The organism is Bacillus paramobilis, from assembly GCF_038096195.1.
GTDB classification, from domain to species: Bacteria; Bacillota; Bacilli; order Bacillales; family Bacillaceae_G; genus Bacillus_A; species Bacillus_A mobilis.
Genome location: NZ_CP151108.1, coordinates 602,501 through 715,183 on the forward strand (window position 1 = coordinate 602,501; position 112,683 = coordinate 715,183).

General features: G+C 36.4%; 118 protein-coding genes, 22 tRNA genes, 2 rRNA genes, 2 pseudogenes and 2 riboswitches (2 of these 146 only partly in view). Of the genes and pseudogenes, 93 read left to right on the forward strand and 51 right to left on the reverse strand.

Annotation, left to right across the window (positions count from 1 at the left end):
• From AABL52_RS02990 to AABL52_RS03120, 27 genes are all read left to right on the forward strand, one after another.
• Positions 1-171, forward strand: a 23S ribosomal RNA gene (locus AABL52_RS02990); it begins 2,751 nt to the left of the window's first position.
• A 102-nt stretch (positions 172-273) separates the two neighbouring features.
• Positions 274-389, forward strand: a 5S ribosomal RNA gene (gene rrf / locus AABL52_RS02995).
• Positions 390-393: 4 nt separating this feature from the next.
• Positions 394-469 (forward strand) — tRNA-Val (locus AABL52_RS03000).
• 4 nt (positions 470-473) lie between these two features.
• Positions 474-549: transfer RNA gene (locus tag AABL52_RS03005), tRNA-Thr, on the forward strand.
• A 10-nt stretch (positions 550-559) separates the two neighbouring features.
• Positions 560-635 (forward strand) — tRNA-His (locus AABL52_RS03010).
• Positions 636-657: 22 nt separating this feature from the next.
• Positions 658-738, forward strand: a tRNA-Leu gene (locus tag AABL52_RS03015).
• Positions 739-767: 29 nt separating this feature from the next.
• Positions 768-842, forward strand: a tRNA-Gly gene (locus tag AABL52_RS03020).
• Between the two features lie 16 nt (positions 843-858).
• Positions 859-947 (forward strand) — tRNA-Leu (locus tag AABL52_RS03025).
• Positions 948-950: 3 nt separating this feature from the next.
• A tRNA-Arg gene (locus AABL52_RS03030) sits at positions 951-1,024 on the forward strand.
• 10 nt (positions 1,025-1,034) lie between these two features.
• Positions 1,035-1,108 (forward strand) — tRNA-Pro (locus tag AABL52_RS03035).
• A 14-nt stretch (positions 1,109-1,122) separates the two neighbouring features.
• Positions 1,123-1,195, forward strand: a tRNA-Ala gene (locus tag AABL52_RS03040).
• An 18-nt stretch (positions 1,196-1,213) separates the two neighbouring features.
• Positions 1,214-1,290 (forward strand) — tRNA-Met (locus AABL52_RS03045).
• A 4-nt stretch (positions 1,291-1,294) separates the two neighbouring features.
• Positions 1,295-1,371, forward strand: a tRNA-Ile gene (locus tag AABL52_RS03050).
• A 17-nt stretch (positions 1,372-1,388) separates the two neighbouring features.
• Positions 1,389-1,481: transfer RNA gene (locus AABL52_RS03055), tRNA-Ser, on the forward strand.
• Positions 1,482-1,508: 27 nt separating this feature from the next.
• Positions 1,509-1,585 (forward strand) — tRNA-Met (locus tag AABL52_RS03060).
• 3 nt (positions 1,586-1,588) lie between these two features.
• A tRNA-Asp gene (locus AABL52_RS03065) sits at positions 1,589-1,664 on the forward strand.
• Between the two features lie 13 nt (positions 1,665-1,677).
• Positions 1,678-1,753: transfer RNA gene (locus AABL52_RS03070), tRNA-Phe, on the forward strand.
• Positions 1,754-1,767: 14 nt separating this feature from the next.
• Positions 1,768-1,843 (forward strand) — tRNA-Thr (locus AABL52_RS03075).
• A 10-nt stretch (positions 1,844-1,853) separates the two neighbouring features.
• A tRNA-Lys gene (locus AABL52_RS03080) sits at positions 1,854-1,929 on the forward strand.
• Positions 1,930-1,942: 13 nt separating this feature from the next.
• Positions 1,943-2,013: transfer RNA gene (locus tag AABL52_RS03085), tRNA-Gly, on the forward strand.
• A 10-nt stretch (positions 2,014-2,023) separates the two neighbouring features.
• Positions 2,024-2,100, forward strand: a tRNA-Ile gene (locus AABL52_RS03090).
• Between the two features lie 7 nt (positions 2,101-2,107).
• Positions 2,108-2,182 (forward strand) — tRNA-Asn (locus tag AABL52_RS03095).
• Positions 2,183-2,188: 6 nt separating this feature from the next.
• A tRNA-Ser gene (locus tag AABL52_RS03100) sits at positions 2,189-2,279 on the forward strand.
• Positions 2,280-2,284: 5 nt separating this feature from the next.
• Positions 2,285-2,356: transfer RNA gene (locus tag AABL52_RS03105), tRNA-Glu, on the forward strand.
• A gap of 211 nt (positions 2,357-2,567) precedes the next feature.
• On the forward strand, positions 2,568-3,098 hold the full coding sequence (locus AABL52_RS03110) for a sigma-70 family RNA polymerase sigma factor (protein ID WP_073516892.1): 531 nt from the start codon (positions 2,568-2,570) through the stop codon (positions 3,096-3,098).
• A complete protein-coding gene (locus AABL52_RS03115) occupies positions 3,091-4,119 on the forward strand; it encodes a DUF4179 domain-containing protein (protein WP_341518884.1) in 1,029 nt (342 codons plus the stop codon). Before AABL52_RS03110 ends, AABL52_RS03115 begins: the two co-directional genes overlap by 8 nt.
• Positions 4,120-4,604: 485 nt before the next feature.
• Positions 4,605-5,549, forward strand: a complete 945-nt coding sequence (locus AABL52_RS03120) for an L-lactate dehydrogenase (protein WP_341518885.1) — start codon at positions 4,605-4,607, stop codon at positions 5,547-5,549.
• Between the two features lie 252 nt (positions 5,550-5,801).
• On the opposite strand, the gene AABL52_RS03125 is transcribed toward AABL52_RS03120, so the two are convergent.
• Positions 5,802-10,025, reverse strand: a complete 4,224-nt coding sequence (locus tag AABL52_RS03125) for a S8 family serine peptidase (RefSeq protein WP_341518886.1) — start codon at positions 10,023-10,025, stop codon at positions 5,802-5,804.
• A 32-nt stretch (positions 10,026-10,057) separates the two neighbouring features.
• On the reverse strand, positions 10,058-10,663 hold the full coding sequence (locus tag AABL52_RS03130) for a CalY family protein (RefSeq protein WP_341518887.1): 606 nt from the start codon (positions 10,661-10,663) through the stop codon (positions 10,058-10,060).
• 470 nt (positions 10,664-11,133) lie between these two features.
• On the opposite strand from AABL52_RS03130, the gene glgB reads away from it, so the two are divergent.
• From glgB to glgP, 5 genes are all read left to right on the forward strand, one after another.
• Positions 11,134-13,071 (forward strand): 1,4-alpha-glucan branching protein GlgB, encoded by a 1,938-nt coding sequence (gene glgB / locus AABL52_RS03135; protein ID WP_341518888.1) that lies wholly within the window; start codon positions 11,134-11,136, stop codon positions 13,069-13,071.
• Positions 13,019-14,149, forward strand: coding sequence for a glucose-1-phosphate adenylyltransferase (gene glgC, locus AABL52_RS03140; protein WP_000057613.1), 1,131 nt, complete (start codon positions 13,019-13,021; stop codon positions 14,147-14,149). The genes glgB and glgC overlap by 53 nt, the downstream gene beginning before the upstream one ends.
• Before the next feature lie 18 nt (positions 14,150-14,167).
• Positions 14,168-15,202 (forward strand): glucose-1-phosphate adenylyltransferase subunit GlgD, encoded by a 1,035-nt coding sequence (gene glgD, locus AABL52_RS03145; RefSeq protein WP_000504141.1) that lies wholly within the window; start codon positions 14,168-14,170, stop codon positions 15,200-15,202.
• Between the two features lie 113 nt (positions 15,203-15,315).
• Entirely contained in the window at positions 15,316-16,746 is a 1,431-nt protein-coding gene (gene glgA, locus AABL52_RS03150; RefSeq protein WP_002203738.1) for a glycogen synthase GlgA, read from the forward strand.
• 18 nt (positions 16,747-16,764) lie between these two features.
• Positions 16,765-19,173, forward strand: coding sequence for a glycogen phosphorylase (gene glgP / locus AABL52_RS03155; RefSeq protein ID WP_341518889.1), 2,409 nt, complete (start codon positions 16,765-16,767; stop codon positions 19,171-19,173).
• 81 nt (positions 19,174-19,254) lie between these two features.
• Here glgP and AABL52_RS03160 read toward each other — a convergent pair whose 3' ends face one another.
• The 3 genes from AABL52_RS03160 to AABL52_RS03170 form a co-directional block, all read right to left on the reverse strand.
• Positions 19,255-19,389: a hypothetical protein gene (locus AABL52_RS03160; protein WP_097845763.1), complete on the reverse strand. Its 135-nt coding sequence runs from the start codon at positions 19,387-19,389 to the stop codon at positions 19,255-19,257.
• Between the two features lie 76 nt (positions 19,390-19,465).
• On the reverse strand, positions 19,466-20,188 hold the full coding sequence (locus AABL52_RS03165) for a lipase family protein (protein WP_001260118.1): 723 nt from the start codon (positions 20,186-20,188) through the stop codon (positions 19,466-19,468).
• Positions 20,189-20,514: 326 nt separating this feature from the next.
• The gene (locus tag AABL52_RS03170; protein WP_341518890.1) at positions 20,515-21,297 is read right to left on the reverse strand and encodes a TIGR00266 family protein; all 783 of its coding nucleotides are present in this window, start codon (positions 21,295-21,297) and stop codon (positions 20,515-20,517) included.
• Between the two features lie 321 nt (positions 21,298-21,618).
• Between AABL52_RS03170 and cspD the strand changes: the two genes are divergently transcribed.
• A complete protein-coding gene (gene cspD / locus AABL52_RS03175; protein ID WP_001193053.1) occupies positions 21,619-21,819 on the forward strand; it encodes a cold-shock protein CspD in 201 nt (66 codons plus the stop codon).
• A gap of 147 nt (positions 21,820-21,966) precedes the next feature.
• Here the strand turns inward: cspD and AABL52_RS03180 are convergent, their stop codons facing one another.
• Both AABL52_RS03180 and AABL52_RS03185 read right to left on the reverse strand, forming a co-directional pair.
• Positions 21,967-22,698, reverse strand: coding sequence for a yteA family sporulation protein (locus tag AABL52_RS03180; RefSeq protein WP_000957370.1), 732 nt, complete (start codon positions 22,696-22,698; stop codon positions 21,967-21,969).
• A 109-nt stretch (positions 22,699-22,807) separates the two neighbouring features.
• Positions 22,808-23,761, reverse strand: a complete 954-nt coding sequence (locus AABL52_RS03185; protein WP_097845766.1) for a 1,4-dihydroxy-2-naphthoate polyprenyltransferase — start codon at positions 23,759-23,761, stop codon at positions 22,808-22,810.
• A 194-nt stretch (positions 23,762-23,955) separates the two neighbouring features.
• Between AABL52_RS03185 and AABL52_RS03190 the strand changes: the two genes are divergently transcribed.
• The 9 genes from AABL52_RS03190 to AABL52_RS03230 all read left to right on the forward strand — a co-directional run bounded on the left by AABL52_RS03190 (position 23,956) and on the right by AABL52_RS03230 (position 34,523).
• A complete protein-coding gene (locus AABL52_RS03190; RefSeq protein ID WP_341518891.1) occupies positions 23,956-25,350 on the forward strand; it encodes an isochorismate synthase in 1,395 nt (464 codons plus the stop codon).
• The gene (gene menD / locus AABL52_RS03195) at positions 25,347-27,101 is read left to right on the forward strand and encodes a 2-succinyl-5-enolpyruvyl-6-hydroxy-3-cyclohexene-1-carboxylic-acid synthase (protein WP_341518892.1); all 1,755 of its coding nucleotides are present in this window, start codon (positions 25,347-25,349) and stop codon (positions 27,099-27,101) included. Before AABL52_RS03190 ends, menD begins: the two co-directional genes overlap by 4 nt.
• Positions 27,098-27,910 (forward strand): 2-succinyl-6-hydroxy-2,4-cyclohexadiene-1-carboxylate synthase, encoded by an 813-nt coding sequence (gene menH, locus AABL52_RS03200; RefSeq protein ID WP_001103379.1) that lies wholly within the window; start codon positions 27,098-27,100, stop codon positions 27,908-27,910. Before menD ends, menH begins: the two co-directional genes overlap by 4 nt.
• A 69-nt stretch (positions 27,911-27,979) precedes the next feature.
• Positions 27,980-28,798, forward strand: a complete 819-nt coding sequence (gene menB, locus AABL52_RS03205; protein ID WP_016079909.1) for a 1,4-dihydroxy-2-naphthoyl-CoA synthase — start codon at positions 27,980-27,982, stop codon at positions 28,796-28,798.
• Between the two features lie 196 nt (positions 28,799-28,994).
• Complete coding sequence (locus tag AABL52_RS03210) at positions 28,995-30,440, forward strand: o-succinylbenzoate--CoA ligase (protein WP_341518893.1); 1,446 nt, start codon at positions 28,995-28,997, stop codon at positions 30,438-30,440.
• Positions 30,441-31,547, forward strand: coding sequence for an o-succinylbenzoate synthase (gene menC / locus AABL52_RS03215; protein WP_341518894.1), 1,107 nt, complete (start codon positions 30,441-30,443; stop codon positions 31,545-31,547).
• A 235-nt stretch (positions 31,548-31,782) separates the two neighbouring features.
• Complete coding sequence (locus tag AABL52_RS03220) at positions 31,783-32,481, forward strand: response regulator transcription factor (RefSeq protein WP_098873483.1); 699 nt, start codon at positions 31,783-31,785, stop codon at positions 32,479-32,481.
• Entirely contained in the window at positions 32,474-33,580 is a 1,107-nt protein-coding gene (locus AABL52_RS03225; RefSeq protein WP_001085275.1) for a HAMP domain-containing sensor histidine kinase, read from the forward strand. The genes AABL52_RS03220 and AABL52_RS03225 overlap by 8 nt, the downstream gene beginning before the upstream one ends.
• Before the next feature lie 82 nt (positions 33,581-33,662).
• Positions 33,663-34,523, forward strand: a complete 861-nt coding sequence (locus AABL52_RS03230) for a M15 family metallopeptidase (protein WP_341518895.1) — start codon at positions 33,663-33,665, stop codon at positions 34,521-34,523.
• Positions 34,524-34,622: 99 nt separating this feature from the next.
• Here the strand turns inward: AABL52_RS03230 and AABL52_RS03235 are convergent, their stop codons facing one another.
• Entirely contained in the window at positions 34,623-35,852 is a 1,230-nt protein-coding gene (locus AABL52_RS03235; RefSeq protein ID WP_341518896.1) for a translocation protein TolB, read from the reverse strand.
• A gap of 192 nt (positions 35,853-36,044) precedes the next feature.
• Between AABL52_RS03235 and AABL52_RS03240 the strand changes: the two genes are divergently transcribed.
• The 7 genes from AABL52_RS03240 to AABL52_RS03270 all read left to right on the forward strand — a co-directional run bounded on the left by AABL52_RS03240 (position 36,045) and on the right by AABL52_RS03270 (position 42,516).
• Complete coding sequence (locus AABL52_RS03240; RefSeq protein WP_097845774.1) at positions 36,045-37,145, forward strand: amidohydrolase/deacetylase family metallohydrolase; 1,101 nt, start codon at positions 36,045-36,047, stop codon at positions 37,143-37,145.
• Positions 37,123-38,226: a DgaE family pyridoxal phosphate-dependent ammonia lyase gene (locus AABL52_RS03245; RefSeq protein ID WP_341518897.1), complete on the forward strand. Its 1,104-nt coding sequence runs from the start codon at positions 37,123-37,125 to the stop codon at positions 38,224-38,226. The genes AABL52_RS03240 and AABL52_RS03245 overlap by 23 nt, the downstream gene beginning before the upstream one ends.
• 1 nt (position 38,227) lies before the next feature.
• Positions 38,228-38,983 carry a 2-dehydro-3-deoxy-phosphogluconate aldolase gene (dagF, locus tag AABL52_RS03250; protein WP_000181934.1) on the forward strand — a complete coding sequence of 252 codons (756 nt, stop codon included), beginning with the start codon at positions 38,228-38,230 and terminating at the stop codon, positions 38,981-38,983.
• Positions 38,976-39,992, forward strand: a complete 1,017-nt coding sequence (locus AABL52_RS03255; RefSeq protein ID WP_341518898.1) for a sugar kinase — start codon at positions 38,976-38,978, stop codon at positions 39,990-39,992. Before dagF ends, AABL52_RS03255 begins: the two co-directional genes overlap by 8 nt.
• The gene (locus AABL52_RS03260; RefSeq protein WP_341518899.1) at positions 39,992-40,717 is read left to right on the forward strand and encodes a GntR family transcriptional regulator; all 726 of its coding nucleotides are present in this window, start codon (positions 39,992-39,994) and stop codon (positions 40,715-40,717) included. Before AABL52_RS03255 ends, AABL52_RS03260 begins: the two co-directional genes overlap by 1 nt.
• Before the next feature lie 112 nt (positions 40,718-40,829).
• Positions 40,830-42,155 (forward strand): gluconate permease GntP, encoded by a 1,326-nt coding sequence (gene gntP, locus AABL52_RS03265; RefSeq protein WP_061677597.1) that lies wholly within the window; start codon positions 40,830-40,832, stop codon positions 42,153-42,155.
• Positions 42,156-42,324: 169 nt separating this feature from the next.
• Positions 42,325-42,516 (forward strand): YjcZ family sporulation protein, encoded by a 192-nt coding sequence (locus AABL52_RS03270; protein WP_001290393.1) that lies wholly within the window; start codon positions 42,325-42,327, stop codon positions 42,514-42,516.
• Between the two features lie 50 nt (positions 42,517-42,566).
• Here the strand turns inward: AABL52_RS03270 and AABL52_RS03275 are convergent, their stop codons facing one another.
• The 6 genes from AABL52_RS03275 to AABL52_RS03300 all read right to left on the reverse strand — a co-directional run bounded on the left by AABL52_RS03275 (position 42,567) and on the right by AABL52_RS03300 (position 51,127).
• Positions 42,567-44,540, reverse strand: coding sequence for an ABC transporter permease (locus AABL52_RS03275; RefSeq protein ID WP_341518900.1), 1,974 nt, complete (start codon positions 44,538-44,540; stop codon positions 42,567-42,569).
• Entirely contained in the window at positions 44,537-45,289 is a 753-nt protein-coding gene (locus tag AABL52_RS03280; protein ID WP_000393250.1) for an ABC transporter ATP-binding protein, read from the reverse strand. The genes AABL52_RS03275 and AABL52_RS03280 overlap by 4 nt, the downstream gene beginning before the upstream one ends.
• A gap of 20 nt (positions 45,290-45,309) precedes the next feature.
• The gene (locus tag AABL52_RS03285) at positions 45,310-47,265 is read right to left on the reverse strand and encodes an ABC transporter permease (RefSeq protein WP_341518901.1); all 1,956 of its coding nucleotides are present in this window, start codon (positions 47,263-47,265) and stop codon (positions 45,310-45,312) included.
• Between the two features lie 67 nt (positions 47,266-47,332).
• Complete coding sequence (locus tag AABL52_RS03290) at positions 47,333-49,312, reverse strand: ABC transporter permease (RefSeq protein WP_341518902.1); 1,980 nt, start codon at positions 49,310-49,312, stop codon at positions 47,333-47,335.
• 94 nt (positions 49,313-49,406) lie between these two features.
• Positions 49,407-50,429 carry a sensor histidine kinase gene (locus tag AABL52_RS03295; RefSeq protein ID WP_137012124.1) on the reverse strand — a complete coding sequence of 341 codons (1,023 nt, stop codon included), beginning with the start codon at positions 50,427-50,429 and terminating at the stop codon, positions 49,407-49,409.
• A 2-nt stretch (positions 50,430-50,431) separates the two neighbouring features.
• On the reverse strand, positions 50,432-51,127 hold the full coding sequence (locus AABL52_RS03300) for a response regulator transcription factor (protein ID WP_000276736.1): 696 nt from the start codon (positions 51,125-51,127) through the stop codon (positions 50,432-50,434).
• A 207-nt stretch (positions 51,128-51,334) separates the two neighbouring features.
• Between AABL52_RS03300 and AABL52_RS03305 the strand changes: the two genes are divergently transcribed.
• Positions 51,335-51,607 carry an autorepressor SdpR family transcription factor gene (locus AABL52_RS03305; protein WP_006929205.1) on the forward strand — a complete coding sequence of 91 codons (273 nt, stop codon included), beginning with the start codon at positions 51,335-51,337 and terminating at the stop codon, positions 51,605-51,607.
• Positions 51,604-52,242, forward strand: coding sequence for an SdpI family protein (locus tag AABL52_RS03310; protein ID WP_341518903.1), 639 nt, complete (start codon positions 51,604-51,606; stop codon positions 52,240-52,242). The genes AABL52_RS03305 and AABL52_RS03310 overlap by 4 nt, the downstream gene beginning before the upstream one ends.
• A 40-nt stretch (positions 52,243-52,282) precedes the next feature.
• Here the strand turns inward: AABL52_RS03310 and AABL52_RS03315 are convergent, their stop codons facing one another.
• A complete protein-coding gene (locus AABL52_RS03315; RefSeq protein ID WP_341518904.1) occupies positions 52,283-53,155 on the reverse strand; it encodes an AraC family transcriptional regulator in 873 nt (290 codons plus the stop codon).
• 306 nt (positions 53,156-53,461) lie between these two features.
• On the opposite strand from AABL52_RS03315, the gene AABL52_RS03320 reads away from it, so the two are divergent.
• Together AABL52_RS03320 and AABL52_RS03325 are read left to right on the forward strand one after the other, a co-directional pair.
• On the forward strand, positions 53,462-54,232 hold the full coding sequence (locus AABL52_RS03320) for an ABC transporter ATP-binding protein (protein ID WP_000859656.1): 771 nt from the start codon (positions 53,462-53,464) through the stop codon (positions 54,230-54,232).
• Positions 54,219-56,168 (forward strand): ABC transporter permease, encoded by a 1,950-nt coding sequence (locus AABL52_RS03325; RefSeq protein WP_000176174.1) that lies wholly within the window; start codon positions 54,219-54,221, stop codon positions 56,166-56,168. The genes AABL52_RS03320 and AABL52_RS03325 overlap by 14 nt, the downstream gene beginning before the upstream one ends.
• Positions 56,169-56,236: 68 nt before the next feature.
• On the opposite strand, the gene AABL52_RS03330 is transcribed toward AABL52_RS03325, so the two are convergent.
• Both AABL52_RS03330 and AABL52_RS03335 read right to left on the reverse strand, forming a co-directional pair.
• A complete protein-coding gene (locus AABL52_RS03330; protein ID WP_000099708.1) occupies positions 56,237-56,506 on the reverse strand; it encodes a YolD-like family protein in 270 nt (89 codons plus the stop codon).
• 353 nt (positions 56,507-56,859) lie between these two features.
• The gene (locus AABL52_RS03335; RefSeq protein ID WP_097845564.1) at positions 56,860-58,089 is read right to left on the reverse strand and encodes a helix-turn-helix domain-containing protein; all 1,230 of its coding nucleotides are present in this window, start codon (positions 58,087-58,089) and stop codon (positions 56,860-56,862) included.
• Positions 58,090-58,464: 375 nt separating this feature from the next.
• Between AABL52_RS03335 and AABL52_RS03340 the strand changes: the two genes are divergently transcribed.
• Both AABL52_RS03340 and AABL52_RS03345 read left to right on the forward strand, forming a co-directional pair.
• Entirely contained in the window at positions 58,465-59,043 is a 579-nt protein-coding gene (locus AABL52_RS03340; RefSeq protein WP_097845565.1) for a class I SAM-dependent methyltransferase, read from the forward strand.
• Positions 59,043-59,642 carry a DedA family protein gene (locus AABL52_RS03345; RefSeq protein ID WP_097845566.1) on the forward strand — a complete coding sequence of 200 codons (600 nt, stop codon included), beginning with the start codon at positions 59,043-59,045 and terminating at the stop codon, positions 59,640-59,642. Before AABL52_RS03340 ends, AABL52_RS03345 begins: the two co-directional genes overlap by 1 nt.
• A 70-nt stretch (positions 59,643-59,712) precedes the next feature.
• On the opposite strand, the gene AABL52_RS03350 is transcribed toward AABL52_RS03345, so the two are convergent.
• Both AABL52_RS03350 and AABL52_RS03355 read right to left on the reverse strand, forming a co-directional pair.
• Positions 59,713-60,096, reverse strand: a complete 384-nt coding sequence (locus AABL52_RS03350) for a hypothetical protein (RefSeq protein ID WP_000744762.1) — start codon at positions 60,094-60,096, stop codon at positions 59,713-59,715.
• Between the two features lie 72 nt (positions 60,097-60,168).
• Complete coding sequence (locus AABL52_RS03355; RefSeq protein WP_001041142.1) at positions 60,169-60,627, reverse strand: helix-turn-helix transcriptional regulator; 459 nt, start codon at positions 60,625-60,627, stop codon at positions 60,169-60,171.
• A 204-nt stretch (positions 60,628-60,831) separates the two neighbouring features.
• Here AABL52_RS03355 and AABL52_RS03360 point away from each other — a divergent pair, with 204 nt between their 5' ends.
• The 3 genes from AABL52_RS03360 to AABL52_RS03370 all read left to right on the forward strand — a co-directional run bounded on the left by AABL52_RS03360 (position 60,832) and on the right by AABL52_RS03370 (position 61,695).
• Positions 60,832-61,155: a YxeA family protein gene (locus AABL52_RS03360; RefSeq protein WP_341518905.1), complete on the forward strand. Its 324-nt coding sequence runs from the start codon at positions 60,832-60,834 to the stop codon at positions 61,153-61,155.
• A gap of 98 nt (positions 61,156-61,253) precedes the next feature.
• Positions 61,254-61,433 (forward strand): hypothetical protein, encoded by a 180-nt coding sequence (locus AABL52_RS03365; RefSeq protein ID WP_097845568.1) that lies wholly within the window; start codon positions 61,254-61,256, stop codon positions 61,431-61,433.
• Between the two features lie 43 nt (positions 61,434-61,476).
• A complete protein-coding gene (locus tag AABL52_RS03370; RefSeq protein ID WP_097845581.1) occupies positions 61,477-61,695 on the forward strand; it encodes a hypothetical protein in 219 nt (72 codons plus the stop codon).
• A gap of 39 nt (positions 61,696-61,734) precedes the next feature.
• On the opposite strand, the gene AABL52_RS03375 is transcribed toward AABL52_RS03370, so the two are convergent.
• Positions 61,735-62,670: an Rpn family recombination-promoting nuclease/putative transposase gene (locus tag AABL52_RS03375; RefSeq protein ID WP_341518906.1), complete on the reverse strand. Its 936-nt coding sequence runs from the start codon at positions 62,668-62,670 to the stop codon at positions 61,735-61,737.
• Positions 62,671-62,811: 141 nt separating this feature from the next.
• Here AABL52_RS03375 and AABL52_RS27105 point away from each other — a divergent pair.
• Positions 62,812-62,937 (forward strand): annotated as a pseudogene (locus AABL52_RS27105) (DUF7003 family protein); the annotation flags it as partial.
• Positions 62,938-63,013: 76 nt separating this feature from the next.
• On the opposite strand, the gene AABL52_RS03380 reads toward AABL52_RS27105, so the two are convergent.
• Positions 63,014-63,916, reverse strand: coding sequence for a diacylglycerol/lipid kinase family protein (locus AABL52_RS03380; RefSeq protein WP_341518907.1), 903 nt, complete (start codon positions 63,914-63,916; stop codon positions 63,014-63,016).
• An 83-nt stretch (positions 63,917-63,999) separates the two neighbouring features.
• A complete protein-coding gene (gene hpt / locus AABL52_RS03385; RefSeq protein WP_001019292.1) occupies positions 64,000-64,527 on the reverse strand; it encodes a hypoxanthine phosphoribosyltransferase in 528 nt (175 codons plus the stop codon).
• A gap of 161 nt (positions 64,528-64,688) precedes the next feature.
• Between hpt and AABL52_RS03390 the strand changes: the two genes are divergently transcribed.
• The 6 genes from AABL52_RS03390 to AABL52_RS03415 all read left to right on the forward strand — a co-directional run bounded on the left by AABL52_RS03390 (position 64,689) and on the right by AABL52_RS03415 (position 69,375).
• The gene (locus tag AABL52_RS03390) at positions 64,689-64,904 is read left to right on the forward strand and encodes a hypothetical protein (RefSeq protein WP_076541015.1); all 216 of its coding nucleotides are present in this window, start codon (positions 64,689-64,691) and stop codon (positions 64,902-64,904) included.
• Positions 64,905-65,087: 183 nt separating this feature from the next.
• Positions 65,088-65,420 (forward strand): hypothetical protein, encoded by a 333-nt coding sequence (locus tag AABL52_RS03395; RefSeq protein WP_341518908.1) that lies wholly within the window; start codon positions 65,088-65,090, stop codon positions 65,418-65,420.
• A gap of 177 nt (positions 65,421-65,597) precedes the next feature.
• A complete protein-coding gene (locus AABL52_RS03400) occupies positions 65,598-66,065 on the forward strand; it encodes an LPXTG cell wall anchor domain-containing protein (RefSeq protein WP_341518909.1) in 468 nt (155 codons plus the stop codon).
• A gap of 89 nt (positions 66,066-66,154) precedes the next feature.
• Positions 66,155-66,775, forward strand: coding sequence for a class D sortase (locus tag AABL52_RS03405; protein ID WP_341518910.1), 621 nt, complete (start codon positions 66,155-66,157; stop codon positions 66,773-66,775).
• A gap of 39 nt (positions 66,776-66,814) precedes the next feature.
• Positions 66,815-67,504: a response regulator transcription factor gene (locus tag AABL52_RS03410; RefSeq protein WP_000041855.1), complete on the forward strand. Its 690-nt coding sequence runs from the start codon at positions 66,815-66,817 to the stop codon at positions 67,502-67,504.
• Positions 67,501-69,375 carry a sensor histidine kinase gene (locus tag AABL52_RS03415; RefSeq protein ID WP_327971778.1) on the forward strand — a complete coding sequence of 625 codons (1,875 nt, stop codon included), beginning with the start codon at positions 67,501-67,503 and terminating at the stop codon, positions 69,373-69,375. The genes AABL52_RS03410 and AABL52_RS03415 overlap by 4 nt, the downstream gene beginning before the upstream one ends.
• A gap of 208 nt (positions 69,376-69,583) precedes the next feature.
• On the opposite strand, the gene thiT is transcribed toward AABL52_RS03415, so the two are convergent.
• Complete coding sequence (gene thiT / locus AABL52_RS03420) at positions 69,584-70,252, reverse strand: energy-coupled thiamine transporter ThiT (RefSeq protein WP_001246566.1); 669 nt, start codon at positions 70,250-70,252, stop codon at positions 69,584-69,586.
• Positions 70,253-70,340: 88 nt separating this feature from the next.
• A riboswitch (TPP riboswitch) is annotated at positions 70,341-70,442 on the reverse strand.
• Between the two features lie 194 nt (positions 70,443-70,636).
• Between thiT and AABL52_RS03425 the strand changes: the two genes are divergently transcribed.
• From AABL52_RS03425 to AABL52_RS03435, 3 genes are read left to right on the forward strand one after another with little or no spacing between them, the layout of a single operon-like run.
• Complete coding sequence (locus tag AABL52_RS03425) at positions 70,637-70,864, forward strand: FeoA family protein (RefSeq protein WP_000060518.1); 228 nt, start codon at positions 70,637-70,639, stop codon at positions 70,862-70,864.
• Entirely contained in the window at positions 70,861-72,849 is a 1,989-nt protein-coding gene (feoB, locus tag AABL52_RS03430) for a ferrous iron transport protein B (protein WP_341518911.1), read from the forward strand. The genes AABL52_RS03425 and feoB overlap by 4 nt, the downstream gene beginning before the upstream one ends.
• 16 nt (positions 72,850-72,865) lie before the next feature.
• Positions 72,866-73,033 (forward strand): FeoB-associated Cys-rich membrane protein, encoded by a 168-nt coding sequence (locus AABL52_RS03435; RefSeq protein WP_000989599.1) that lies wholly within the window; start codon positions 72,866-72,868, stop codon positions 73,031-73,033.
• Positions 73,034-73,071: 38 nt separating this feature from the next.
• On the opposite strand, the gene AABL52_RS03440 is transcribed toward AABL52_RS03435, so the two are convergent.
• Positions 73,072-73,650: a lipoprotein BA_5634 family protein gene (locus tag AABL52_RS03440; RefSeq protein WP_341518912.1), complete on the reverse strand. Its 579-nt coding sequence runs from the start codon at positions 73,648-73,650 to the stop codon at positions 73,072-73,074.
• A 402-nt stretch (positions 73,651-74,052) separates the two neighbouring features.
• Here AABL52_RS03440 and AABL52_RS03445 point away from each other — a divergent pair, with 402 nt between their 5' ends.
• The 5 genes from AABL52_RS03445 (at position 74,053) to AABL52_RS03465 (ending at position 76,874) form a co-directional block, all read left to right on the forward strand.
• Positions 74,053-74,718, forward strand: a complete 666-nt coding sequence (locus tag AABL52_RS03445) for a PspA/IM30 family protein (protein ID WP_000110287.1) — start codon at positions 74,053-74,055, stop codon at positions 74,716-74,718.
• 79 nt (positions 74,719-74,797) lie between these two features.
• On the forward strand, positions 74,798-75,202 hold the full coding sequence (locus tag AABL52_RS03450) for a DUF350 domain-containing protein (protein ID WP_000220323.1): 405 nt from the start codon (positions 74,798-74,800) through the stop codon (positions 75,200-75,202).
• A 21-nt stretch (positions 75,203-75,223) separates the two neighbouring features.
• Positions 75,224-75,730 (forward strand): DUF4178 domain-containing protein, encoded by a 507-nt coding sequence (locus tag AABL52_RS03455; RefSeq protein ID WP_000051749.1) that lies wholly within the window; start codon positions 75,224-75,226, stop codon positions 75,728-75,730.
• 12 nt (positions 75,731-75,742) lie between these two features.
• A complete protein-coding gene (locus AABL52_RS03460; protein WP_341518913.1) occupies positions 75,743-76,558 on the forward strand; it encodes a DUF4247 domain-containing protein in 816 nt (271 codons plus the stop codon).
• Between the two features lie 97 nt (positions 76,559-76,655).
• Positions 76,656-76,874, forward strand: a complete 219-nt coding sequence (locus AABL52_RS03465; protein ID WP_000180106.1) for a hypothetical protein — start codon at positions 76,656-76,658, stop codon at positions 76,872-76,874.
• A gap of 95 nt (positions 76,875-76,969) precedes the next feature.
• On the opposite strand, the gene AABL52_RS03470 is transcribed toward AABL52_RS03465, so the two are convergent.
• Positions 76,970-77,842: a YitT family protein gene (locus AABL52_RS03470; protein WP_327958173.1), complete on the reverse strand. Its 873-nt coding sequence runs from the start codon at positions 77,840-77,842 to the stop codon at positions 76,970-76,972.
• A 188-nt stretch (positions 77,843-78,030) separates the two neighbouring features.
• Positions 78,031-79,065 (reverse strand): YdcF family protein, encoded by a 1,035-nt coding sequence (locus AABL52_RS03475; protein WP_000007813.1) that lies wholly within the window; start codon positions 79,063-79,065, stop codon positions 78,031-78,033.
• A gap of 709 nt (positions 79,066-79,774) precedes the next feature.
• Here AABL52_RS03475 and AABL52_RS03480 point away from each other — a divergent pair.
• Both AABL52_RS03480 and AABL52_RS03485 read left to right on the forward strand, forming a co-directional pair.
• Positions 79,775-80,605 carry an S-layer homology domain-containing protein gene (locus tag AABL52_RS03480; RefSeq protein WP_341518914.1) on the forward strand — a complete coding sequence of 277 codons (831 nt, stop codon included), beginning with the start codon at positions 79,775-79,777 and terminating at the stop codon, positions 80,603-80,605.
• 82 nt (positions 80,606-80,687) lie between these two features.
• Positions 80,688-80,921, forward strand: a complete 234-nt coding sequence (locus AABL52_RS03485; RefSeq protein WP_002073379.1) for a spore germination protein — start codon at positions 80,688-80,690, stop codon at positions 80,919-80,921.
• A 163-nt stretch (positions 80,922-81,084) separates the two neighbouring features.
• Here AABL52_RS03485 and cydB read toward each other — a convergent pair whose 3' ends face one another.
• A complete protein-coding gene (gene cydB, locus AABL52_RS03490) occupies positions 81,085-82,113 on the reverse strand; it encodes a cytochrome d ubiquinol oxidase subunit II (protein ID WP_061677536.1) in 1,029 nt (342 codons plus the stop codon).
• On the reverse strand, positions 82,103-83,452 hold the full coding sequence (gene cydA / locus AABL52_RS03495) for a cytochrome ubiquinol oxidase subunit I (RefSeq protein ID WP_341518915.1): 1,350 nt from the start codon (positions 83,450-83,452) through the stop codon (positions 82,103-82,105). The genes cydB and cydA overlap by 11 nt, the downstream gene beginning before the upstream one ends.
• Positions 83,453-83,675: 223 nt before the next feature.
• Here cydA and AABL52_RS03500 point away from each other — a divergent pair, with 223 nt between their 5' ends.
• The gene (locus tag AABL52_RS03500) at positions 83,676-84,239 is read left to right on the forward strand and encodes a beta-class carbonic anhydrase (RefSeq protein WP_000838167.1); all 564 of its coding nucleotides are present in this window, start codon (positions 83,676-83,678) and stop codon (positions 84,237-84,239) included.
• Here AABL52_RS03500 and yidD read toward each other — a convergent pair.
• Positions 84,236-84,472, reverse strand: a complete 237-nt coding sequence (gene yidD / locus AABL52_RS03505; protein WP_000809334.1) for a membrane protein insertion efficiency factor YidD — start codon at positions 84,470-84,472, stop codon at positions 84,236-84,238. The two genes, AABL52_RS03500 and yidD, sit on opposite strands and share 4 nt — an antisense overlap.
• A 128-nt stretch (positions 84,473-84,600) precedes the next feature.
• Between yidD and luxS the strand changes: the two genes are divergently transcribed.
• Positions 84,601-85,074, forward strand: coding sequence for an S-ribosylhomocysteine lyase LuxS (luxS, locus tag AABL52_RS03510; protein WP_001141371.1), 474 nt, complete (start codon positions 84,601-84,603; stop codon positions 85,072-85,074).
• A gap of 165 nt (positions 85,075-85,239) precedes the next feature.
• Here the strand turns inward: luxS and AABL52_RS03515 are convergent, their stop codons facing one another.
• Genes AABL52_RS03515 through ytzI form a run of 6 tightly spaced genes read right to left on the reverse strand, consistent with a single transcriptional unit; the run spans position 85,240 to position 86,585 of the window.
• Positions 85,240-85,470 (reverse strand): YczI family protein, encoded by a 231-nt coding sequence (locus tag AABL52_RS03515; RefSeq protein WP_341518916.1) that lies wholly within the window; start codon positions 85,468-85,470, stop codon positions 85,240-85,242.
• Between the two features lie 11 nt (positions 85,471-85,481).
• Positions 85,482-85,721 carry a hypothetical protein gene (locus AABL52_RS03520; protein WP_341518917.1) on the reverse strand — a complete coding sequence of 80 codons (240 nt, stop codon included), beginning with the start codon at positions 85,719-85,721 and terminating at the stop codon, positions 85,482-85,484.
• A gap of 24 nt (positions 85,722-85,745) precedes the next feature.
• Positions 85,746-85,979: a DUF3953 domain-containing protein gene (locus AABL52_RS03525; protein ID WP_080000300.1), complete on the reverse strand. Its 234-nt coding sequence runs from the start codon at positions 85,977-85,979 to the stop codon at positions 85,746-85,748.
• A 28-nt stretch (positions 85,980-86,007) separates the two neighbouring features.
• The gene (locus AABL52_RS03530) at positions 86,008-86,238 is read right to left on the reverse strand and encodes a YczI family protein (RefSeq protein ID WP_341518918.1); all 231 of its coding nucleotides are present in this window, start codon (positions 86,236-86,238) and stop codon (positions 86,008-86,010) included.
• Positions 86,239-86,257: 19 nt separating this feature from the next.
• Positions 86,258-86,443, reverse strand: a complete 186-nt coding sequence (locus tag AABL52_RS27110; protein WP_423250478.1) for a hypothetical protein — start codon at positions 86,441-86,443, stop codon at positions 86,258-86,260.
• A complete protein-coding gene (gene ytzI, locus AABL52_RS03535) occupies positions 86,436-86,585 on the reverse strand; it encodes a YtzI protein (RefSeq protein ID WP_341518919.1) in 150 nt (49 codons plus the stop codon). The genes AABL52_RS27110 and ytzI overlap by 8 nt, the downstream gene beginning before the upstream one ends.
• Positions 86,586-86,668: 83 nt before the next feature.
• On the opposite strand from ytzI, the gene AABL52_RS03540 reads away from it, so the two are divergent.
• The 3 genes from AABL52_RS03540 (at position 86,669) to AABL52_RS03550 (ending at position 88,129) form a co-directional block, all read left to right on the forward strand.
• On the forward strand, positions 86,669-86,986 hold the full coding sequence (locus AABL52_RS03540; RefSeq protein ID WP_000448410.1) for a hypothetical protein: 318 nt from the start codon (positions 86,669-86,671) through the stop codon (positions 86,984-86,986).
• Positions 86,987-87,070: 84 nt separating this feature from the next.
• The gene (gene mutTA / locus AABL52_RS03545; protein ID WP_000276386.1) at positions 87,071-87,550 is read left to right on the forward strand and encodes an antimutator 8-oxo-(dGTP/GTP)ase; all 480 of its coding nucleotides are present in this window, start codon (positions 87,071-87,073) and stop codon (positions 87,548-87,550) included.
• A gap of 39 nt (positions 87,551-87,589) precedes the next feature.
• A complete protein-coding gene (locus AABL52_RS03550) occupies positions 87,590-88,129 on the forward strand; it encodes a DUF3267 domain-containing protein (RefSeq protein ID WP_341518920.1) in 540 nt (179 codons plus the stop codon).
• A 100-nt stretch (positions 88,130-88,229) separates the two neighbouring features.
• On the opposite strand, the gene AABL52_RS03555 is transcribed toward AABL52_RS03550, so the two are convergent.
• Complete coding sequence (locus tag AABL52_RS03555) at positions 88,230-88,901, reverse strand: HAD family hydrolase (RefSeq protein WP_341518921.1); 672 nt, start codon at positions 88,899-88,901, stop codon at positions 88,230-88,232.
• Between the two features lie 93 nt (positions 88,902-88,994).
• Between AABL52_RS03555 and AABL52_RS03560 the strand changes: the two genes are divergently transcribed.
• The gene (locus AABL52_RS03560; RefSeq protein ID WP_144563497.1) at positions 88,995-90,107 is read left to right on the forward strand and encodes a recombinase family protein; all 1,113 of its coding nucleotides are present in this window, start codon (positions 88,995-88,997) and stop codon (positions 90,105-90,107) included.
• A gap of 365 nt (positions 90,108-90,472) precedes the next feature.
• The gene (locus AABL52_RS03565) at positions 90,473-90,700 is read left to right on the forward strand and encodes a hypothetical protein (protein ID WP_000849119.1); all 228 of its coding nucleotides are present in this window, start codon (positions 90,473-90,475) and stop codon (positions 90,698-90,700) included.
• Between the two features lie 33 nt (positions 90,701-90,733).
• Here the strand turns inward: AABL52_RS03565 and AABL52_RS03570 are convergent, their stop codons facing one another.
• Genes AABL52_RS03570 through AABL52_RS03580 form a run of 3 tightly spaced genes read right to left on the reverse strand, consistent with a single transcriptional unit; the run spans position 90,734 to position 93,316 of the window.
• The gene (locus AABL52_RS03570) at positions 90,734-91,540 is read right to left on the reverse strand and encodes an ABC transporter permease (protein WP_341518922.1); all 807 of its coding nucleotides are present in this window, start codon (positions 91,538-91,540) and stop codon (positions 90,734-90,736) included.
• Positions 91,533-92,297, reverse strand: coding sequence for an ABC transporter ATP-binding protein (locus tag AABL52_RS03575; protein WP_000009054.1), 765 nt, complete (start codon positions 92,295-92,297; stop codon positions 91,533-91,535). Before AABL52_RS03575 ends, AABL52_RS03570 begins: the two co-directional genes overlap by 8 nt.
• An 11-nt stretch (positions 92,298-92,308) precedes the next feature.
• Positions 92,309-93,316 (reverse strand): ABC transporter substrate-binding protein, encoded by a 1,008-nt coding sequence (locus AABL52_RS03580; protein WP_341518923.1) that lies wholly within the window; start codon positions 93,314-93,316, stop codon positions 92,309-92,311.
• A gap of 120 nt (positions 93,317-93,436) precedes the next feature.
• On the opposite strand from AABL52_RS03580, the gene AABL52_RS03585 reads away from it, so the two are divergent.
• The 3 genes from AABL52_RS03585 to AABL52_RS03595 all read left to right on the forward strand — a co-directional run bounded on the left by AABL52_RS03585 (position 93,437) and on the right by AABL52_RS03595 (position 96,392).
• Positions 93,437-93,733 (forward strand): DUF3986 family protein, encoded by a 297-nt coding sequence (locus AABL52_RS03585; RefSeq protein WP_000455571.1) that lies wholly within the window; start codon positions 93,437-93,439, stop codon positions 93,731-93,733.
• An 11-nt stretch (positions 93,734-93,744) separates the two neighbouring features.
• Positions 93,745-93,975 carry a hypothetical protein gene (locus AABL52_RS03590; protein WP_000227426.1) on the forward strand — a complete coding sequence of 77 codons (231 nt, stop codon included), beginning with the start codon at positions 93,745-93,747 and terminating at the stop codon, positions 93,973-93,975.
• A gap of 272 nt (positions 93,976-94,247) precedes the next feature.
• Entirely contained in the window at positions 94,248-96,392 is a 2,145-nt protein-coding gene (locus AABL52_RS03595) for an LTA synthase family protein (protein WP_341519690.1), read from the forward strand.
• Between the two features lie 206 nt (positions 96,393-96,598).
• Here AABL52_RS03595 and AABL52_RS03600 read toward each other — a convergent pair whose 3' ends face one another.
• Positions 96,599-97,408, reverse strand: a complete 810-nt coding sequence (locus tag AABL52_RS03600) for an alpha/beta fold hydrolase (RefSeq protein ID WP_000498289.1) — start codon at positions 97,406-97,408, stop codon at positions 96,599-96,601.
• 16 nt (positions 97,409-97,424) lie between these two features.
• Positions 97,425-97,565, reverse strand: coding sequence for a hypothetical protein (locus AABL52_RS03605; protein ID WP_162937123.1), 141 nt, complete (start codon positions 97,563-97,565; stop codon positions 97,425-97,427).
• A gap of 248 nt (positions 97,566-97,813) precedes the next feature.
• On the opposite strand from AABL52_RS03605, the gene AABL52_RS03610 reads away from it, so the two are divergent.
• Positions 97,814-99,070 (forward strand): ATP-binding protein, encoded by a 1,257-nt coding sequence (locus AABL52_RS03610; RefSeq protein ID WP_340421058.1) that lies wholly within the window; start codon positions 97,814-97,816, stop codon positions 99,068-99,070.
• Entirely contained in the window at positions 99,067-100,287 is a 1,221-nt protein-coding gene (locus AABL52_RS03615) for an ATP-binding protein (protein WP_341518924.1), read from the forward strand. The genes AABL52_RS03610 and AABL52_RS03615 overlap by 4 nt, the downstream gene beginning before the upstream one ends.
• Before the next feature lie 257 nt (positions 100,288-100,544).
• Here the strand turns inward: AABL52_RS03615 and AABL52_RS03620 are convergent, their stop codons facing one another.
• Complete coding sequence (locus AABL52_RS03620) at positions 100,545-101,615, reverse strand: collagen-like protein (RefSeq protein WP_341518925.1); 1,071 nt, start codon at positions 101,613-101,615, stop codon at positions 100,545-100,547.
• 205 nt (positions 101,616-101,820) lie between these two features.
• Complete coding sequence (locus tag AABL52_RS03625) at positions 101,821-101,985, reverse strand: hypothetical protein (protein WP_340421061.1); 165 nt, start codon at positions 101,983-101,985, stop codon at positions 101,821-101,823.
• A 123-nt stretch (positions 101,986-102,108) separates the two neighbouring features.
• Between AABL52_RS03625 and AABL52_RS03630 the strand changes: the two genes are divergently transcribed.
• Complete coding sequence (locus AABL52_RS03630) at positions 102,109-102,432, forward strand: iron-sulfur cluster biosynthesis family protein (protein WP_000289563.1); 324 nt, start codon at positions 102,109-102,111, stop codon at positions 102,430-102,432.
• A gap of 218 nt (positions 102,433-102,650) precedes the next feature.
• A pseudogene (locus tag AABL52_RS03635) lies at positions 102,651-103,555 on the forward strand (DMT family transporter).
• A gap of 28 nt (positions 103,556-103,583) precedes the next feature.
• Here the strand turns inward: AABL52_RS03635 and AABL52_RS03640 are convergent.
• Positions 103,584-103,805, reverse strand: coding sequence for a hypothetical protein (locus AABL52_RS03640; RefSeq protein ID WP_000639043.1), 222 nt, complete (start codon positions 103,803-103,805; stop codon positions 103,584-103,586).
• Positions 103,806-104,096: 291 nt separating this feature from the next.
• On the opposite strand from AABL52_RS03640, the gene AABL52_RS03645 reads away from it, so the two are divergent.
• A complete protein-coding gene (locus AABL52_RS03645; RefSeq protein ID WP_000624932.1) occupies positions 104,097-104,480 on the forward strand; it encodes an ATP synthase subunit I in 384 nt (127 codons plus the stop codon).
• A 259-nt stretch (positions 104,481-104,739) separates the two neighbouring features.
• On the opposite strand, the gene AABL52_RS03650 is transcribed toward AABL52_RS03645, so the two are convergent.
• Together AABL52_RS03650 and pckA are read right to left on the reverse strand one after the other, a co-directional pair.
• Positions 104,740-104,937, reverse strand: a complete 198-nt coding sequence (locus AABL52_RS03650) for a hypothetical protein (protein ID WP_341518926.1) — start codon at positions 104,935-104,937, stop codon at positions 104,740-104,742.
• 275 nt (positions 104,938-105,212) lie between these two features.
• Positions 105,213-106,799 carry a phosphoenolpyruvate carboxykinase (ATP) gene (gene pckA, locus AABL52_RS03655; RefSeq protein WP_341518927.1) on the reverse strand — a complete coding sequence of 529 codons (1,587 nt, stop codon included), beginning with the start codon at positions 106,797-106,799 and terminating at the stop codon, positions 105,213-105,215.
• A gap of 228 nt (positions 106,800-107,027) precedes the next feature.
• Positions 107,028-107,149, forward strand: a riboswitch (SAM riboswitch).
• A gap of 167 nt (positions 107,150-107,316) precedes the next feature.
• Here pckA and metK point away from each other — a divergent pair.
• Positions 107,317-108,516: a methionine adenosyltransferase gene (gene metK / locus AABL52_RS03660; RefSeq protein ID WP_000163118.1), complete on the forward strand. Its 1,200-nt coding sequence runs from the start codon at positions 107,317-107,319 to the stop codon at positions 108,514-108,516.
• A gap of 40 nt (positions 108,517-108,556) precedes the next feature.
• Here the strand turns inward: metK and AABL52_RS03665 are convergent, their stop codons facing one another.
• Both AABL52_RS03665 and AABL52_RS03670 read right to left on the reverse strand, forming a co-directional pair.
• Positions 108,557-108,736, reverse strand: a complete 180-nt coding sequence (locus AABL52_RS03665) for a hypothetical protein (RefSeq protein ID WP_097845230.1) — start codon at positions 108,734-108,736, stop codon at positions 108,557-108,559.
• A 6-nt stretch (positions 108,737-108,742) separates the two neighbouring features.
• On the reverse strand, positions 108,743-108,922 hold the full coding sequence (locus AABL52_RS03670; protein ID WP_088123578.1) for a hypothetical protein: 180 nt from the start codon (positions 108,920-108,922) through the stop codon (positions 108,743-108,745).
• Positions 108,923-109,160: 238 nt separating this feature from the next.
• Here AABL52_RS03670 and AABL52_RS03675 point away from each other — a divergent pair, with 238 nt between their 5' ends.
• Entirely contained in the window at positions 109,161-109,670 is a 510-nt protein-coding gene (locus AABL52_RS03675) for a MogA/MoaB family molybdenum cofactor biosynthesis protein (RefSeq protein ID WP_000117141.1), read from the forward strand.
• A complete protein-coding gene (locus tag AABL52_RS03680; protein WP_341518928.1) occupies positions 109,667-110,269 on the forward strand; it encodes a molybdenum cofactor guanylyltransferase in 603 nt (200 codons plus the stop codon). Before AABL52_RS03675 ends, AABL52_RS03680 begins: the two co-directional genes overlap by 4 nt.
• Positions 110,270-110,549: 280 nt before the next feature.
• Here AABL52_RS03680 and AABL52_RS03685 read toward each other — a convergent pair whose 3' ends face one another.
• From AABL52_RS03685 to AABL52_RS03695, 3 genes are all read right to left on the reverse strand, one after another.
• Positions 110,550-111,692, reverse strand: a complete 1,143-nt coding sequence (locus AABL52_RS03685; RefSeq protein ID WP_341518929.1) for a glycosyltransferase family 4 protein — start codon at positions 111,690-111,692, stop codon at positions 110,550-110,552.
• Between the two features lie 12 nt (positions 111,693-111,704).
• The gene (locus AABL52_RS03690) at positions 111,705-112,238 is read right to left on the reverse strand and encodes a phosphatase PAP2 family protein (protein ID WP_061676773.1); all 534 of its coding nucleotides are present in this window, start codon (positions 112,236-112,238) and stop codon (positions 111,705-111,707) included.
• A 143-nt stretch (positions 112,239-112,381) separates the two neighbouring features.
• Positions 112,382-112,683, reverse strand: partial view of a gamma carbonic anhydrase family protein gene (locus AABL52_RS03695; protein ID WP_000640204.1) — the 3' portion only. Its footprint extends 211 nt past the window's final position; 302 of the gene's 513 nt are visible here — the last part of the coding sequence; the start codon falls outside the window, past its right edge; its stop codon occupies positions 112,382-112,384.

A 112,683-nucleotide genomic window follows, 5' to 3' on the forward strand; every position in this document is an offset into this window, starting at 1 on the left:
GCGGAAGGGATAAGTGCTGAAAGCATCTAAGCATGAAGCCCCCCTCAAGATGAGATTTCCCATAGCGTAAGCTAGTAAGATCCCTGAAAGATGATCAGGTTGATAGGTTCGAGGTGGAAGCGTGGTGACATGTGGAGCTGACGAATACTAATAGATCGAGGACTTAACCATATAATATGAAGCAAATGTTATCTAGTTTTGAAAGAATATAAAAAACTTGTTGACTTTAAAAGTTAAATAAGTTACAATAATTCTTGTCTTAAATGAATACAGTCTGGTAATGATGGCAGAGAGGTCACACCCGTTCCCATACCGAACACGGAAGTTAAGCTCTCTAGCGCCGATGGTAGTTGGGACCTTGTCCCTGTGAGAGTAGGACGTTGCCAGGCAAATGGAGGATTAGCTCAGCTGGGAGAGCACCTGCCTTACAAGCAGGGGGTCGGCGGTTCGATCCCGTCATCCTCCACCATTTAGCCGACTTAGCTCAATTGGTAGAGCAACTGACTTGTAATCAGTAGGTTGGGGGTTCAAGTCCTCTAGTCGGCACCAGAAAATCATGGCGGTTGTGGCGAAGTGGTTAACGCACCGGATTGTGGCTCCGGCATTCGTGGGTTCGATTCCCATCAGTCGCCCCATTTTTCTTTAAAACATTAATATGCGGGTGTGGCGGAATTGGCAGACGCACTAGACTTAGGATCTAGCGCCTTTGGCGTGGGGGTTCGACTCCCTTCACCCGCACTTTTAATAAAATAACTCATACATGTCTTGCGGAAGTAGTTCAGTGGTAGAATACAACCTTGCCAAGGTTGGGGTCGCGGGTTCGAATCCCGTCTTCCGCTCCAATTTTCAATATGACATGCCGGGGTGGCGGAACAGGCAGACGCACAGGACTTAAAATCCTGCGGTGGGTGACCACCGTGCGGGTTCGACCCCCGCCCTCGGCACCATATGCGCCCGTAGCTCAATTGGATAGAGCGTTTGACTACGGATCAAGAGGTTAGGGGTTCGACTCCTCTCGGGCGCGCTTTTATTAACGGGAAGTGGCTCAGCTTGGTAGAGCACCTGGTTTGGGACCAGGGGGTCGCAGGTTCAAATCCTGTCTTCCCGATTTTCCAAAAACATGGGGCCTTAGCTCAGCTGGGAGAGCGCCTGCCTTGCACGCAGGAGGTCAGCGGTTCGATCCCGCTAGGCTCCACTTTTTAATATCATTTATGGCGGTGTAGCTCAGCTGGCTAGAGCGTACGGTTCATACCCGTGAGGTCGGGGGTTCGATCCCCTCCGCCGCTACCATAAAGGACCTTTAGCTCAGCTGGTTAGAGCAGACGGCTCATAACCGTCCGGTCGTAGGTTCGAGTCCTACAAGGTCCACCATTAGACGTTTCTATCTCGGAGGTATACCCAAGTTCGGCTGAAGGGATCGGTCTTGAAAACCGACAGGCGGCGAGAGTCGCGCGGGGGTTCGAATCCCTCTACCTCCTCCATTTTTTCTAAAGTAAATATTTTATCATCGCGGGGTGGAGCAGCACGGTAGCTCGTCGGGCTCATAACCCGAAGGTCGCAGGTTCAAATCCTGTCCCCGCAACCAAATGGTCCCGTGGTGTAGTGGTTAACATGCCTGCCTGTCACGCAGGAGATCGCCGGTTCGACCCCGGTCGGGACCGCCATTTTTTACATAAAGGCTCGGTAGCTCAGTCGGTAGAGCAGAGGACTGAAAATCCTCGTGTCGGCGGTTCGATTCCGTCCCGAGCCACCATTTTGAAATCGCAAGCCGACTTAGCTCAATTGGTAGAGCAACTGACTTGTAATCAGTAGGTTGGGGGTTCAAGTCCTCTAGTCGGCACCACTTTCAAAATGAGCCATTAGCTCAGTTGGTAGAGCATCTGACTTTTAATCAGAGGGTCGAAGGTTCGAATCCTTCATGGCTCACCATTTATAATTTAATGCGGGTGTAGTTTAGTGGTAAAACAAGAGCCTTCCAAGCTCTGGTCGAGAGTTCGATTCTCTTCACCCGCTTTTCAATTATGGGCCTATAGCTCAGCTGGTTAGAGCGCACGCCTGATAAGCGTGAGGTCGATGGTTCGAGTCCATTTAGGCCCACCATAATTGTTCCGCAGTAGCTCAGTGGTAGAGCTATCGGCTGTTAACCGATCGGTCGTAGGTTCGAGTCCTACCTGCGGAGCCATATTACAGAGAAGTACCCAAGTGGCTCAAGGGGCTCCCCTGCTAAGGGAGTAGATCGCGAACGCGGTGCGAGGGTTCGAATCCCTTCTTCTCTGCCAGAACTGGCCCGTTGGTCAAGTGGTTAAGACACCGCCCTTTCACGGCGGTAACACGGGTTCGAATCCCGTACGGGTCATACTAAAAGAGATAGCATAATCTGCTATCTCTTTTTTGTTGTGTAAAAGTAGACTTTGGATAGTCTGCTTTTTTTTATGGATTTCTTGTGGCTTTAGTGCTTGATAGTAATCATTGTAATAAGTTGTAGGAGATTTATATATATACACTTATTTTTGCAACCTTTTTATTCTCTCATTCGACTATATTAGTAAAGGGAGGAAGAAATAAAAATGGACATAGCGTATCTAGTAAAACAAGCAACAAGAGGAAATGATCAAGCATTTGAACAACTTATTACTTTTGTTCGCCCAAAACTATATCGAACAGCCTATTCTTATGTAAGAAATGAACAAGATGCACTGGATATATACCAAGAAACAATTTATGAAGCATATCTTTCATTGAGAAAGTTAAAAAAGCCGGAGAAATTTCAAAGTTGGATTACTAAAATTCTTGTTTTTAAATCCATTGATTTTGTAAGAAAATCCTCTAGACAATTTGTTGCGAATGATGAAATGTTTTCTAATTTATGTACAGAAGAGAGCATGAATAAATTAGAGCAATCGTTGGATTTAATCGAGGCATTTAATTTCTTAGATCCTACTTACAAAACTATTATTGTATTAAGGTATTATCACGATTTATCTATTAAGGAAATTGCTGAGATTCTTAATTCTCCAGAAGGAACCGTAAAATCTCAATTACATCGAGCAAAGCAAGCCTTACGCCCCATTTTAAAGGAGGGATATAGTTATGAATAAAGAAGAATTTAATCACCATATCAATGATATTCCTATACCAGAAGACCGGTTAATTCAAAGAGAAAAAACAGCCATGCTTCAAGCTAAGCAAAATCAATACCGTAGAAAAAAAACAATCAAGTATTCTAGTCTTGTTGCTTGTGGAATATGTGTTTCTCTCTTAGGTTCTGGATTCATTTCTCCTACTATGGCAAAGACATTATCGAGTGTTCCAGTTATAGGCTCCATTTATGCACAATTTAATGATATTGCTTCTGATAAAATTGAAAAGGATGAGCTTGCTACATCAATTGAGAGACAAGATAACCATAGTGGCTTAACGATGAATGTGAAAGAAGCTGTTTATGATGGTGGACGTTTAGTGGTCACGGTGGAATACAAAGGAGAAAACCCTATTTCCAAAAGTAATGAAGAGAAAGCTGGATTTAGTTATGTAACCATTAATGGGAAAGAAGTTAGAGCTGCAATAGGTTCTACTGCACAGAAGTCAAAAGGACAAAACACTATTATTGAGCAGCATGAATTTACTCTGGCTAATTACGGTGAATTTGGTGATAAAATTGATGTTTCCGTCCATGGGAAAGATTTATTTGGACAAACAGGAACATGGAACGTAGCATTTCCTCTTACAAAAGTTAAAGGTGAGATTCGTAAATTTACTCCTAATATAAAAACATTAACGAAAGATAATCTGTATGCATTAACAGTAGATCAAGTAATCTTTTCTTCACTTTCAACGAGGATTGATTTGACCTTTGATTATCCAAAAGAAATGGAAGCTAATGATAGCTGGCCAGCACTTGATTATACTGTCACTGATGATAAAGGAAAAATCTACGAAGGAGTCAGCTTGCAAGTTGGTAGCACGGGATTATACGGACACCATGTTGTTTTAGCTCTTCCACCGATGGATAATCCTCCAAAATCGTTAACAATTGAGCCCGCGTATCTTAGTGGTCTAAATGATACATTAAAAAATGGAGGTGCTGAAGATTTGAAAACGACTGTGTTGCTACAATAATTGAAGAGCTTGGCTAGGTTTCCATGTCTATTGAATGTTAATAAGTGATGGTATGTTAATTTGACGTGTATGGAAAAAACATCGATATCCAGTTAAGATAAATTTGTATCCATATAATCAAAAGACGCTATTCTTTTTGTAGAAATATGCAGAAAGGATGGCGTTTTTTATGCTATTATCATTGTCGAGTTTTGTTGGTAAGTCTATATAGTGCAAAAATCGCTGGAATAATTTCCTTTACCGACAAAATACCTTTCACAATCTAAAGAAAACGCCTCCATTGAGATTGATTTCATACTTGATTTAATAACTTTACACTCTATGTGAAAAAGTTCACAAATAGGTCATAATTTGTGAAGTAATTCACAATAATACGTGCTACAATATGAATGTAAAGAAGTTAAACAACATTAAATTAGTATTTTAATTAATTACTTAAACAATCATAAAAAAATAGATGTGAACAATAGAGAGGGGAAATTAACATGAAAAAAGGTATCAATCGTGTAGTATTAGTAGGAACAGGAGCTGTAGGTTGTAGTTACGCTTACTCAATGATCAACCAAGGTGTAGCTGAAGAATTCGTACTTGTAGATGTTAATGAAGCAAAAGCAGAAGGAGAAGCAATGGACTTAAGCCATGCGGTACCATTCTCTCCATCACCAACAAAAGTTTGGAGCGGTAGCTATGCAGATTGTAAAGATGCAGATTTAGTAGTTATCACTGCTGGATTACCACAAAAGCCAGGTGAAACTCGTTTAGATTTAGTTGAGAAAAACACAAAAATCTTTAAACAAATCGTTCGCGGTATTATGGATAGCGGATTCGATGGAATCTTCTTAATCGCAACTAACCCAGTTGATATTTTAACTTACGTAACTTGGAAAGAATCTGGTCTACCAAAAGAGCGCGTAATCGGTTCTGGTACTACTTTAGACTCTGCTCGTTTCCGTTACATGTTAGGTGACTACTTAGATGTAGATCCACGTAACGTTCATGCTTACATCGTTGGTGAACACGGTGACACTGAACTTCCAGTATGGAGCCACGCTACTATCGGTGTACAAAAACTAGAAACAATCTTAGCTAACAACGAACAGTACAAACAAGAAGACTTAGATAAAATCTTCGAAAACGTACGTGATGCAGCTTACCATATCATCGAGCGTAAAGGTGCAACTTACTACGGAATCGGTATGTCACTACTTCGTGTAACTAAAGCAATCTTAAGCAACGAGAACAGCGTATTAACTGTATCTGCATACCTTGAAGGACAATATGGTGAGCAAGATGCTTTCGTAGGTGTTCCAGCTGTTATTAACCGCGAAGGTGTACGTGAAATCGTAGAACTTGAGCTAAATGAAGATGAAAAAGCGAAATTCGCTCATTCTGTAAAAGTATTAAAAGAAACAATGGCACCAGTACTATAATAATTGCTAAATAATTAAGAGGCGGGAAACTGCTTCCTACCTCTTAATTTTTATATAATTTAAAGGATTTACCGAAAGGTTACTTTCGTCGTGGAACTGAGAAGCTACCACTTCAAGCTTTGCTAAGTGGCGAGTAGTTCACTATAAATTCCTTTTCCGGTTTCCCTTGTATATCCCCAATATACCCCTTTTGCTGGATAAGGGTCATTTATAGAAAAGAGCACTCTACTTTACGTAGAGTGCTCTTTATTATTATTTTTTAGGAGTTAATCCTAATTTCTTTAAAATATCTGCAAGTGTACCGCTTTTTGATTTTTCAACAGGCGTTTGTGATTTAGATGCATCTGGCCCTTTTTTCAAGAAGTTCTTTTCAACGAAACGAATATCTTTTTCGTCGATAATACCATCTTTGTTAAGGTCGCCGTCTTTCACAGATAGTCCTTTTTTACCAAAGTTGCTGGCGATAATTTCTGCATCTTTCACATCGATTACTTTATCTCCATTTACATCACCTGCAAGGTTTTCATCAAAGCGTGCATAATAATATTGGCCAAGTAGCTTACCGTCTTTTTCAGTACCTAATTTCGTTGTTAGTCGGCTTGTTAAATGTCCTGGAACTTCTACGTACAAGTTGTAGTCGCGTTTATTAACAGGAAGTCCATTCAGTTTGAAGTAACCGTATTTATCAAGTGAGCCTTCAAACTTATGACGATAAGAATCTGTTGCATATACTTTTACGCCAAGCTTTGTATAATCGAATTTCTCATCTAAATAGCCACGTTCATTTAAGAATGCACCAGGTTTAATATTACCTTCTACTAGTGAGTTTAAAGACATCACTGAGAATATTTGATCTTGAAGGACACGCATTCTGTTTGGCTCTGATTGACCTTGTTTCCAGTAAGCAAACACTGCTAAATCTAATTGAGCATTTGCTTCATAAAATTCATCATTTTCTACTTTGAAAGTTACATCAATGAACGGGAAATCACCATCTAACCCAGCAAAGTTTTTGTCATCGATAGCTCCGCCTACTGTAACAGAACCTTCTTCTAATTTCGGTTCATTCACTTTTGCCGTTACACCTTTTTCAGAAAGGAGCTTTTCAAAAGCTGGATTTAATTTCGCATTTGCAAATTTGAAGTTTTTCTCTAGGAATTTTACGTTAAATTCTCCAGATACAAATTGTTTCACATGTTTCGCGTTTAGCGTCACAGTGAATTCATCATCTTTATATAATTCCTTTTTATCGTAACTAGCTTTTGCATATTGAGCGCCTTGCGGGATAAACCAATAGTTATTTACACCGCTTGGGTAGTCAGGACCTGCAGTTGCATAATCGAAAATATATACGCCTGTATTCATTGGGCCTTCCACCTTAAAGGATTCAGGAGTAATGCCAACTTTAAAGTCACCATTTGCATTAATAGGCAAAAACTTATGCAAGTATGGAGAATAATCATAGTACATAACACCGTTCGCTTCTTGCGTAATGTTAAATCCTTTTCCTTTTAAGTAGTCAACGTTAGAATCATATACATTTCCTTTAATCCATAGTGCTTTTTTACCGTCTTCTACTGTATAGTTTTCTTCATTTAATTCATAAATACCAGGCTGTAAGCCAGTTAATTTCACTTCTGGCGGTGTATTATCAATTACGACATAATCACCTTTCACACGTGCTTTCCCGGCTTTATCATAGCCAACAAATTCAATTGTGTAATCTCCTTCTGGTAAGTCGATTTTCTCATCACCAATTGGTTTTGCAGGATCATTTGTAAAAGGATATACTCTGCCGTTAAAGAATGAATCTAAGTAGTAATATACATCCGTTTTTAGTCCACTCGTGTTTAACGTTCCGATGAAGCCGAGAGCCTTATTTGTTTTCGAATCTTTCACGATAAGATCTAACGTCTCCAGTTCGCTGTTTAATTGGAATGCCCCGTGCAAATACGATTCACGGTATGGATTGAATTTAGATGTATCAGTTGAGATTGTTTTTCTTGATAATAGTGCATTTTCAATACCAGGTTCTGATACGCGAATAGAGAACGGAATTTGATACGTTTCTTCTTTATTTTTCGTGTTTGTAATATGGATGTATCCTTCATATCGGCCTTGCTTTGCACCAGCTGGAATATTAATTTTTGCTTCAATTTCATCTGATTTGCCAGCATCAATTGTAATTGTTTCAGCAGTAGAAACTTTTACACCGTTTGCGGTAGCATCGTTAATAGCAGAAGATGCTGGTGTATAAGAAATTTCTGTTTTAAATTCTTTCTTCTCTTGTTTATTGCGGTTTTCAACTTTAATTTTTCGTTTTTGTTCAAGAGATTCCCCGTCTTTTTGATAGTACTTACCGAATGCAATGGATCCAGTTTCTTCGGGTACTTCAATCACTTCATCATTGACAACAGTTTTTGTCGTATCTAACACTTTAAAACTTGTTTCCGTGTGAACAGAGTTATAAGCATCTACTCGTCCAGCTCCCACTTCATATACGGAATACTTTTCTTTTAAATCGTCAGCCGTGTTCATAAGAGATGTTTTTACATCAAATGGAGAGTATTCTGGATGCTCTTGCAAAATAAGAGCAGCAACGCCAGCGATATGAGGAGATGCCATGGATGTTCCTTGCATACGTTCATAGGAAACATCGTAGTTTTCGCCCTCTTGCGGGTCGTTAATATACTCAGGTACTGTTGAAAGTACAGCAACACCAGGCGCTGTAATATCAGGTTTAATATCATCATTTGATGTAACCGGGCCGCGTGAGCTAAAGCCTGCAAGATGATCGCCTTCTGTTTGAATGTAATTGATTTCATCGAAAGTTAAGGATGTTTTGCCTTGTTCAATTTGAGCTTTTAGTTTTTCGCCATCTTCTTTCGTTAGGCGGAATGCAGGAATGTATTTTGTGCTTTCGCCAATGTAGTAAGAAATTTCTCCATCCACATTGTTATAAATAATAACTGCCTTTGCACCAGCTTGTTTCGCATTTGCGATCTTTTCATCAAATGAGATTGTACCGCGTACAACGAGAGCGATTTTTCCTTTTACATCCTTTTTACTAAACTCATCAGGAGTACCGATTCCGACAGATTCAATAGGTAGAGATTGTCCTTTGAAATCTTCTATTTTATCAGTGAAGTTTTTGCCGAATAAAATTAGGTTAGGGAATTGTAATTGTCCAGCATGACCTGATAGTTTTGGTAAGGAAATAGAGCTATCACTTGCTCCAACTGTAATAGCAAATGGAGAAGCACCTGGTGATCCGAGTGTCGCTGGATTTGGACCAGAGTTCCCAGCAGCAACGACTGTAACAACGCCCGAAAGCATCGCGTTATTGACAGCGATAGACGTTGGATCAAGCGGATTGTTGCTATCGTCACCTAACGATAAGTTAATGACGTTCATACCGTCAGAAATAGATTTATCGATTGCAGCGATAATACCAGAACTATCTCCGCTTCCATAAGGACCGAGTACACGATAATTATACAGTTCAATGTCAGGTGCAACACCTTTTACTGCGGAATCTGATTTGTTTTTCTTTTGAGCAGAAACGATACCTGCTACGTGAGTACCATGCGCAGTGTAGAAGGAAGAACCACGATCATCAAATTCAGGAGCACCAGATTGTTGCCACTCTGTATAAGTTGTTTCCATCGGATCTGCATCGTTATTAATAAAGTCCCAACCTTTTACGGAGTTTGGGTCTACCTTACTAGAATCTTCACCCGCTTTTGCGCGATAGCCTTTATACACGTCTTTTAAGTCAGGATGATTGTAATCAATACCTGTATCTAATACACCAACTTTAATTCCTTTTCCAGTAATGCCCTCGCTATGTAACTTATCTACTCCAATTTGCGGAATGCTATCTGTTAGTTTTTGAGGTGCTTTCTGCTCTGCTTGTTTTGGTAAATTTAATTTCACTTCGTAATCTTTCCAAATACGTTTTACAACGCCAATTCGTAACAATTCTTCCACTGTATTTGCAGGTAATGTCAGAGCAACACCATTTATCGCATGTTTATAAGAACGTTTAATTTGTACAGACTGGAAATTCCCTGATTTTACTGATGTGCTAAATTGATAAAGACGTTTGAGTCCTTTTTGGAATTCCTCGTGTTCTTGATCAATACGTGCTTTTATATTTTCAGGAGCAGCTTGTAATCCTTTTTCTTTTTGTTTTAATTCATTAATCTTTACTGGAGCCGTTTGAAATTCTACAATGATATTTACTGGTTCAGAACTACTCGTATTAATATCTGGCGAAATAGTAAAACCAGGATTGGCATCTAACGTTTGTAATGCCTGACGTTGTTCTTTAGAAAGTTTTGATAGTAAAGACTGGGTGCTTGAAGAGTCAATTTGGTTAATAGAATTTTCAGCAAGTACATTGAACGGAAGGGCAGTTGAAAACAGAACGCCAGCCGTTACAATTCCGGTAACAAAACGATTTTTCTTTTTCATATATAGGCCTCCGATAATTTATATTTTAAAATTTATTTCTCCACGCCTGGTGTTTGCTCTGCATGGAATGTCCAGTTTAGCTGTAAGGAATCACCCTGGAATTTATTTTGATCTTGGTCGTTGTCTTCAAAGGAGAAGAGCACGTGTAAATAATCTGTTTCACCAGATTTAATACCGTCTATTAAGTTATGACGTTCTATAGATGTAGATACATCTTCAGGTTTCATAGTTTTTAATTCTGATAGTTTTGTTTCCCACAAAATTTCATGATCATCGTTTGGATTAGATGGCTTTCCATCATTCACTAAAAATTTGACGATGATGTGATCGCCTAAATCTTCACCATCATTATTTTGCTTTGTATCTGTAACTTCATAGGATGTTTCAAGTGCTACTTTTGCAATATCCAATGTCCCTTTATTTTCAAGCTTGAAGTTTCTTTCGATCAAATCACCTGGTTTTAAATCTTTCACATTAACAATTACACTTGGGTTAATAGAAAGATCTAGTGTACCAGCTTGAAATGAGTTACTAGATGTTTCAGAATCACTGAAATAGGCGAATACACCGCCGAATGTAAGGGATAAGCCAAGTGAAGCTGTGACAACTCCCATCCCAACCTTTTGTTTTAATGACATAAGAAAGCCCCCTAATTTAATTTTTATCAAACCTTCGCCTGGAGCATGGCTAGAGTAAACATAGTGTTTCAGTATGAATTATATTTGCGAAGGTTCAATGTTCTTTATTGAGAACAAGTATATGCTTGTGAATTTTTCATTTCAATAAAATTGTGACAAAAAATGTTGAGAAACATTTTTTTATGACAGATTATTTTGTTGCGATTTTAAGTGATAAATAGCGGGAAAAATAGGGTCAATCTAATAAAATAAAGGTTGAGAAATAAATAATAGGATGAAAGACTAGTAGGAAATGAAGCGTTTGCAATGAATATTCGTCAAAATTCGATATTTTACACAGCAAATTTGAATATTTTGAGTGAAAATAAAGAAAAAAACGAATATTTTTTAAAAAATAACAAGGAAATTTCAGTTTTTCGCAGAAATGATAAAGAGTAAAAAATTTCTGTCATCTTAGTGAGGTGAACATATTGGATGTAATAAATTGTGAAGAAGTGAAACGAGATGAGTTTCATACAGAAAAGTACTATGACAGTTATAACATCTTTGGGGCACATATTGTGACGGAAGATGGGATGCGAGGTGTACGATTCACAGTATGGGCTCCTCATGCGAAAGCAATGAGTGTTGTTGGAGATTTTAATGAATGGGATTATGAGCAACATAAGATGCTACAAGTGACAGAAGAGGGGATTTGGTCTTTGTTTGTACCGCATATTGAAGAGGATGAGATATATAAGTATGCGATTGAAACGATGGACGGTAACGTGATTTTAAAAGCAGATCCTTACGCAGTATATGCAGAAGTAAGACCAAATACGGCATCTGTAGTTTTTGATATAGAGGGATATGAATGGAATGATAAAAACTGGATTCGTAAGAGAAAGAAAAAATCGATTTATAAAGAAGCGATGACAGTTTATGAATTACATTTCGGTTCTTGGAAAAAGAAAGAAGATGGCGCTCTGTATTCTTACAGAGAAATGGCCGAGGAGCTCATTCCGTATGTGGTGGAACATCAATTTACACATATTGAAATTATGCCGCTTGTTGAGCATCCATATGATCGTTCTTGGGGATATCAAGGAACGGGATATTATGCAGCGACAAGTAGATTCGGCACGCCACATGATTTGATGTATTTTGTCGATGAATGTCATAAATATGGAATCGGTGTCATTTTGGATTGGGTGCCGGGGCATTTTTGTAAAGATGCTCACGGTTTATATTTGTTTGATGGGACACCGACTTATGAATATAAAGATATGGATGTACAAGAAAACCTGGTATGGGGAACTGTTAATTTTGATTTAGGGAAGAGGGAAGTACGTAATTTCTTAATTTCAAATGCGTTATTTTGGATGAAGTATTTCCACATTGATGGTTTCAGGGTGGATGCAGTTGCGAATATGCTGTACTGGAATAAAGAAGGACAGGAACAAAGTAATGAGCACGCTGTTTCATTTTTACGAGAGTTAAATGAAGCGGTATTTGCAGAAGATGAAGATTTTCTTATGACAGCAGAAGATTCAACGGCTTGGCCACTTGTAACAGCTCCAACGTATGAAGGTGGGCTTGGATTCAATTACAAATGGAATATGGGCTGGATGAATGATGTGCTGAAATATATGGAGTGCGCGCCTGAGTACAGGAAGCATATTCATGAGAAAATAACGTTCTCATTACTATATGCTTACTCTGAAAATTTCATATTACCGCTTTCTCATGATGAAGTCGTTCATGGGAAAAAGTCGTTATTAAATAAAATGCCAGGGGATTACTGGGATAAGTTTGCTCAACTTCGTTTATTATATGGATATTTCTTTACTCACCCAGGTAAGAAATTACTCTTTATGGGTGGAGAATTCGGGCAGTTTGATGAGTGGAAAGATCTTGAAGATTTAGATTGGAATTTACATGACTTTGAAATGCATCGTTATATGCATGATTACTTTAAAGAGCTCATAGCATTGTATAAGCGCTCCAAACCACTTTGGCAGCTTGATCATTCGCCTGAAGGATTTCAGTGGATAGATGCTAATAATCATGAGCAAAGTATTTTCTCGTTTATCCGCCAAGGGGATAAACAAGAAGATGCGTTAGTTGTCGTATGTAATTTTACGAAAGCTACATATGAAAACTACAAAGTAGGTTTGCCAGATTTCGAGTATTATAACGAGATTTTAAACAGTGACGCTGAGCAATATGGCGGATCGGGGCAAGTGAATAAGAAACGTCTCAAGACGATTCAAGAACCGTATCATAATCAAGCGGCACATGTAGAAATTACAATTCCACCATTTGGCGTATCCATATTACGACCAGTGAAGACGAGAAAGGGGAGCAAAAAACAAGATGGCTCAAAAACAAAAATGCGTAGCAATGTTACTAGCAGGGGGAAAAGGTAGTCGATTAAGTGCATTAACAAAAAATTTAGCCAAGCCAGCTGTTCCATTTGGTGGTAAATATCGCATTATTGATTTTACGCTAAGCAACTGTGCGAATTCTGGTATTGAAACAGTGGGGATTTTGACGCAATATCAACCACTTGAACTTCATAATTATATCGGAATCGGCAATGCTTGGGATTTAGACCGAGTAAGCGGTGGAGTCACAGTGTTACCTCCTTATGCAGAATCTTCAGGGGTGAAGTGGTACACAGGTACGGCAAGTGCCATTTATCAAAACTTAAACTATTTAAGTCAGTACGAACCAGAATATGTTCTGATTTTATCAGGCGACCATATTTATAAAATGGATTACAGTAAAATGCTAGATTACCATATTGAGAAAGAAGCGGACGTTTCGATTTCTGTTATTGAAGTGCCTTGGGATGAAGCGAGTCGTTTCGGTATTATGAATACGAACGAAGAGATGGAGATTGTTGAATTTGAAGAGAAACCGCAATTTCCAAGAAGTAATCTTGCATCAATGGGAATTTACATTTTTAACTGGGCAATTTTGAAAGAGTATTTAGAGATGGATGCAAGAAATCCTGAATCTAGTAATGATTTCGGAAAAGATGTACTTCCGCTTTTATTAGATGAAGGGAAAAAGCTGATGGCGTATCCGTTTGAAGGATATTGGAAAGATGTTGGAACGGTGAAGAGCTTATGGGAAGCGAATATGGATTTACTTCGCGATGAAACATCACTGAATTTAAACGATCGTAATTGGCGTATTTATTCTGTGAATCCAAATGAGCCACCTCAATATATTGCAGAAAAGGCAAAAGTAGAAGAATCACTTATTAACGAAGGATGCGTCATTGAAGGGGACGTGAAGCATTCTGTGTTATTCCAAGGGGTGACGGTGGAAGAAGGTAGTATGGTTATTGATTCTGTCGTTATGCCAGGAGCGAAGATTGGTAAAAATGTTGTAATTGAAAGAGCGATCGTTGGATCAGAAATGGTTATTGAAGATGGAACCATTATTCGTCCAGAAAAAAATGTTGACGATGTAGTACTCATTGCTGAAGGGAAATAGAAAAGGGGGATGAAATGAATGGGAGAAAAAATGTTAGGAATTATTAATGCAACGGGAAGTTTTCCTTCCTTAAAGAAAGTAACAGGGCATCGTTCATTAGCGGCGTTACCGTTTGGGGGCCGTTACCGACTCATTGATTTCATGCTTTCAAATATGGTGAATTCTAATATTCATAGTGTAGCGGTTTTTACAAGTCATAAAAACCGTTCACTAATGGACCATGTTGGTTCAGGAAAACAGTGGGATTTAGATAGAAAAAGAGACGGACTGTTTTTATTCCCGCCAAATTGCCAATGTGATCAAGATGAATTTGGTTCTTTTGCACATTTTAGAAGACATATTGATTATTTTTTAAGAGCTAGAGAAGAATACGTTGTTATTACGAATAGCCATCTCGTAACGGCGTTAAATTTTCAAGCGGTGTTAGAGCGACATATACATACGGCAGCTGATATTACTGAAGTTTGCCATGAAGGGGTTTCGCTTCAAACATACGTGTTAAAGAAACAATTATTGTTAGATTTATTTGAGACATATAAAGATGTGGAGCAATATAGTTTATTTGATGTAGTGAGAGAAAAGCGCGGAAAATCACTGCATATTGCTACGTATGAGCATACAGGATATGTAGCTATTATTGATTCGATTGAAAGTTACTATAAACATAGCTTAGAAATTTTGCAGCCTGCTATTTGGAAGCAATTATTTAAGAAAGAAGCACCGATCTTTACGAAAGTAAAAGATGAACCACCAACTCGTTACCTGAAGGGTGCAGCCGTGAAGAATACAATGATTGCAAACGGCAGTATTATCGAAGGTGAAGTAGAAAATAGTGTTATCTCCCGTTCTGTTAAAATAGGCAAAGGTTCAATTGTTCGTAATAGCATTATTATGCAAAAGAGTAAAATTGGAGATAACTGTATAATAGACGGTGTTATTATTGATAAAGACGTGAAAATTGGTGACGGTGTTGTACTAAAAGGAAACGCCGATGAGCCATATGTTATAGAAAAAGGAAGCATTCAAAATAGTACGATTAATAGTTATTCTTAAAAAAATCAGTGGGGGTTTTTCCTCCACTGATTAAAGCATTCATTCAAATGAAAACTCGAAGGGAGGAAGCTGCAAGGGAAGTCGTATAAGCTTTTCGTGCAGTGGGACAACAAGTGAATATTTTATTTGCAGTATCAGAATGTGTACCATTTGTTAAATCGGGAGGATTAGCTGATGTAGCAGGTGCGCTCCCAAAAGAGCTGAAAAAATTAGGTGTGGACGTTCGCATTATACTCCCAAATTATAGTCTTATTCCGCAAAAATTAAGGGATGGATGTACGTTACATAAAGTAATTAACGTCCCGCTTGGGTGGAGAAATCAATATTGTGGAATTTTAAAAGGTGAGCAAGACGGGATTACGTATTACTTAATAGATAATGAATATTATTTTAAGAGGGATTCTCTATATGGTCATTATGATGACGGAGAGCGTTTTTCTTATTTTTCGAAAGCAGTTTTAGAGTGTATTCCGCATCTTGATTTCGAAGTGGATGTTCTCCATAGCCACGATTGGCATACAGCTATGGTGAATTTCTTACTGCGTGAAAAGTATCAAGATAATCCTTTATATGAGCATATTAAAACGGTGTATACGATTCATAACTTGCAGTTCCAAGGTGTATTTCCTCCCGAAGTGATGTACGACTTGTTAGAACTTGGCGACGAATATTTTCATAGTGAGCAGCTAGAGTTTTATGGAAATGTGAACTTTATGAAGGGTGGAATTATCGCTTCTGATCAAATTACAGCGGTTAGCCCGACATACAAAGAGGAAATTCAATATGAGTTTTTCGGTGAGAAGTTAGATGGGTTGTTACGAAAAAATAATGGTAAGCTTAGCGGCATCGTAAATGGAATTGATACGAGCGTATATAATCCAGAAACGGATTCGTATATTACTGCTCAGTATGATGCAGAGTCATTAGAGGAAAAGAATGAAAATAAACGCGCCTTGCAGCGTTATTTTGGTTTGCCAGAAAAAGAAGATACACCAATTATTTCAATGGTAACGAGATTAACGAAGCAAAAAGGTCTTGATCTAGTACGTACTGTATTCCGCGAAATAATGGAGGAAGATGTACAATGTATTATTTTAGGATCAGGTGATTCGGAATATGAGCAATTCTTTGAGTGGATGGCATACGAGTATCCTGAAAAGGTAAAAGTGTATATCGGATTTAATGAAGAATTGGCTCACCAAGTATACGCGGGAAGTGATTTGTTCTTAATGCCCTCATTATTTGAACCGTGTGGACTTGGACAACTTATAGCATTAGCGTACGGTACGATTCCGATTGTAAGAGAAACGGGCGGATTAAATGATACGGTACAATCTTATGACGAAGAAACTGGAGAAGGAAATGGTTTCAGTTTCACGAACTTTAATGCACATGACATGTTGCACACGGTTCTTCGTGCAATTGAATTTTATCATGATAAACCGGTATGGGAGCAACTTGTAAAACAAGCGATGACTGAAGATTATAGCTGGGAGAAATCAGCTCTTGCTTATAAGAAATTGTATAAAAGTCTCATGGAATAACATGTAGGTGGTGAAGAAATGTTTACTCATGTTGAAAGTTTCAAATCAGCTTTTCTAGAAAAGTTAGAGACGATGTATGGTAAAAGTTTCAAAGACTCTACAACTCGTGATCAATACAATACGCTTGGATACATGGTACGTGAATATATGAATAGTCAATGGATTGCAACGAACGAAAGCTATCGATCTGGAGAGCGAAAGCAAATGTATTACTTATCCATTGAGTTTTTACTTGGACGTTTGCTTGGAAGTAACATATTAAATTTAGGCATCAGGGATGTATGTGAGCAAGGACTTTCTGAGCTAGGGATTTCGTTGCAAGAATTAGAAGAGGTGGAAGCAGATGCAGGTCTTGGAAATGGTGGACTTGGCCGATTAGCAGCCTGTTTTCTTGATTCACTTGCATCGTTAAACTTACCAGGTCATGGCTGTGGCATTCGTTACAAACACGGCTTATTTGATCAAAAAATTGTTGATGGTTATCAAGTTGAATTTCCAGAACAGTGGCTTCTTCATGAAAACGTATGGGAAGTAAGAAGGCATGATCAAGCTGTAGAAGTAAGTTATTTCGGCAATGTTGAACCGCTATACATTGATGGGCGTTTAGAGTTCAGGCATACGAATGCAGAAGTGATTATGGCAGTACCATATGACGTTCCAGTAGTAGGTTATGAGACGAGTACTGTAAACACACTCAGACTTTGGAATGCCGAACCAGTTCCTTTCCCGCAAAATTGCAAAGATATTTTGAAATATAAGCGTGAAACAGAGGCGGTATCGGAGTTTTTATATCCAGATGATACGCATGATGAGGGAAAAATACTTCGTTTGAAACAACAGTATTTCCTCGTATCAGCAAGTCTGCAAAATATCGTTCGTCTGCATAGAGAAAGATATGGTGACCTTCGTCAATTGCATGAAAAAATTGCGATTCACATTAATGATACACATCCAGTTTTGGCGATTCCAGAACTGATGCGTATTTTATTAGATGAAGAAAAACTAGCATGGGAAGAAGCTTGGAACATAACGACGCAAACGATTTCTTATACGAATCATACGACGTTATCAGAAGCACTTGAGAAGTGGCCAATTCACATTTTTAAACCGTTATTACCGAGAATTTATATGATTATTGAAGAGATTAATGAACGTTTCTGTCATGAGCTTTGGGAACGTTATCCATATGAATGGCATCGTATTGAAGAGATGGCAATTATTGCGCATGATCTTGTGAAAATGGCTCATTTAGCAATTGTCGGTAGCCATAGCGTTAATGGTGTAGCGAAAATTCATACGGAAATTTTAAAGCAACGTGAAATGCGATTGTTTTATGAGTTTTATCCAGATAAGTTTAATAATAAAACGAATGGAATCGCTCATAGACGCTGGTTAATGAAGGCGAATCCGCAGCTGACGAACCTTATTTCAGAGGCGATTGGAACAGAGTGGAAGAAAGAACCGATTAAGCTTCAAGCGCTGCAATTAGTTCAACACGATGCGAGTTTCCAAGAGAAATTTGCAGAGGTAAAACAAGAGCGTAAAGAGATTTTAGCGGAGCGTATTTATAATAAAATGGGGATTACAATTGACCCTAATTCTATTTTTGATGTGCAAGTAAAAAGACTGCATGCTTACAAACGACAATTATTAAACGTTCTTCATATTTTATATTTGTATAACCGTTTGAAAGAGGATGCTAGTTTTACATTTTATCCGCGCACTTTTATTTTTGGAGCGAAAGCATCACCTGGCTATTACTATGCAAAAAAAATTATTAAACTAATTAATGAACTCGCAAGGAAAGTGAATAATGATCCGTACGTAAGCCAATATATGAAAGTTATCTTTCTAGAAAACTATCGAGTGTCTTTAGCAGAAGATATATTCCCAGCTGCGGATGTTAGTGAGCAAATTTCAACTGCGAGTAAAGAAGCATCAGGAACAGGTAATATGAAATTTATGATGAATGGTGCGATCACACTCGGAACGTTAGACGGTGCTAATGTTGAAATAAAAGACAGAGTCGGTGATGATAACTGTTTCATTTTCGGTTTAACGGCGGAGGAGGTTCTTCATTACTATCAAAATGGTGGATATCGTGCAAGTGATTATTATCACCACAATATGCATATTAAAAAAGTAGTAGATCAGTTAACGAATGGTTTCTTTGCACATTCGGGAGCTGAATTTGAAGCAATTTATGATTCTCTCGTTATTCAAAATGATGAATACTTCGTTCTGCGAGATTTTGGTCCATATGCGGAAAGGCAAGAAGCTGTTGGTAGAGCTTATGAGAACCGAACGAAGTGGCTAGAAATGTCGATTTTAAATATTGCACAATCTGGTCATTTTGCGAGCGATCGAACGATTTTGCAGTATAGTAATGAGATTTGGGGTATTGGTAATGCGGTTACACAGTATTAAGTGAAGGTCCCTTTTAAAAGAGGAATATAATCGCTTAAAAAACCGAGCTTAATCTCATTAAGCTCGGTTTTCTTTTTTTGCTTAAGAAAGAAATGGGATAGCGGTATAGATTATACCCTTTCCGCCGTATTCTCCTGTCGCAAAGTATGAAAATGTAAAGAAACCTGTAAACGTAAAAATTACAATGAGAAAAAGTGCAAAGATAAATTTTAGCATGTAAGGTCCCCTCATCCAAAAATAACTTCATATATTATTATAGTATAAGGATATTTAATTTCCAATTGTTTACTGGTTAAAAATGAGAAGTCAGACATGTTTTGTATGTTGTAATGGCATGATTATTTGTAATAGATTTTGTGTTTTTTGTAAAAGTCATGTTGTGATGAACGTGTGCATATTCCCAATCACGATCATTAAAATTTATGTTTCGAGGAGGGAGAAGTGGAACGACATCAAATAAGTTGACGAAACGAAAGCTACTAGCTACTTGCAGTTTATAATAATTTCGAAAGGCGATATCCCCAACTTTTGGAGAGGCAAATGTATAAAGACCGTACTGTGCGAAGGCGGTGTTGATACGCGCATCGAGTATATGTAGTGTGGCGAGCGCGCCGCCTAAGCTATGACCTGTTGCAAGAAGTTTTTTATGGGCTGGTAGTGATACGAGCATATCCATAATAGAATCTCGGCAAGATTCATAAATGGAAAGAAAGCCGTTATGGACATTTCCGCTGTTTAAAGCATATGGGTATGGTTTTTGGTTAACGAGTGAATCGATAATCCAGTCTGTATCTGTTTGTGTCCCGCGAAAAGCTACAATAATCGTATCCTCAGATTCTAGTATGAATCCGAACCATTCTGTCGTTTGAATGGTTTTTCCTTGAAAGCCTTGTACATATTGAAAACCATCTGGTATTTCGAAAATCCCATTTTGTTTATATTGTTCATACGTTAACTCACAACAAGAAGCTAACAATATGGCAGTATCTTTATCAAAGGATAAAGGAGTACGCATTAAGGAAGCCCTCCTTAAGAAAAGGTATAGTTCAATATATGCAGTGAGGGACTTGATTCATTCTTTGGAGGAAGTTTGAAAATTAGGTTTGAACCTTTATAAATATGAAGAAGAAGCGCGGCCAAATGAGGCTATGGAATCCAAAGTGGTTTATACAGTCAAAAAAAAAGATAGTTCCCTATGAAGGAGACTATCTCTTTTTTGTTTTATCCCGCTTTAATGGGCAGTAAGACCCCCACCTCAAAATTCAGCGAAAACAAAGAAGTTAGGTGGGGGTCGGGCTGCCCATTAAAGTCCGATTGGTGAGAGCTGATTAAAGTTTCACTTTATTCTTTCCCATCTAAAAGACGTCCAAGTCCGCCTAAAACGCTGCCTTCACCGCTGTTTTGAGCTGCTGGGCTTGTAAGGCGTGCTGCTAAACGGCTAAGTGTTAAGGACTGAATCCAAACCGTTCCAGGACCTTCTAACGTTGCGAAGAATAAACCTTCGCCTCCAAATAGAGCTGTTTTTACTTTTCCAACGAATTGAACATCGTAGTTAACATCTTTTGTCATGGCAACGAGACAACCTGTATCGATGCGAAGTTTTTCGCCAGGTTTTAATTCACGCTTATATACAGTTCCGCCTGCATGCATGAAAGCGAGTCCGTCACCTTCAAGTTTCTGCATGATGAAACCTTCACCACCGAAGAAACCAGTTCCAATTTTTTTCGTAAACTCAATTCCGATAGAAACGCCTTTTGCTGCACAAAGAAACGCATCTTTTTGGCAAACTACTTTTCCTTGATATTCTGTTAAATCTACAGGAACAATCTTACCAGGATAAGGAGCAGCAAAAGATACGTGGCGCTTGCCATGACCTGTATTTGTAAAGACAGTCATAAACATACTTTCACCTGTAACAAGACGCTTACCAGCGCCCATTAATTTACCGAATAGACCACTAGATGGGCCAGAACCATCACCAAAAATGGTTTCCATTTCGATATGATCTTCCATCATCATCATTGCGCCAGCCTCTGCGATAACGCTTTCTTCTGGATCTAATTCAATTTCAACAAACTGCATATCATCGCCATATAATTTATACTCGATTTCATGTGCTTGCATTTTTTCACCTCATCATATGTAGTAATTATATTGTACCGAAATCAAAGAAATTAGAATACTGTAGATTTGTTAATTTTTAAATAAAACTAGAATGAAAATTTAAGGTTATACTAGGATTATAAAAAAAGATGGGTTGAAAGTGTTCTCATTTGACGTTTTTGATATAGCATGGTATAGTGAAAGCACTATTGAGCTACATAATGTGGTACGGAAATAAAGCACGTTGTATTAAAGGCTGTAAGCTTGTTATACATTCATGTCCTTTATATCCACCTTTTCATGTGGATTCATAGTTTCATTTTTATTTAGGAGGTACATGACATGCAAACAGGTAAAGTTAAATGGTTTAACGGCGAAAAAGGTTTTGGCTTCATCGAAGTTGAAGGCGGAGAAGACGTATTCGTACATTTCTCAGCTATCCAAGGCGAAGGCTTCAAAACTTTAGAAGAAGGTCAAGAAGTTTCTTTCGAAATCGTTGAAGGAAACCGCGGACCACAAGCAGCTAACGTTACAAAAAACTAATTAGCTAGCGATAAAAAGCATTCCGATGTTCGGAATGCTTTTTTTTATCCCGCTTTAATGGGCAGTAAGACCCCCAACTCAAAATTCAGCGAAAGCAAAGAAGTTAGGTGGGGGATGAAGAAAACCCCCACTGATTAAAGTTTCACTTTATTCTTTGGAACTCGATTCATTTGAGGATAATTCACCCTTAAAGGTACGCTCTTCAAAGTCATCAAGCATTTGTTCATATTCTTCATGCTCTTCCGTAGCGAAAACTTGTGGGTTTTTTCCATACATATCTGTACCGATAAAGTTTTCGAAATCCTCTACGTAGCCTACATTTTCCTCGCTATTTACGTACATGCCATTATAGTTTTTTGAATCTTGTCTTTCTAAATCAGACGGTGTTTCAGACGTTCCGTAATTGGCAACATCTTGCCATGCATCTTCCGCATCGTATTCAACAGAATGATCTTCATCATGTTTGTGGAAAGAAGGAGACAACACTTCTTCTTCGACCGGTCGTGTGTTCATATTTAACTTACTTGTCGTGTGCTGTATGCATGTTGTAGCAGTCGGCATTGCTTCTAATCTTTCAAATGGTATTTCTTCGCCAGACACTTCGCAAATGCCGTACGTACCCGCTTCTATTTTTTGCAGGGCATGTTTCGTATCCTCTAGCTGTTTATGCCAAAGTTCAATCAGCCCGAAGTCTTTTTCACGTTCATATAGCTCTGTTGCCATATCAGCTGGATGGTTATCGTAGCTAGATAATTCTCCAACAGAATCACGTTCAGATGCACGATCTTCATTTTCATGTGTTTGTATCGTTTGCTCTAGTTCTTGTTTTTGTTTTTCTAAAACAGATTTAAATTGATTTATTTGTTGTGGAGTTAACATAGTCGTCCACCTTCCTACAATTCAGTTTCTTTACATAGTATGAACGTTGCGAGTAGGAATTATGAGCTGAAATTGGTATATGAAAAAGGAGCCGCGTTAGCAGCTCCTTTTAAAGGAAGTATCCAAGTAGTAATCCGATTCCCATGAGGAGACCGAAGATTGTATTTGTTTTTGCTGTTGCAATCATTGCAGGTACCATTTCCATTGGAATGCTTTTGCCGATAAAGCCTTTCGTCGCTTTAAATGCTTTCGGTGCACTTAAAAATACGATGAGCATCCATGGTGATACGATGCCCACGATAATTAAAGCAATTGTCCAAATGTAGGAAACGATGAACATAGAAGCAAGTACACCAACGGCTCTTTCACGTCCAACGAGAATTGCTAACGTTTTACGGCCATTTTCTTTATCGCCATCTAAGTCACGAATGTTATTAGCTAGTAGAATGGCACCAATTAAAATCGAACTTGGAATAGATAGTAAAATGACTTCTGATGTTACAGTTCCAGTTTGAATAAAGAATGAAATCCCAATAATGATAACACCCATAAATAATCCGGCTGTTAACTCTCCAAATGGTGTATATGCAATTGGAAGTGGGCCACCTGTATAAAGGTAAGCAACGGTCATACAAACAAGACCGATTGCCGCAAGCCACCAGCTAGAATTCATGCAAATATAAACACCTAATAGTATTGCGATGCCGAAAAATCCAAATGCTAAGTTAAGCACCGTTTTTGGCTGAATGCCATCGCGAACGATAGCGCCGCCGATACCAACTGACCCTTCGTGATCAAGTCCTCTTTTATAATCAAAGTATTCATTAAACATGTTTGTTGCTGCTTGAATGAGAAGACAAGCAAGAAGCATCATAAGGAAAAGAGGGAGATGTATTTGATTTATGCCTCCGACCTGCATTGCATATGCTGTTCCGATGAAAACAGGAACGAAAGCTGCTGTTAATGTATGGGGACGTAGTAAACTCCACCAAATGCGCCAGCCTGTTTGCTTACTTGGCTTTGGCGCCGTAGGAGAGGAATTCGTTTCGACGTTCATTTCCATGTTGAATCCTCCTTTGGTCACATATTGTACACAACTAAGTGTAGAAAAAGCATCATTTAGTGTCAACGTTTATTTTCTAGGAAGAGAAGGTGAATTTCTCAGAAATGCTAAACGTTGACAGGCCTTTCGTTTGAGGTGTATCTTAAAATCAAGCGTAATTATGACTATTTTTCGCCCATAGGGGGGAGACAATTGTGATTCAAACGAAACAAAAAGGCTTGCAAGAAGTTCTTAGTGCAGCCATTAAGCGTGCAACTGATGAAAAAATATTGGTTAGTTTTGTAAAACAAATAGACTGGATGGATCCGCTTCTGTTTTATGCAGCAGGTAAAAGGATTGCATTCGAAAATAGATGTTATTTTGCAGACCCAGCTCAGCATGTAATATTTGCTGGAATTGGCTCTGTTTTCACTATAGCAACTGCTTCTCAAAAACGCTTTCAAACTACTCGTGACGAGTGGGATAAAGTAAAAGAGAAAGCATTTGTACAAAGAGAAAAATACGAATTTGGAACAGGTCCTCTTTTATTTGGTGGATTTTCATTTGATCAAGAAAAAGAGAAAACGGACTTATGGAAAGAGTTTGATGATACGACATTTTCACTACCAGCATTTTTATTAACTGTAAAAAATGAAAAAGCATGGTTAACAATGAATACATTCGTTTCAGCAACAGATTGTGCAGAAACTCTTTATAACGAAATTGTTTCTTTAGAAGAGAAAATTTTTGGGGAGAGTAAATGTGCACTAGAAGGATTGAAATTAACAGTTACTTCTAAAGTAGAAGTGGATCCAAAAGGCTGGATGAAGGCCATTGAGAAAGTGCAAGATGAGATGAAGCAGGGGAACGTGCAGAAGGTTGTATTAGCGAGGGAGCTAAAAATAGAGATGGATCATCATATTGATTCTGCTCTCGTTTTAGAAGCACTTCGCATAGGGCAACCAGATTGTTACGTATTTTCTTTTGATTATAAAGGAGCATGCTTCTTAGGAGCGACGCCAGAGAGATTAATTCGCAAAGAAGATGAGAAGTTTACTTCAATGTGTCTTGCTGGCTCAACTGGTCACGGTCAATCTATAGAAGAAAGTAAACGAAATAGTAATGCGCTTCTTCATGATGAAAAGAATTTAGCTGAACACGGTTATGTTGTGAACATGATCAGATCGGTATTAAATGAGCACTGCCAATCTGTTAATATTCCGGAAAGTCCGGGCTTATTAACAACGAAAAACTTAATTCATTTATATACGCCTGTGGAGGCAAAAGGCGATGCGAGTCTTTTAACAATGGTAGAAGAATTACATCCAACGCCAGCTCTTGGCGGGACACCTCGTTTGGAAGCGATGAAACTGATTCGTGATGTTGAATTGTTAGACAGAGGATTATATGGTGCACCGATTGGCTGGATAGATGATGAAGGAAATGGTGAGTTTGCGGTTGCGCTTCGCTGCGGATTATTAAATGGCGAGAAAGCATCCTTATTTGCCGGTTGTGGGATTGTAATTGATTCAGTACCGCAACTTGAATATGAAGAAACAAGTTTGAAGTTTAGACCGATGCTTGGTGCTTTGGAGGAATTAATGAAATGAACAATCATATAGAAGCATTGTCATATTATTTAGGCGCGTTCGTGGATGAACTGACGCGTCTAAATGTATGTGATGTTGTCATTAGTCCAGGCTCACGGTCAACACCGATTGCTTTGCTAATGGAACAACATGAAGGAATGAACACATATTTACATGTAGATGAAAGATCAGCAGGATTTTTTGCGCTCGGTATCGCAAAAGCGAAAAAACGTCCTGTTGCATTATTATGTACGTCAGGAACGGCAGCAGCGAACTACTATCCAGCTGTATGTGAAGCTTTTCATTCACGAGTGCCGCTTATCGTTTTAACGGCAGATAGACCGCATGAATTAAGAGATGTTGGTGCACCACAAGCGATGAATCAATTCAATTTATACGGTACATTTGTGAAGCAATTTACAGAGATGGCACTTCCAGAAGCGAGTGAAGCGATGTATCATTACGCTCGCATGACGACGCAGCGCACGATAGCAAGCGCACTTTTAGCGCCGCAAGGACCTGTTCATCTTAATTTTCCAGTTCGCGAACCACTTATCCCAGATTTCTCATTAGAAGGTTTATGGGATAAAGGACGCGGGGAATATACAGGAGTAGTTCAGCAAGGGAACGTGATGATGCCGAGTGAATATGTAGATTCTCTTGTAGGGCGCCTTTCACATATGGAAAAGGGGCTTATTATTTGTGGAGATGATAGTCATCCAGAAATCGCAGCGTTTGCAACGCAATTAGCTGAAAAAACGGGATATCCAATATTAGCGGATCCACTTTCTAATATTCGTAGTGGACATCACGATAAAACGATGGTAATCGATTGTTACGACACATTTTTACGAAATGAGCTGTTAAAGGAAACGTGGAAGCCAGAAGTTATGATTCGTTTTGGTGGTATGCCTGTTTCGAAGGCATTAACGCAGTTCATTAAAAAACAGACGAAAGCCGTTCATATCGTTGTTGAGGAATCTGGACAATGGAGAGATCCAGCTCTCGTTGCGACAGAAGTGGTCCAAGCGAGTGATATTGCATTTTGCAAGGCATTAATAGAAAAAATGCCAGTTATGAAAAAGAATGATTGGTCCCTAATGTGGCAACATATAAACGAAAAAACGAAGGAAACGCTTCGTGAAATGGAAACATATGATACTGCATTTGAAGGGAAAGTTATTACGGATATTGTCCGGGTATTACCAGAAGGGGCAACGTTATTTGCGAGTAATAGTATGCCAATTCGTGATACAGATTCATTCTTCTTCACATCGGACAAAAATATTCAAGTGATGGCAAACCGCGGTGTAAATGGGATTGATGGCATAATTTCGACAGCTTTAGGAGCAAGTATTATTTGCGATCCGCTCGTATTAGTTATTGGTGATTTATCATTTTATCACGATTTAAACGGGTTATTAGCTGCAAAATTACATGAATTAAACATAACGATTGTCGTTGTAAATAATGACGGTGGCGGTATTTTCTCATTCTTACCACAATATGAGAAAAAGGAACATTTCGAATCATTATTTGGAACGCCAATTGGTCTTGATTATGAGCATGTTGTCAAAATGTACGGCGGTTCATTTAGCCGTGTAAATGGTTGGGAGCAATTCCGAGAAGAGGTACAAAAAGGAACAAGGGCGGAAGGTTTACACGTTGTAGAAATTTGTACGAACCGTGATGAAAACTTAACATTGCACCGTAAATTATGGGCAAAAACGCAGGATGTAATTACTACATCGTTGCAAGGTGAATCAAAATGAACGTAACGCTGCAAGGTGTATCGTATGAATATGAAGTAGTCGGAAGCGGAGAACCACTTCTACTTCTTCATGGTTTTACGGGAAGCATGGAAACGTGGCGTTCTTTCGTTCCTTCTTGGAGCGAGCAATTTCAAGTCATTTTAGTAGACATTGTTGGGCACGGAAAAACGGAAAGTCCTAAAGATGTAATGCATTATGATATTCGAAATGTAGCATTGCAAATGAAAGAACTACTGGATTACCTTCATATTGAAAAAGCACACATACTTGGCTATTCAATGGGCGGTAGACTGGCGATTACGATGGCATGTTTATATCCGGAATATGTACATTCTCTTTTATTAGAAAATTGTACAGCTGGGCTCAAAAGTGAAGAGGACAGAAAAGAACGTCGTGAAAAAGATGAGCGACTTGCTCATAAAATTGAGCGAGAAGGCATCAATAGTTTTGTATCGATGTGGGAAAATATTCCGCTGTTTGAAACGCAAAAACGTTTAGCACAAAATGCACAAGAAGCGGTGCGAAACGAACGACTTGCTAACGATCCAAAAGGACTTGCAAATAGCTTGCGCGGCATGGGAACAGGGGCTCAGCCTTCATGGTGGGACGAGCTGCCAAACTTAAAAGTGCCTGCTCTTTTAATGAACGGGGAGTATGATGAAAAGTTCTTTCGCATATTAAAAAACATCGAAAAATGCGTCTCTGACGCGAAATTTGTCAAAATTGATGGTGCTGGCCATGCAATTCATGTGGAACAACCGGAAAAGTTTGATACAATAGTAAAGGGATTTCTAAAAACTATGCAGTGATGCTTTTTTCATCTAAGAAAGAAGTTGCACTTATAGAGGAGATCAGAAATATACAAGGAGGTAGTTGTAATGGCTATTGAATGGGTAAAAGAAGGCAATTACGAAGATATTATTTATTCAACATACAATGGTATCGCAAAGATTTCGATTAACCGTCCTGAAGTACATAACGCATTCCGTCCTAAAACGGTAATGGAGTTAATCAACGCTTTTGCACACGCTCGTGATGATGCAAATGTTGGCGTTATCATTTTAACAGGTGAAGGTGGACGTGCATTCTGTTCTGGCGGCGACCAAAAAGTTCGCGGTCATGGTGGATATGTAGGTGACGACCAAATCCCTCGTTTAAACGTATTAGACTTACAACGTCTAATTCGCGCAATTCCTAAACCAGTTATCGCAATGGTAGCAGGTTATGCAATCGGTGGTGGACACGTACTTCATATCGTATGTGACTTAACAATCGCTGCAGACAACGCTGTATTCGGACAAACAGGTCCTAAAGTAGGAAGCTTTGACGGTGGATACGGAGCTGGTTATTTAGCTCGTATGGTAGGCCACAAGAAAGCTCGCGAAATTTGGTACCTATGCCGTCAATACAACGCACAAGAAGCGCTTGATATGGGATTAGTAAACACAGTAGTACCATTAGAAGAGCTTGAAGCAGAAACAGTACAATGGGCACAAGAAATCTTAGCAAACAGCCCAATGGCACTTCGTTTCTTAAAAGCTGCATTCAACGCAGACACAGACGGTCTAGCTGGTATTCAACAACTAGCTGGAGATGCAACGTTATTGTACTACACAACTGACGAAGCAAAAGAAGGTCGCGACGCGTTCAAAGAAAAACGCAGTCCGGACTTCGGTCAATTCCCTCGTTTCCCGTGATCAAAAGCGGAAGCAGCTTGCTTAGAACAAGAGGGCGTTGGAACTCCTGATGTAGAGGCGCTTTTTGCCTCGTAGGAAGGCGTGAAACGACCGACTGTTCTAGCTGCTGTAGCTAGGTGTGATCAACCGGAAACAAAACAACTAAGAGACTTGATGTCATATCAAGTCTCTTTCTTTCATGAAAGGAGAATGGATGATGGAGACGATGCCAAATTGGTTAAAGCAACGTGCATTTTTAACACCAGATCGCACTGCAATTGAAATAGAGGAAGAGAAAGTTACTTTTATGCAGCTGCATGAAAAAGTAGTATCTGTTTGTGAACACCTCACACATGTAGGAGTGAAGCGTAGGCAAAAGGTGGCTGTTCTGATGAAAAATGGTATGGAGATGATTACAGTTATTCATGCCCTATCTTACGTAGGTGCAGTAGCTGTACTTTTAAATACGCGTCTTTCAAGAGAAGAGCTACTTTGGCAAATGGGTGATGCTGAAGTTGTTTGTTTAGTGACGGATCAAGATTTTGAGGCTAAAGATGTTCCTGTATATTCATTTGCTGAAGTGATGAATGGACCGAAGGCGGAAGCCTCTATACAAGAAGAATTCTCTTTAGAAGAAGCGATGACAATTATTTATACGTCTGGGACGACAGGAAAACCGAAAGGCGTTATTTTAACGTACGGCAATCACTGGGCAAGCGCAGTTGGTTCTTCGCTTAATTTAGGGCTTCGTGATGATGATTGCTGGTTAGCTTGTATGCCGATGTTCCACGTTGGTGGGTTATCTCTTTTGATGAAAAATATTATGTATGGCATGCGCATTTTACTCATTCCAAAATATGATGCTGATTTTATTCATAAAGCACTTCAAACGAGAGGCGTAACGATTATTTCTGTCGTTTCTAAAATGTTAACAGATCTATTAGAGAGACTAGGAGAAGAGACATATCCATCTTCTTTACGATGCATGTTACTTGGCGGAGGACCAGCGCCGAAACCGTTACTTGAAACATGTGTAGAAAAAGGAATTCCTGTGTATCAAACGTACGGTATGACAGAAACATCGTCGCAAATTTGTACGTTATCCGCAGATTACATGTTAACGAAAGTAGGATCAGCCGGGAAACCACTATTTCAGTGCCAACTTCGTATTGAAAAAGATGGCGTAGTAGTGCCGCCGTTTGCGGAAGGCGAGATCGTAGTAAAAGGATCAAACGTAACAGGCGGTTATTTTAACCGTGAAGATGCGACGCGCGAAACCATTCAAAATGGATGGCTTCATACTGGTGACCTCGGTTATTTAGACGAAGAAGGATTTTTATACGTATTAGATCGCCGCAGTGATTTAATTATTTCTGGCGGGGAAAATATATATCCGGCCCAAATTGAAGAAGTGTTGCTTTCTCATCCGATGGTAGCGGAAGCTGGTGTTGTCGGCATGACTGACGATAAATGGGGACAAGTACCCGCTGCTTTTGTTGTAAAAAGCGGAGAGGTAACAGAAGAAGAAATTCTTCATTTTTGCGAGGAGAAATTAGCGAAATATAAAGTGCCGAAAAAAGCGTGTTTCTTAGAGGAATTACCACGAAATGCTTCGAAAAAATTGTTAAGAAGAGAGTTAAGACAATTAGTGGAGGAGATGTAAGTGGAAATTAAAAAAGCGACACTGCATATAACGGAAATGCCACTCGTAATCCCGTTTGCTGCAAGCTACGGAACTTATGAGAAGCGTGAGAGCATCGTTATTGAATTAGAAGATACGGATGGACACATTGGATTCGGTGAGGTCGTTGCCTTCTCTGAACCGTGGTACACGGAAGAAACAGTGAAGACAGCGCTACATGTACTACAAGATTTTTTATTACCTGATTTATTAAAGGCTGAGATTTCTCATCCGAATGAAGTGCCAGGTTTGTTCCAGCATATAAAAAGAAACCGAATGGCAAAGGCCGGAATTGAAGGAGCTGTTTGGGATTTATATGCGAAGCGTGAACAGAAATCGCTAGCGACGTTACTTGGCGGAACTAGGGCTGAAATTGAAGTTGGTGTTGTGATTGGTATCAATACAATTTCGGTTATGTTAAAACAAATCGAGAAGTACGCAGAAGAAGGGTACGAGCGTTTTAAAGTGAAAATAAAGCCAGAGCATGATTACGAATTATTGAAAGAAATTCGTAAAGAGTTCCCGTGCATTCCGTTAATGGCTGATGCAAACTCAGCCTATACGTTAGCAGATACGGAGAAGCTGAAACGACTAGATGAATTTCAATTGATGATGATTGAACAACCGTTAGCGGATTACGATTTTCTCGACCATGCACAGTTGCAAAAGAAAATAGAAACGCCCATTTGTTTAGACGAAAGCATCCATAGTTTAGAAGACGCGCGCGTTGCGATTACGCTTGGCAGTTGCCGCATCGTTAATATTAAACCAGGGCGAGTGGGTGGATTAACAGAATCAATTCAAATCCATAATTATTGCATGGAGCATAATATCCCAGTTTGGTGCGGCGGTATGGTAGAGATGGGGATTTCACGAGCACAAAATGTTGCACTTGCTTCACTGCCGAACTTTACGATTCCAGGTGATATATCTGCCTCTAGTAGGCATTGGGAGAAGGATATTATTTCACCGGAAGTGATGCTTGAGGGCGGAAAAGTGATGGTGCCGCAAAGCATTGAAGCTGAGTATGAAGTAGATCGCGGAAGGCTGGCGGAAATTACGAAGCAGCGGATTATTTTGGAGCGGTAGGTTGAGGCTTTCAAATAGCGGGCGAATTTCGTCTGTAATTGTCGGTAAGTCGATATCCCTTGTCGAAACGTCGATATATTAAAAAAATCGTTGATATATTTCAAGTTGTGTTCGATATATTTGAAAAATCGTCGATATAATTTCACTTACTAAGGTTACTCCCGCGAGTAACCTTTTCGTATTGTACAAATTGGATAGACTAGTTTACAATCGAGCGTATACAAGGGGGAGTAATATGAAGCGCATTTCAATTTTAATAGCGGATGATGAGGCAGAAATTGCTGATTTAATTGAGATACATTTAGAAAAAGAAGGCTACCACGTTGTGAAAGCAGCTGATGGGGAAGAGGCAATTCATGTTATTGAAACGCAGCCAATCGACTTAGTGGTTTTAGATATTATGATGCCAAAAATGGATGGTTATGAAGTGACGCGTCAAATTCGCGCGAAGCATCATATGCCAATCATTTTCTTAAGTGCGAAAACGTCTGATTTTGATAAGGTGACAGGTCTTGTATTAGGTGCAGATGATTATATGACGAAACCTTTTACACCAATTGAATTAGTTGCGCGTGTAAATGCACAATTACGCCGATTTCTTACGTTAAATCAGCCGAAAGTAGCGGAGAGTAAATCTGCTTTAGAGGTAGGCGGAGTTGTTATTGATCCTGAGCGAAGAACTGTAAATGTGTACGGAGAACAAGTTGAATTAACACCGAAAGAGTTTGATATTTTGTATTTATTAGCGAGTCATCCGAAGAAAGTGTACAATGTAGAAAATATTTTTCAGCACGTATGGGCCGATGATTATTTTGAAGGCGGAAATACAGTTATGGTACATATTCGCACGTTGCGGAAAAAACTTGGGGAAGATAAAAGAAAGAATAAGTTAATAAAAACAGTGTGGGGAGTAGGTTATACTTTCAATGGCTAAAAAGATGAGAAGCTTTCGCTCGAAGATGGTTATGCTATTTGCGTTAAGTATGATATTTGCTGGTGGCGTAACGTATATCATTTATGAAGGATTACGGATCTATTATAAATTAGTCGTTCGTTTTGAAGATCCGTTAGCTCAATTTCGTTCTATGGTAAGACAAATTGGGGATGTTAATTTCTTTTTAATTATTTTCATCCCTCTATCCATTATGTTTTTCTTCTTCCTTACTAGACCGTATGTAAAATATTTTGATGAGATATCAAGCGGGATTCATCATTTGGCGAACGGAAATTTTTCAAATGAAGTGCGCGTGTCATCAAATGATGAGTTTGGATATATCGCACGTGAAATAAATGTAGCGAGTGAAAAATTAAAGGAAGCAGTAGAACGAGGAGACTTTGCAGAAAGTAGTAAAGACCAACTCATTGTTAACTTAGCTCACGATTTAAGAACGCCGTTAACATCTGTTTTAGGTTATTTAGATTTAATTCTTAAAGATGAGAATTTGACGAAGGAACAAATTAAACACTTTTCCACAATTGCTTTTACGAAATCCGAAAGGCTGGAAAGTTTAATTGATGAATTATTTGAAATCACAAGAATGAATTATGGGATGTTGCAGCTAGAAAAAAGATCAATTGATATAGGTGAATTGCTTATTCAGTTAGATGAAGAATTATATCCGTTATTAGAAAAGAAGGGTTTAGAAGCGAGATTACATATCGCACCGCATTTACCTATTAACGGTGACGGGAAATTGTTAGCGAGGGTATTTGAAAATCTTTTAACGAATGCAATTCGCTACGGATACGATGGGAAATTTGTTGATGTGAACGGATATATTGAAGGCGAAGAGGTAGTCGTACAAATTATTAATTACGGAGATAGCATTCCGGAAGAAGATTTACCGTATCTTTTTGATATGTTTTATACAGGTGATAAGGCAAGATCAGAGCAACAAGGTGGTACAGGCCTTGGGCTATTTATTGCGAAAAATATTGTTGAGCAGCATGACGGGACGATTTCTGCAGAAAGTAATGTGATTAGAACGATATTTGAAGTAAGGTTGCCAAAAGAAGAGAGCGAAGCAATTTAATAAAAATTTAAACTTTACCCCACTTTTTATTTTAATAGTTTTTTCTATTCTATACGTAAGTTACGTTAAGGAGGAACTAGGAATGAAAAAGTGGGTATTTATTTCTCTTTTTATACTATGTACAGTCTGCGTAGGTTTTTATATATCACCATTATTTCAAAAAGAGATCGATGTTAAAATTGCCGACAAAGATAATACGGTAAGAGCTGCGAATACGGAAAATATAGAGGTTACAAAAGAAGAAATTTATAAAGGGGATCTATTATTAGTTAACAAAGATTACCCAGTAAAAAAAGATAGTATTAGGTCCGATATTATAAATGTAAATCATAATAGTGAATTAGTAAGAGGTTATGTAATATTTGATAGAAATCTTCGCTTATCAAAGGATGTTGTGAGCAAGTTTTTGAACGTTGTCGATGCAGCTGGAAAAGATGGCGTGCAGCATTTCTTAATGAATAGCGGATATCGAGATTTTAAAGAGCAAGAAAAGTTATATGAAAAAATGGGCTCTGACTATGCACTTCCAGCAGGATACAGTGAACATAATTTAGGATTATCACTCGACGTTGGATCTACGCAAAAGAAAATGGAGAAAGCGCCTGAAGGAAAGTGGATTGAAGAGAATGTATGGAAGCACGGCTTTGTTTTACGCTATCCGAAAAATAAAAGCGATATTACAGGCATTCAATATGAGCCGTGGCATATACGTTATGTCGGCTTACCTCATAGTGCGATTATGCAAAAAGAGAAAATTACATTGGAGGAATACTTAGATTTCTTAAAAGAGAAAAAAGAAATTTCAACGAATGTAGAAGGTAAGAAATATACGGTTTCTTATTATAAAGTTTCTGGGAACAGGACAGTGAATGTTCCGGTAAATAAGCAGTATGAAATTTCGGGGAATAATATGGATGGGGTTATTGTGACGGTTCAGGAATAGATAATCTTGATTCTCCCATAATAGTGCTCTATTACGGGAGAATCAAATAGGGAAACAGATACAAATTTTTATATGACGAGGATTGTAATGAACACATTTTCAATGACGTTCATTCCGAGTAAAAAAGGTCGGAGCCTCATCAACATTCTTCAGCCATATATACTCCTGACTATGTAAGCTATCCTTCATCCAGACATCGCCTTTATATACATTTGTTTTCTTGCGAAGCCAAGTAAGATAAGGTCCAATAACTTGAGGGTCTTCATCACGTTCATTCTGTTTTGGGCATGAGATTTGTTTCTGTTCTTCTGTTTTTATATTGATTATATAAAGTGTTGTAAACATCGTCGGAACAGGGCCTTCTTTCCATGCCTTATTTTCTGTTGCACGAGCCACAACCACTTTGTTTGGTGAAAACCATTCTAAATCAAGGTCTACATAACCGACAGGTGTGTAGACCTTTTGTTGTTTTGCTGTTACCATGTCTGCCACTGTGAATTTTTTATTTTCTACAAAAAACCTTCCTTCTCCTGAAATATAGGTCAGTTGGTTGGCTGATGGAGCCCACTTCATCCAGTCTTTGAACCATAGCATGTTACCAATCGTTCGAAAGTGTTTCCCTTGTGATGAGATAACACATAATGTATTGCTATCCATTGCCAAAGAGGCAGTAGGACTAGCCAAAAAACTAATCCATTTTCCATCAGAACTCCACTTGAAATAGTTAGCGGTAATTGCAAATAAATCAGTTTCATTTGTTTGAATCGTATAAAAAGGCCTTATTTTATCTTTAGCAAGATTTGCATCTACAGGAATTTTATAAAGTGGAACCTTGCCCCATCCGGTCGGACGCAAGCAGGATTGTGAGGAAACGATAAATTCCTTTCCGTTCGGAAACCATTCGAAATCACTAACTCCCACTGATACATTTTCAAAGCCTTGTGGGCGACCATTTTTTGTTTTTGTAACGTTTAATAAACCTTGATCAGTGTAAGCTAATTGATTTTTATTTGGTGACCATTTAAAGTCAGATGTTACGACCCGTTCATAAGGCTGATAGTTTACTTTCTTCTTCGTATCATAAATGAATAAGTTAGACTTTTTCCCTGTTTCATCAATATCAATATAACCAATAAATCTCCCATCATAAGACCATTTTGGAGAATACACATATCGATTTTTTGTGATTTGTATTTCTTGATTTCCTTTCTTTATCCATAGCTGATGGTCCCGGATAAATGCAGCCGTAAGTGATGGAGGGGCTGCACTAACCGTTGTTGGTACATATAAAGTGATTAAGATTATCAATAATAAAATTCGAAATCTCAAGAATATCCCTCCTGCTTATAGATTGTCCGAATATGTAATGGAAACTCACATTTTAATATAAAATTAAACATTATAACGTTATATTTACTTCTCCCTTTTTTTATGTTACGCTAAACGTGTGAAAGAGATATATAATGAAATTTTAATGTAAGCGTATTCTTATGGCTTCTTATAGAAAAGGGTGGAAATACAATGACAGAACGATTCGTACTACGTAATGTGAAACGTGTGAACGGGGAAGAGGTTGACATTGTAATTGAAAATAATAAAATCGCACAGGTGACGAAAGCTGGTGCTGGTGAGGGTGGAAAGGTTCTTGATTACTCTGGTACTTACGTATCGAGTGGCTGGATTGATTTACACGTTCACGCTTTTCCAGAGTTTGATCCGTATGGCGATGAGGTAGATGAAATTGGCGTTAAGCAAGGGGTAACGACAATTGTTGATGCGGGTAGCTGCGGAGCTGATCGTATTGCAGATTTAGTAAAAAGTAGAGAACAGGCGAAAACGAATTTATTTGCCTTTTTAAATATTTCTCGCATCGGTTTGAAACGAATTGATGAATTATCCAATATGGAATGGATAGATAAAGAGAAAGTAATAGAAGCAGTAGAAAAGTATAAAGATGTAATCGTTGGGTTAAAGGCGAGAATGAGTAAAAGTGTCGTTTGTGATAGTGGAATTGAACCGCTTCATGTTGCACGATCTTTATCTCGTGAAACATCATTACCAATTATGGTACATATCGGTTCAGCACCTCCTCGCATTGAGGAAGTTGTACCTCTTTTAGAAAAAGATGATGTCATTACACATTACTTAAACGGGAAAGAAAATAATTTATTTGATGAAGAAGGCAAACCGCTACCTGTGTTACTAGATGCAGTGAAGCGCGGTGTGCATTTAGATGTTGGTCATGGTAATGCTAGTTTTTCTTTTAAAGTAGCAGAAGCGGCGAAGCGTCACGATATTGCCTTTAATACAATTAGTACAGATATTTACCGGAAGAACCGTATACACGGTCCAGTGTATAGTATGGCTCATGTTCTTTCGAAATTCCTTTACTTAGGTTATCCGCTAGAAGAAGTAATTGATGCGGTTACGAAAAATGCGGCAGAGTGGCTGAAAAAACCAGAGCTTGGCCGTATTCAAGAAGGCGATATTGCAAACTTAACTTTATTTACGGTGAAAGATGAGAAGGTTACGTTAATTGATTCAGAAGGGGATCAGCGCGTTGCTGAAAGAAGAATTGATACGAAAGGGGTTGTAATCAATGGGTCAGTCATTGAATGCTAAGTACGGATTAAAAAGAGTGATTAATGCGAGCGGTAGAATGAGTATTTTAGGTGTATCCGCTCCTACAGATACAGTTATGGATGCGATGAAACATGGTGGACAAAATTATGTAGAAATTGCTGATTTAGTAGATAAAGCGGGAGACCATATTGCGAGAATTCTAGATTCAGAGGCAGCGGTCGTTGTAAATTCAGCATCGAGCGGAATTGCACTTTCTATCGCTGGTATCGTTACAGAAGGAAATCGCCGTAAAAGTGAAAGACTTCATCAAGAAGTCATCGCGAAAAACGAAGTGATTATGTTAAAAGGTCATAACGTTCAATACGGCGCTCCTGTTGAAACGATGATTTATTTAGGCGGCGGTAAACTTGTAGAAGTTGGTTACGCAAATGAAGGGAAAGCAGAGCATATTGAAGATGCGATTGGTGAAAATACAGCAGCGATTCTGTATGTGAAATCCCATCATGCCGTGCAAAAAAATATGATTTCTGTTGAAGAAGCATGGGAAGTTGCGCAGCGAAATAACATACCACTTATCGTCGATGCGGCAGCTGAAGAAGATATTCAAAAATATGTGAAGTATTCAGACCTTGCTGTTTATAGCGGTTCAAAGGCAATTGAAGGACCAACTTCTGGTATTGTCGGCGGGAAACGAAAATATATTGAGTGGCTGAAAGTGCAATTACATTGTATCGGAAGAAGTATGAAAGTTGGGAAAGAAACAACTTTCGGCTTACTTCAAGCACTGGATGAGTACGGAGTAAAAGAAGATAAGAGTGAGCAAGAAAAAGAGTTGTTACAAGTGCTTATGCCACTTAAAGAATTAAACGGTGTAAATGTAACAATCGTGCAAGATGAAGCAGGAAGAGCAATCTTTAGAGCACGTATTCACATTAACGAGAATGAGTTAAATAAATCAGCAAAAGACGTTGTAACAGCATTAGGCGAAGGGGAAATTGCCATTTATACACGTGATTACGGCGTAAGACAAGGATTCTTTGATATTGATCCACGTCCACTTCAAGGTGATGACATACATATAATTGAAGAAAAAATGAGAGAAATTGTAGGGGGAAACTAAAATGACAAACATTCAAAAACGTTTTTATAAAGGCCGCGTAGCATTAAATGTATTAGCGAACAATATCCAAAATGCGAAAGATATTTTTGAAGCAGCAGAAGGTTATGTAGTAGTGGGAGTGTTATCAAAAGACTACCCAACAGTGGAAGAAGCAGTTACAGCGATGAAAGCATACGGAAAAGAAATTGATGACGCGGTATCAATCGGACTAGGAGCAGGAGATAATCGCCAAGCGGCAGTTGTAGCTGAAATTGCGAAGTATTATCCTGGTAGCCATATTAACCAAGTGTTCCCTTCAGTTGGAGCGACACGTGCAAATCTTGGCGGAAAAGATAGCTGGATTAATAGTTTAGTATCACCAACAGGAAAAGTAGGGTACGTAAATATTTCTACTGGTCCAATTAGTGCAGCTGGAGAAGAAAAAGCAATCGTTCCAATTAAAACAGCGATTGCACTTGTACGTGATATGGGCGGAAATTCATTGAAATACTTCCCAATGAAAGGTTTAGCTCATGAAGAAGAATATCGCGCAGTTGCGAAAGCTTGTGCGGAAGAAGGCTTTGCATTAGAACCAACAGGCGGAATTGATAAAGAAAACTTTGAAACAATTGTACGTATTGCGCTTGAAGCAAACGTAGAGCAAGTTATCCCGCACGTGTACTCTTCTATTATTGATAAAGAAACTGGTAATACGAAAGTAGAAGACGTTCGTGAATTATTAGCGGTAGTGAAGAAGTTAGTTGATCAATATGCGTAAGAAAATTGCAGCATTCGGCGAAGTAATGATGCGCCTGCAAGTGCCAGGATATGAATTGTTGTCGCAAGCAAATACGTTAAAATACTCATTTTCTGGTACAGGTGTGAACGTTGCAGCAGCACTTTCTCATCTAGGGCATGAAGGCTTTCTTATTTCAACCTTACCGGAAAACTCTGTTGGGGATGCTGCGATATCACATATTCAAAAGTTAGGCATTCGGGCGCCGTTTATTTCAAGAGGCGGTAAATATGTCGGCATGTACTTTTTAGAAAATGGATTTGGTGCACGTGCAAGCCTCGTTACATATTCAAATCGATTAGAAAGTAGCTTCAATACGGCGTCTGAAGAGATATACCAGTTTGAAGAAATCGCCAAGGAAATTGATATCGTTCATTTTTGCGGGATTACACTTGCGATGAATGATACGGTGCGCCATCATATGAAATCTTTAGCGAAAGCAGTTAAAGAAAACGGAGGCACTGTCGTTTTTGATTGCAATTATCGTCCATCGCTTTGGGGAGAAGATGGATATGAACAGGCGAAACCGCATTATGAAGAAATGCTAGCTCTTGCTGATATCGTTATGATGAATGAAAAAGATGCAATGTTCGTTCTTGGAATGAAAACAGAAGAGACGGAGCGAGAAGCACAACTTATTGATCTTATTCCAAAAGTGGCTGAAACATATCATATCGCTACAATTGCTGGTACACATCGCTCTATTAATAATGATAATACACATTCGCTTCGAGGGTTTATATGTAAAGATAGTGCGTTCACTTTTGCAAAAACACTTACGTTTTCTGTATATGATAGAATAGGTGCTGGAGATGCTTATACGAGCGGGGTTATTCATGGCGAGATAGAAGAGTTTGCACCAGAGAAAGCTGTTTCATTTGCGTCAGCAGCTGGAATGCTTGCACATACAATCGTCGGTGATACGCCAATGTCATCAGAGAAGGATATACTTCGGGCAATGACGGCATCAGTAGGTGATGTAGAAAGGTAGTGGGTGTAACGGTGAACGTAACGAGAAAAAAAGGACCATTATATTTACAAATAAAAAATATTATTCGTGATCGAATATTGCATGGTGTATATGCAATTCATACAAATATTCCTTCCGAACCGCAGTTAGAAGAAGAGTTCAAAGTAAGTAAAATTACAGTACGTAATGCGATTAAAGAACTTGCTCAAGAAGGATATTTGGAAAAGAAAAGCGGTAAAGGAACGAAAGTCATTCGTAATACTTCTGCGACAAAGTTGTCAAAGGGTAAGAAATTTACAGAAGTGTTAGTGGAAGAAGGATATAAAGTACAGAAGAAATTGCTAAAAGCAGAAGTCGTTCATAATGAAGAAGGAACAGTGCCGTTTCGATTATTCGGTAAGGAGAGTTTCCGTATCGAACGCTTATATGCGTTAAATGATGCACCGTACATTCATTATACGCACTATTTCTCAGCACACATGGCAAGTACAGATTTATCGGACTTTGATTTACAATCACTTTATGATTTAGTCGAGGACCGAGGTATACATTTAGAAAACTTCAGAGATGAATTCGCAGTTGGTGCCGCTCCTAATTTCGTTGCAGAAGCGTTAGGTGAAAAAGAAGGGACAGCGTTATTAAAACGTATGCGCTATTCTTACGATGAAGTTGGCGAAGTAATTGAATATAGCGAAGGCTACTACAATACAGAAATGCAGCATTATGTAGTGAATTATGACGTATAAAAAGAGGGTATTCGCCCTCTTTTTTTATAAAGTGGAACTTTAATTGGATTCATCCCGCGCCACTCAGGTGTTGCTGTCCATAAATACGGGGTAAAAGTAAGGGGAATGAGAGATGGATATATACTTATTAATCGTCACGTTACTTGCAATCGCGATTGTTATTTTAGGGGTATCATGGTGGAAATGGCATGCATTTATTAGTTTAACAGTTGCTAGTTTATTTTTAGCTATTATGTCTGGACTGAATTTAACGAAAATAGTGACTGCCTATGAAACTGGTGTTGGTAGTGTACTAGGGCATTTAGTTGGTATTTTAGCTCTCGGAACAATTTTAGGGAAAATGATGTCTGATTCAGGAGCAGGCATGCAAGTAGCAGATTTCTTTATTCGATTTTTCGGTGTGAAGAAACTACCTTGGGCTATGTTATTTGCAGGATTTGTTATAGGGATTCCAGTATTTTTTGAAGTGGGGATCGTCATTTTATTACCACTTGTTATTTCTATTCGAAAAACGACGAAGCAAAATATATTATTAATTGCGTTACCTGTTATTGCTGGATTATCTATTGTTCATGGGCTCGTGCCACCACATCCAGGGGCGATGACAGCAATCGGTATTTATAATGCAAATTTAGGAAAGGTACTTTTATATTCATTAATTATTGCGTTACCAACAGCCATTATTGCAGGGCCGATATTTGCAAAGTGGGTACATAAAAGGGTTATACCTGAAAATGAACCAGAGCTAGTTCGAGTTACGACTGTATCAACGGATTTACCAAGTCGTAAAGTTTCATTCTTTATTATTTTATTACCGGTTGTATTAATGATTTTATCAGTAGTTGCACCATATATTTCATTACCGAAAAAGTTGACTGAATTTTTCGTGTTTATAGGAAGTCCAGTAATTGCTTTACTTATTTCATGTTTCGCAGCATTTTATTTACTCGGAATAAGACAAGGAATTAATAAAAAGGTCATTAAAAAATTAACGGATGAAAGTTTATTGCCGGTCGGTTCCATTATTTTAATTATCGGTGCAGGCGGTGGATTTAAACAAATATTAATTGAAAGCGGCGTTGGAACAGCGATTGCACAAATGGCAGAACATATATCGTTATCACCAATAGTATTAGCTTTCATGGTAGCTGGATTAATTCGAATTGCAACAGGTTCAGCGACGGTAGCATTAACGACAGCAGCAGGAATTGTTTCACCTGTTATTCAGCACATGTCTGGCGTAAATTTAGAATTGCTCGTTATTGCAACGGGCGCGGGATCATTAATGTTTTCTCACGTAAATGATGCAGGGTTCTGGCTTGTAAAAGAGTATTTAGGATTAACGGTGAAGGAAACGTTTAAAACGTGGACGGTGCTGGAGACATTGTTATCATTTATTGCATTTGGCTTTGCGCTTTTATTGAATATGTTTATTTAAGAAGATACCTTAATTGGTATCTTTTTTTGATGAAGCCCATTTCCGAAAACAAGCCCGTTTTTAGATAAGCCAAGCTTCCTATTCGCCCTGAAAACATACTATAAATGGAATCCCCTCATTTAGAGCAAGGTGAACTTGTTATGAATGATACTAAAGGAGGAATATAGTAATGAGCGAAAAGTGTGAACACAGACATGATGATTGTAACCGCAGACATGGGTGCGGCGGCGGTTTTGCGCTTCTAATCGTATTGTTTATTTTATTAATTATCATCGGTGCTAGCTGCTTCGGCGGAGGCGGCGGTTGTGGTTATGGTGGTTACGGCGGTTATGGCGGCGGTTATGGTGGATATTGCTGCTAATTAAAAACTATTGAAAATAGCCTTGTGCATACTGCACAAGGCTATTTTATTCATACTTTAATATGCTGTGATAATTTATTAATGTACAGAGAGCGGATTAAGAAGAAGAAAATGATCTCGATAATCCCGAAAAAGGTGAGTACGATACATGTCTCTTTTAGTAATGAGAAAGAAAACATGCTTTGTAAAAACTTAACCGCAAATAACGTGTGAACACCAGCAACGATGTAAGGAACGAAAAATAAAATTCCTAATTGAATCGTTGCAGAACGAAACATTTCTGATTCAGTTAAGCCAAGCTTTGTAATCGTAATGTATTTTTGTTTTTCATTTGTTAAGTCGTTATACATACGGAAGTATAAAACACTAGCCGCACCGATAAAGAAAATAAAGCCGAGAAATGCCCAAATAAAGAATTGAGCAACTGCATTTCCTTTACCGTAAATGAGTTCATCCGTAGCCGTATGTATGAAGAAAGGAGCTTGAGCGTTCTCTTCTGTATGCTTTTCGTAGAACGCATGTGCATCACTACTAATAACACCTAACATATTTTTTGTTGGAACTATTGCATTTTCCCAGTTTTCTACGAAGTAGTTGTAGATTACGGTTGTTTCAATATGAGGAATCATATTATCAAATACATAATCTTGTACGACAACTAAATGTGGGAATGCAAAGGAGGGTTCGATTCCTTTATTAATAAATCCTTTAATATGAAATTCCTTTTTATTAGAGCCAAGTGTAATTGTATTTTGTTTAGCAAATGGGTTTGATACAAGATTTAATAGTTCTGGCGCATAGCGAGAAATAATGTAAACTTGTGTAGAATCAAGAGTAACTGCTGGTCTATTTAATTGTTTGGCAATCGCGTTATAATCACTCATTTTCATTAGCGCAATGTCTTCTTTTAATGCTGTATCTTTTAATACTGTAAATTTATATTTTTGGTAATCGAAATTGTTATTTGTAAGCTCCGTTTCAATTGTAGTAATATGCTTTTGTTCAAGGGAATTGTCACCTTCTGATGTATAAGTGAAGGGAACGGGATATCGTTCTAGTACTGATGCTTTCGTACTATTATTAGCGGCAAATAACCCGATAATAATAGTAAATGCAAGTGCAGATAGCATAGAAACGATAAAGAGTACGTTAATGTTACTACGGGTACGAGCAACTAAGTCTGAAATCCATAACATATTTATTTGTTTTAAATAAAACTTTCTGCGCCTTTTTAAAATATAGATAAAAAGAAGAAATGTTTGTGAAAAGAAAAAATATGTCCCGACTACTACGAGTGGCAAAATAGATAACATAATAAAGAAGACAGATCCGTTTTGTACATTTTTTTCTGTTACGTAGCCTTGTGGATAACCGGCGATGTAATAGCATAGCCCTAAACAAATTAAAGCGAATAAAGAGATGAGTATAGATGGCCTTTTTTCAGCTTTCATTTTTTTGTTACCTTTAATGAGCTGCGCTGTTTTACGAGTACGAATGAACATTGGCGTAAACGTAGAAACGATTAAAAATAAAATGATAAACGTTACGGTTGTAACGAGGATTGCTTCTGTTGGCCAATATAAATAGAGACCTTTTGCACCTGTTAATTTCGAAGTGACTAATAAGAAAAAGTTAGAAAACACAAGGCCACCTTGAATGCCGATAAAGATAGACAACATCCCGATAATCATGTTTTCTGTAAATAACAGTCTTTTTAATTGTTTCTGTGAGATTCCAAGAATCGTGAGTATCCCGAATTGCTGCTTTCGTACATTTAAAAATGTTCCAACTGAATATAAGAGAAAGAAGAACGAGAACATAACGATCACAAGCTGTGCCGTACTAGCTAAGTTCATTAGCGGATCACGTTCTTGAAAGCTTTGTGTATTTTGTAAGCGCGGATGGTATGCATATACAGTAAATGAAAAGAAAACCATGATAGAAAATGCACTACTTACAAAATAAGCGAAATATGCTTTAGAATTACGCGAGACATTTTTAAATGCAAATTGCCAAAATGTCATCCACGTCTTCCTCCTAATAATGCTAAAACATCTAATATTTCTTGATAAAACTTCTCGCGATATAGCCCGCGGTGTAATTCGTTGTAAAGCTCGCCATCTTTAATGAAAATGACGCGGTTACAGTAACTTGCTGCGAATGGATCGTGAGTAACCATTAAAATTGTTGCATCTTCTTCTTTATTCAACTTCGTAAATAGCTCCATTACGTCAATTGCCGCTTTTGAATCTAAGTTTCCTGTTGGTTCATCGGCAAGAAGAAGTGAAGGATGATGAATAACAGCACGCGCTACTGCGGTACGCTGTGCTTGTCCTCCGGAAACTTCAAAAATACGTTTGTCTAAAATATGATCAATGCCAAGTTTTTTTGAAATGTTATCAAGCTTTTCGTCCATTTCTTTTAATGGAACATTATCTAATGTTAAAGGTAGTACGATATTTTCACCGATTGTTAGTGTATCTAGTAGGTTAAAGTTTTGGAAAACAAATCCTAACTCTTGGCGGCGGAAAATAGCTAACTTCTCTCTACGAAATGTGTGCGGTTTTTTTCCGTTAATAACGACATCACCAGAAGTGGGTGAATCAATTGTAGAGATAACGTTTAAAAATGTAGATTTACCACTACCAGATGGCCCCATGATAGCAACAAATTCACCTTTATCTACATGTAAATTTATATTTTTTAAAGCGGTATGAGGGACTTTTCCTTCATACACTTTTGAGACGTTTTTTATGTGTAAAACTTCTTCCATAGTAATCACCTTTCTATCCGTTAAAACTTAATATGTTGTGATAATTTTTGCATATAAAAGGAACGAATTAGAAGGAAAAATATCACTTCAACTGTTCCAAAAATCATAAGTACGACTGTAATCTCAGAGAAGAACGAGAGCTGTAAAACCTCTTGTAGCATTTTTGTCGCAAACATCGTATGGATCGATGCCATAATGTATGGAACAAAGAACAGAATCGCGAGTTGAATTGTAGCAGATCGTTTCATCTCAGCTTCTGTTAAACCGATTTTTGTAATCGTTACATACTTTTCTTGCTCATTTGTTAAATCTGTATACATCCTGAAGTAAAGAACACTGCCAGCACCAATAAAGAAAATAACACCTAAGAAAGTACCAATTAAGAAGAACGAAGCGACATTTTGTTTTGTTGTGTATAGAGAATCGCTTGCTTCACTTGCATGGAAAGGCTTGTGATCTGCTTGAATGGTGTTCCCATCGGTATTAATTTTGTCTATGAATACCGAGCCGATGTTATTCGCTTTTTCCCAGTCCTTAACTTTAAAGCTATATACACTCATCTGTTTTGAAACCGATGATAATGCCTCTACATTTTCATCAGATAATACGAGTAATGTTGAGATTAAGCTGTTTGGAAAAGGATTATAATTTTTATATTCTTTTACTTGTAGCTGTAGGCTGTTTTGAGTAAGTGTAAGAATATCTTTCCTTTCGGTATCATAAATTGTGCCAATGAATTGATCATCTATGTCTTTCATAAGGACATACGATTCGTTATTCTTCACGTGGAGATTTTCCCAGTTCAATGCTTTAGCAAGTATATTATATTCACTTTGTTTAATTACATAATAGGGCTGAGGTTTTTCTTCCGCTGAAGATACTTCATATATAGCCGTTTTAAATTGTTTATAAGTAAATTGCTCTTCATTGAACTTTTGTTTTAACCAATTTAAATGTTCATCCGCTAACGTATTTTCAGTATGTGATAAATATGTAAAAGGAAAAGGATTTTTTCTTACTGCATCAAATTTTGTGAATTTCCCAAAACCGTATAAGAATGTAATCATAGTAAAAGCGAGCGTTGATAGCATCGCTACAATAAAGAGCATGTTAATGTTTGTCCGAATGCGCGCTGCTAAATCAGAAATCCAAAGCATATTAATTCGCTTCATATAAAATGATCTTCGCGTTTTTAATATACGAATGAGTAAAAAACTAATTTGTGAAAAGAAAAAATATGTTCCAGCTGCAACAAGTGACGGAATGACAAATATACTAGAGACGGCATATAAAAGCCCAATGATATCGCCTAGCGACATAAAATATAGAGGATTTGCTGCTAATACATATCCAGATATTAAACATATCGCACCGAATAGAGAGATGAGCACAGATGCTTTTCTTTCTTTTTGTTTTGTTCCTTCTTTTAAAAGACGTACAGCTTTTCTCGTACGGATTAGCATCGGTGTAAAAGATGATACGAGAATGAAGAGTCCAAGAAAGATGATTATAGTTAAAACGATAGCACCTGTAGGCAAATATAAATATAGACCAGGTACATGTGTAATTTTGGCGGTAACTAGTAAAAAGAACTGTGAAAAGACAAGGCCAAGTTGAATGCCGAAAAAGATGGAAAGAACACCAATTAGCATGTTTTCTAGAAATACGAGTCTCTTTAATTGTTTTTGAGATATACCAAGTACTGTTAAAATCCCAAATTGCTTTTTTCGTACTTTTAAGAAAGTACCGATTGAATAGAGTAAAAAGAAAAACGAAAAGAATACAATAACAACTTCTGATATTGTCATTAATATGTTCAGAGCAACATTCACGTCTGTCATATGCAATTTAGGATGAAATAAATAAACTGCAAATGAGAAAAAAATTGCAATGGAAAACGCACTGCTTACAAAATAGGCGAAATAAGCTCTGGCGTTCCGAGTCACGTTTTTAAATGCAAACTGCCAAAATGTCATTCGCCTAACCTCCTAGTAGGGTGAAGATGAAAAGAGTATGAGAAATACTCTTTTCATCAAGTTTGTCTTAAATAATTTGTCCATTCGTATACTGTGATAATTTTTGCATATAAAGTGAACGAATGAATAAGAAAAATACAATTTCAACGACTCCAAAAATAATAAGAACAGCTGAAACTTCTTTGAACAAAGATAAACCAATTACATCTTGTAGCATTTTCGTTGCAAACATTGTATGAATGGATGCCATAATGTAAGGAACGAAAAATAAAATACTAAGCTGAATGGTTGCAGACCATTTCATCTCTTTATCTGTCACACCAATCTTAGAAATTGTTATATACTTCTCTTGCTCATTCGTCAAATCTGTATACATTCTAAAGTAAAGAACGCTACCAGCTCCAATGAAGAAAATAACTCCTAAAAATGTTCCGATTAGGAAGAATGCGGCGCTACCAGATGTTATTTTGTATAACGATCCTGCTGATTCAAAGGATCGAATAAGAGGTCCCTCATACTGGGATTGATCTCGATCTTTTTGCACCTTTTCTATAAAATCATCAGCAATTTTATATGTCTGTTCCCAGTTTTGAATTTTGTAATTGTATGCTGATATATGCTTTACCGTATTGGGTAAGTTATTTATGTGAATATCAGGCAAAACTATCGTTTGATATGAAAAGTCAGATGGAATTGCATTGCCATGTTCATAGCCTTTTACTCGTAATTTCGTATTTGTACTAGAGAGTGTAATGTAATCTCTTTTGTAGCTTTGCTCAAATTCGTTGAATATAGTGACATAAGATGTCCCCGTTAATACGTATGCTTCGTTATTATCCATAAATAGTTGTTTCATTCGTAAAGAACTCGCAAGTTTGTTATAGTCACTTTGCTTAATTGCGTATACGTCATTATAAATAGCTATACCTTTATCTTCTTCTAGCGGTGTTTCATATATATCAGCTTTTATTTTCTCATAAGGGAAATGCTCTTTTTGTAATTGTTGCTCAAGCCAATTTAAATGCTCTGTCACAAAGGGATTCGCATCATAAGAAAAGTAAGAAATTGGGAAAGGAGAAATTCTATTAACTTCTAGCTTAATAAATTTCCCGAATCCATATAGGAACGTTATCATTGTGAAAGCGATAGTAGAGAGCATTGCTACAATAAAAAGCATATTAATATTCGTTCGAATACGGCTTGCTAAATCAGAAATCCAAAGCATGTTAACCCGTTTCATATAAAACTTTCTTCTCGCCTTTAAAATGTAAATAAGTAAAAAACTAATTTGTGAAAAGAAGAAATATGTACCGATTGTAACAAGCGTTGGGATAATGAAAATACTCGAAAGCATATATATAACACCTATTTGCGGACTTACTGATACGAAATATTTCGGGTTTCCAGCTAAAGCATAACCACCTAATAAACAAATCGCACCAAATAAGGAAACGAGTATGGACGGTTTTTTTTCTTTTTGTTTTCCGCTATTTGTTTTTAAAAGTTGTACCGTTTTTTTTGTACGGATAAGCATTGGTGTGAATGTAGATACAATAATAAAAAGACTAAGGAAAACGATAGTCGTTAAAATAAACGCGTTAATAGGCAAGTATAAATATATGCCTGGTACGTGCGTAATTTTTGCTGTGACTAATAAGAAAAATTGTGAAAAGACAAGCCCAAACTGCATACCGAAAAAGATAGATAAAATCCCAATTAACATATTTTCCATAAAAACAAGAAGATGTAATTGCTTTCTCGATATTCCTAAAACGGTCAAAACTCCGAATTGTTTTTTTCTAACTTTTAAAAAAGTACCAATGGAATATAGTAAAAAGAAGAAAGAGAAAAATACAATTACAACTTCTGAAAATATCATTAATCCTGAAATTTCAGCAGTCATGCTAAAGTTTTGTAATTTCGGATGGAATAAGTAAACAGCAAACGAAAAGAAAACAGCAATGGAAAAGGAACTACTTACAAAGTAAGCAAAATAAGCTCTGGAATTACGTGTTACATTTTTAAATGCAAACTGCCAAAATGTCATAATATGTACCTCCCGCTAGAAGGTACATATGTAGTTTTATTGCAAAAAATGTATGAGAGTGAGTTCTCATACATTTTGCTAGCATATGTTACGATCATGCTTCGGTCACCTTCTCTGTATATTCTGCTTGATTATTTGCAGCGTTGTGGAAGATGATTTTAATCGTCGTTCCTTTACCAACTTCAGAGTCTAGTTTCACAGAGTGACCTAAATAATCACAAATTTTACTTACAATATAAAGTCCCATACCAGTAGATTCTCCGAATGCACGACCATTTTTCCCAGTATAAAACGGTTCAAATACTCTTCGAATATCTTCTTGCGGAATACCAACACCTTCATCGCGAACTTCTAAAATAATATCTTTTCCGTTTCGGTAAGCAGATAAGAAAACTTTCTTTCCGCGCTCACCAGAGTAACGAACGGCATTTGTCATTAACTGATAAATAATGAACTTTAGCCATTTCGCATCCGAAGCAACTTTTAAATCAGAATGAACTTCTAAAACAGGGAAGACCCCGTTTCGAATGAAGAGTTCTTTTAATCCATTAATATTTTTTGTTACCGCATCTTTTAATGAAATCGTCTCAACATGGAAATCTTCATGGAAGTTATTTAACCTTGCCATATATAAAGCCATATCGAGCCCTTGATTTAATCGTTCTAATTCTTTTTTGAATTTCGGAATCAAATGTTCATCTTCCATTTCGAGCACCATAAGCTGCATAACAGACACAGGTGTTTTCATTTGATGCACCCAGTGGTTAATGAATAATTGATGTTCTTGTTGTTTTACTTCATACGACTGTAGTTCTTTTTGGAATAGACGATACTGTGTACGCACGAGTTCATTTACACCGTGAGGCATCGGAGCAGTTGCTCTTTCAATAAACGCATCTTCCATTTTCTCTGGTTGCTCACTTAATCTATGGTACATTCTACGATTCCGAACGTAACGATAAGCGAGGAAACAAATGAATAAATATAAACTTAAAACGACGAAGTAAAATTTATTATTTTGAAATCCATCTACTGCATCATAAAGAACGAAGATGATACCGAAGTTTAATACGTATAGTAGAAAAAATGCAAAATGATCACGTAAAAATAGCTTCATGCTTATTCACTCCAAGTTGCGTTAAAACGATACCCAAGTCCACGTACTGTTTCAATAGCATTTTCAATACCAAGCTCATTGAACTTTTTACGAAGACGCGTAATGTTTACGTTTAATGTATTTTCCTCAACGAAGCTTTCGTCATCCCAAAGAGCAGCTAGTAAATCTTCACGGCTCGCTGTACGAGGGAATTTAGATAATAGCATTTCTGCTAAAATAGCTTCTTTTTTCGTTAAAAGAACTTGCTCAGCACCGAAATGAATTTCTGGGCGCTCTGGGAATAGTTTTAAACCTTCTACTTCAACGATACGTTCAGAAATATTAGGTGCATAATCACCGTAAATACGGCGTAATTGACCTTTAATTTTCGCCATTACAACGTCGTAGTGGAACGGTTTTGTAATATAATCATCCGCACCGCTTTCAATCGCCATAATTTGTTCCATTTCACCAGCACGAGCCGAAATGAAAATAATTGGGCAAGTAGATTCATGACGAATTTGACGGCACCAGTAGAATCCATCGAATTTCGGTAAGTTTACATCAAGTAAAACAAGATGTGGTTTTACTGCGTTAAACGATTCCATAATATCATCGAAGTTCTCTGCAACAACAGCTTCATAGCCGTATTTTTGAATGTGAGATTGTAGTAATGATGAAATATTTGGATCGTCTTCAACGATTAAAATTTTATACATATGTATATTCCTCCTAAAAAAACAATTGTAGCTATAGTGTATCATGTGTTTCAAGTCTTTTCATTATGTTGAAAGATAAGCTAGTAAACAGTATAGGTCAAAAGTGCGGAAAGTAAAAAGAGCGTATAGATAATTGACAATTAACTGAAATCAATTAGACATTTAGATAAATATCTAAATGTCTAATTAGTGAAGGGAAGAAAGACATTGAATCAAGCATTTAAAGCATTAGCAGACCCAACAAGGCGAAAAATTTTAGATTTATTAAAAGAAGGCGATTTAACCGCTGGGGAAATTGCGGAGCATTTCAATATGACAAAGCCAAGTATTTCACACCACTTAAACGCACTTAAAAATGCTGAACTTATTCAAGATGAAAAAAAGGGGCAATTCGTTATGTACTCTTTAAACACAACTGTATTTCAAGATTTGTTGACTTGGGTGTTTACATTTACGAATAAGGGGGAAGAGGAGAAATGAAAAAGCATATATTTCCGTTACTATTAATTGCTTTAACGATTCTTGCATGGTGTGCCGCTTGGCCGCATTTACCAGGAGAAGTTCCGAGCCATTGGAACCTTGCTGGTGAGGTAGATGGACATATGTCAAAAATGGGGATGCTGATTTTTGATGTTGCAATTATGGTTTTTATATATGCACTAGTGACTGTATTGCCTAAAATAGATCCAAGGTACGAGAACTATAAAAAATTTCCTAAAGCACTTGGAAGAATCAATGGAGCAATTTTGTTTTTCTTATTTACTATTAATATGATGACACTAGCAAATGCTTTAGGATACAACATTCCAATTGGAATTGTTGTGAACATAATGGTCGGTATCCTCTTTGTTGTACTCGGTAATTATATGCAACAATGTAAACCAAATTTCTTTATAGGTATTAAAACACCCTGGACGTTAAGTAGTGAAGAAGTGTGGAGAAAAACACATAGATTAGGATCAAAGATTATGATGATTGGTGGCATTGTAATTATAATTTCGTCATTTCTACCGGGAATGTGGAAAATGATTTGCTTGTTAAGTGTTGTTGGTATATTGGTTGTTGTTACGATGGGATATTCTTATGTTGCTTATAAAAAAGAACTAAAAATGTAAATAAAGCTGCTTTTCCTTCTAAGGAAGAGCAGCTTTATTTTTATTTCTTCAAAACCGGTATCCAAATTTCACTTTTAAAGTTTGGAGAAGATACATCTTTTTGTTCATTCCACAATATTTCTGGTCCTTTTGCTAGTTCATAGTTTGAGGAAGGAAACCATTCGGAATAAATGCGCCCCCATACATTTTGTAATGTTTCAGGAAATGGGCCGACAGCTTCAAAGATAGCCCACGTTGAAGCTGCGACTTCAAGTTGTGCGAATTGCGCTGGACAATCTTTCGTTGAGGCCACTCCAATGTAGTGATCGAGTTCTCCCTTTTCCTCCATTCTACCTTCAGAAAAGTTAGTAGAAGCACTAATAATTCCAGTAGGTTCAATGTTTGAAAGTGACTTTAATGTTTGAATGGACTCTGGATTTAAACTTTTCCACATAGAAGCAATTTCTTCATTTACACCGTTAAATACAATCGGTACGCGTTTTGTAATACCAATAATTCGAAATGGTTCTTTTTCTTCAATTCGATAGTTCATTTCGTTTCCTCCTTGAATCGATAACTGGAAGGTCATTGGTGAATAAGCTTTCAAAGAATGACTACTATTTCGGGCCTCTGAAGGTGTTATGCCGTGCAAGTTTTGAAAAGCACGTGTAAAAGAATCTGGCGAGTTGTACCCATATTTGATAGCGACATCAATGACTTTTGCAGTGCTATCTTTTAGTTCAAAAGTAGCAAGAGTAAGACGTCTACAGCGAATATATTCTGATAGTGATATGCCAGCTAGAAAAGAAAACATTCTTTTGAAATGATATTCAGAGCAGTACGCTATTTTTGCGACTTCTTTAAAATCAATTTCATCTGTTAGGTTGTTTTCAATATACTGCATTGCTGCATTCATATTTTTAAGTGAATCCATACGATGACCTCCTTGTTAAATACAATAGCAGGAACAAACTAAGTCCATCCGACATTTCATGCACAACTTTGTAGGATACATTTTTAACCTTACAAAATTGTAATGTTCCTGTAAGGAGAATGAATGGATGGTATGATATCCCAATGCTATAGTAACAAAGTACTTTTGTTCAGTAGGTTAAATTTTTATATCTTTACTTATGCGTCTTACATAACTGTCATGTTTGTGTAAGAAACATCGATAGTGGCAAGAGTAGAGAGTGTATATAGTTGAAAATAGAGAATAGAAGAAATGAGGGATGTCGAGATGAAAACAGTGTTAGAAGCAAAAAATATTGAAAAAGTGTATGACACGGGTGGTAATAAATTTGCAGCGTTAAAAGGTATTAACTTACAAGTAAAAGAAGGTGAGTTCGTTGGAATTATGGGACCTTCTGGTTCGGGTAAGACGACTTTACTAAACGTTCTTTCTACAATTGATAATGCGACGAACGGTGAAATCTTAATTGATGGAAAAGATATCGTGAAGATGAACGATGATAAGTTAGCGTTATTCCGCCGCGATCATTTAGGATTCATTTTCCAAGATTATAATCTATTAGATACGTTAACGGTGAAAGAAAATATTGCGTTACCTCTTGCGTTATCAAAGGTAAAAGCGAGCGAGATTGACCGCCGTGTTCTTGAAATTTCAAAGAAATTCGGTATTGATCATATTTTAAGCCAGTTCCCATATCAAGTATCGGGCGGACAGAAGCAGCGCTGCGCAGCATCGCGTGCAATCGTTACGAATCCAAGTATGATTTTCGGGGATGAGCCGACGGGAGCGCTTGATTCTAAATCAGCGACAGATTTACTTGAAAGTATGAAGTCGTTAAACGAATATGATAACTCTACAATTTTAATGGTAACGCACGATGCGTTTGCCGCAAGTTATTGTAAACGAGTTATTTTCATTAAAGATGGTGAGTTATATAAAGAATTACACCGCGGTGAATCAACGCGTAAGCAGTTCTTCCAAAAAGTTGTTGACGTAATGTCTTCTATTTCCGGAGGTATGGCTGATGACCTTATCTAGCATTGCCCTCCGCAACATACAGCGGAACTTTAAAGACTACTTTGTATATTTTGCATCTATGATCTTTAGTATCGTCATTTATTTTACATTTAAGGCGTTGCAGTACAATTCACAAATGGAAAAAGCAGCGGAAGCTTCTAAAAAAATTAGTGGAGCGTTCCAAGTTTCCAGTGTCATGCTAATTATATTCGTAGCAGTGTTCATTATATATTCAAACGGTTTCTTTACAAGGAAACGTAAAAAAGAAGTTGGATTATATTCCTTATTAGGTATTCGTAAAAGACAGATTGGTAAAATGCTGTTTTATGAAAATATGTTAATGGGATTAATGTCATTAGTAATCGGGATTGCGATTGGTAGTGTCCTTTCAAAATTATTCCTTGAGTTACTAGTAAGTATGATGGGATTAAACTTAAATGTTCATTTTGAAGTACCGATGGCTGCAATTGTTGATACGGCAATTATTTTCTTTGTGATTATATTGTATACATCACTTCAAGGATATCGTTTAATTTATCGCTTCAAGTTAATTGAACTTTTCCGCGCAGAACGTGAAGGAGAAGCAATGCCAAAAGGATCTGTCATTATGGCATTAATTTCAGTGTTCTTAATCGGTTCAGGTTATTTCTTAGCGTTAATGTTTATGAAGGCAGTTAAATATGCAGACTTTATGGCAGTTGCACTTTATATTTTACTTGCGACAGTATTAGGTACGTACTTACTATTTATGTTCTTTACAGTATTCGTATTAAAACGTGCAAGAAATAATAAATCATCGTTTTATAACGGTATGAATATGGTAACGACGTCACAGTTACTATATCGTATTAAAGGAAATGCAAAGTCACTTGCGACAATTTCTATTTTAAGTGCAGTGACATTAACGGCGGTTGGTACGTCAGTTACGATGTATTACAACACATTTACGCAATCAAAAGCATTTACACCATACAGCTATTCTTATGAGAAAAAAGATGCAGAACTAGATAAGAAAGTAAATACGATTCTTGCGGAAGAGAAGCAGAATCACCCTGTTAAAGATCAATTTGAAATTGAGACAGTTCCTGTAAAAGGGAAGTTTGAAGGAGACAAAGTTGATTTCATTCTTAATATGAATTACACGATTTCAGAGAAATATCAGTTTATGTCTCAGTCTGAATTTAATAAACTTGCTAAAAAAATCGACGCAGAAACAGTGAATGTAGCTGCTGGTGAAGCATTTATATATGATAGTTCATATATTGAAGGGCATGAGTTTAGTCCACAATATAAAGGAAACAAAGCAGTATTCCAAATTGGAAATGAAACGAAGCAATTAAAAATCCAAGGTGCAAATGACGTTGCGATTACAAATTTAGGTGAATTAGTTGTTGTCGTTTCAGATGAAATGTATGAGCAAGCGAAGCAAGCATTTGGAACACGCGTTGTAAAAAATATTGATGTAAAAGATGAAAAAGATAGTAAAGTGTTAACAGAAAAATTAACAAAAGTGATGCCAGCTGGTGAATCAGAAATGGTACCACCATTTAGAGATTTCTACACTGGTTTCCATATGGGGCTTGAAGGAACAGGACTAATGATGTTTATCGGAATGTTCTTAGGACTTGTATTCTTACTAGCAACGGGTTCTATCATTTACTTTAAGCAATTAACAGAAGCAAATGCTGATCGTGAGCGCTATATTGTACTTCACAAAGTAGGGGTCACAAAACAAGAAATGAAAAAAGCTATCGCAAAACAAGTAAGCTTTATCTTTGCGATTCCGTTAGTAATCGGAATCCTGCACAGCTTGTTTGCATTAAAAGGTTTAGGGAACATACTACCATTTGAAATTATGATTCCGCTTCTAATTAGTATTGGAGTATACGGTGTCATTTATATTGGATATTACTTCCTAACAGTTCGTTCTTATTATAAGATTGTGAGTGCGAAGTAATAAGTAAAAATAAGAAAGCCATTTACCTAATTTTTTATGAGGTGAATGGCTTTTTTTCGGTCTAAATACTACCGTGCATCGATTATGTCGATGAAACTAAAAGTATGTTTTCGGTCAAAGGCATCTATGCATACTAAAGAACGCTTTAAAGGATTTAATTCAATTACAGTCATATAACTTGTAGGGAAATAATGATCTTTATAATAAGTGATCAATATTTCTTTTTCTGAAATGTAAGAGCGTAATAAAGTATCTTCAATTCTGTCTCTATCATCATATGGTGATACTTTTCGCGATTCTTTTATGTCAGTCGATTTTGATATTGTTGTACTACTCATGCTTTCTATTCTCCTAACAATATATTTTCTATATAGGAAGGTTCATCACTATGGAAGTCTACTACTGATTACTCAGAAGTACCTTATGTTCGTTTTATTATGGATGATTGGAAGCCGAATTTGCTTAGTACTAAAAAATTATCAAATTCATTCACTTATTTATAGTAATTATTTGTCATTCTTGTACTTTTTTGAATGGGATTAAAACTTTATTAAGGTGAATTTGGATGAGGGAGAATAAAGTGAAACTTTAATCAGTGGGGGTCTTACTGCCCGGCAAATAGCGGGATAAATGGATTTGAAGAAGGTGAGCCAGTAGGGTAACTAGCTCACCTTCTGTTAGAAAAGCGTTCTTATATAACGGTATGATTTTCACGATATTGTCTAGGCGTCATACTCGTAATTTTTTTGAAGACTCGTGTGAAATAACTTTGATCATTAAAATTAAGCCAGGCACAAATATCTGATAATGGATAGGTCGTTAATGTTAATAATTTTTTTGCTTCTTCTACTCGTTCTCTCTGGATGTATTCATTTAAAGGAATACCCACTTCTTTTTTAAACAGTTTTGATAAATAAGTAGGGGAAATATGTAAAAGGTTAGCAAGGTCATTTAGAGATATTTCATCGTAAATATGTTTGTGAATATAATTGAGGCACGTAGTAATGGAATTAGAATATGATTGATTATTATATTCCTTCACACGTTCTGCAAAAGTACATAATGCATCTTCAATTAACCTATTTACGGAATACATGTTATCTAATTTTTCAATCGTTTGTATATATAAAGTACCGAGTGAAAAAGCAATATGTGATGGAAGATTACCGTCTATCGCATATCGAATAGCTAGCGTAATGGCGATAATGCCATTATTTTTTTGGTTTCTCAGTTGATCTCCTTTAGATGAAATTGCTGCATCTTCTTGTGGATATGAATACGCATATTGTATGACCTTTTCTTTATTACCTTCTTTAATTGCTGAAAAAAATTTACGTTCCAATGATATGTCATAATTTTGCGGATCATGGCGGCGACGTTTTGAAATATATAAATCAGGATTTACGATTTTATAAGAAACATCTTCGAGTAATTTGTTTTTTTTCCAAACAATATCACGATCTAATTTTTCATTGAAAATTACGTAATGTAACCAAATACTTATATCAATTAGCGTGCTTTTTTTAATCTCGGGTAGGAATTGATAGTAGTCTATTCCTTGTTGCATTGTATGATTACAGTTGAAATATTTCATAAGCTTAATCGCCATTTCATCTGACACTTTTGGATAGGTAGTCGGGCCGATTATAATCGTTCCTTTTATCTGTTCATGATTTGTTATATGGATGCTAATGAAATTCTCAAGATACTTATTCCCTTTGAAAATTGGAAAATTACAAGGAGCGTTTTCTTGATAAATTTCATTAAGATGTTCGTCTTTAGAAGAATAAAACGGACTACCAATCGTATGAAAAGTAGATTCATATACAATTTTTTTATCAGTAGATAGAAATTGAACAGGAACATGAAACGTTCTATGTACAAGATCACATAAGTGCTGTAGGTCGATGGAATTATTCATTAGCTTCTCCTTTTAAATAGTTTTGAAATACTACATATGAATTAAATGTACATTTGTTTCTATAAAATACTTATTGTTTGAATTTTTTTGCTCACATGAAAAGAATTACATATATTGGATAGGAATGAAAGGTGATTTACAGATTAATTTCCGCAGATGTTGTATGAAAATAGACGTAGTGATGGCACCTTCCATAAAAGTCTTTTTTATATCTATTATACCAAATTAATAAATATAAAAGAGGTATTTATATAGGGAATGCGAAATGTTTCATTCTTCATAAAATCTTAAGAAATCTCCTCAATTTTTGTTAAGAAACGATAGTTATACTTAGAAACAAGTTAAAAACTATTGAACGAATGGGGAGAGGTTTACATGCAGCTCATAACATTCTTACATGAATTTATAAAACATCCGAAACATACTGGTGCAATTGCGCCAAGTTCAAAAATATTAGCAAAGAAAATGGTAGATGTAATTGATTTTAATAGAGCGAAGTGCATCGTAGAGTTAGGGCCTGGTACAGGGGTGTTCACGAAAGAAATTATGAAGAGAAAGAAGACGGAAACAATATTTCTTCTTATTGAAATTAATGAAGTGTTTTGCAAAGAATTAAAGAGAAAGTTTAAAAATGAGCAGAACGTTATTGTTGTACACGGTTCAGCTGAAAATATAAAGAAGTATATGGAAGAATTCAATATAGAACGCGTTGATTACGTCTTATCGGGATTACCTTTTGCTTCTTTACCAGAAGAAGTTTCAAAGCGTATTTTAAATAATGTAATGGAAGCGATACATGAGAACGGTGAATTTATTACATTTCAATATTCACTTGTGAAAAAAGGGTTTATACAGCATTTCTTTCCTGAAATTACGCTAGAGAAAGTGTGGCTCAATTTCCCGCCAGCGTACGTCTTTAGCTGTAAAAAAGAGATAAGGAGAGTATATGCATAATGGAATTACATGAATTATTATCTTATATTGAACAATACGGTTATTGGGCATTATTTTTCTGTTTATGGTTGGGTATTATCGGTATGCCAATTCCAGACGAAATGATCGTAATGAGCGGTGGTTTTGTCTCTTCACTAGGGATATTAAGTGTCATTCCAGCATTTTTATTAACCTATTTCGGCGTTGTATCTGGGCTATCGTTAGGTTATATATTAGGGAAAATATTTGGTACGAAAGTACTGGATAAGCTAATGAAAAAGAAAAAAGCGAAATATCTTTTGAAATCTCAACAAATGGTAGAGAAGTATGGTCATTATGCGTTAGTCACAAGTTATTTCATACCAGTTGTAAGACATATCGTACCGTATTTAGTTGGAATGAATAACATGTCATTTAAGACATATGCTCTGTATTCTTATACGACAGGATTTGTTTGGACACTCGTTTACTTTGTGCTCGGTTCTTTATTCGGACAACATATTGAAAGGATTGTAGCAGTTGCGATAGAGTATGGCGTGTATTTTGGCGGAATTGTTTTTGTTGTTGCGAGTGGTACTTATTTGTATAAGCAAAGAAGAAGTACGGTGATGAGTAAGTAAATAGAAGGTAGGTTTATGTTTATTGAGAGCATATAAAAGGGAGAGTTATTTTGTAAAATAACTCTCCCTTTTAATGTAATAGTTCCTTATTACTTACATTAGGTGTTGTCTGAAATACAGTTATATAAATTGTTAATATGGTTGTGTTGATTAGATTAGCTAATACAGTCATAAAATCACTTGATGGAGTGATAAGAACGAAGATTGAAAGTATAGCAGAAGCAAGTGGAATAAACTTTTGTAGCGTAGTTAACTTTCCATTTTTATGAAGCTTCGAAGACTGAAAGAAGCAAAGTAAGAAAATAAAGGATGTAGATAATAATCCTAGATAGCCCCATCCATCTTCAATATACCAAGGTAAAAAGCTCATTCTTGATGTGAAAATAAATAAATTGAATACTAACGTGCTAATGATTAGCGTGTTTAAAATGGTAATATTCCTCTGTTTTTTCATTTGAATTACACTCCGTAATTTATTTTATACTGCTATTTATGGTCAGCAAAAAATACTGATTAAAATTGCAATTTATTGAGATGTTTTTGCCATTTCCATAAATCGCTGTTCAATTTCATCTAGTTCGAATGAATGGCATATTCTACGGTCTTCTTTATCTAAAATTCGATAATGTTGAGATAAAATATTTTGTTGTATTTGGTAACCGTTTAATTCTTTTATTTGTCGCCACCACATTTTTCCTCCTAACGTTTTCGGGAAATTCGTATTGTAATGTGTAAAAGCGATTGTTTTTATAATTTCATTCACATCATCCCCGAATGTCATCTGGACTGTGTTGCTCTGTTCGAAGAGTGTTACGACACAAACTGCACCTGACCATGTTAGCGTGCGTCTTCCTTTTTCAATTTCCACTAATGTTTTCTTTGATAAACCAATAATTTCTGACATTTTATCTTGTGATAAATCATTTTCAACACGGATAAGTTTTAATTTTGAATTAACGAGTTCAATAAATTCTTGTTTATTCATTATGCATCTCCTTTTTTATTTAGTGTAAAATTACACTAAAAGTGTAGTTTTGTCAATTTAAGAGTGAAGAGTTTTTTGAGCTTACTAATTAATATTTCACTTTTAGTTTAAGAAAATGTTAAGAAACAGTACGAGTTTTTATTAAGAAATACGCCCTATACTGAGAAACATCTTAAAGAAAACATAATGAAAGGCGGAATATAGATGAAAAGATTTATACTTGGAGCATTACTTGTTATTGTGGCAGGAGCAGCATATTTATTAAATGGGAGTAAGTTATTAGATCAAATGAATCCATTTCTTGATATAGAGAATCATTATGCAATTATCGATACGGATGGAAAAGAGTTAGTTGGAAATAGAGGCCGTGAATATACGGTTAAAGCTTACGATCAGGATGGCAAGGAAAAAGAAGTTACAATTGACGGAGTAGATGAATTACCAAAAGGTTCATACCGGCATGTGCTTACGAGAGGTAAGTTCTTATATGATAAAGTGAAAGTAACGATAGATAAAATTCCAGATTGAGTAAAGATGACGTTAGGATTGTAAGTATAAAACCGATTCTCAATGTGGGGATCGGTTTTATTATTTTATGGTAAAATATAGAAGAGGGAGTGAGAGTTATGCTACTCATCGTTAGCCTTATATTAATCGGGATTATGTGTAGTATGAGAATAGTATCTTTACATATGATAGAACGAGAAAAGATAGAAGAGAGATATGTGTATTGTCCAAAATGTGATGCGAAAATCCGAAGAGGAAATTTTGCTCCTTTTTGTTCGAAATGTAATTTAATATTTTAACTATAGGAAATCCGAAATCATTTTGTATGGTTTCGGATTTTTTATGTTGAAAGTAGAAGAAATAAAGAGCGGAAAAAAGTTTGAACAAGGAATTGATTATACGAATATTATTGGAGGATATCCCATTATTATGAAATATTTCATAGAGATAGATCGAGAAGTTTTGAGGGTCTTATTACATGATGGAAGAGGAATTCTTCCTACTATGCTAGAGTGTGATGAATGTTATAAGACTCAATTAGATGATATTGAGGAAAGTTGATAAAAAAGAGCTTGAAACCATTCAAGCTCTTTTTTATTACTATTTATGTCCTAAAATATGCTCAACCTCATGCACACTTAATTTACTTGCCTTAGCAATTGTTTCAAGTGGTATACCAAGATTATGCATACTTTTAATCATTTGAATTTTCCCTTGTTGAACCCCTTCTTTTCGCCCTTTTTCTAAGCCTTTTTCTAAGCCCTTTTCCATGCCTCTTTTCATACCTTCTGTCTCTGCATGGGCAAATTTTGCTGCTTCATCCATTAAAACTTTCTCCCTTGCGTCATAGGCTTGTCGGAAAGAGGAATCTTGACTCATACGTTCCCACTTGTTTATTGCTTTTTGTAAAATAGGGTCTTGGTTCATAGCAATATCCTCCAATGTTTTAGTTAAGTATTCATCCTCATTTGCTGAAAGCAATAAAAGCCAACGAACAAATGGATCTTTCCACGGATTTACTTTTTCTTCATGCCATTGTTTTGTTAACTTTGGAATTTCTACAATGTGAATTTCTATGTCATCACTCAAGAGTTTCTGTTGCTGTGAATTCCATAATGTGCCCGTTGTATGAAATTCTTTGTGGTCTGAGAACATTATAAAGTTCAATAAATTAATGGTGATGGTTTTATGAAGCGAACTGTAAGGCATACCTTTTTGTAATTGAGATGTGTATAATTTTCCCCAATAATATAAACTACGTTTCATCATATCGTGATTATTATTGAGCTGTATTTCTACATTTACTTTTGTTCCTGTGTTTAATGTCGCTGAAATATCTAAAATAGATAACTTATCCTCTTCATATTCCCGGTGTAAATGTGGATCTTCCAGTTGTAGAGAAGCGATGGGTGATTCTAAAGACTCTCGTAACGTAGCGTTTAAAAATGCAATTAGAATATCTTCACTACCATTCGTACCAAACAATTGTTTAAATGCAAAATCAATGCGTAAATTAACTAACTGTTGGTTGAACAAAGTTTGTTCTCTCCCTTATATTAAGGTGCTTCTTTCCTTCATTGTACCTAAAAATAAATAGGGCATGCAAATAGACCATTCTGCTATTTTATTAGAAGTATTATTAGAAAGTAAAAGGCAATTTTGTCTATGTTATACTCTAGTGAAATTGAATTCTTCCAATCAGTAGCGGCTGCTATAGAGAAGAAAGACCCAAGTATTATTGTGAATAAGGATTCTAATACGCACTGGAAAAATAGGGTGGAGTTTGATTACGAAAACCTGTAATTATAAGTAAATCAAAATGCTTTTTTTATAAAAAAAGACGAGCCAAAGTGTTGAAACTTTAGCTCGCCTTTTTGCATTACACAACCGCAGGATTATAAATCATCGTAAAGTGTCCTTGTAATAGTTCAATATGACAAGGTGTATGAAGCGAGCTTTCTCCATCTGTATCTACTTCTTTTTCTTCTTCGGTTTCAATATGAATGGATTTAGCTTTTACGTGGAAGATGTCATTTTCATTTGAGTCTTCAAATAGTTTCTTTCCGATATAATCTTTAAACGCTTGAATGCCTGTTGATTTTACAACGAAAATATCAAGTGTTCCGTCGTCGCACTTTACGTTCGGAATAAAGGACGGGATCCCGCCAAGATATTCACCGTTTCCAACCATAACAAGGACAGCTTCGTCTTCATATACTTGCCCATCGTACGTAATTTTTACGGGGAATGTTTCAGCATTTTTGACAGTTCGAATGGTGCTTAAGTAGTAACCGATTTTACCAAGCTTAGCTTTCTCTTCTGCATCGATATTGTTTGATACTTCAGAGACAAGTCCAATACCCCAGAAGTTTAAGAAGTGTAGGTCATTTGCTTTTGCGACGTCAACTGGTTTTACATGTCCTTTTGTAATGAGTTTTGCTGCTTCTGCGATGTTTTGCGGAACGCCGAGTGTGCGAGAGAAGTCGTTGCAAGTTCCGCCTGGAATGATTGCAAGTGTAGGTCTAGTTTCAAGAGGTGCTAAGCCATTTGTGCATTCAAATACAGTACCGTCACCACCAAAGACGATAATTAAATCTACTTTACTAGCAAACTCTTGGCAATATTTTGTTGCATCACCTTGCCTTTTCGTATGAAGGATATGTAAGTCAGGAAAAGCTGCCGCAAGAGGTGGTACGATTTTCGTTAAGTTCGTATGTAAATCACCTTGTCCTGCTTTTGGATTTACGATGAGGAGTACTTTTTCAAATTTTGTCTTTGTCATTTTTATTCTCTCCCTTTGTCTTTTACGAATCGTGATAGAAAATAAACTTCCACCAGTAATTGATGGAAGTTTATTCTATTATATTATTCCGTTACAACTGAAGCGATAAATGGTAAGTTACGATATTTTTCTGCGCAGTCGATACCGTAGCCAACGATAAATTCGTCTGGAATTTGGAAGCCAACATATTCAGCTTTTAAGTCCACTTTACGTCGCTCAGGTTTATCAAGTAACGTACAGAATTTCAATGCTTTCGGTTTATGCATAAAGAAGTGATCTTTTAGGAAGTGAAGTGTTAAACCAGAATCGATAATATCTTCTACGACAATTACGTTTTTGCCAGTAATGTTTACATCAATATCTTTTAATAGTTTTACTTTTCCAGTTGTTTCAGTTTGATTTCCGTAGCTAGATGCAGAAATAAAGTCGATTGTTACATCGTTTTTAATGTGACGAATTAAATCAGCAGCGAATACGAAAGATCCTTTTAATACGGCGATTACTACGATTTCTTCTCCTTCAAAGTCACGTTCGATTTGAAGTGCTAGTTCTTTTACTTTTTCTTGTAATTTTTCTTCAGAAATTAAAGTGTCTTTTATTTCAATATTCATTGGAGTCCTCCTACAGTGTAAAACTTGTGAACATTTCGACTGTAAAGGAAAGAAAGGGAAAAGTCAAAGAAGATATAAGTTTTTTACAGAAATCCCCACAAAATAGTCAGATGATATGATATACTGATTATATTAAGAAAACGCTTCCATAAAGGGTGATTATGATGAGAAAGAAAGAGTATACAAGTGCAACATTTATAAAAGCATTACTTTTAACAATTGTTCTTGGTAGTTTGGCTTACCTAATTGATGTACCAGCGATTCGGATTTCACTAATTGGAATGACTTTAGTATTAGGCGCAATTTCCCACGGTATGATGTCACAGCTGCAAGAAGCTGGAGTCGATCATATGAAAGATCATATAGATGAGAAATGAGAAACCTTCACGTATAGAGAGTGAAGGTTTTTTGTTTCTTACAAAAATGTAAGGTAGTTGTAAGGCAAATCGATAGTTGCCTAGTAGTGTTTTGGATAAACTATAGGTGTAAGGTAAAAGGCAAGCATATTTTAGGTAAATTAAGTTTTAGGCACTCTATATGTGAAAAAGGAGTAGGAGGGCATGGAGAAACGTTGGACGACCTTTTCTTTTTTAGCAACTAGCAACACCGTAATGCTAGCTGGCGAAATGGATTTTTTGCACTTGTTTGATCGAGAAGACGATCATTCTTCTTCTAAATTTACAATGAAATGGAAGAAATGGAGCGAAAGTTGTAGGTTTAAAGAAGAGACCCCTAACGAAGAGCAAAAGATTATTTTGACAAACCCTATTAAAGCGTGGGTTGTTCAACGTCGTAAGTGTAACGTCAAAAATCACTTAAAGAAAACTGAGCCGAGACAATTAGTTATCGCTCCGGCCCATTCTACTTCTACATCACGCGAAAGTAACATGTAAATATTGAGACACACACCCGAAAAAACATCGTATATATTGCGATGTTTTTTTATTTTTCTACAATGAAATCTTTAAATGAAATATATTTCATCTGCATCTTATATTTATATCTCTTGTTTATTCTAGTGATACATCCGATGCGAAGTGATGTAAAACGTATAAAAGGAGAGATATAAAATGAAAAAGAAACTATTACCAATCTGTGCAATGGCACTTTTAACAGTAGGATATTCTTCAGTAGCAAGTGCTTCAACTGGAACATTGACAAAGGAAGAAGCAGCGCAATTACAGCAAGATATAGCAAAAAAAGAAGCAGCGATTCAGGCGCAGCAAAAAAATGATACAGAGAAAAAACAAGCGGCACAAGCCCAAGAGAAGAATGAAGTAGCGAAAAAGCAAGCGGCGCAAGCCCAAGAAAAGAATGATATAGCGAAAAAGCAAGCGGCACAAGTACAAGAAAAAAGTAATATGGCTAAAGAAGTAGTAGCACCACAGGTGAAAGAAAAGGAAGCTATTGCAAAAAAAGCTGGAGAGAAATTACCAAACACAGCATCTAATAATGTAGCAATGATGGGACTAAGCGCATGTCTTGTAGCACTAGGTACACTATTTGGTTTGAATCGCCGTAATAAAGTTAAGGCATAAATCAAATATTGTCCTATAAAGAATGGCATAATTTCATATATTAAAAATGGTAGGTTATTCCTACCATTTTTGGCATGGAGGGATGAAACATGAAGTTACTCAATTATATCGGTATCATATTGATGGCTATAGGACTATTCATGGGATCTTATTACGCTATGGAATGGTATAAAGGAAAAAGCTCTGCTCAGCAATTGACGAAAGAAGAAATAAAGGGCCTTACCAATATACAAGATAATAAACCTTCTCATGAAACACATGTAACTTCCCAAGTACCTTCTTCTCAAACAGAACATAAAGAAGGAGAAAAGGTAGCGATGTTACATATACCGAAAATAAAGAAGAAGTTTTCTATATATTGGGGAGCGGATGATGCAACGTTGAAAAAAGGAGTTGGAATGTTCGTTAGTGATTTAACGACAACGCCATCTGGAGGGGGACATACTGTACTGAGTGGGCACCGGGATACTGTATTTACTGATTTAGGAGAGTTAAAAGAAAAAGACACTCTTGTTTTAGAGTATGATAATAAAACTTACACATACGAAATTCAAAAAATATGGATTACCCATGCGGATGATCGTACTGTTATTATAAAAAAAGAAGAACCGATATTAACACTGACGACGTGCTATCCATTTGATTATATAGGGGATGCACCAGACAGATATATTATCGAGGCGAAGTTAACGGCTAGTTATTCAAAATGAAGTTATAATTTCTGAAAGTGGAAGGGGGATACATAAGTTATGTCAAAAAACATTTTAATTGTGGAAGATGAAGATATTTTGCGTGAAATATTAAAAGATTATTTTTTGAGTGAGCAATATGTAGTGTTTGAAGCAAGAGATGGGAAAGAAGCTTTAGTTGTATTTGAGGAAGAAGAGGTTGATTTAGTTATTTTAGATATTATGTTGCCGGAACTTGATGGGTGGTCTGTTTGCCGAAGAATTCGTAAAACATCCGAGGTTCCTATTATTATGCTGACAGCACGTGTTGATGAAGATGATACGTTACTTGGATTTGAACTTGGAGCAGATGACTATGTGACGAAGCCGTATAGCCCACCAATTTTGTTAGCAAGAGCGAAAAGGTTGTTAGAAAGTAGAAAAGTAACAAAGCAACTTTTAGAGAATGAAGATGATACATTATCAATTCATGGTATTCACGTCCATTTCCCGTCGCGTACTGTTACGATAGATAGAACAGACATTAATTTAACACATACAGAATTTGAAATATTAGCGTATTTTATGAAAAACCAAGGGATTGTTTTAACACGAGAGCAACTCATTTCAAGAATTTGGGGATATGAATTTGCTGGTGACGATCGAACGGTTAATAGCCATATTCGTAATTTAAGAAATAAATTAGGAGAGAAAGCAAAGTACATTACAACTGTAGTACGAACAGGTTATAAATTTGAGGGGAATGTATGAGAAAAGGGATTGTACTAAAATTATTTACCCTCACAACAGCATTGTGCATGTTAATTTTAGCGACGATATTTATTGGACAAACAATATTTTTTAAACAATATTATGCGAATCGAAAAGTGGAAGATATTAAAGTGAATTTAAATTCCTTTGAGAAGAATTATTTGAACTATGCAGGAAGTGCAGAAGGAATTCAGAAGCTGGAGCAAGACTTTTTTAGAGAAAATAATACGTGGATTACGACATTGGATCAGAATGGGAATTTAAAACATGTGGATGATTTTTATGTAGAGGTTACTTTAGATCGTAGGGGGGAAAAGGAGTTTGGAAAAAAGGTAATCAAGATGCCTTTGTACTATCTCATGAGTATAGATGAGATTGAAGGTGGGACACTACCTAAGTTGGAAGGACGGTCAGTCTTTTTTTATGGACTAAAAAGCGACGATAGTTTCATCACATGTTATGTCAGTGTAGAAGATATGAATTTGAGTTGGCTGAATAAACCGTTAGGAAAAAAACTAGCTGCAAAAGAACTTCATATGCGTGATGGGCAGCCAAAAGTTGCTCAAGAATCTAGCGCTGTGGAAGGAAAAAAGGTTGCTGGAATTATGAGTGCTGAGGAACAGAAGAGGGCGGCTCAAAATTCGGACTTCAATCTATCAGGGAAAATTACGAAAGTACAATTCCCCGATGTAAAGGGACCTGTAAATCCAATTTATAAAAATAATTTATTTTTGGATAATATAAAAGAATTTCAAGCTGATTTATTATTAAAAGAAGGCAAGCAAATACAAGATGCAACAAGAATAATGGACTATGAAAAAAATGATATAAAATATAAATTATTAATGAAACCAATAACAGAAAGAGACGGATCAGTTACATATATATATGCGATGGCTTCTTTACAGCCTGTAGATGAAGCTGTACAAATGGTGCAAGATTACTACATTTACATCATTGCATTTGTAGTCGTTCTCATTTTTCTAGCTTCGTTCTACTACTCTAAACAAATTGCAAAGCCATTATTAAAAATAAATGATACAACGAAAAAAATAGCGCATTTAGATTTTACAGAACAAATACCGATTACTTCAAAAGATGAAATTGGTGATTTATCGAAAAATATTAATGTATTATCCAATAAGCTTCATTCGCATATTGGACAGCTAGAACAAGATATTGAAAAGGAAAGAAAGCTAGAAAATACGCGGAAAGAATTCATTTCTGGTGTGTCGCATGAATTAAAAACACCGCTGAGTATTATGAAAAGCTGTATTTCTATTTTAAAAGATGGAGTAGCTGAGCATAAAAAAGAATACTATTTTCAGGCGATGGAACGAGAAGTAGATAAAATGGATACTTTAATTTTGGATATGCTGGAGTTAGCTAAATTTGAGTCAGGTACATATAAAATGAAAAAGGATGCATTTTATATTGATACAGTAATTGAAGATATATGTGAACACCTTTCTGTGGAAATAGAGAAAAAAGAACTTCATGTGCATAAAAATATATGTTCATTTGAAGTAGTTGCAAATCAAAGTCGGATTGAACAAATTATCGTGAACTTCATTACGAATGCTATACGTTATACACCAAATAAAGAAGATATTATGATTTCTACAATAGATGAGAAGGACCGTATCAAAGTGAGCATTGAAAATAAAGGTACTCACATTGAAGAAGAGCAATTAGATAAAATTTGGGATCGTTTTTATCGCGTGGATGCAGCTCGTCAGCGTTCACAAGGTGGAACGGGGCTTGGGCTAGCTATTTCAAAGAACATTTTAGAGCTACATGATGCTGAATATGGGGTAGAAAATACAGAAGACGGTGTGTTATTTTACTTCTATTTACCTAAAAAAGCGTAGACAATTTAATCTACGCTTTTTTAAATTTTTTTCATATTATCTTTACCTAATCTTTATTTTTAAACAGTATACTTTGGATAGAAAATGAGGTTATGTAAGGAGTCGATGAACCGTGCATAGCAATTGGCTAAGTATAATGGTATTTATTTTCTTTTGTGCATTTATTGTATTTTTAATTGATATTACGATATGAAAAAAAGAGCGCTTATTAAGCGCTCTTTTTCTTCGAATTCAGTTGATAAGCATTGATGCTTTTGAATAAACGTGGTGAAGTAAGAAATAAAAAGATAAGTAAAACGGTACATAGAATATAGGAACCAATCATTACACTACCGTTTACAATTAATGAATATAGGACAGCTGATTGACCTTTCGGTGCATATTGTCCCCAGAAAATAATACCGGCGATAAAGTGACAGAAATAGCGAGCAAAGCTACCAACAAATGTAGCAACAATAATGTAACCAATAACTTTCTTTCCTTCGTTTTGTTTTTGTGAAGGTTTGTCTTTACGGCTACCTAAACTGGATTGTTCTAAGCTATTTTCATTGGATGTTAAAAGGGCTTTTTGAATTGGACGATAGAATAAACCAGCAAATCCAATGAATGCAAAAGCAACGAAGTATTCAATTAGTACTTGAATTGGTGTGACGATAATAGCATCGCCTACGACAATTTGTAATAATCCCCAAATTAAGCCTCCTAAGAAAGCCATTTTGAAGCCCCAGCGGTATGCGATAATAAAAATAGGAATCATAGCAAATGAAATGGAACCGCCTGTTGGAAGTTTGATTGATATTGGTAAAATGTCGATGACCAAGGCGAAGGCTGCAAGAATAGCAGATTCGATCATCGCTTGTAAATTGGTGTTACGCATGTTGTCTCCCCCTAAATCCAAGTTGTACAAAAAAGAATAGGTATCATAGGAGGATACGAAATACGTAAATAAAAAAGAGGTATGTGTATTTCGGACGTTTGCACAATCCCTGCGTTAGCATTAACTAACAGGTTCGAAGGGTCGGAACGAAGTGTTCCCTCTCAGCGGCATGGCTCCCCCAGTGATAACGAGATTCTTTATTTGCTATTGTTTATTGTAAGCGAAATGGATGAGAATGGCAAACGAATACAGTATGACAATAATTGAAATAGAATTGTAGCGAAATGTTAATAAATATGAAGCAAAAGGGTATAGTACAAGAGAAATAGATTGTGCTATAATTTTTCTGAAAATAATTATCATTCTCTTCTGAGGGGGAAGGTTATGAGCTTAGTAGATATTAAAATTGGTGAGAAAGTGCTAGTAAAAAGTGTTCAGTCTTTAGATCATTTACTAAAGAGAAGATTGGCTGCTTTCGGTCTTTCTGAAGGAAGCGAACTTCGCATGAAGCAAAAAGCGATGTTCAAAGGTCCTTGTACATTGGAGTGTCGTGGACAGTTAATTAGTATTCGTCATTGTGACGCGAAAATGATAAAGGTGGAATTAGCGTGAATAAGGTAGCTTTGCTAGGGAATCCAAATACAGGGAAGACATCATTATTTAATGCACTTACTGGTTCTTATGAGTATGTAGGGAACTGGAGCGGTGTAACAGTAGAAAAGAAGGTTGGTAAATTAAAAGATAAGCAAGGGACATTAATTGATTTACCAGGTGTTTATGATTTAAATCCAGTTTCGCGTGATGAAGGTGTCGTTACGAATTTTCTACTAACAGACGAATTTCATCATATGCTGAATATAGTGGATTCGTCGCAATTCGAGAGAAATATGCATTTAACGTTGCAATTACTTGAATTTGGAAAGCCAGTTTCAATTGGGTTAAATATGGTCGATGTGGCAAAGCAACGAGGCATTGTCATTGATGTAAAACGATTATCAGAACGATTAGGTGTAACAGTCGTTCCTGTCGTTGCAAGAAGCGGAAAAGGCTGTGAAGAACTACTTGCTACTCTTAAAGAAAATGACAAAAACGAGAAAAAGCCATTCATTATTTCATATGGTTTACCAATGGATGAAGGAATTGGAGAGGTAGTAGCTCTTTTAGAGACAGCGAATTATAAGCATCCAAGATGGTTAGCCCTTCAATTTTTAAGTAATAACGAAGTAGTAGAAAAAGAAATGAAAGCATTACCAATTTATAAGGAACTTGTAGCCATTCGATCTCACTTAGAAGGAAAACTTGATTGTACGTTGGAAGAGCACATTTACAAAACTCGTGAAGCGTATATTGAAAAGTTAAAAACAAATGTTATGCAGCATGAGAAAGAAGGAAAAATTCCTTTTTCAGAAAAAATTGATAGATTAATTACACATAAAATTTTAGGACTTCCAATCTTTTTAGCAGTTATGTTTTTTATTTTTCAGGTTACGTTTACGTGGATTGGTACACCTTTATCGGATATGTTAGATGGCTTTTTTGGTGGACAGCTTACAGATTGGGTGACGGCTGGGCTCACAAGTGTTGGAGCTTCTGATTTTATTCAAGCACTCGTTACAGAAGGTATTATTGCTGGTGTTGGTGCGGTATTAGTATTCGTTCCACAAATCTTTGCACTTTTCTTTTTCATTTCATTATTAGAAGACTCAGGATATATGGCACGAATTGCAGTTGTTATGGATAGAATTATGGAGTTCTTCGGTTTAAACGGAAAAGCGTTTATTCCGATGATTATTGGTTTTGGGTGTAATGTTCCAGGTATTATGGCAGCGAGAACGATTGAACAAGAAAAAGAACGTTTACTTACAGTTCTTGTAACACCGTTTATGTCGTGTTCCGCACGTTTACCTGTATATGCACTGTTTGCGGGAGTATTCTTCCCTAATAGTCAGGCAACTGTTGTATTTTCTTTATATGTTGCAGGTATTGTTCTTGCATTACTCGTTACAAAAATTATGTCTCTTACCATTTTAAAAGCGGAAAAGTCTATTTTCGTCATTGAACTACCTCCTTACCGCGTGCCACAAGTGAAAACGTTATGGCTAAGCACGTGGGAGAAAGGGAAAGGGTTTGTTCGTAAAGCAGGTACATTTATCTTCGGTGGCTCTGTTGTCATTTGGTTATTAAACTATGCAGGTCCATCAGGATTTGGTGTTGATATGGGAGACAGTTACTTAGCGATGATTGGTGGGTTTATCGCACCACTATTTGCACCGCTCGGCTTTGGAACGTGGCAAGCTGGGGCATCCCTGTTAACAGGATTTTTAGCGAAAGAAGTTGTCGTTTCTACAATGGCAATTATTTATGCGGTGAAAGAAGATGTGCTAGGAAATGTGATGGGAGCACACTATACTGCGCTATCAGCATATGCATTTATGTTCTTTGTTTTATTATATGTTCCGTGTTTAGCGACAGTAGCCGTTATTAAACGTGAAACAGGGTCAGCGAAGTGGACGATTTTCTCTGTCGTGTATCCACTTGTTGTTGCTTATATATTAACGCTCATTATATACCAAGTTGGATCCTTACTCGGATTCTAGAAGGAGATGTATTGTGATGATGGTCAATATTATAATTGGAGCTATCATTTTTGGTTATGCAGCATACACGTTAGTTAATTTTGTAAAGAGAAGTAAAAAGGGAAAATGCGCAGCATGTTCTTTAAATAAGTCATGTCAGTCGCAAACTTGTAGTCCGGATATGGAGCAAGTTGCTCATAAATAGCAAAAAAGCTTTGCGAATTTCGCAAAGCTTTTTTTGTTTTACTTTTTAATTTTTACAAGTTGAGAAGCTTCTACTCCATTTGCTCCAGGTAGCTCTTTGCTTGGGTCTTTATCAAATTTCAAAATACCTACAGATTTTTCTTCACCTTTTACATTTACATATGTTGCATCATCAACGATAGCAAACATATCTGCATAAGAACGGCCATCACCGATGATTGTGTTGCCTTCATATTTTAATTTTGCTCCATCAAGCGTAGCATTTTCTACCTTTTCTTTTGCAAATAGCACGCCTTCTTCTGCTGTTACAGCTGGTAATTTATCGATTGCCTTTGTATCATCATTGTTACCGACTTTTTTTAGTAGTTCTTTCTTAACAAGTTTATCACCAGTTTTCTTATCCATTACAAGTACTTTTTTACCCTCTAATGTTGTCATTTTCATTTTATAGAAGTCTTTTTCTTTTACTTCTTTCTTATTTTGATCTGTAATTTTTTGAACTTGTTCTTCTGATCCGTATAATACTAGTCCGTTTGCTTTCTCTCCTAATAAAGAACAACCTGATAATGCTCCAAGTGAAATTGCTGCCGCTAATCCGATTCCTACTAATTTTTTCATGATGATTTCTCCTTTTATATGTTTTATAGTCAATACATTTTTGTATTAGTTCCGAAATGATGAGAAGCTTGTTCGTTGCTTCTGGTATTAGTGTATAAGAAATATTGCAACGTAACTATCGAGTTAGCTTACAGTAACATTACACTTATGTAATTTAGTGAAAGTGCACAAAAGTAAGTTAATTTTAAAGAGAAATAATGAGGATATATTAGAAATACAATATTGTATCAAGAATGTCATATTATATTGGCTGTATTTTGGAAATAACATGTAAGGACATATTAGTTTTGTTATAATAAACACATAGGCTGTAAAAATGAATATTCTTTACTGTTAAGGGAGATTTTTCAGTTTTCCAAGTAGTGAATTTGAAATATGAGGTAAGTCATAGGAGGAATTAGAATGTCTGTATTTAAACGATTACGAGATTTAACAATGTCGAATGTATATTCATTAATTGAAAAAGCGGAAGATCCAGTTAAGATGACGGATCAATATTTACGCGATATGCAAGCGGATGTACAAGAAGCTGAGAAAAGTGTAGCGGCTCAAATTGCACTTGAGAAGAAATTCAAAATATTATTTGAAGAGCAAGAAGCACTTGTGAAAAAACGTGAAGAGCAAGCTCATATGGCTGTTCAAGCAAGCAATCTTGACCTTGCACGTCGTGCTCTTGAAGAAAAACAAAATGCAGAGCAAAAGATGAATGAATATAAAGCAAGCTATGAGCAAAATAAAGCTGCTGCTGATAATCTTCGCCTGAAGCTAGAAGAAATGCGTAAGCAATTAACAGAGCTGAAAAATAAACGTGAAACACTTGTAGCACGTGTAAATGCGGCGAAAGCACAAAAGAATATTAATCAGGCGATGTCTGGATTTGATTCAAACTCAGCAAAAGCTGGCTTAAGCCGTATGGAAGAGAAAGCTCTTCAATTAGAGGCTGAAGCAGAAGCAAGTGGCGAAGTTTATAAAAAAGAAAAGTCATTAGATGATGAATTCGCAAGCTTAAATAAAAATTCTGCTGTTGACGATGAATTAGCTCGTATTATGAAGCAGTATGAGAAATAATATAGAATAGACAAAGAAACCGACATGTCTGAAGAGAATTCATGTCGGTTTTCTATTACTTTTTAGAGGAGGTTTTGCAATGACATGGACAAATGTGTTAGCCATGCTTGTATGGACTGGAGCAAGTGCAGTACTTTTATTTGCAATTATGTGGGTTGATTCAATTTTTACTAAATACAATGATTTAAAAGAAATAAAGAATGGGAATACAGCTGTAACAACTCGTTTCGTTATGAAATTATTCGCGCAAGGGTACATTTTATCTCAATCCATAACGAAAGCAAACGACTTATGGCAAGCACTACTTGCATCAGCAGTTTCTTTCGTTATTTTATTAGTGGTAGAAATGTTTATCGAATTTGTGTTAAAGAAAATGTCCGGTTTAGATTTAGAAGAAGGTACGAAAGAAGGCAGTGTTGCACATGCGATGTTGGCCGGATCATTACATATCGTTGGTGCACTTATTTTAGGTGCTTGTTTATAAAGAGAGAAGGAGGGGTAAATCATGAGTTTATTTAAACGAATTAAAAATATAATGAAGAGCCCAGAGCCGCCGAAACCAGAGAAAAGTTTGTTAACGTTAGCTCCTGGCGATATGATTGAAGTTTCATTAGTCATGTACGAATTAACTGGGAAAACGAGTATGCATTCTCGTAAAGAAATTGTTTTAACACTGCAAGACGGGAAAGATATTCGTTATTTAAAAATTGAAGACCGTGAAAATACGTATTACAAATTATATACACCAATTGATGGTCGTTTAGATTCGATTGATGAAATTCCGACAACAATTGAAATGGATGATACAGAATACCATATGGAAGAGCAATATAACGGACGTGTTGTTGTGATGGGAAAAACACCATTCTCTGCTTCAGAAGAACAGCACGTATGGGAATTCCAATCAGATAACCGAAAATTATTACGTATTGAATGGCAAAATGGTCGCACAATGATGTATGAGGGAGAAGCAATTATTCCTGCTGATGTACAAATTATAAGAGCAACGTAAGGGGGCGTAATCATGTCAAACCGATTGTTTACCATGATTAAATCGTTCGTAATCCCTATACTTGCTATCGTTCTATTACTTGTTGTTGCTGGATATGCCTTATCAGGTTGTCAAGGCGGACAGACAAAGTCGATTCAAGACCGTTATCCACTAGAATCTGTCGCAAAAGAAGGTAAACAAGAATCTTACGTGTATAGGGCCGCCAATCGGTCAGTTCCTGAAGTCGCAAAGGAACTCATTAATGAAAGAGAACCGAAGCAAGCATCTAAAGAAGACGAAAATCAAATGTTCCTCGTTTATTCTGATAAGATTTATAACCTGCAAAAGGATAAAGAGAAACCTTCTGATACGTTAATTGAAATAAGTAATAAAGAATTTGTCCGTCAAAATTACCAACCATCTTTCCTGCAAGGATATATTATGGGAAGTATTTTAAACGATATATTCGGTTCACGAAAATCATCATACGGTGATTATCGCGGATATAATGACAGACAAAATCATAAACCGGTTATTCCAGAGAGACCGCCTACGAAAGAAGAAAAGAAAACCCCGCCTCCAATTACGAAGGAAGGGAAAGGATCTATCATTAAGCGAGGCGATAATGTAGATTCGAAACCTTCCGTAGGAGATACAGGAAGTATTACGAAAAAAGGAAGTAGTACGCCTCCGCCTTCTACTGGAAGCAAAGGAAAAATTACAAAAACACCAGGTGGCTCGAGCGGATCAGATGTGAAGCCGAAATCATCTATTAAAACGCCGCCAAGGAATACATCTCCCCCAAAAACGAGGGTTGGTGGTACAGGAAAGATTACGAAGAGAAGGTAGTTATAGAGACCGAAAAGTGGAATTTGCTTTTCGGTCTTTTTATTATGGAAATTAATTCCTTGTAGCTAGTACAATTAATGTATAAGGAGGGATTAGTATGACTATGTATAAAAGATTTAGTGTAATTATGTTCCTCGTATTATTTGTAAGCCTGTTTATTAGCACAACGATGAAATTTCACTTTGTAGTAGGTATTCTATGGATACTATGTACATGTACTCTTTTTCTATATGTTCCGCTGCGCTTTCAACATGAAGTGCCTGCCTTTCAAAAATATGTAGCATGGATTAAGAGAGGAAGAAGATGGGGAGAGTAAAATTATATCAGCGATTATTAGAATATATCGACCGCAACTTAATAATAAGAAGAGGGTGTGCCAAATTGTTGGCACACCCTCTTTATTCATAATGATTAATGAATATCACGTTTCTTAAAGTTACCGCCTTTTACTTCTGCTACGTCATAAACTGTAATAAAGGCATTTGGATCGATTTCATTAATCAAGTCTTTCATTTTACTTTCTTCTAAACGGTTAATTACACAAGAAATTTCTTTGAATTTCTCTCTTGAATAACCACCATAAACTTCATTGTATGTTGCACTTCGGCCTAAACGATCGCGAATTGTTTCTACCATTAATTCAGGTTCTTTCGTAATGATTTTAAATGTTTTCGAACCACTTAAACCAACTTCAACGATATGAATCACTTTAGAAGCGATAAAGTAAGCAATTGCCGAAAGGATAGCTCCTTGAAGACCGAATACTGTTGATACGAAAATAAATACGAACATGTTTAAGAATAAAATAAGGTCACTTGTTCCAAAAGGTAACTTACGAGAAAGTAATACAGCTAGCATATCGATTCCATCTAATGCGCCGCCGTTACGTAATGCTAGTCCCATACCGAAACCGATAATAATACCACCAACAACTGTAACGAGTAGTGTATCGCCTTCAATAATAGTAGGTATTCCGTGCATAACAACGGTACCTATTGCTAATGAAGCAATCCCGATAATAGAATAAATTGCAAAGCTTTTACCTATTTGTTTATATCCTAACCAAACGAAAGGAATGTTAATAACTGCGATTAGAGCTCCTAATGGCAATCCAAATAATCTTGAACTAACGATACTTAAACCAGTCACACCACCGTCTGATACGTTATTTGGAATTAATACCGCTTCTAATCCGTATGCTGTAATAAATGCCCCAATAATAATCATCAAAGCTTTTGAAGTGATTTTTAGCTTATTGGGCTTGTTTTTGATAATTTTCTCCATGTAATTTCCTCGTTTCAAACTAGTTTCTTATTTGTTACGTAATTCACACCTAAATTTAATTTTAACATTTTATTTGAAAAAATTCTCCTTTAATGGATGTATGCAGGGAATATTATCACCATATTATCTTTAAAATATTTTTGAAATAAGTATAAGAAATCCCATCCTTATGAAAGGATGGGAGAATGTTAAGAAACAATAAAACTAATTACTGTTAGGAATAAAGCGAAACCTAAAATAGTCCCGCACACTTTCATATGGCGCTTACGTCCCATAACGACAATTGCGACATATTCGCGAATCATTGCGTTAGGCCAGTAATAAAATGCTGTTTTTGATCCAATTCCTTGGCTATTAAGTCCAGCTTGTCTTGCATATATACCAGCGCGGAAAAGATGGAAGTTGTTTGTTGTAAAAATACTTCTATACTTACCTTCAGGTTTTAAAGAATCCATAATTTCTTTAGAGAACGACATATTTTGATATGTGTTTACAGAGCGATTTTCTTGCACTGTATGTTCAATCGGAATTCCTTTTTCAACAGCATATTTTTGCATTGCTTCTGCTTCAGGAAGGCCTTCATCCGGACCTTGTCCGCCAGAGAAAATGATTGTTGGTGGTGTATTTACAGCGGCTTGTTTCCAGTAAAAGTCGATTGCTTTATGAATACGACTTGCAAGTAAAGGCGGTACTTTATCATTAATTAAGCCACTACCAAGAACGATGATGAAATCTTGATTACGCCTTGGTCTGTTGAATTGATATAAAAAATACGCGCTTAAGAAGTTAGATAAATGCACAAAGAAATACATAGTTATAAGAGATATAGCAGCAAAAATAAATTGAAAATGCTCTGAGAATAAACTCGCTGGACTTATGATGATGAATAGTATAGACAATAAAATCCCTAAAGCAGCAATTAAAGTTAAAGAGTTTGTGAAGCGTCTTCCTTCACGTTGCATTAAAATTTTTGCATTAAGAAATAGTCCAAACATTAAAGCGACTATAGCAAAAGGTATCATTACAATTAGCGCTAACATGGGAATAATAACGATAAAATGCAAAGAGTTACTACCAGACTCATATGAGGCTATAGCGCAAAATAATAGAAATGAACAGAAAAAGGCATTAAATAAAAAGCCATTTATTATTTTTCGTGGGTCTTTTAAGTAAGAGATAAGAAAAATAATAAACAATATAAGAGGAATGATTCCAAAAGACATAAATATAGTACACCTCAATTTGTATAAGAATTTGACATATCTTTTATATTACATGATTTTATAATTGAAAATGAAAGAAAAAGGATTTTGAATTTTCTCAATAAAATATATGAATACATATGTTAAAATGTATGTAAGGCGATATATTAAAAGTAAAATGGTTGAAAAGGCACTCTATGGAGTGTCTTTTCTTTTTTTCATGTAATTATGCATATTATATTTATTTTCAAGTGAAGAGGATTAAAATATAAGTGGTAGGTAGACTATATAAAGCAGAATTTCTTACAAACATTTCCCTCTACTTTTTGTATCTAACAATCGTATAACAATAAATAATTCTGTTTTATAGCGTCTGTTTATGAAAGGTGTCCTCTTTGAAGGCACCTTTTTGTTGTTTCATGTAGATACTTTTCACTGTTAATATAGTGGAAAGTATCTATACTAAACATTAGCAATCTTCCGTATAAACATTATCAATTTACTATATATTCCAGTGGTGTTAACCTACATATGAAAGGCTTTCTTTTTCAAAATATTACCCCTAATAAATTTTTGAAGAAGTCAACTGTCTCCAAATTTGCCATTCATGCTTAGCAAAAAAGAATCCTTCTGGATTCTTTTTTGTGTTCGACATAATGCGACAAATTATATTGAAATAATTTGTTATATTGTTAAATGGTTATTATGGGAAAGAGAAGGAGACTTAAATATGGGATTTAAAAAATTAATTTTAACGGGTGCAATTGTTGCAACTACAGCATTTACTTCAATTGGAACAGCGCAGGCAAGTGTAGATTTTAAAGATGTTCCAAACAATCATTGGTCTTATAAAGCGATTATGGATTTAGCAAATAAAAACGTTGTTGCTGGATACGGAAATGGGCTTTTTGGATTTGGTGATGATGTAACACGTGAGCAAGTTGCAGCTCTTATGTTCCGTCATTTAAAACCAACAGTAAAAGAACAGTATAACAATCCGTATAAAGATGTTACGGATCGTTCAACTATGTTTAAAAAAGAGATTCTTGCTTTAACAGAGATGGGTGTATTCGTTGGAGATAACACAGGAAAATTTAGACCGAAAGATGCGTTAACTCGTGAAGAAATGGCACAAATTTTGACAAGGGGATTCCAATTGCAAATAAGAGGCGATCATAATTTTCCGGATGTAGATAGAAATGGATGGGCGAATCCTGCGATTACTGCAATTAAATCAAATTATATTACAGCTGGAACTGGTGATGGTACATTTGCACCTAGAATGCATGTAAGTCGTGAGCAATACGTTCAGTTCTTATATAATGCAACGTTACCACTTGAAGAAAGACCAGGAGCAAAACAACCACAACCAGAAGTGAAGCCAGAAGTAAAACCTGAAGTAAAACCTGAAGTAAAACCAGATCCGAAACGTTTTGCTAATTGTAAAGAAGCAAACGATGCTGGATATTACGATATTACAAGAGATAGTCCATATTATGGTAAGCATTTAGATCGTGATGGCGATGGAATTGCTTGTGAAAAAAAGAAAAAAGGTAAATAAGAAAAAGCACTCAGTTTGAGTGCTTTTTCTTATGGAAACAAGCTATTTTTTTAGGCGGTTCTCATAAAATAAAAGTAACGAAATGAAAGTAGGTGACAAAATGCCGTCAGTTGTGGAAGGTGTTATTATTGAAAATTGTAACGGAACAATTAACTTAGGTGATAAATATAACGTGCAGCCAATTGAAAAAACGAAAGCTTATAATGGATCGGGTTCATCGAATACTGGAAAAAACGTACAAACATTTAGTGGTATTAGTACATCAGATGTAAGGGATAGCGATGTGAACGATCAGGGAATACAGTTTACTTTATAGAGAGATATGCAAAATTGCATAAAATGATGAACTTGCCCTGTGCTACAATCTAGCTGTGAGCTGTTAATGATTCTTCTGTATTATAGTTGTTAGATTAGAAATATAACATCTTATCGAAAATCATACGTAAAAAAGACACTTCAAACGAAGTGTCTTTTTTATTTTAGTGATACCCTTTAGCAGAGTCTTTATGAATTTTATTTTTAAAGATACTGTAGCTCCAAAGTTGATATCCAATAACAATTGGTACCATAACCATTGCAACGAAGAACATAATTTTTAAGTTTAATTGACTACCAGCTGCGTTATATAACGTTGTGCTGTATGCGTCGTTAATACGTGACGGTAACATTCTTGGGAACATACCTGCAAAGCCAGTTGTCATAAACATTGCGATTGTTAAGCATACGAATGTAAATGCGAGACCGATTTTATGTTTGTACACCATAATAAGTGCGAGTACACTCATTAACATAGCAAGTACCGGAAGAATGAATAGTACCGGATACTCTGTGAAGTTTTGGAATAAGTTTGTACGATTTGCAGTTGCTACATAGAAGATAGCTAAAATGATAGCAGCTGCCATTGAAAATGGTCTTGCGATTTTATAAGCACGGTCAGATACTTCACCAGTCGTTTTGATCATAACCCAAAGGGCACCGGATACGACGAATATAGCAGTGAAGAACAGGCCACCTAAAATACCGTAATGATTTAGTAAGCTAAGTAAATTTCCTTCATAACCATTTTTTCCGATTTGTAGTCCGTAATAAAGGTTAGCGAACGTAACTCCGAATAAGAAGGCGATTAGGAAACTACCAATTGTAAATGCCCATTTGCAAGTTTTTTGCCAAATTGGTGAATCATCTTTATGCATAAATTCAAGCCCGGCAGCACGAGCAAACAGTGCGAGCAATACTAAAAATAGTGGTGTATATAGGTAACTAAACATATTTGCATACGTGATTGGGAAGGCAGCAAATGTTGCACCACCAGCTGTAATTAACCATACTTCATTCCCCCCCCAGAACGGACCAATTGCTTCTTGTAATTGATTTCGTTCTTGTCGGTCTTTCGCAACGAAAGGAAAAATCATTCCGTTACCAAGTGCATATCCATCAAGAATGAAGTAAACTGTCCAAATTACGCCCCATAAACCGAACCAGATGATTGCGAGCATATCATGAGACATGAGCTGTACCTCCTTCAGTAGCAGGTTCTTCTAGTGCTGCTGGTCCTTTTTTCGCTAACTTCAGCATTAAGTATACGTCTGCGATTAAAAGTAAAGTGTAGAATAAGATTAAACTAATTAATGAGAACCAAATTTGTGGGACAGATATAGGTGATACAGATTCTGCTGTACGCATTAGTTTATATACTGTCCATGGTTGACGACCTACTTCAGCAACAATCCAACCAGCGTTAATTGCGATATATGGTAGTAAAACAGACCACATTGTAAGTTTTAAATAACGTTTTGAGTTTTCTAGTTTTCCTTTTCGGTTTAAATAGAAGCCATACCAAGTTAATGCCATAAAGAACATACCAAGTGCAACCATTAAGCGGAAGCTATAGTACACGAGGTTAACGTTTGGACGATCCTCTTTTGGAATATCTTTTAAACCAACAATTTCTCCATCAAATGAGTTTGTGTAGAAGAAACTTCCTAGTTTCGGAATCGTAAGGAATTCAAAATTCTTTTCGTTTTTCACATCAGGAATTTGAACAATCGAGAAGCCTTGTCCTTTTCCAGTTTCCCAAACTGCTTCCATCGCAGCTCCTTTTGCTGGTTGATATTTAGCTGCTGATACACCAGACTGATGACCCATAAACGGTGTAACAGTTGCAGCGAATAATCCTAACAGTAAACCAAATTTAAATGATTTTTTGAAGAATTCCACTTCATTTTTACGTAATAAATGATAGGCACTAATTGCCATAACGAAGAAAGCACCAACGATATAACAACCAATTACAGTATGGAAGAACATGTTCCAAGCATATGGATTTGTAACAAGTGCCCAGAAATCATTTAATTCAGCGCGGCCGTTACGTACGACATAGCCAACCGGATTTTGCATAAAGCCGTTTGCTGTAATAATCCAAAGTGCGGAAATATTTGTTCCAAGTGCAACCATCCACATACAGAAGGCACGGAACTTTGGTGAGATTTTGTCTTTACCGAATAACCATATTCCCATGAAAGTAGATTCTAAGAAGAAGGCAACGAGTGCTTCGATTGCGAGAGGTGATCCGAAAATATCTCCCATATATTTGGAGTACTCAGACCAGTTTGTTCCAAATTGGAACTCCATCGTAATCCCGGTTATAATCCCCATGACGAAGTTAATTGTAAATAATTTACCCCAGAAATTTGCCATTTTGCGGTATGTTGGATTCAATGTGCGGGCGTATTGAGTTTCCATACATGCCACTAAAATAACAAGTCCGATTGTCAAAGGTACAAATAAAAAGTGATAAAAAATAGTAATTGCAAATTGAAAACGACTCAGTAACAGAACGTCGGACATAATAAATATTCACTCCTTTTTACATTATCTACAGTTAGTTTATAGGGAAAATAGTGGTACATTATGTGTGACTTGTTACAAAGCTGTGTGTATATTTTGAAAGAATTATGGCGGTTATCTGAAAATATATTGATTTTATAATATTACAATATACTTTTTGTGTTTTTCATATTTTGGTACACTATATAAGTAATGTAAATGAGAGAAAAGAGGGTTCTTTACTATGAAGTCATTAGAAGAGATTTTACAATACAATGAAAAATTCGTTGAAGAAAAAAAATACGAAGAATACGAAACAGGAAAATTTCCAAATAAAAAAATGGTAATCATTTCTTGTATGGATACTCGTCTTGTTGAACTATTACCGAAAGCAATGAATATGCGTAACGGTGATGTGAAAATTATTAAAGTAGCAGGCGCTGTTATTTCCCATCCGTTCGGAAGTATTATGCGTAGTATTTTAGTTGCTGTATACGAGCTTGGTGCTGATGAAGTATGTGTAGTTGGCCACCATGATTGTGGTATGGCAAAAATTCAAGCAAGCAGTACAATCGAGAAGATGAAAGAGCGCGGTATCACAGAAGAGAAATTAGATACACTTCGTTATTCTGGAATCGATTTAGAAAGATTCCTACAAGGGTTCTCTAGTGTAGAAGAAAGTGTAGAACATAGCGTATCAATACTTCGCAACCATCCATTACTTCCTGAAGAAGTACCTGTTCACGGGCTTGTTATAGATCCTGATACAGGAAAATTAGATTTAGTTGTGAATGGCTACGACAATTAAGAATTTACTTTGTCATCCTTTTTATCTGGGACAGGATCAAATCCTCCCGGGTGGAAAGGGTGACATTTTAATATACGCTTACATGTAAGCCAAAACCCTTTCAGGGCACCATGTTTTTGAAACGCTTCTAATCCATAATGAGAGCAAGTTGGGTAAAAGCGGCACGTTGGTGGTGTCATTGGAGAAATGAATTTTTGGTAAAAGCGTATAATGCCAATAAAAATCTGTTTCATAATGGTCTCCTTTTCTGCATAGTCTTAAAGTATTATAGCACGACTGTACATAATACTTTACTAATGTTGATTTCCGTTATATCATATTGGATATAACGGAATTAAATTAAAAGCGGGAGAGATGTTGTATGCCATCAGTAGAAAGCTTTGAATTAGATCATACGATTGTAAAGGCGCCTTATGTAAGACATTGCGGAGTTCACAATGTAGGTAGTGACGGTATTGTAAATAAATTCGATATTCGTTTTTGCCAACCGAATAAACAAGCAATGAAACCAGATGTTATTCATACGTTAGAACATTTATTAGCATTTAATTTACGTAAATATATTGATCGTTATCCGCATTTTGATATTATCGATATTTCACCAATGGGCTGCCAAACAGGATATTATCTTGTAGTAAGCGGAACACCAACGGTTCGAGAAATCATTGATTTATTAGAACTAACATTAAAAGATGCGGTTCAAATTACAGAAATTCCAGCTGCAAATGAAACACAATGTGGCCAAGCGAAGCTTCACGACTTAGAAGGAGCACAACGCTTAATGAACTTCTGGTTAAGCCAAGATAAAGATGAACTTGAGAAAGTATTTGGATAGAAAGAAAAACTGCCTGTAACAGGGCAGTTTTTTTGTAGCACGATGATAAATGAAATTATATCGACGTTTCGACACTGGATATCGACTTACCGACAAAGACTGACAATAGTATGAACCAAATAAAAAGAAGAGGCCGTCTACAATATGTGTGGGACGGCTTCTTTTTTATGAAAGTATACTAGACACCCCAACATATAAAACAAAGGAAGAACCGAGAAAATAAACAAATGCTTTTGCTTTTTGGCGCTTTTTTATTTCATCGATTCCAAAAAGGATAAACATAATACTCAAAAGGATAAGAACGTATGGTAAAAGTATTGAGAGGTTTGCGAAGAAGCTAAATAGGGCGAGAATAAGTGCGATAGTAGCGATTATAATTCGAACGTTTTTAAACATATAATCCTCCTTTAAAAGAACATTATAAATGGAATAACAAAAACAATCGTAAAAAGACTTAAACCGATGCTAATAGCTCCAATTTGTTTTTGCTGTTTTTGAATCGTCTCAATTCCCACTAAAATGTCATATAAACTAAAGAGGAACAAAATGATAGGTGAAAAGATGTGAAAGTTCATTGTAAATGTGCTGTATAAACATAAGATCAAAGTAATAAAAACGATGGTTAGCTGTAATTTTCTTATATGCATTTTAACCTCCTAGTAGAAAGATAATTACCGAGAGACAAAAATTATAATAGCAACAATGAAAGTGAATACGCCAGAAAAGAAGGAGAGTATACTATGTACTTTCTTTTGTTTCTGTTTTTCTTCTGCACTCATGATGAAGGTCATAATAGATAAGGCGATGAGCATATAAGGCAATGTAACAAGTGCATTTATAAATATTACGGATAGAGCGAGAACGATGATGATAAGAGCGGATACAATTCGTAATGTTTTTAATATACAAATCTCCACCTTTTAAATAGATCATTTACCGAAATAGTTCTGAGAAGCTAAGAAATAAAGCACCAGAGCCAGCCATGAAAGCGAGTATACCACTAGATTTTCTGTCTTGTTTTATTTCTCCTAGCCCTATAGTGAAGGCCATTAATCCTAAGAAAAAGAACATATAAGGCATAATGTCTCTGTTACCGCTAATAAATCCATAGATTGAGATAGATAAAGCGATAAGTGCAAAAGTAATCTGTAACCCTTTTAGCATATATATACCTCCAGTTATTTTATATAGCTAATGATGAGAACGATTGAAATGAATCTTTTTTCTTTATTTGTTTAATGGTAATAAGAAACAGTAAAGCTCCTAATAGAAATTGTGAAAGTGGTAGAAAGTTATGTTGAACTGTCAGTAAATTAATACTGGATAGGATGTGGGCTAAACTAAGTAGTATATGAAGCGTATTATGAATTCTTCTTGCTGTTTTTTGTATAAGGATTATCTTCTGACTTATCAACAGAATGTTTATATGCATAGCCTTTATTAATTGTCATGACGGAGAGCACTAGTATGATTAGGACGATAATAATACCGATAATTAATATTTTGAACATGTAATCCCTCCTTTTCTTTATTTTACATAATTTTGTAATTGATGAAAACAATAGAAATTAAAAGGATGAAAGAAGGGTGTTACATGGAGACGAAAAAAACATATTATATATCAATAGGAAACGGTCAAATTTCACAAGTGAAGACGGCGGATACGTATAATTTTGAGATTTCCGCAAGTGATGAGGAAATTACGGAGTTAAGAGAGTACTTCGATCAAGCATATGTAGAGGATTTAGGTTCATTTGTACGTTCTCACGTTCCATTTGTTGAGTATCATCACGATTCAAATAATGACCGATATGATGAACAACTACAAAAAGCATATAAAATGATTTACGATTTAGGAAATCATGAGACGAAAGAATTAGTCGCACAAATGGGAATAATCAATGGATTGTAATTGGATAATATTATGCAGAAAAGCGAGAATATGCTACAATTTGTGGTAGGAAAAACTTGTAACCATCAATAGGGGAGTAATGGCATGTACAAATTTAAAGATTATTACCACAACACTGTACAATTATCGTTTGAACGTTATCCATTTTCTCCTGAGCCAAAGCATGTTTGGGTTGTATGCCGGTACGGGGATCAATGGTTATTAACGCATCATTTACGTCGCGGTCTTGAATTTCCAGGTGGTAAAGTAGAACTAGGGGAAACACCGGAAGAAGCGGCAGTCCGAGAGGTTCATGAAGAAACTGGCGGCATAGTTTCTGATTTAACTTACTTAGGACAATATAAAGTATCTGGAAAAGACAAAATAATCATTAAAAACATTTATTTTGCAACAATTAGTGCGGTAGAAGAACATACGCATTACGAAGAAACGAAAGGATCTGTTTTATTAACAGACATTCCTGACAATATTAAAACGGATAGAAAATTTAGCTTTATAATGCGTGACGATGTATTGGCGCGCACGATGAAACATATAGAAGAAATCGGCTGTTTTACGAAGTAAAGTGGCCGGTTTCTTTTTTTGCGTTTTAGGAGGGGAAAGATGGATAAAGGAAAAGAAACGACTGTTACTGTTTCGATGGTTAAATTAAATTTCTATTCATGTTGTATAGCATTCGCTCTGGCGATTGGAGTTAGTTTTGTACATTCACTTCTTTCAGGCGGGTTTCAAATTGAAATTACGTTACCAACCCTGTTTCTTTTTATTATAGCAATGATTGTTCTCGTTTGTATTCATGAAGCGATACATTTAATAGGGTTTCACTATATTGGTGGTGTGCCGTGGAGTGAACTGAAATGGGGGGGTAATTGGAAGTTAGGTGTTGCATATGCTCATTCTAAACAGGCGATTACAGTAAAGCAAATGAAAAAAGTGTTAATGCTGCCGTTTTTACCAACTGGAATTTTGCCAATTGTAATTGGGTTAGCTACGAACGTGCAATCCATCTCATTTTTAGGGATTTTACTAACAGCAGGTTGTATCGGTGACATTGCCCTATATCAAAAAGTATCAAAGTTTCCAGAGGATGCGCAAGTGAAAGATCATCCGAGTAAACCGCAGTTTACAGTATATGAATCATAAAGGAAGGGGAGGCGCTAGATTAGCGACCTCCTCTTGTTATTGTCACTTTTTGTCGGTAAGTCGATATATTGTGAAAATCGCCGATGTAATTTATTTACTATTACTTTGTTTTCATTTCTATTTCTAAAAACGAAAGCACCTCCAACAAATCGTTCACTACACGTGGATGCTCAAAGTCATCCCAAAATGAATCTCTCTTCCACACACCAAGAATCCCTACTCGTTCAGAACCAAGCACATCGTTTTCTGGATGATCTCCAACGTAAAGACATTCTGTGGCCTTAACGTCTAGTTTTTGCAAAGCTCGTTCGAAAATTTCAGGATGTGGTTTTTTAATCCCTTCCGCTTCTGAAACGAGAATTGTATTTGTATACGTATGTATGTTTAGTGCACGAAGATTGTTCATTTGAAAGTCAGTAAAGCCGTTTGTTATAATGCCAATTTTAATATTTTGTTGTGTTAAACACTGAAGTAATTCATGCATGTTGTGGAAAGGAATACAATGATGTTGAAAGTTAGTAATGTAGTCGTGCAGCAGTTGCTCTGGTGTTAAAGTGGTGATGTTGTATTCGCAAAGGAGAGTAGCATATACTTTATCTTTCCACGTATAGCCATTATTATCGAGCTTAAGAAATCGAGAACAATACTCTGATTTTTCTATGTTCATTAAATGAGAGGCAAAGCGATTATATTGATCATGAATAAATTGTTCTAGAGATTGGCGCCGATCTAACAATGTTCCATCTAAGTCGAATAAGACTGCTTGAATCATGGGAAACCTCCTTACAGTTTGTATAATTAAGTATCGCATATTCGTCAGAAATTGATTATGATATTTTTGTAGAATGGAACGACGGAGGTTTATATGAAGGAACTGTATAGAAAGTTAGTAGGATTTATCGTTGCAATTGGTTTAGTATCAGGATGCGATAGTTCTATGAAGAGCGTGAAGGAAAAAGAAATTTGTAAGACTGAAGAAGAGTGTGTGGAAATAGGAGATAATAAACTTCAAAAAGTATATGAAAAAATAGATGGATTATCTGAGCTTGAAGCGGTAGAAGATTATGATATAGAAGAGCATGAAAGTGCGGATATGAAAGAGGCAGAGCAGAAAAAAGAAGAGGATGAAAATTATTTCTTTTTAGCTTCTTATTATATTGATGGTGATGAAATTGTAGATCCTTATTTTGAAAAAATAGAACGGAAACGTTTAAATAAAGTATTCGCTGAAGATAAAGAAGCGAAAGAAGAGGTGCTACAACAACGTCAAGATAGAGGTTATCATGAAGACTTATGGGATATGTACCGCACTCTCATCCCGGCTAAATATCGCGGGAATATAACAGAATTTGATTTAATAACGGACGGTTATGATGGCGTTGTTGCCCACGTTATGCCTAGTATGGAGAATCCGAAAGATTGGACGCTAAGCTTAGATACACTTGACTCTGCGGTAAATATCGATGAAGTGATGAAAACATTAATTCATGAGACGGCTCATGTGTTGACACTTGGATATAAGCAAATACCAGTAGATGAAAAGTATTTGAAGGATTTTGACGAAGATAAAGATATTTCAACGTACAGAAGTAACTGTGAAACGCTTTTCTTACAAGAGGGGTGTGCGAGGGAGAAATCTTATATTAATCAATTTTATAACTCTTTCTGGAAGGATATTGAGCAAGAGTGGACAGAAAAGAAAGTGGAAGAAAGTGAAGAAACTCAAATTGAATTTTTTAAGGAAAAGCATGAGGAGTTTGTATCACAGTATGGAACGACAAATGTAGCGGAAGATATTGCAGATACGTTTACAGCGTTTATTTTGCAAGATTCCAAAAAGGTGAAAGAAGGATCGGAGTTAAAGTATAAAAAAATTGCGTTCTTCTATCAGTTCCCTGAGCTTGTAAAAATGAGAGCGGAAGTGTTGACGGGATTATATGATGTTTCGAAAACGATAGAACAACAAAGTGGACAATAATACGAGTTATATATTTTATCCCGCTTTAATGGGCAGTAAGACCCCCACCTCAAAATTCAGCGGAAGAAAAGAAGTTAGGCGGGGGATCAACTGCCCATAAAAGTCCGATTGGTGAGGGCTAATAATCAGTGGGGGATGAAGAAAACCCCCACTGATTAAAGTTTCACTTTATCCAAGAAAACGTAAAGAATTTTAGTTCTTTGCGTTTTTTTGTTGATAAAATTGAAAATTCTGTCTTTTTTAAAAAAGAAGAAGGAACTGAAGCTTTAAAAGAGAATTAGTATAAAAATGTCACAAATTAGACACAATTATAATGCGCATATTGTAGGGACTAAAAGTTTACTCTCAAGGAGGTAATGAAACGTATGAAAACGATTCTTGCGGTTGCTGGTCTCATTTGGGTAATGTCTCACGGTTTTCCGATTTTTGAAGGAGAGCAAATTCGTAGTGCATTAAATAAAAAGTATGATGATTATCATGTAATAGATCGAAAAGAAAATGTCGTTACAGTACGTGTGAAAGATTGTTTCCATACAGTTACGGTTGCGAATGGCAACGTTACAAATGAAACAAAGATGTGTGATAAAAGGTAAAGAAAGAAGCTGACTATAGTCTATCGTTCTAAGTCAGCTTCTTTTTCGTTTTCCAATTAGAAGTTTTTCAAATGCCTCAACAAACACATACATAAGTGTTGCGAGGACACAGGTGAGTAGTACGCTCAGTAAGACAAGCGTGAAATTAAATACTTGGAATCCGTAGCTAATTAAGTAGCCAAGACCTTGTTTAGAGACGAGAAGTTCACCGAATATAACACCGACCCATGATAAACCAACGTTCACCTTTAACGTGGAAATAATTGCTGGGAAGGATGCAGGTAGAACTACTTGCTTATAACATTGCCATTTATTTGCGCCAAATGTGTCCATCACTTTTATATAGTTGGAATCGACTTCTTGAAATGCGCTGTAAATAACGAGAATGGTAATGATGATGGAAATGATTACTCCCATTGCAATCGACGAAGAAATATTTGGGCCGAAGATTACAATGATAATAGGTCCAAGTGCCACTTTTGGCATGGCGTTTAGGACGACGAGATAGGGATCGAGTACGCGGGCGAGAAGTGGCATCCACCAAAGAAAAGTAGCGATAATAGCGCCGAGCACTGTTCCAAGAATGAAGCCTACTCCTGTTTCAAGTAATGTCGTCCATATGTGAACCAAAAGCGAACCATCAAGCCATTTACTAAGGAAGAGATCCCAAATGCTTGAAGGAGAGCTAAAGAGTAAAGGATCGATCCACTCTTTTTTGCTAGCTATTTCCCATAGGGCAAAGAAAAGAATGAGTAGTAAAAGCTGCAGTGAGCGTGCTAACCATGCGCGCCTGCGTTCTTTTTTTCGAAACTGTTCATGTAGTTGCTTTATATTATCCAAGGCGCTCCAGCTCCTTCCATATATCTTGGAAGATGTTTGGGAAGTCATGGTGGTGGCGTGATTCTAACGGTGATAAGGAACGGATGCTTTCTGGGACGACAAATGTTTTTGCAATTTTTCCGGGATTTGCTTGCAGTAAATAAATACGATCACTCATCGCAATGGCTTCTTCAATATCATGTGTCACGAGTAGTGAAGTTTTCTTATATGTGCGTAGTAAGCTGAAAACGAGATTTTCTAGTTTCAACTTCGTTTGATAATCGAGCGCCGAGAATGGTTCATCTAACAATAAAATTTTCGGATCGGTCGCTAACGTTCGAACGAGAGCGGCACGTTGACGCATACCGCCTGACAGTTCACGAGGGTATTGCTCTTCTACATCATGTAGACCGACTTGTTTTAAAAGTTGTAAAGTATGTTCTTTCGTCTGTTCATTGTAAATTTTTCGGGTGTGAAGTCCAAGCATAATATTCTCTTCAATTGTTTTCCAAGGGAACAAGTAATCTTGCTGCAACATGTATCCCATGGATGAGGTTTTCGTTGTAATGGGCTCACCATCTAAAAAGACGATACCTTCAATTGGATCAAGCAGTCCGGCAATAATGGAGAGGAGTGTTGTTTTGCCGCAACCACTTGGACCGAGTATAGAAATAAATTCGCCTTCTTCCACTTGTAAACTCATGTCTTCGAGAATCAATTTAGCATTCTCTTTTGCGAAAAAGCAGTGAGAAACGTTACGTATTTGTAAAAAACTCATACACTTCGCCTCTATTTCTTAATAACGCTTTCGGCAATTTTTGTATTGACGAGCGCTTCATGTGGAACTTCTTTTTGTAATTCGCCAGCTTCTTTCATAATTGTTTGGAGCTGTTTCCATTCTTCAGTATCTAATAGCGGATTTGTCGCATAAGAATGTTGCTTTTTATAACGTTCAATTACTTTTACTGTAATGTCTTTTGAAGTGTCTTTAAATAATGGAGACACAGCATCAGCAATCTCTTCTGAACTATGTGTATCAACCCATTGTTGCGCTTTATAGAGCGCCCGTGTAAATTTTTCAGCAGCATCTTTATCTTTCTTTAAGAAGCTTTCTTTTGCCATGAACGTTGTATATGGAACAGTTCCAGATTCATTTCCGAACGAAGCGACGATATATCCTTTACCTTCTTTTTCGAATATACTCGCAGTCGGTTCAAAGAGCTGTACAAATTCTCCAGTACCAGATGCAAAGGCACTTGCAATGTTAGCAAATTCGATGTTTTGAATTAAGTTTGTATCTTTGTGAGGATCAATGCCATTTTTCTTTAAAACGTATTCTCCAACCATTTGCGGCATGCCGCCTTTACGCTGTCCTAAAAACGTAACACCTTTTACGTCATTCCAATTAAAAGAGTCTAATTTTTTACGCGAAACTAAAAATGTTCCGTCTGTTTGTGTAAGCTGTGCGAAGTTAATGACAGGGTCTTTTGCACCTTGTTGATGAACGTAAATAGACGTTTCGGAACCGACGAGAGCAATATCAATTCCGCCAGATAATAGGGCGGTCATCGTTTTATCTCCGCCAGCTGTTGTTTGGAGGTCAATATTTAATCCTTCATCTTTAAAAAATCCTTTTTCAATCCCGACATATAACGGGGCGTAGAAGAGAGAATGGGTAACTTCGCCGATGCGAATGTTTTGTGTTTGTTCTTTCGTACCTTCCTTTTTACTACTGCAAGCAGCGAATGTGAAGACAGCTAGTAACATGATGCAAAAAACAGCTATAAATTTTTTCACTATATGACACCTCCTAGAAGTCACTCTACAAGCATGATATGTAGGTAAGCGCCCATATGTGAGTGTAGATAGCAGGAATTTTTTTGGTGATAAAGAAGTACAAATATAAGGGGTGATAAAATGGAGTACGAATATGATGATAGCGTACATTTACATCTTGATTATTTCGGAACAGAATGTGATATGGAATCGATTGCTTATAAGCGGAAGAATGAAGACGTATGGGATGTATATTTTAACTTTGGAGCATATGGTCTTCAGAAAGATGAGATCGAGACAGGTAGATTTATGGACGAATATGCTGGTCATTACGTTTTTTCTGTACATGCTCGTGATCTTAGTTGGGAATTTGGAAGTGCTCAATTTGAAGAGTGGGTTTTGAGAAATCAAATAGTAGAAAAATCGCTGCAAAAATAGGGAGGAATCTTGTGGTCGATTTTCTCATTTTCTTGTTCATTTTCGTAGTCGGATTTTTTATTATGCAAGTACTCATTTACCGATTTGCAAAGAAAAACATTCAAAAATATACAAAAATAAAATGGGTTCATATGTGGCTCGAGATGAATATGAAAAAGGGTCCGAGATTAGATCTTTTTGATTTTGTAGTTATCGTATTTGTATGTATTATATGGAAAGTATGGATGTATTCTCTTATATAATACACATGCTCATGTCTGTTAAAATGAAGGAGAACCTGTCAATATTGGTAGGTTCTTTTCTTATGGTAATAATTTTGTGAAGCATAGTTCATTTATGCTGTTAGAATATAGAGCGAAGAAGGTTTATCACGTTCAATCCTGAATGGAGCGGACGCATTAAAGTTTCATTGTATTTTTAAGGGGAAATTAAGGATACAAGTGTATATTACAAGCACATAGGAAGACTAGCTGCATACAAATATGGTATTTTGTATAGGACAATATGTTTGTGGATGCGAGACGAAGGGGTAAAGGAAAGAGGGAATAAATTGCGTTTTGATTTTTTAACACAACAACGAAGAAGAGATGAATTTTATCTTAGTTTTTCTCCTCAAGAGCCGAGGAAGAATCTATTAATTTCTATCATTCTTAGTGGAATGTGGGCGATTTGTTTAGAAACGCTGTTTTTTGTTATGTTAAGATCTTTCGAATTCGAGAGAACTAAAGAATTTTTTAATGGGAAAATACAGCTAAGTATACTCATTATTGTTTTGTGGGGTGTACTACTATACATTATTCATTTAAATAAAGGCATCGGTCATAAACTTAGGCCGGCTATTCGAGTTTATGCCTTACTATTTTTAATTGCCCATACAATGAATTGGATGTATATCATGATGCAGGAGAATATGAGCCTTGTATTAATTAATAACTGGGTTTACCAGCGATACGGACAGTATATACTAAGCCTATTATTTATTTATATGATATATGTTTTTGTGTATAGTTTGCTTGGACGAATCTTTTTGAGTGTCACGATAACAAGTTTGGTGTTAACTATCTTTGGAATTGTGAACCATTTTAAACTTATTTTTAGAGGAGATCCATTCTATCCGTCTGATTTCATACAGATTACTCAAATGCAGTCCGTTATACCGATGGTTATGGACTATTTTAGTTGGTGGACTATATTTTTAGGAATATTAGGAATTACTCTACTTGTATATTTAGTTATGTATATACGAAAGCATATTCCAGTTATAAAACCTAATATGATTACGAGAATTATTTTAATATGTGGCTCTATTTTTATGGTGTATGCATATAGTAATTATCCTAATACATTTATGAATAGTGTATTGCAAAAATATGGGGTAACCTTCGTGGCTTGGAATCAAAATGTAAACTATACTGATAATGGTTTTGTTTTAGGATTTGTCAGTAACTTAGACACAACTGTCATTGAGAAGCCAGAAGAATATTCAAAAGAAACTATGCTACAAATTTCAAATGATATAAAGAAACAATATGGAAGCAATGTAGGAAAAAAAGAGAAGGCCGAGAAACCAAATATTATATTTTTCATGAGTGAAGCTTTTTGGGATCCAACAAAGCTAATGAATCTTTCGTTTAGCGAAGATCCGGTGCCGAATTTACATCACTATATTGAGAATTTTCCGGGTGGACAAACAATAGCGCCTGTATTCGGAGGGAATACAGCAAATACAGAATTTGAAGCGTTAACGAGCTATTCAATGAGCTTTTTAAAGCCAGGTTCTATACCATATCAACAAGCGGTGACAGGGCAAAGAGAAATTCCGTCTATCGCAAGTGAATTGAAAAAACATGGATATTATACGAATGCAATTCATGCTTATGGAAGATCATTTTATAAGCGGGATGACGTATATAATATTTTAGGAATTGATAAATTCAATGCGGAAGATACAATGAACAACGTAGAGGTAGCTGGAGATTATATTAGCGATGTATCTATTAGTAAAGAAATAATAGAGGAATTAAATAAGAGCCAGCAACCTACGTTTATTCATGCAGTTACGATGCAAAATCATTTCCCATTCAATCCAGGACGGTTTGAAGAAAAACAAATAGAAGTTAACGGATTAACAGATGAGGGATCGAAAGCAGAATTAGAAACCTATACTGAGGGTGTACGTCGTTCTGATGAGGCTCTAAAATATTTAGTAGAACAAATTCAAGAGCTAGAAAGACCTACTATATTGGTTTTCTTTGGAGATCATTTACCAATATTAGGGGTAAATAAAGCTATCTATGAAGAAGCTGGATATATAGAGAATGAAGAAACTCTAAATGAAAGATTAGCTATGTCAGAAACGCCATTGTTAATGTATGCAAATTTCGATTTGCCAAATGACAACCTAGGTTTAGTAAGCCCAATTTATTTTTCTAATCTTGTTTTGGATTATGCAGGGATAAATAAATCACCATTCTATCAATTTTTATCGGAAATGCATAAAGAAATACCAGTCCTTAAAGAGGAGTTAAAGGTTAATAAAGATGGGGAAGAGATAACAGATTTAACAAAGAAACAAAAAGAAATGTTAGAGCAATATAAAATGATCCAATATGATTTGCTTGCTGGAAAACAGTATAGTAAAGGTATACTTTTTAAATAGAAAAACAAAAAGAACTTGTATAATGATACAAGTTCTTTTTTTATAGTATTTAACGGGGTAACCAGACAAGCTGGGTTTAGGGAGTATTACCTGCACATTTAGTATAAATGAAAATGTAATCGTTTTATTAATTGATTTGTGAGAAATGTGTGAATTTTAATCTTTTCAAAAACTGCGTTTATATCGACATGATTTGGCATAGATTTTTATGAATTTAAAAACTTTATAAGTTCTTTATTTAATTCATCCGCTTGATCAATTGGAGAGCCGTGACCGCTATTCGTAAGAGGATGCAACTGAGAATTTTTAATCCTCTTTTGCGTGAGTTCAGCGCTTTTGTAAGGTATAAGTTGATCGTGAACACCATGGAATATTTTTGTTGGGACGTTAATTTTACTTAAATCTTTCGTTACATCTTCATTTGCGGCTGCTTGCAATATTTTGATGAGAGCGTAGGAAGCAGATTGCATACCGAGATAAGAAAACCATTCTAACGTAGCAGATCCTAAGTTTCTATTAAAAAATGATAAAGATACATCATTTAAAAATTTAGGCATATTGGCATACATTTGATTAATGAGGGTATCTGCTTGTTCTTTTGGGACACCATAGGGAGATTCTTGATTTTTAACGAAAGAGGGGGAAACAGCATCGACTAATACAAGTTTAGAAATGCGATGACCATTGTAGCGAGACATGTAGCGAATAGAAAGAGCGCCACCTACTGAAAAGCCGACTAATGTAGCATTTTCTACTTGAAGTGCTTCTAGAACAATGGCGATATCGTCTGCTAAACGATCGTATGTGTAACCAGTCCATGGTTTATCAGATTGCCCGTTGCCGCGTATATCCATAGCGATGCAGCGGAAGCCATGCTGTGGTAACACATTGAGTTGATATTGGTACATTTGATGATTTAAAGGCCAGCCATGGACGAAGAACACAGTTTTACTACCTGGCCCAGGATTAACGTCTTGCACAAAAATATGCACATCTTTCTCGACGGTAACAAACATAAATTATCCCCCTAACCTATTCATATGCTCTATCCCAAAAGCGTTGTTTCGTCATAGCTTTAATGAATTCGTTTGCAAGTTGCGTAGGGTTTTGTTCTATTAGGACACCAGGTGTTTTTTCATTTTTACGTGTGAAAGATTTCAGTGATTTATCCATTTATCAATGGCCCGTAAAAGCCTGATTGATGATAAGGGTTGATTAAAGTTTCACTTTATTTTTTATCGCCTATCCCCTACATAATATACGTATTATTGTTTATAGTTTTTATGATTGCATATAGTCTGAAAATATCTTGATGTTGGAATGATTTTCCTCAAATGTTCGATTTCTCTTTGTTTGTCTATGAAAATCATTTATTATAATAAATGGTATTCTTAGAGACATTATTTTGAAGGGGTGTTGAAGTGAAAGAAAGTTTTCTATCATATAAAGAAGAAGAAAGGAATGCCAAAATCTTTTTGTGGGTGCTATATGTCATCGTTGTTTCATATCAAATTTTCTACGCAATCGTATTAGAGGATAAATCGCTAACGGATAAGGGATATAGCATACTATGGCAAGTTATTTGCGGAACTGCAATACTCGGTGTGAATGTATATTTAATAAAAAAAGAGAAAGCGAACCTTGTTAAATATGCATGTGTATTTGCATACATAGGAATAGAAATCGTTAATATACTTTCGTATATGCTTTATGATGAGGCGGCATTTGATGGAGTAAATATAATAGAAATTTTTTTCATTTTCTTTGTACCTATATTTTTAAATAAAAAATATTTTGTGTTTGTACTTTCGACTATTGTAGGGAAATATGTTATTTATTTATTTGTATTAAAGGAAGTAAAAGGATTTATGTTCCTCATTATGTATACACTCGTATTAATAGCGGCATACATCATTTTAAATCGATTTATACAATATCTTTCAGCGGTAAAGGAAAGTATTAAGATTGCTAGTGAATCACAAAAATTAGCGGTAATTGGAAAAATGGCAGCGACAGTGGGACATGAAATTAAAAATCCACTTGCTTCATTAAAAGGGTTTACGCAATTACAACGAGAGAAGCATGGGGAGGACCCTATTTACAAACAGATGATTTTTGAAATAGAAAATATGAATAATATGATAAGTGAGTTAATGGAAGTTGCTACATGTAAACCTTCTGTTTATAAGAAACATAATATAGGTGAAATTGCATTACAAGCAGTAACAATTGTTCGCGAAAAAATGAATGAATCGAGCGTCCAGTTTATTTCTAATGTGGAAGAAAAGACGATAGAAGTTGAATGTGATGAGCGGAAAATAAGAGGAGTCTTTCTATATGTCATAAAAAATGCTCTGGAGGCAATGGAGCAAGGTGGCACATTAGAGTTACGGTTAGAAAACAAAGGACAAGATTATGTAATGCTAAGTGTAATTGATAATGGTTACGGTATTAAGAAAGAAAATTTAGCTCGTGTTAAAGAGGCCTTTTATACAACGAAACAAGATAAAATTGGCCTAGGACTTACTGTAGCGAATCGGCTTGTTACTGAGCAGCATCTTGGTGAATTACATATTTCAAGTGAAAGAGATATTGGAACTAGAATAGATATCATGCTCCCGAAGCAACGTGGAAATAATGAAATCCAAGAGGGAGAAAAGCTAGGGGTTACGATATGAATAAAGACGATATATTTAAAAATGAAGAAATGAAGGCACTGAAAATATTTTTAAGTTTATTTTTCATTATATTTTTTGTATACGATCTTGCCTACGAATTTATTGTACCTTTAATAGGAGGAGAGCAAGAAGGAGTAGGACAATTTGAAGATGGTTTAGGTTTATGGCTTTATTTTCTAATGGTGATCTTATTTTGCACTGGAATATACTTTATGAAATGGAAAAACCCATTTGCAGTAAAGTATATTATTCTAATTGGATATAACTTATTAGATCTTATCCATAATTTTATGATTTACTACGGTAGTGATGCTGAGTTTGATGGTGGGAATATAGTAGAAGGATTTTTTATTTTATTTGCCCCACTCTTTGTGAATAAAAGATATTTTTGGTTAGTTCCGAGCATACTTGTTGGGAAATACGCTCTTATAGGAATCATTATTCACTCGTCACTCGTTTTAATCCCGATGGCATTATATAGTGTATTTACTATCATATGTTGGATTATGTTTTTAAGGTTTCAATCTTACGTTCGTACGCTTGAGATGATGGATAAAGAAATACAACAAACAGAAAAGCTAGCAACTGTTGGGAAAATGGCTACAGTTATTGGTTACAAAATTAGAAGACCCCTAGCTAACTTAGATAAATTTGTTAATAAGCAAGCGATTAAATATCCAGAGGATAAAATATATAGTGATATTATGAAACAAGAAGTAGAACGAATTCATACAATCGCTACAGAACTTAGTGGATTTGAGAAATCTAAATCACTAGAATCAGAAGTTCATAATATAGAAGAAATTATCGCTTATGTTATCCGAGTTATGGGAAAGCCTGCTTTAAAGCAAGGAGTGCACATACAAGGTATTTATAGTAAAGACATACCGTCGATTACATGCGATGAAAAACGATTAAAGCAAGTATTTTTTAATTTAATTAAAAATGCGATTGAAGCAATGTCAGTTGGCGGAACGATTACGATTAAAGTGACTGTAGAAGATGCAATCATTGTCCAAGTTAAGGATGAGGGTTGCGGTATTCCAAAAGACAAAATTCCGAAGTTAAATGAAGCTTTTTACACAACGAAAGAAACGGGAACAGGTTTAGGTTTAGTAGTTACAGAAAAAATTATTAAAGACCACAACGGTAAAATGAGTTTTGAAAGTGAAGTTGGGGTTGGAACAACTGTGAAGGTTATGTTGCCGATATCATGAAAAATTATTTTTAAAAAGGAGATCACTTATTTGAGAGTGATCTCCCTTTTTTATTGTGGATGAGAGTAAGGCATTCTGATAAAGGTAGGCAATTATATTAACATAGTGTATAAAATTTAAAAATACAATATATGGATATATTTGCAATGATAGTATATACTGAACTTGTCTGCTATTTGTTTTAATTCATTTGTATTTCTATTTGCTGACCCGAATCTCGGGTCTTTTTTGTTAAATAAATTATTTTTTAATAAGGGCTATATATCAGTGATTAAAAAAATAGAATATACAGCACTTACAGTAATGCCAGGGGTAATATGAAGGGAAATAGCATCTCCTCTCGAAACTGAGTTTCCAGTTGTAATGCTAGTCCAAGTTACAGTAGCGGGACCTACTGTTGGATTAGGATTAAACACTTGAATTTGTCCTGATCCAGTATCCGTTGGTTTAATTGAAAATACTATAGTTCCTGTAATTTTGTCAGTAGTAGTTAAAGTAAGAGTAGATAGGATGTAACTAGAGGTAGGAGCAGTGAGGTTTGTTGGGACATTCCTGCAAATATTAATCGTATAAACAGCAGCAGGTAAGTTATTTACACTTATAGATGCAGCAAAGCCAACTATACTACCGGCTCCAGCAGTGACATATGGAATGACATTGGAGTCAATTCCAGGAGAACCTGCTATACGTTGAAAACCAGCATTTGTTCCTTGAAAAACAATACTTTTTGCTGATGCACTGCCAGCAATTCCAGTAGGCCCGGTACTACCAGTAGGTCCAGTGTTCCCAGTGGGTCCAGTATTACCTGTAGGTCCAGTGTTCCCAGTGGGTCCAGTATTACCTGTAGGTCCGGTGTTCCCAGAGGGTCCAGTATTACCCGTAGGTCCGGTGATGCCGGAAGGTCCAGTGTTCCCAGTGGATCCGGTGATGCCGGAAGGTCCAGTGCTACCCGTAGGTCCGGTATTGCCGGTAGATCCAGTGTTCCCAGTAGGTCCACTTTCTACTAATACGATATAATCTGGAGATATATTCGGAAACCCTTGAGGTGCATCTTTTTTTACAACATAGCCGCTGCTCGTATAAGTGACAACTTGTCCTTTTTTATAGGTGGGAGCGGCTGCTAGACTAAAGGCGGTAGTACTTTGGAAACCAGCTCCGGAAGGCCCGGCCGAGCCAGTAGGTCCAATACTACCAGTGGGTCCGGTGTTCCCGGAAGGTCCAGTAATGCCGGTAGGCCCAGTAGGTCCAGTGCTACCAGTGGGCCCAGTGTTTCCGTTAGAGCCACTGTTGCGTCTGCCGTCGCAACTAAAACAATTACGTGGGTACATGTATGTTCTCCTTTCTATATTTTGAAAAATTTGTTTTAAAAATAGAACTACTATATATATATTATGAATTCTATATTTTTGTGTGGTCGCTCGTATTGTGTGTTTAGATTTCAAAAATAAGGGAGAATTAGATTGTGCTAGATCTAACGATGAGTGACATGTTTGTTTCTCCTGCTTAAAAGAATTCCTGCCTTGTTAGTTTTTCTTATTTTTTCATAGCAAGATAGGAAGCGGATAGGAAACAAATAAAACCTGAAATCCAGCCAATAGAAGGAGAATAGGGAAGTATATGTTGTAATACCATTCCGCTAGAAATAAAAAAGCTACCGAGTAGACCTAAGAAGATGGGGTATCGCAGTAATTTGAACATAAGTGATACAACCTCCTTTATGACATATATTGTATATTAGTCTTAATTTTCTGTATACAATGTTTTAGAAAAATGGTGGTACAATATAGGAAGGATACGAGAAGAGAGGATGAACATTAACATATGTACGTTACTGTAACAGAAGCAGCATATAAAAAGATTATGGATACGATTCCAAATGAAGCGAAATATATAAAGTTATTTTACGATAATGAAGGTTGCGGTTGTGTAATGAGCGGAATTATCGATTTAGTAGCTGTAGCAGAAAAAGATGAGCGCGATGTGGATATTGAATCAAGCCAGTTTAGCTTTATCGCAGATCGCACAAAGCTTGTATTTATGGATGATAAGTTAACAGTTGATTGGCATGAAGGTGGAGGAACTTTTCAACTGAAGAGCCCGAGCCAGTTTTATAATCCAAATATGAAGTTACATGTGCGAGTGTAGTAAAGGAAAGGTGGTTCCAAAGTGTATTTTGGAACCACCTTTCCTATTGTATAAGTCGCTATTATTGCCGTTTTTTATTGATAAGTCGATATATTCAGAAAATCGCTGATATAATTTCATGTACCAAAACGCTCCAGACAATACGAAGATTTTTTCACATAATGAAATGTACATGTGATTGAATTTTCTGTATAATCTTATTTGCGGAGGGGATACGCATGAGAAGATGGGGGATTGAGTTTTTAATTTTAACAGTCGTTATTATTTGGGGATTAATTTTACGATTGCGAAATATGGGCTTTTAGAATTTACAGCAATTGAGTTTACTGCACTTCGGATGATATCGGCGGCACCGCTTATGTTACTCCTTGCATTTTTTATTGAAAAGTCGGTTTGTATGGAACGAAAGGATATACCTAGATTAATCATCGTTAGCGTTGTAGGTATTGTACTGTATCAAACATTATTTATGGAAACTGTCAAATATACATCCGCTACAAATGCCTCTTTACTCATTTCTATTTCACCTATTTTTACAACTGTATTTACGATTTTTTTGAAACAAGAAAAGTTTTCTTCTCGAAAGCTCATCGGTTCTATCGTTGCCTTTGGTGGTGCCGCATTAGTTTTAGTAGCAGGGCATTCGCTTTCTAGTTCTTTTTACGGGAATGGAATTGGACTTATTACATCAATATGCTGGGGGCTTTATCCTGTTTTAGCAGGTCCATTAATTAAAAAATATTCAGCACTACGTGTTACCGCATGGTCAGCATTAGTTGGCGCGATTCCACTTTTATTGTTAAGTGGACCACATGTATTTATAATGCCATTTCACATTACACACGAAATGACACTATTCGCTTTACTATATTCTATTTTCTTTGTAACAGTATTTGGTTTAGTAATGTGGTATGTTGGTATTCAAAAAATTGGCGCGTCACATACGATGGTATATATGTATATAACGCCGCTTGTAGCTGTTTTATTTGCTGCTATATGGGCAAATGAATATGTATCGTTTCAACAAATAATCGGTGGAATTATCATTTTCGTCGGTCTATGGTTTGTGAAATCGGAGAAAGTAAAAGTACATTCTATTGCAGGGGAACCTATATCAAAATAGGAAAACAGATCACCTATGATCTGCTTTCCTATTTTTTTATTTTTGGTAAGAAGACGAGAAATAAGATAGCAGTAATAAGTGGGATTAAGTTTAAAAATGGAATACGGAAGAGTGTGATAAGAATAATACCTGGAAGAAGAACACCGAGGACAGCGTAGAAAATACTATGATTTTTCGTGTACCAATACAATGAAAGTCCAATAAGTGCAGGGATAATGAGGTGAATGAGAGCCATTAAAAAATAAATCATTAGACGCCCCCTTTATTTGTGTGCTTATTACATCATATCCGTATGTTCATAGATTGATATCATTTTTTTCATAAATGGACGAAAAATGTTTGGAAAAACGTCACAAATTATGAGAATATGATGTTTGAAATCTTGTATAATATTATTTCCTGAAAACATTTAAACAACATAAACACACTGTTTATGTTGTTTTTAATTTGAGTGAAATGAATTTTAAGTAGTATGAACTCGAAAGAAATGAGTTATACAGCTTTTGTTGGATAGATGAAAATTACTGAAGAGGAGAACAGCATGATTAGTATGTCATTAAGGTCGTTTAAAATTCAATCGTATTATTTACTAGGTTTTCTTTTACTAGGCTGGATGTTAACACCGTTTTCAGCACACTTTTTAGGCGCTGGAATTGGACTGATTGTAAGTATGTATTGCGTTTGGCTTTTAGGGAGACGAATTGAGAAGCTTGGAGATAGTATCGTAAAGAAAACGAAAGCACCGACGCTCGGTATGTTTAATCGTTTTGCAGCTGCTATTTTGGGTGCTATTATTATGTACGAAATTGAGCACCACATGGTTATGTGGGCATTTGCAGTAGGGATTCTGGGTGGCTATTTCTTAATCGTTGTGAATTTAGGCTACTATAGTATGAAAGATGAGGAAGAATTAACGAAGAGTTAAAAAGATAAAAGACTTCTTTTTTTAGATAGAATAGATGATCCAGCCACGGATAGAAGCGGTCAGGGCCTTTTTTAGCTCCATGCGATGTGAAACCAGAGAGATGTAACGAGTAGGGATAAAGTTTATATATTCCAAGCCGTAATTTGTCTATGTGAAAATGGGTTTACTCTTGGATAATTGATTCAGTGATGGGCAGTACAACAGGAAGCAAAAGTTTGCACAAAATACAGGTTTCTGCTTCCAATAAGTTAATATGAAATCAAGTATTAGTATGACCCTTATGTTCTTTAAAAAAGGTGGATATAATACAACAAACTATTCCGGTAATTAGAATAATATATTTTATCGTTTCACTTGTATGCTGAAATAAATTAACGTTAAGCATCACAAGTCCCCAAAATAATTGAATTGCTCCATAGCTGAATAAGATTTTTCCTGTACGAGAAAAATTTTTCATAAGTCTCCCCCTTTCCTGTATATGTAAATTGTATCATGGAAAACTAAAAATGAATGATTATAAAATGAATTTTCTGTAATTTTATGATTTAAGCCATAGATGAAGAGATAAGATATAGAAAGAAGCTTACGTAAAAAAACGTAAGCTTCTTTTTTATGTAAGTGTGTGTAACCGTAAAGCCGCATTGGGTTTTGTCGGTGAGTACGCGAAACTTTACGGTTACACGACACTTATTCATATGAGTAAAAAGGGTTATTCCAACAGAAATTTTGTACTTAAGCGATTGGACCGCCTAAGTTAATAATATTTTCAGAAACGCTGTCGAACTTTTTGAAGTTCTCTTTGAATTTGCTCGCAAGCTCGATTGCTTTTGCTTTGTAAGCAGCTTTATCAGCCCAAGTTTGTTCAGGCATTAACACTTCGTCAGGTACACCTGGTACGTGAAGTGGAACTTCAAGACCGAAGATGTCATGTTTAGCTGTTTCTGTTTTCGCAAGTTCGCCGCTTAATGCAGCTTGAATCATTGCACGAGTGTAACCTAAGTTCATACGTTTACCAACGCCGTATTCGCCACCAGTCCAGCCAGTGTTTACTAAGAATACTTTCGCATCGTGTTTCTCGATTTTTTCACCAAGCATTTCAGCATAGCGAGATGCATCAAGTGGTAAGAATGGTGAACCGAAGCAAGTTGAGAATGTTGCTTGCGGAGATGTAACGCCGCGCTCTGTTCCTGCTAGTTTACTAGTGTAACCACTTAAGAAATGATACATAGCTTGTTCTTTTGATAACTTACTGATTGGAGGCAATACGCCAGATGCATCAGCAGTTAAGAAAATGATTGTATTTGGGTGTCCAGCAACACTTGGCAGTACGATATTGTCAATCGCATGCATAGGGTATGCAGCACGAGTATTTTCTGTTAAAGTAGTATCGTTGTAGTCTGCGATACGCGTTTGATCATTAATGATAACGTTTTCTAAAACAGATCCAAATTTGATTGCATCGAAAATTTGTGGTTCTTTCTCGTGAGAAAGGTTTACACATTTTGCGTAGCAACCGCCTTCAATATTGAATACACCGTTATCAGACCAACCATGCTCATCATCACCGATTAATTTACGGTTTGGATCAGCAGATAATGTTGTTTTACCTGTTCCAGATAAACCGAAGAATAGTGCTACGTCGCCTTCTTCACCTACGTTTGCAGAGCAATGCATAGAAAGAATATCTTGTTCAGGTAGTAAGAAGTTCATAATAGAGAAGATTGATTTTTTCATTTCTCCAGCGTATTCTGTACCACCAATTAGTACGATACGTTTTTCGAATGAAACCATAATGAATGCTTCAGAGTTTGTACCGTCAACAGCTGGATCAGCTTTGAAATTCGGTGCAGAAACAATTGTGAACTCTGATTCATGAGTTGTTAATTCTTCTTCAGTTGGACGAATGAATAATTGATGTACAAATAAATTGTGCCATGCATATTCGTTAATAACTTGAATTGGTAGGCGGTAATTGCGGTCAGCGCCAGCAAATCCATTGAAGACGAATAACTCTTCTTTTTCTTTTAAGTATTCTAAAACTTTAGTATATAATTTATTAAAATGTTCTTCAGAAATCGGTTGATTCACTGCTCCCCAAGCAATTTTGTCAGCAACCGATGCTTCTTTCACAATAAATTTATCTTTAGGAGAACGTCCTGTATATTTTCCTGTTGAAGCAGAAACGGCACCAGTAGAAGTTAATTTCCCTTCATTTCGCATTAATACTTTTTCCACTAATTGCGGAACACTTAGTTGAATCTGTGCATTGCTTCCGTTCAATAATTCGTGTAAACCAATTTGGACATTCACAGTACTCATATTTATATACCATCCTTTTCATTTAATGAAATATTTCTCGTAATCCCCAACAAGAGTATAACACAATTATATAAATAATGTATACTATTTATTTCTTTTTGTTTGTGTGAATGCATTATTTCCTTATTAATATTTCATTTTAGGCGTATTGAGAAAAACTTTCAGGAAAATGTGAATATTAATTGACAAATGAATATCATTTCTTTAGTATAGGTTGGGACGGATACTCTCTTATCCCGAGCTGGCGGAGGGACAGGCCCGATGAAGCCCAGCAACCTCACTTGTAGTGGTAAATACAGGTGAATAGGTGCTAAAACCTGTGCGAGGCTACAGGTCTCGAACGATAAGAGCGAAGGGCAAAAAGCAGTATGCAAGTAGCAAATTAAACCTTTCCTCTATGTAAAGTGGGAAAGGTTTTTCTGTATGCTTGTGGGAGAATAAATGTATGTCGCAATTTGTGGCAAATTAAGGATGAGTTCCGTACAATATATACAATTACTGTAGGGAGGTTTACCACATGACAAAAAAACGTCATCTGTTCACATCTGAGTCTGTAACTGAAGGACATCCAGATAAAATTTGTGACCAAATTTCTGATTCAATTTTAGATGCGATCTTATCAAAAGACGCAAATGCACGTGTAGCTTGTGAAACAACTGTAACAACTGGTTTAGTATTGGTAGCGGGGGAAATTACGACTTCTACTTACGTAGATATTCCAAAAATCGTTCGTGAAACAATTCAAGGCATTGGTTACACACGCGCAAAATACGGATTCGATGCAGAAACTTGTGCAGTTTTAACATCTATCGATGAGCAATCTGCTGACATCGCTATGGGTGTTGACCAAGCGCTAGAAGCACGCGAAGGTCAAATGACTGACGCTGAGATTGAGGCAATTGGTGCAGGAGACCAAGGTTTAATGTTTGGTTTCGCATGTAATGAGACACAAGAGTTAATGCCACTTCCAATCTCGCTTGCTCACAAATTAGCTCGCCGTTTAACTGAAGTACGTAAAGATGATACATTATCATACTTACGTCCGGATGGAAAAACGCAAGTTACAGTTGAGTATGATGAAAATGGTAAACCTGTACGTGTAGATACAATCGTAATTTCTACACAGCATCATCCAGATGTTACATGGGAAGAAATCGATCGCGATTTAAAAGAGCATGTAATTAAAGCTGTAGTTCCAGCAGAATTAATGGATGGAGAAACGAAATTCTTCATTAACCCAACTGGCCGCTTCGTAATTGGTGGACCACAAGGTGATGCTGGTTTAACAGGACGTAAAATCATCGTTGATACTTACGGTGGATACGCTCGCCACGGTGGCGGTGCATTCTCTGGTAAAGATGCAACGAAAGTTGACCGTTCAGCAGCATATGCAGCTCGTTATGTTGCGAAAAACATCGTAGCAGCTGGTCTTGCTGACAAAGCAGAAGTACAACTTGCATACGCAATCGGTGTAGCACAACCAGTATCAATTTCAGTTGATACGTTCGGCACTGGTAAAGTATCTGAAGACGTACTAGTAGAACTAGTTCGTAACAACTTCGATCTTCGCCCAGCTGGTATTATTAAAATGCTAGACTTACGTCGCCCAATTTACAAACAAACAGCAGCTTACGGCCACTTCGGACGTACTGATGTAGATCTAACATGGGAACGTACAGACAAAGCTGCAGCTTTAAAAGAGCAAGCTGGTCTATAATATATGAAAAAAAGCTTTGCGCCGTGAGCGCAAAGCTTTTTTATTTTGTTTTATTTACTACTTGGATGCAAGAACCACAATAAACTTCGCCGTCTAGCTCAATATACTTTTTCATATTAGTCATACCACTTGCCGGAAAAGGCATATGAACCCATGCCTTTTCATACGTTTGTATTTCTTTCCCGCAGGATTTACAAAAGATTGGTTTCTTCTTGAACATATGTAATCAACCTTTCATTTGACGTGCTTTACCCGCGCAAAAGGCACTGCTTAGTAAAAATAGTGTTGCGAATATAATACTTACTAATGTAGCGTATGGAATTGCGTCTTTTAGAGAAAAGCCGACAGTAATGGAAGCGACGAATAAGAGGATGAATGTTGTTGTTAGTTTTTTATAAAGTTCCATAATGAGTGAACCTCCAAATTATTTTGTAATTTAAAATGAAATCTACTATGTGGAAAATATAAGGGGATTTAAAGAGTAGCTAATGATGTGTAGTCTAGGAGTATAAGAAAGTATATTTTCCTTTTTGTGGTTGTATATACTTATATTGTATCATGGTGTATTAGCGGCTTCATACATAATTGTGTAAAGATATGTATGATAAAATGAAGAAAAGCCTTTAGGAAAGGAAAGATATAAAATGAGCGTAACCGAACATAAAAAACAAGCTCCAAAAGAAGTGCGCTGCAAGATCGTGACGATTTCCGATACACGTACGGGAGAGACAGATAAGAGCGGGCAGCTATTACATGAATTGTTAAAAGAAGCAGGGCATACAGTGACCTCTTATGAAATTGTAAAAGATGATAAAGAAAGTATTCAGCAAGCAGTGTTAGCTGGTTATCATAGGGAAGATGTTGATGTCGTTTTAACAAATGGCGGTACTGGTATTACGAAGCGTGATGTAACGATTGAAGCAGTATCAGCGTTATTAGATAAAGAGATTGTCGGGTTTGGTGAGTTGTTTCGTATGATTAGTTATTTAGAAGATATCGGAAGCAGCGCGATGTTAAGTAGAGCAATCGGCGGTACAATTGGGCGCAAAGTTGTCTTTTCCATGCCAGGGTCTAGCGGAGCAGTTCGTCTTGCGATGAATAAATTGATTTTACCGGAATTAGGTCATATTACATTTGAGCTGCATCGCCAATGAGTAAGTATGCTGGAATTGTATTGGCAGGCGGTATGTCGAGTCGATTCGGTGAGCCGAAAGCATTAGCGATCTGGCAAGGTAGTACTTTTATAGAGCATATTTTGAAAGTGATGACGACTGCTTTGCAAGAGGTTGTAGTCATTAGTCATTCTGATATAAAAGAGCGAGTAGAGGAACTTGTACAAGTTCCTGTTATAGAAGATATTCCGCATTATAAAGGAAATGGACCACTTGCTGGAATTGTATCAGGAATGGAATATATAGAAGCAGATTGGTATGCTATTATGCCTTGCGATGCGCCAAATGTTTCGCAAGAATGGTTTACCATTTTACTAGAGCAAACGAGTAATGAATATGATGCAGTTGTCCCTATTATTAATGGAAGGAAACAACCGTTACTTGCAGCGTATCATAACCGCGTGAAAGAAAAGATTTATGCTTTGCTTCAGGAAGAAAAAAGAAGTATGAGTCAGCTTTTATCACAATGTAATGTGAAATATATTGTTGGTGAAAATGTACAAGCGCATGCGGATTGGTTTATAAATGTGAATACGAAAGAAGAATATATGCAGGCTCAAAAAGACCTTTCAAATGAATGAAAGGTTTTTTGATATACAGAAATTGGGGAACAATTACTGTATAAAGATATGTGAGTAAGTTGATTTTAAGGGGAATTCTTAAAATCACTATACAGTTAAAATACTGTATAACCATATATTAATTTTTATGGGTTTTTATTACAAGTCTGTTTATTTGTGTTTATTTTTGTTATAATGAATATATAAATAAAGTGATACTTCACCTTGTGTATCATTTATTTAAGTAAAGTTTACAACTGTGTAAGAAACTCCCTTCGTTTTTTGAAGGGAGTTTTTCTATTTAAGCAAGTAACTCTGATGCGTTATGCTGAAGGACCGTTTCATATTGGTCAAGTAAGCCACGAAAGATCTCATCCCAGCTTTTTGATTTAGCATAAGACGAAGCTGCTATGCCCATTTGTGTAAGTTGCTCTTCATTTTGCAATAAAGAATGGATGGATAATAGAAATGCGTCCTCATTTTTGGGCGGACAAAGAACTCCCGTTTTTCCATCTGTAATAATATTTTTAACCCCGCCACTATTTGCACCAATGACAGGTGTACCACATGCAAGTGATTCGAGTACGACATTTCCGAACGTTTCAGTAGCGGATGGAAATACCATGATGTTAGAACAAGCATATGCTTCAGCTAAATCCTTCCCTTGTAAATATCCAGTAAAAGTGATATGTGCACGCGGAACAGCTTCACGCAAATTTGTTGCTAGAGGACCGTCTCCTGCGATGAGCCAATGAACGTCGTTTCGAGTATGAGTCGTTTTCAAGATAAGGTGTTGCAACGTATCAATATCTTTTTCAGGGGCAATCCGTCCAACATAGGAAAGGACATACTTCGCTGTAATATTATATTTTTTTCGGAATAGGTCTGTATTGTAAGATGGATGAAAGAGTGTGCAATCTACACCACGTCCCCATATGGAGAGGGCCTGAAAGCCTTTATTTTTTAGTTGGTGTAACGTTTCAAAGGAAGGAACGAAATTTTTTTGCATATGACTATGAAACCATTTTAAATAGTTCCAAAGCATATTAGAGAGAAATTCAATTTTATAATAGCGTAAATAAGCATCGAAATCAGTATGATAAGAACCGACAACTGGGATGTTTAACTTTTTTGCATAATACAATCCACAGAGTCCCATATTGAAAGGTGTAGCAATGTGAATAATGTCAGGTTTAAAGGAAAGAAGTTCTCGTTTAATGCGCGGAGTAGGAAAAGAAAAGCGACATTCTGGATATAATATTGTTAATGGGATACTTCTCATCTTGTTCACATTGGCTACGAAATCATCTTCAGCTGTATGCTGAGGGGCGAAAACAGAATAGGCGATCTTTTCTTTCTGAAAGTAACGTGTTAATCGTTCTAACGTTTTCGCAACCCCGTTGACTTGTGGTGTAAAAGTATCGGTAAAAATGGCGACTCTCATCATATCACTCCTTTATGTGAAAAGTGGGATGAATTGATAAAAAGAGATGATGCCAGAGCAAGTGCCGAGGCACATACCGACGAATACATCAGACGGATAGTGAAGCCCTAAATAAATACGAGAAATACCGACGCATAATGCTAACGGTAATAGAAAAACAAGTAAGTTTGGATTATAGCAAATAAATGGAATGAAGACAGAGAAAACGGCTGTTGTATGACCAGACGGGAAAGAGTGGTCTTTTAATGGATGGACTGGATATTTCGCATCCTGAATTGTTAAATAAGGGCGTTTTCGCGGATACCATCTTTTTAATATTTGTACAGGAATATGGCTAATTGCTAAAGAAATAGCAGTTGCGATTGCAGCTTGATGCAAAGTGCCTTTTGCAAAAATTAAAAAGAAAAGTGTGAGTGCGATTGAGAAAGTAGCGCCACCGATATGAGTAATATTGCTGAAAAAGATATTTAATGTTTTTTGATCAAAGTATCGGTTAATTCCTTTGAAAATGTAGCATTCTATTTTATACAGTCCACTGACCTTCATGAAAATTCTCCTCCCTCGTTTACATATATATGGAGATATTAGCTTTTATTTTAATAAGATTTTATTGAGGGAGTAATAATGTTTTGTAAAGAAAAAGTTAGTTTTTATATAAAAAGCTGCCACTTTAATGGCAGCTGGAAAAGTTACTTCTGTAATGATTTATAATACTGGCCTTTTTCAACATATTGTGTGCGAATGCGCTCCATGTCTTTACGGTCTTCTTCTGTTAACTCACGAACGACTTTAGCTGGGCGACCGAAAGCTAACGTGTTTGGTGGAATTTTCTTACCTTGTGAAACGAGGCTTCCAGCACCGATAAAGGCTCCTTCGCCAATTTCAGCACCATCTAAAATAATAGATCCCATTCCAATCAAAGCATCTTTTTTAATATGACAACTATGTAAAATAACTTGATGCCCAATGGTCACGTCGTCTTCTAAAATAA

What these genes read in the sequence shown, in the direction of transcription:
- AABL52_RS03340 (WP_097845565.1), top strand. Translation starts at nt 58,465, where the DNA reads ATGCAGCTCATAACATTCTTACATGAATTTATAAAACATCCGAAACAT.
- AABL52_RS03500 (WP_000838167.1), top strand. Translation starts at nt 83,676, where the DNA reads ATGAAGTCATTAGAAGAGATTTTACAATACAATGAAAAATTCGTTGAA.
- AABL52_RS03515 (WP_341518916.1), bottom strand. Translation starts at nt 85,470, where the DNA reads ATGTTTAAAAACGTTCGAATTATAATCGCTACTATCGCACTTATTCTC.
- yidD (WP_000809334.1), bottom strand. Translation starts at nt 84,472, where the DNA reads ATGAAACAGATTTTTATTGGCATTATACGCTTTTACCAAAAATTCATT.
- AABL52_RS03665 (WP_097845230.1), bottom strand. Translation starts at nt 108,736, where the DNA reads ATGTTCAAGAAGAAACCAATCTTTTGTAAATCCTGCGGGAAAGAAATA.
- AABL52_RS03670 (WP_088123578.1), bottom strand. Translation starts at nt 108,922, where the DNA reads ATGGAACTTTATAAAAAACTAACAACAACATTCATCCTCTTATTCGTC.
- AABL52_RS03650 (WP_341518926.1), bottom strand. Translation starts at nt 104,937, where the DNA reads ATGAAAAATTTTTCTCGTACAGGAAAAATCTTATTCAGCTATGGAGCA.
- cydA (WP_341518915.1), bottom strand. Translation starts at nt 83,452, where the DNA reads ATGTCCGACGTTCTGTTACTGAGTCGTTTTCAATTTGCAATTACTATT.
- AABL52_RS03555 (WP_341518921.1), bottom strand. Translation starts at nt 88,901, where the DNA reads ATGATTCAAGCAGTCTTATTCGACTTAGATGGAACATTGTTAGATCGG.
- AABL52_RS03370 (WP_097845581.1), top strand. Translation starts at nt 61,477, where the DNA reads ATGTTGAAAGTAGAAGAAATAAAGAGCGGAAAAAAGTTTGAACAAGGA.
- AABL52_RS03630 (WP_000289563.1), top strand. Translation starts at nt 102,109, where the DNA reads ATGTACGTTACTGTAACAGAAGCAGCATATAAAAAGATTATGGATACG.
- AABL52_RS03595 (WP_341519690.1), top strand. Translation starts at nt 94,248, where the DNA reads ATGCGAGACGAAGGGGTAAAGGAAAGAGGGAATAAATTGCGTTTTGAT.
- ytzI (WP_341518919.1), bottom strand. Translation starts at nt 86,585, where the DNA reads ATGTTCAAAATATTAATTATCGGTATTATTATCGTCCTAATCATACTA.
- AABL52_RS03380 (WP_341518907.1), bottom strand. Translation starts at nt 63,916, where the DNA reads ATGACAAAGACAAAATTTGAAAAAGTACTCCTCATCGTAAATCCAAAA.
- AABL52_RS03460 (WP_341518913.1), top strand. Translation starts at nt 75,743, where the DNA reads ATGTCAAACCGATTGTTTACCATGATTAAATCGTTCGTAATCCCTATA.
- AABL52_RS03585 (WP_000455571.1), top strand. Translation starts at nt 93,437, where the DNA reads ATGGAGTACGAATATGATGATAGCGTACATTTACATCTTGATTATTTC.
- AABL52_RS03400 (WP_341518909.1), top strand. Translation starts at nt 65,598, where the DNA reads ATGAAAAAGAAACTATTACCAATCTGTGCAATGGCACTTTTAACAGTA.
- AABL52_RS03690 (WP_061676773.1), bottom strand. Translation starts at nt 112,238, where the DNA reads ATGAAGGTCAGTGGACTGTATAAAATAGAATGCTACATTTTCAAAGGA.
- AABL52_RS03225 (WP_001085275.1), top strand. Translation starts at nt 32,474, where the DNA reads ATGGCTAAAAAGATGAGAAGCTTTCGCTCGAAGATGGTTATGCTATTT.
- AABL52_RS03520 (WP_341518917.1), bottom strand. Translation starts at nt 85,721, where the DNA reads ATGCATATAAGAAAATTACAGCTAACCATCGTTTTTATTACTTTGATC.
- AABL52_RS03325 (WP_000176174.1), top strand. Translation starts at nt 54,219, where the DNA reads ATGACCTTATCTAGCATTGCCCTCCGCAACATACAGCGGAACTTTAAA.
- glgC (WP_000057613.1), top strand. Translation starts at nt 13,019, where the DNA reads ATGGCTCAAAAACAAAAATGCGTAGCAATGTTACTAGCAGGGGGAAAA.
- AABL52_RS03170 (WP_341518890.1), bottom strand. Translation starts at nt 21,297, where the DNA reads ATGCAAGCACATGAAATCGAGTATAAATTATATGGCGATGATATGCAG.
- AABL52_RS03315 (WP_341518904.1), bottom strand. Translation starts at nt 53,155, where the DNA reads ATGGATTCACTTAAAAATATGAATGCAGCAATGCAGTATATTGAAAAC.
- AABL52_RS03440 (WP_341518912.1), bottom strand. Translation starts at nt 73,650, where the DNA reads ATGAAAAAATTAGTAGGAATCGGATTAGCGGCAGCAATTTCACTTGGA.
- AABL52_RS03410 (WP_000041855.1), top strand. Translation starts at nt 66,815, where the DNA reads ATGTCAAAAAACATTTTAATTGTGGAAGATGAAGATATTTTGCGTGAA.
- AABL52_RS03310 (WP_341518903.1), top strand. Translation starts at nt 51,604, where the DNA reads ATGAAAAAGCATATATTTCCGTTACTATTAATTGCTTTAACGATTCTT.
- AABL52_RS03345 (WP_097845566.1), top strand. Translation starts at nt 59,043, where the DNA reads ATGGAATTACATGAATTATTATCTTATATTGAACAATACGGTTATTGG.
- AABL52_RS03575 (WP_000009054.1), bottom strand. Translation starts at nt 92,297, where the DNA reads ATGAGTTTTTTACAAATACGTAACGTTTCTCACTGCTTTTTCGCAAAA.
- dagF (WP_000181934.1), top strand. Translation starts at nt 38,228, where the DNA reads ATGACAAACATTCAAAAACGTTTTTATAAAGGCCGCGTAGCATTAAAT.
- gntP (WP_061677597.1), top strand. Translation starts at nt 40,830, where the DNA reads ATGGATATATACTTATTAATCGTCACGTTACTTGCAATCGCGATTGTT.
- menD (WP_341518892.1), top strand. Translation starts at nt 25,347, where the DNA reads ATGAACAATCATATAGAAGCATTGTCATATTATTTAGGCGCGTTCGTG.
- AABL52_RS03445 (WP_000110287.1), top strand. Translation starts at nt 74,053, where the DNA reads ATGTCTGTATTTAAACGATTACGAGATTTAACAATGTCGAATGTATAT.
- AABL52_RS03675 (WP_000117141.1), top strand. Translation starts at nt 109,161, where the DNA reads ATGAGCGTAACCGAACATAAAAAACAAGCTCCAAAAGAAGTGCGCTGC.
- AABL52_RS03475 (WP_000007813.1), bottom strand. Translation starts at nt 79,065, where the DNA reads ATGTCTTTTGGAATCATTCCTCTTATATTGTTTATTATTTTTCTTATC.
- AABL52_RS03480 (WP_341518914.1), top strand. Translation starts at nt 79,775, where the DNA reads ATGGGATTTAAAAAATTAATTTTAACGGGTGCAATTGTTGCAACTACA.
- AABL52_RS03255 (WP_341518898.1), top strand. Translation starts at nt 38,976, where the DNA reads ATGCGTAAGAAAATTGCAGCATTCGGCGAAGTAATGATGCGCCTGCAA.
- AABL52_RS03455 (WP_000051749.1), top strand. Translation starts at nt 75,224, where the DNA reads ATGAGTTTATTTAAACGAATTAAAAATATAATGAAGAGCCCAGAGCCG.
- AABL52_RS03645 (WP_000624932.1), top strand. Translation starts at nt 104,097, where the DNA reads ATGATTAGTATGTCATTAAGGTCGTTTAAAATTCAATCGTATTATTTA.
- AABL52_RS03180 (WP_000957370.1), bottom strand. Translation starts at nt 22,698, where the DNA reads ATGTTAACTCCACAACAAATAAATCAATTTAAATCTGTTTTAGAAAAA.
- glgD (WP_000504141.1), top strand. Translation starts at nt 14,168, where the DNA reads ATGGGAGAAAAAATGTTAGGAATTATTAATGCAACGGGAAGTTTTCCT.
- AABL52_RS03120 (WP_341518885.1), top strand. Translation starts at nt 4,605, where the DNA reads ATGAAAAAAGGTATCAATCGTGTAGTATTAGTAGGAACAGGAGCTGTA.
- AABL52_RS03300 (WP_000276736.1), bottom strand. Translation starts at nt 51,127, where the DNA reads ATGTATAAAATTTTAATCGTTGAAGACGATCCAAATATTTCATCATTA.
- AABL52_RS03560 (WP_144563497.1), top strand. Translation starts at nt 88,995, where the DNA reads ATGAAGGAACTGTATAGAAAGTTAGTAGGATTTATCGTTGCAATTGGT.
- AABL52_RS03485 (WP_002073379.1), top strand. Translation starts at nt 80,688, where the DNA reads ATGAAAGTAGGTGACAAAATGCCGTCAGTTGTGGAAGGTGTTATTATT.
- AABL52_RS03210 (WP_341518893.1), top strand. Translation starts at nt 28,995, where the DNA reads ATGGAGACGATGCCAAATTGGTTAAAGCAACGTGCATTTTTAACACCA.
- AABL52_RS03625 (WP_340421061.1), bottom strand. Translation starts at nt 101,985, where the DNA reads ATGTTCAAATTACTGCGATACCCCATCTTCTTAGGTCTACTCGGTAGC.
- AABL52_RS03320 (WP_000859656.1), top strand. Translation starts at nt 53,462, where the DNA reads ATGAAAACAGTGTTAGAAGCAAAAAATATTGAAAAAGTGTATGACACG.
- AABL52_RS03335 (WP_097845564.1), bottom strand. Translation starts at nt 58,089, where the DNA reads ATGAATAATTCCATCGACCTACAGCACTTATGTGATCTTGTACATAGA.
- cspD (WP_001193053.1), top strand. Translation starts at nt 21,619, where the DNA reads ATGCAAACAGGTAAAGTTAAATGGTTTAACGGCGAAAAAGGTTTTGGC.
- AABL52_RS03395 (WP_341518908.1), top strand. Translation starts at nt 65,088, where the DNA reads ATGGAGAAACGTTGGACGACCTTTTCTTTTTTAGCAACTAGCAACACC.
- AABL52_RS03405 (WP_341518910.1), top strand. Translation starts at nt 66,155, where the DNA reads ATGAAGTTACTCAATTATATCGGTATCATATTGATGGCTATAGGACTA.
- AABL52_RS03185 (WP_097845766.1), bottom strand. Translation starts at nt 23,761, where the DNA reads ATGGAAATGAACGTCGAAACGAATTCCTCTCCTACGGCGCCAAAGCCA.
- AABL52_RS03130 (WP_341518887.1), bottom strand. Translation starts at nt 10,663, where the DNA reads ATGTCATTAAAACAAAAGGTTGGGATGGGAGTTGTCACAGCTTCACTT.
- hpt (WP_001019292.1), bottom strand. Translation starts at nt 64,527, where the DNA reads ATGAATATTGAAATAAAAGACACTTTAATTTCTGAAGAAAAATTACAA.
- AABL52_RS03115 (WP_341518884.1), top strand. Translation starts at nt 3,091, where the DNA reads ATGAATAAAGAAGAATTTAATCACCATATCAATGATATTCCTATACCA.
- AABL52_RS03165 (WP_001260118.1), bottom strand. Translation starts at nt 20,188, where the DNA reads ATGCGTACTCCTTTATCCTTTGATAAAGATACTGCCATATTGTTAGCT.
- AABL52_RS03600 (WP_000498289.1), bottom strand. Translation starts at nt 97,408, where the DNA reads ATGTTTGTTACCGTCGAGAAAGATGTGCATATTTTTGTGCAAGACGTT.
- AABL52_RS03540 (WP_000448410.1), top strand. Translation starts at nt 86,669, where the DNA reads ATGGAGACGAAAAAAACATATTATATATCAATAGGAAACGGTCAAATT.
- AABL52_RS03110 (WP_073516892.1), top strand. Translation starts at nt 2,568, where the DNA reads ATGGACATAGCGTATCTAGTAAAACAAGCAACAAGAGGAAATGATCAA.
- luxS (WP_001141371.1), top strand. Translation starts at nt 84,601, where the DNA reads ATGCCATCAGTAGAAAGCTTTGAATTAGATCATACGATTGTAAAGGCG.
- AABL52_RS03470 (WP_327958173.1), bottom strand. Translation starts at nt 77,842, where the DNA reads ATGGAGAAAATTATCAAAAACAAGCCCAATAAGCTAAAAATCACTTCA.
- metK (WP_000163118.1), top strand. Translation starts at nt 107,317, where the DNA reads ATGACAAAAAAACGTCATCTGTTCACATCTGAGTCTGTAACTGAAGGA.
- AABL52_RS03435 (WP_000989599.1), top strand. Translation starts at nt 72,866, where the DNA reads ATGATGGTCAATATTATAATTGGAGCTATCATTTTTGGTTATGCAGCA.
- glgP (WP_341518889.1), top strand. Translation starts at nt 16,765, where the DNA reads ATGTTTACTCATGTTGAAAGTTTCAAATCAGCTTTTCTAGAAAAGTTA.
- AABL52_RS03330 (WP_000099708.1), bottom strand. Translation starts at nt 56,506, where the DNA reads ATGAGTAGTACAACAATATCAAAATCGACTGACATAAAAGAATCGCGA.
- AABL52_RS03530 (WP_341518918.1), bottom strand. Translation starts at nt 86,238, where the DNA reads ATGCTAAAAGGGTTACAGATTACTTTTGCACTTATCGCTTTATCTATC.
- AABL52_RS03615 (WP_341518924.1), top strand. Translation starts at nt 99,067, where the DNA reads ATGAATAAAGACGATATATTTAAAAATGAAGAAATGAAGGCACTGAAA.
- menB (WP_016079909.1), top strand. Translation starts at nt 27,980, where the DNA reads ATGGCTATTGAATGGGTAAAAGAAGGCAATTACGAAGATATTATTTAT.
- mutTA (WP_000276386.1), top strand. Translation starts at nt 87,071, where the DNA reads ATGTACAAATTTAAAGATTATTACCACAACACTGTACAATTATCGTTT.
- AABL52_RS03295 (WP_137012124.1), bottom strand. Translation starts at nt 50,429, where the DNA reads ATGAAGCTATTTTTACGTGATCATTTTGCATTTTTTCTACTATACGTA.
- AABL52_RS03450 (WP_000220323.1), top strand. Translation starts at nt 74,798, where the DNA reads ATGACATGGACAAATGTGTTAGCCATGCTTGTATGGACTGGAGCAAGT.
- AABL52_RS03640 (WP_000639043.1), bottom strand. Translation starts at nt 103,805, where the DNA reads ATGATTTATTTTTTAATGGCTCTCATTCACCTCATTATCCCTGCACTT.
- menH (WP_001103379.1), top strand. Translation starts at nt 27,098, where the DNA reads ATGAACGTAACGCTGCAAGGTGTATCGTATGAATATGAAGTAGTCGGA.
- AABL52_RS03285 (WP_341518901.1), bottom strand. Translation starts at nt 47,265, where the DNA reads ATGACATTTTGGCAGTTTGCATTTAAAAACGTGACTCGGAACGCCAGA.
- AABL52_RS03220 (WP_098873483.1), top strand. Translation starts at nt 31,783, where the DNA reads ATGAAGCGCATTTCAATTTTAATAGCGGATGATGAGGCAGAAATTGCT.
- AABL52_RS03280 (WP_000393250.1), bottom strand. Translation starts at nt 45,289, where the DNA reads ATGGAAGAAGTTTTACACATAAAAAACGTCTCAAAAGTGTATGAAGGA.
- cydB (WP_061677536.1), bottom strand. Translation starts at nt 82,113, where the DNA reads ATGTCTCATGATATGCTCGCAATCATCTGGTTCGGTTTATGGGGCGTA.
- AABL52_RS03125 (WP_341518886.1), bottom strand. Translation starts at nt 10,025, where the DNA reads ATGAAAAAGAAAAATCGTTTTGTTACCGGAATTGTAACGGCTGGCGTT.
- AABL52_RS03355 (WP_001041142.1), bottom strand. Translation starts at nt 60,627, where the DNA reads ATGAATAAACAAGAATTTATTGAACTCGTTAATTCAAAATTAAAACTT.
- AABL52_RS03605 (WP_162937123.1), bottom strand. Translation starts at nt 97,565, where the DNA reads ATGGATAAATCACTGAAATCTTTCACACGTAAAAATGAAAAAACACCT.
- AABL52_RS03230 (WP_341518895.1), top strand. Translation starts at nt 33,663, where the DNA reads ATGAAAAAGTGGGTATTTATTTCTCTTTTTATACTATGTACAGTCTGC.
- AABL52_RS03415 (WP_327971778.1), top strand. Translation starts at nt 67,501, where the DNA reads ATGAGAAAAGGGATTGTACTAAAATTATTTACCCTCACAACAGCATTG.
- AABL52_RS03245 (WP_341518897.1), top strand. Translation starts at nt 37,123, where the DNA reads ATGGGTCAGTCATTGAATGCTAAGTACGGATTAAAAAGAGTGATTAAT.
- AABL52_RS03465 (WP_000180106.1), top strand. Translation starts at nt 76,656, where the DNA reads ATGACTATGTATAAAAGATTTAGTGTAATTATGTTCCTCGTATTATTT.
- AABL52_RS03240 (WP_097845774.1), top strand. Translation starts at nt 36,045, where the DNA reads ATGACAGAACGATTCGTACTACGTAATGTGAAACGTGTGAACGGGGAA.
- AABL52_RS03390 (WP_076541015.1), top strand. Translation starts at nt 64,689, where the DNA reads ATGATGAGAAAGAAAGAGTATACAAGTGCAACATTTATAAAAGCATTA.
- AABL52_RS03275 (WP_341518900.1), bottom strand. Translation starts at nt 44,540, where the DNA reads ATGACATTTTGGCAATTTGCATTTAAAAATGTCTCGCGTAATTCTAAA.
- AABL52_RS03270 (WP_001290393.1), top strand. Translation starts at nt 42,325, where the DNA reads ATGAGCGAAAAGTGTGAACACAGACATGATGATTGTAACCGCAGACAT.
- pckA (WP_341518927.1), bottom strand. Translation starts at nt 106,799, where the DNA reads ATGAGTACTGTGAATGTCCAAATTGGTTTACACGAATTATTGAACGGA.
- AABL52_RS03685 (WP_341518929.1), bottom strand. Translation starts at nt 111,692, where the DNA reads ATGAGAGTCGCCATTTTTACCGATACTTTTACACCACAAGTCAACGGG.
- thiT (WP_001246566.1), bottom strand. Translation starts at nt 70,252, where the DNA reads ATGCGTAACACCAATTTACAAGCGATGATCGAATCTGCTATTCTTGCA.
- AABL52_RS03620 (WP_341518925.1), bottom strand. Translation starts at nt 101,615, where the DNA reads ATGTACCCACGTAATTGTTTTAGTTGCGACGGCAGACGCAACAGTGGC.
- AABL52_RS03350 (WP_000744762.1), bottom strand. Translation starts at nt 60,096, where the DNA reads ATGAAAAAACAGAGGAATATTACCATTTTAAACACGCTAATCATTAGC.
- AABL52_RS03160 (WP_097845763.1), bottom strand. Translation starts at nt 19,389, where the DNA reads ATGCTAAAATTTATCTTTGCACTTTTTCTCATTGTAATTTTTACGTTT.
- AABL52_RS03360 (WP_341518905.1), top strand. Translation starts at nt 60,832, where the DNA reads ATGAAAAGATTTATACTTGGAGCATTACTTGTTATTGTGGCAGGAGCA.
- AABL52_RS03425 (WP_000060518.1), top strand. Translation starts at nt 70,637, where the DNA reads ATGAGCTTAGTAGATATTAAAATTGGTGAGAAAGTGCTAGTAAAAAGT.
- AABL52_RS03565 (WP_000849119.1), top strand. Translation starts at nt 90,473, where the DNA reads ATGAAAACGATTCTTGCGGTTGCTGGTCTCATTTGGGTAATGTCTCAC.
- AABL52_RS03550 (WP_341518920.1), top strand. Translation starts at nt 87,590, where the DNA reads ATGGATAAAGGAAAAGAAACGACTGTTACTGTTTCGATGGTTAAATTA.
- AABL52_RS03365 (WP_097845568.1), top strand. Translation starts at nt 61,254, where the DNA reads ATGCTACTCATCGTTAGCCTTATATTAATCGGGATTATGTGTAGTATG.
- AABL52_RS03290 (WP_341518902.1), bottom strand. Translation starts at nt 49,312, where the DNA reads ATGACATTTTGGCAGTTTGCATTTAAAAATGTAACACGTAATTCCAGA.
- AABL52_RS03680 (WP_341518928.1), top strand. Translation starts at nt 109,667, where the DNA reads ATGAGTAAGTATGCTGGAATTGTATTGGCAGGCGGTATGTCGAGTCGA.